This window comes from Roseburia sp. TF10-5, assembly GCF_003462365.1.
In the GTDB taxonomy this organism is placed as follows: domain Bacteria; phylum Bacillota; class Clostridia; order Lachnospirales; family Lachnospiraceae; genus Roseburia; species Roseburia faecis.
Genome location: NZ_QTYW01000009.1, coordinates 1 through 97,097, shown reverse-complemented (window position 1 = coordinate 97,097; position 97,097 = coordinate 1). Strand labels below are relative to the sequence as shown.

Here is a 97,097-nt window from a genome sequence, read left to right as displayed (position 1 = left end):
GGATTCTTACCGCATTTTTAATCAGGATTGCGAACTTGTTTCGCAATTACCTACATTAATATGACGTTATTAAAACACAACTTCATTCTCATGTAAAGTAAATTTTTATATTTTTTTAACAATGGGATATATCGGAAAAAAGTAAATTCATATATCCCGCACCTCCCTTCTGTTGGGACATATAAAATTTTTCTTTACATAGATATCCCGGCAATTTATCTCTTCAGGATATATAGCAACTTTCTTTGCAATTATGTCCCATTTAGAAATCACTACGGGACTTTTTGTCTTATTTTTGGTGTATACATCCCGTTTTCAGTCTCTCAAGGGACTTTTTCATCAAATTTTTTTACATATGTCCACTCCCCTGTTTCTCGCAGGATCTTTTCATAACTTTTTCCCACATATGTCCCATATTTTAATTTTTTCGTGCAGATTTATATATTCGCATGCCGTACTTCTCTGCCGGAATGCCGGATATAAAAATCCTGCTTCTGGCAGTCCCGGCTCATATTCTCCCTCAAGCGATCCCACGGCACACAGCAGATATTTGTATACTTCCTCGGAACCTTCCTGCCATTGCTTATCGGTTCCTTTCACTGGAACATCATATATTCCATGAAACAAAAAACAATAACTTTCTTTTCCCGGTGCAACACGTTCCCCGATCATTTCATAAAGCAGATCCAAAAACGCATCGTTCTGCAGCCCGGACTCTTTGATTCCATCCAGAAGCTGCCAGATACTTCCCGGCTTTCTTGCGGTTTCCGGAATCCGGTAATCCTTCAGCTGTTTGTTGGTCTCTGCCTGTAAAACTGCCTTCGCCAGTTCCAGATTTTTCGTTTTTTCTGCTGTGGAAAGTTTTAAAAAATGCGTGTTGAATGTGCCATCTATATATCCTTCTGCATCATAATATGCACCAGCGATCCGATCAATGTGTGACCGTGCCGGGATCATGCGCCGTGTCAGTTCCAGCATGTTTTCTCTTTGAATCATAATTGTTCCTCAAATCTTTTTTACTTATAACAACTCTACTCTTCCGCACATCGGTACTTCACAAATTCTGCGAATCGTGGCAAAATTTCATAGTAATGTGTCTGCACCGCTGTACCACTTAATGATACAATGTAAATGGATTGCTCATACAACTTCTTATGCCCTATATAAGTTTATATAACTTTTGTTTCATTATATAACTTTTTTACAACAAGGTAATAAACTTTCTCTCTGTCCTGTAAATAATCAACATGTATCCTTTTGAGTTTCTGATACCATTCTTTTTTCCCACCTTCCATACAAATTCTGATCCCCGTTATTATATATTTACAACTGCAATTCTTACAAATCCCACCATTGTTTTCGCATTTTGATACAAACGCATAATAGTTTACAAAAATTTTACTGTAAATTCGTATATCCTCACAAATGCGTTATTATGTAGATGATGTTATAATACGTAGAATAAATACAGGAGAAATTTAAACATATGTCAAAAGTGGTTCACAGGAAGAAAAGACTTTCCTCCTTTAAATTAATTGTACTGGGCTTTGCCGCTGTCATTTTTGTCGGCGCACTGCTGCTGATGCTTCCGGTCTCTTCGGTTTCCGGAACACAGACTCCTTTTCATGAGGCACTATTCACCTCTGTTTCAGCGGTATGTGTCACAGGGCTTGTTGTACAGGACACCGGCAGTTACTGGTCTTCTTTTGGACAGGCAGTTATTTTGCTGCTGATCCAGACCGGCGGGCTGGGTGTCATCACCGTTGCTGTTTCCTTTGCCATTTTATCCGGACGGAAAATTTCGCTCATGCAGCGAAGTACAATGCAGGATGCAATTTCTGCACCGAAAATCGGCGGTATTGTCCGCCTGACCAAATTCAGCGTACAGGGTACATTATTTATTGAATTGCTCGGCATGACTGCCATGCTTCCGGTTTTCTTCCGTGATTATGGCATCAAAGGCATCTGGATGGCAGCCTTTCACTCTGTATCTGCATTTTGCAATGCCGGTTTTGACCTTCTGGGAACTTCCAGCCAGCCGTTTGTATCTCTGGGCAGATACATCGCCAACCCACTGATCAACCTCGTAATTATGCTTTTGATCATAATTGGTGGCATCGGCTTTCTGACGTGGGACGATATCTGCACCCATAAATGGCATATCAGACGTTATCGCGTACAGAGCAAAGTCATTCTCTGGACATCGGCTTTACTTATTATAATTCCGGCCGTATTCTTTTTTGTTGTGGATTTTACGGGTTCATCAACCGGCACCAGACTGCTGGCCTCCACGTTTCAGTCTGTAACAACAAGAACTGCCGGTTTTAATACCGCAGATCTTACAGCAATGACACCGACATCAAAATCTGTTATGATTCTGCTGATGCTGATCGGAGGATCTCCCGGCTCTACTGCCGGCGGCATGAAAACAACAACTTTTGCAGTCCTTATTTTAAATATGGTTGCCACGTTCTGCCAGAAAGAGGACATTGAAATTTTCGGTCGGCGGCTTGACAGTCATGCCATTAAAAATGCGGCCACCATCGTCGCTTTATATATCATTTTTTTCTTTATTGGAGGGATTGCCATCAGTTCCATCGAACACCTTCCACTTCTGGACTGCCTGTTTGAAACGGCATCCGCTGTCGGAACCGTCGGACTTACACTTGGAATTACACCAACTCTCGGCATCCCGTCCCAGCTGATTCTGATCCTTCTGATGTTTTTCGGCAGAGTCGGTGGGCTTACCTTAATTTATGCGGCAATTTCCATAAAACAAAACGGAGTAAAACTGCCGCTCGAAAAGATAACAGTTGGTTAAAAAGGAGTTGAAAATACCATGAAAAATATATTATTAATTGGATTAGGAAGATTTGGAAGACATGTTGCCATACAGCTGAACAATCTTGGTCACGAAGTGATGGCAGTCGACAACAACGAAGAACGTGTCAATGAGGTTCTTCCGTTTGTCACCAATGCTCAGATCGGTGACAGTACCAATGCCGATTTCTTAAAATCCCTTGGCATTGGTAATTTTGATGTGTGTATGGTAACGATAGGTGGAAATTTCCAGAATTCCCTTGAAACTACTTCCCTGCTCAAGGAACTCGGTGCAAAAACGGTTGTATCGCGTGCAGAACGGGATGTACAGAAAAAATTTCTTCTGCGAAACGGTGCAGACGAAGTTGTTTATCCGGAAAAACAGATTGCAGAGTGGGCTGCTATCCGGTATACTGCCGATCACATACGCGATTATATTCAGGTGGATGAGGCACATGCAATTTTTGAAGTGGAAGTTCCGGAAAACTGGATTTCCAAAACAATCGGTCAACTGGATATCCGGAAAAAATTCGGAATCAATATTGTTGCCATCCGGGAAGACGACAAAATTAATATGGCAATTTCTCCAAATACCGTATTCCGGTCTGGTACCACATTGCTTGTTCTCGGTGAATATAAAGAGCTTCAAAAATGTTTCCGTATGTAGTTTCTATTTCCATAACAGATTCCACAGGTTCTGATAAGCAGCTGTTTCATACAGATTTATATAATTACATGCCGTACTTCTCTGCCGGAATGCCGGATATAAAAATCCTGCTTCCGGCAGCCCCGGCTCATATTCTCCCTCAAGCGGTCCCACGGCACACAGCAGATAATTATATACTTCCTCGGAACCTTCCTGCCATTCCTTATCGGTTCCTTTCACTGGAACATCATACATTCCATGAAACAAAAAACAATAACTTTCTTTTCCCGGTGCAACACGTTCCCCGATCATTTCATAAAGCAGATCCAAAAACGCATCGTTCTGCAGCCCGGACTCTTTGATTCCATCCAGAAGCTGCCAGATACTTCCCGGCTTTCTTGCGGTTTCCGGAATCCGGTAATCCTTCAGCTGTTTGTTGGTCTCTGCCTGTAAAACTGCCTTCGCCAGTTCCAGATTTTTCGTTTTTTCTGCTGTGGAAAGTTTTAAAAAATGCGTGTTGAATGTACCATCTATATATCCTTCTGCATCATAATATGCACCGGCGATCCGGTCAATGTGTGACCGCGCCGGAGTCATGCGCCGTGTCAGTTCGAGCATGTCTTCCCGATTAATCATGATTTCCTTCTCCGATCTTCATTTAAGAAAATTATACTGGTATTTTCCAGATTTTCCAAGAGAATATCAGATTATAATTTACATAATCCTGTTATTTTTGTATATTTAATCGCATAATAGTATGTAAGTGTGCTGTTTCTGCGGAAATAGTTGAGTCTGCAGGCATTCCTGTGATATGATACATTTACACGGGCAAACGTGTAATTAGAGGAGGGTACTGCATGGGAAATTATTTAAACCAGGATGGAAAAAAATTTTACGAAATTACACATTCTGATATCTACGTGGATAAGACAGAATTATTGACCTATACAAATTCTGTCTTACAGACTCTGCAGAAATATATATGTATCAGCCGTCCCCGCCGTTTTGGGAAATCAATAACCGCCAGCATGATTGCTTCCTACTACAGCCGTGGCTGTGATGCAAAAGAACTCTTTTCCCCATATAAAATTGCCCGGAATCTGGATTTTGACACCTATCGTAATAAATACAACACCCTGTTTTTAAATATGCAGGAATTTTTAAGCCGGACGAAAAACATCTATGAACTGCTTGATCGCATGAAACGGCTGGTACTGCGGGATTTAAAACGGGAATACCCGAATGTTGATTATTTTGATGATACAGATCTTATTGAATCCATGCAGGATGTATATCAGGAAACTAACTGTCCTTTTGTCGTAATCATTGATGAATGGGACTGTATTTTCCGGGAATACAAACAGGATAAAGAAGCCCAGGAAATCTATCTGGATTTTTTGAGGGATATGCTAAAAGATAAGTCCTGTATTGCACTCGCTTATATGACAGGAATTCTTCCGATCAAAAAATACGGAACCCATTCCGCTTTAAATATGTTTGATGAATTTTCCATGATAAATCCGGGACCTCTTGCATCCTATGTCGGCTTTACCGAACTGGAAGTCGCTGCCCTTTGTACAGATTATCATATGGATCTGGATGAAATAAAAGCATGGTATAATGGATACTCTTTTGAAAAAATACCATCCATCTATAATCCGAGGTCTGTTGTAAGCTGCATGCGTTTTGGGAAAATTGGAAATTACTGGAACCAAACAGAAACATTTGAAGCCCTGCAGATTTATATCGATATGAATTTTGAAGGATTAAAAGATGATGTTCTCAGTATGATAGCCGGGGAATCCGTTCCTGTCAATACCGGAAGTTTTACCAATGATATGACAACCTTCCGCACCGAAGATGATGTGTTGACTCTTTTAATCCATCTGGGCTATCTTAGCTATGACTACGAAAACAAAACCGTAAAAATACCAAACAATGAAGTGCGTGAAGAATACGTTAACAGTGTTTCCGTATCCGACTGGGGCGAAATCTCTAAAGCCCTGAAAAATTCAGCAGACACCCTGCAGGCAATCTGGCAGGGAAGACCAGAACAGGTAGCACTTGGGATTCAGCAGGCGCATTTTGAGACATCACATATCCAGTATAATGATGAAAATGCGTTAAGTTATACGGTTTCACTGGCACTCTATGCCGCACGCAATTTCTATACGATACACAGGGAATTTGCCGGCGGTAAGGGATTTGCGGATATGGTATTTCTTCCACGGAAGAAGTTTCCGGATAAACCAGCACTTGTTATCGAATTAAAATGGGATCATAGTGCACAGGGCGCAATCACGCAGATTAAACAAAAACAATATTGTGAAAGCCTGAAAGAGTATCATGGAAACCTTTTACTGGTCGGAATCAATTACGATACCAAAAGCAGGATTCATACATGTAAGATAGAACCATTTTCTTTGTAAGAAACGGGAGGGCACTGCCCTCCCATTTCTTATAGCATTTTTTCAATTTCTTCTTTCTCTGGCATCACGCGGAGCGCGCCTTTGCGCGTCGTGATCAGAGAAGCCGCCGCATTGGCAAAACGAAGCATCTCTTTCAAATCTTTCTCTTCAAGCCCCTCCAGTCCATGCTCCAGCACATAATGCAGGACACATGCGCAGAACGTATCTCCCGCGCCGGTCGTCTCAATCGTATTTGGCTGAAGAAACGGCTTTGCCTCCACAATTCTGTCTTTATAATACGCCCGGCTTCCCTCTTTTCCCATGGAAACCAGAATAAGCGGAACCGGATAGCGTTCCCGTATCCAGCAGACTCCATCCGTATAATCTTCTTTACCCGTCAGCCACTGGATTTCATTATCCGATATTTTTAAAATATCACACTGTCCCAGACCATATAACACCTGTTCCCTGGCATCTTCCATGGAGTCCCAGAGCGGTTTGCGGATATTCGGATCAAAGGAAATGAGCGCACCTGCTTCTTTTGCGACCGCGATCGCTTTTTTCGTTGCTGCGCGGACACCCGGATGCGTCATGGACAACGTTCCAAAATGAAAGATTTTTGCTCCGCGGATTATTCCCTCCGGCAGTTCTTCTTCCGTCAGCATCATGTCCGCGCCCGGATTGCGGTAAAAGGAAAAATCCCGGTCTCCATCCGGATACGTATGTACCAGTGCCAGCGTCGTATGCACCTTGTCATCCTTTAAAAGTCCGGCTGCATCAATCCCGACTTCCGTGATCGCATCTTCCAGCTGCTTTCCGAAAAAATCGTTTCCTACTTTTCCGATAAAAGCCGTCCTGTGTCCTAAGCGCGACAGCATTGCCAGCACATTGCACGGTGCGCCTCCCGGATTTGCCTCAAACAGCGGATTGCCCTGCCCGCTGACTCCGTTTTCGGTAAAATCAATGAGCAGTTCCCCCAAAGCCACTACGTCCATGTTCTCTTCCTCCTGTTACTTTTTATAATACAATATCATACTTTTCGACCGTAATATACATCTTTTTATCGCTGAAAAACCGGATTCCCTCTGCCTCCAAAGGGGTACAGACCGCCGTTGTTGCCACCTGCTGCCCGTCATTGATAAAAAGCTCAATGGACTGACGGTCCAGAATAAACCGCATTTTTTTAAGTCCTTTTGGATCTGCAATTTTAATTTTGCGCACGCAGACCACATCTTTTGTCACACCACAGTATGTGCGGTCAATCTCCAATATTCCTGTTCCCTTATGATAAGTAAAAGCGGTCTCGTATTCCTCATCTGCGGCAAGCTGTATGGAAAAAACGTTAAAATCCTGTTCATCCATTGTAACAGTCAGATCCATCGTCCGTCCACAAATGCCGGAAAGTGCTGTCTCACCATCAATCTCTGCATGTTCATAATGACACGGATTCTTATGATACTGCGCAAGCTCCCGTACCGGCTGCTGCCAGATCTGTCCGTCTTTTACTTCCAGTTCCCGCGGAAGAGTCATCATGCCCTGCCAGTCCTGCGTATCCGGCACCACACAGGCATCCCATGACTTCATCCATGCAATCATCACACGCCGCCCATCCGGGAGAAGTGTGGTCTGAGGTGCATAAAAGTCCAGTCCGTAGTCAATCGTATGCGGTTCTTCTTTTTCAAATATATGCGAATTTTTATCATAATTTCCAAGAAAATAAACAGAATTATTTCCATTGTGGAATTCATATTTTTCCGCTTTCATATTCTGTGGGGAACAGATCAGTACATGTTTATCTCCCAGTGGGAAAAAGTCCGGACATTCCCACATCGTTCCGACTTTTCCGGTACTGTTTGCCGCAAGAACGGTCTCAAATTTCCATTCTTTTAAATCTTTGCTGGAACAGAGCACGACCTGTCCGATCTGCCTGTTATCCTTGCTTCCGACAATCAGATAATAGGTGTCCTCTTCCTTCCAGATTTTCGGGTCACGGAAATCAATCCGGCTGCAGTTTTCCGGCAGCATCTCCCCGGTCACAACCGGGTTGTTTTCATACTTTACATAATCCCTGCCATCCCCGAATGCGATGCACTGGTTCTGTCGTTCCTCTTCCCTGCCGTCCGGCAGTGTAATCTTTGTGACACCAGTATAGACCAGCACATGTTTGTTATCCGCTTCAATAGCACTTCCGGAAAAACATCCGATCCGGTCATAGTCCTGATCCGGTGCAAGTGCTGCCGGAAGCTGTTCCCAGCTTATCATATCCGTTGTCACACTGTGCCCCCAGTGCATCGGTCCCCACTCCCTTGCATATGGGTAATACTGGTAAAACAGATGGATTTTTCCATCGTAAATGGAAAAACCGTTCGGATCATTGATCCATCCGGCAGGTGCCGAGATATGAAACAACGGTCTGGTATTTTTATCGGTCTGTGCTGCTTTTTCTGCCTCATATGCTCTTGCTTTTTTTAACATCTCACTCATGCAAATTCTCCTGTTTATTTATCGTTACTGTGAACAGTACCTATTTTTCTTCTTTCAATGACTCCTGATACTGATCAAAATATTTCTGTTTGATTGCCAGATAATCGGAAAGCCCGTATTTCTCCATTTTCTTTAAATAGGAATCCCACTCTTTGTCGATTCCGCCATTTAAAATCCAGTCTGCTTTTTTCTGCTCCGCATATTTTTTAATATCGGTATCATACTGGGATACTTTATTGGTATCGTCAATACTCATAAACACATTCGGATATACATACTTGCTTTTCATATCCTTCAGATATGTTTCATGCATATTGTCCAGACGCCATTTGGCATCCGCCGGCTGTGTGACATACATATCATAATACTCATTGAGAACTGCAAGCGGTCCGTTGACGGACTGCGCCTCACGTACCTCTACCGGTGACTGGTCACCCAGATCCAGATGCTTCAACATTTCACCGCCATCTTTATTTGTGGACAGTTCAAAAATATTAAACGAATCCTTTTCCCCATAACTTCCCCAGTTATTCTGCGGGGACTGAAGCGGCGCATACATCTGATCAATCCAGGCTGCCGCCAGTGCCGTGTTCCGGCAGCTGGATGTAAGCACGCAGCGGCCTCTGTCAAAACCACTTGTTTCACTGTTATTCTGTCTTGTGATATTTCTGGCTCCCTCCGGACCGGTCAGTGCCGGAAGCATCACATAATCGGTATTGTTGTCAATATTTGCAATATCCCAGGTAAAGCAGAGACCGTAACGGTGATTTTTACCTTTTGCCACATAGGTTGACCACTCCTGCGTAAATGCCTCCGGATCTACAAGATCCTCTGTTACCAGCTTATGCAGCCATTCGATGCCTTCTTTATAACCTTCCTGCACGGTCGTATAAATCACGGTTCCGTCATCTTTTACGGCAAAATGATCGCCCGTATCTCCATATCCTTCGCCAAATCCGTTGATGAGAATCGCCGGATCCTGATCGCCATTGTTGATGATAAATGACATCGGAATCACATCTCCCTCGATATCAAACTGTTTTTTCAGATCATCCGCATGATCCCGGAACGCAATCAGCACCTGTTCCAGTTCATCGGTTGTCGTTGGAATATCCAGTCCCAGATAATCCAGCCACTTTTTATTGATATAAGGAATATCCCCGATTGCCTGAATGGCTTCTTTCCCTGCGCCAAGCTGCTCAATCCACGGAAATGAATAAATATGTCCGTCCGGTGCGGTACACATCGTCCGGTATTCCGGATATTTCTCAAAGACCGCCTGAAGGTTTGGCATATATTTGTCAATCAGATTTTCCAGCGGAATAATAATTCCCTGCTTTGCATAACGAAGCAGATCATAATCGCTCATTCCTGCATTAAACAAACCATCCGGAAGGTTTCCAAACTGTGCCAGTGCCAGATTCTTTTTATCGGAAAACTGGTCTGCCACAAAACAGGTCCAGTCAATATGTACATTCGTCTGTTTTTCGAGTCTCTTAAAAATAATCCGCTCGTTCGGATTCTGCGTAGAGGTTGCCGGAGCACTTGTGATAAATGATAATTCTGCCTGTTCTTTCAGTGGAAACTGCACTTCGGAAACCGGTATATCCGGATTGATCTCTGCCTCCAGATGCTGCTCTTTTCCGCATCCTGCCACACCGGTCATCATAGCAAATGCCAGTCCGAGTGCCAGACATTTTTTAATTTTTCTCTTCCACATATCTGTACCTGTCCTTTCTGCTTAACCTTTTACCGATCCAACCATAACACCTTTGTCAAAGTATTTCTGGAAAAATGGATACATAATAAGCAATGGTAAACTTGATACTACAATTGTTGCGTATTTTAACTGTTCGGCAACTTTTGCCATCTCCGCGGTACTCTGAATATCCGCGATCATGCCCGGCTGCGGTGTATTCTGTACCAGAATGGAACGCAGAACCAGCTGCAGTGGCTGTAAGTTTGCATCATTTAAGTAAATCATCGCATCAAAATAACTGTTCCACATACCGACAAAAGACCACAGTGCCAGCACCGCGATAATCGGTTTGCACACCGGCATCATAATCTGGAAGAAATGCTGGATCTCATTTGCCCCGTCAATTGCGGATGCCTCCCGCAGTTCTTTTGGAATGGACTGATAGTACGTTCTTGCCAGAATCATATTCCAGACATTAAATGCTCCCGGAATGAGAATTGCCCACACGGTATTTACCATATGAAGCTGATTGATCAAAATAAACGTCGGAATCATTCCACCGCCGAAAAACATGGTGATCAGAAAAATCACGTTAAAAAATTTTCTTCCGACAAATTCTTTTTTCGACATCGGATACGCTGCTAACAATGTGACAAATACGGAAATTGCCGCAAATGCCAGTGAATACAAAAACGAATTTAAAAATCCGCGCCAGATCATTCCGTTTTCCAGCACACGCCGATATGCATCCAGTGTCCAGTCTTTGATGTGAAAACTCAGTCCCTGATTATTCAATACCGTCGGGTCCATAAAAGATGCTAAAACAACATAGACCAGCGGAACAACAATTGAAAGAACAAACAGTCCAAGAATGGCATAACCGATTCCAAGCACCAGCCGGTCTGTCCGTGAATATTTCATTTTACTAACTGTTTCCATTTCACGTTCCTCCTATAATCCTTCTCCATCGTTTAATTTCTTTACCACCCAGTTCACAAATATAAGCAGGATCACATTGATCACCGAATTAAACAGTCCCACTGCCGTAGAATAACCGTAATCGCCATTCAAAAGACCAATCCGGTATACATAGGTTGATAAAATTTCAGAAGCCGGTAAGTTCATATCTGTCTGTAATGCATATGCCTTTTCAAAGCCGATGCTCATAATGTTTCCGGCCTGTAAAATAAACTGGATCACGATAATATCCTTGATTGCCGGAAGTTCCACATACCAGATCTGCTGCAAAAGATTTGCACCGTCCACAATGGCTGCCTCTTCCAGTTCCTTGCTTGCATTGGATAATGCTGCAGTATACATGATGGATGCCCAGCCTGCTCCCTGCCAGATTCCGCTTGCAATATAAATGGTACGGAATGCGGACGGCATGGTCATCCAGTTTGTATTCATCCCCAGCAGACGGTTTAACGGTCCTACCGGAGATAAAAACATACGCACCATACCACAGAGCACGATGACGGAAATAAAATTCGGTGCATAGATCAGCAGCTGGATTTTTTTCTTAATCCCCGCCTTGCGGATACGGTTCAGTAAAAGTGCCAGAATAATTGGTATCGGAAAACTCCAGAGAAGTCCAAAGATACTCAGCTTTAATGTGTTCAGCAGGTAGTTCATAAAATCCGGTGATGATAAAAATCTCTGGAAATATTCCAGCCCCACCCACGGGCTTCCCAAAACTCCTTTAATGACATTGTAATCCTCAAATGCAATCAGAAGTCCTCCCATCGGAAGATACTTGAAAATGATTGTGAGTAACAGTGCCGGCATCAGAAAAAAAACATACAGCTGCCAGTTTTTCTTTATATAAGACAGCTTCCCCCCCATGGTTTGTTTTTTCGCAGAGCCGACTTGTTTTGCCAGTTTTTTCATGCAATTGCTCCTTCCTTTTCATCGTATTACTCGTTCTGCTTTGATGTAACCGGTAAAGTAACCGGTTACTTTATATTATGATAGTACAACAAAGTTTCCGATATGTCAACACTTTTATTTATTAAAGTAACCGATTACGTAACTAGTTATTTTTTCATTGCTATTTTTCTTTCCGGTTGTTATACTATGGATAAAACAGATAAAGGAGACAGCTTTCAGATGGGAAAGAAACAGGTAACATTTGCAGATATTGCAGCATATACGAATTTTTCAAAGACAACCATTTCCAGATATTTTAATCATCCGGACTCCCTGACGCTTGAAAATCAGGAGAAAATTTCACAGGCTCTTGATACTCTGGGTTACAAAAAGAATAAGCTTGCAAAGGTTCTTGCCAATGGAAAGAGTGAATTTATCGGAATCATTATTCCGAACCTTTATCTGCACTATTATTCGGAAATGCTTACACAGATTCTTTCCAGCTACCGCGATTTTCATTATAAATTTCTCGTATTCGTCAGCGACAACGGACCGTCCGAGGAGGAACAGTACATTGATGAACTGATGGCATACCAGATTGAGGGTCTGATCGTGTTAAGTCACACTCTTTCTTCCGAAAAACTGGCTTCTTATCAGATCCCTGTCATTGCCATTGAGCGCGAAGCCGAACATATCTGTGGCGTAACCAGCGACAATTATATGGGTGCGCTCCAGGCGGCAACGCTTCTGATCCGGGACAAATGCGATGTACTGATTCACGTTAATGCGGATGTTCCAAAGTCCATCCCTGCCTATGACCGTATCCGTGCCTTTGAAGATACCTGTCAGGAATATCACGTTCCTTATGAACTGAATTTAAATGTAATAGGGGATTCTTATCAGGACATTTTTGCACAAATGAAGCACATTTTCTCTGATATTGATGAGAAGTATCCATGCAAAAAAAAGGGGATTTTCCTCGCCAATGATACCTATGCAAATATGTTTTTAAACCTGATTTTCCAAAAATACGGATGCTTTCCTGACAGTTATGAACTGGTCGGATTTGACAATTCCCCGATTGCAAGCGAGGCAATTCTGCCTATCACAACGGTCGGACAGCAGATCGACCTGATCGCCAAAACCGCAATGGAACTTCTGGTGCAGCAGATGGAAGAACGAAAAAAAAGAAGACCGGTTTCTCTTTCGAAACCGATCCATAAACAGATTACACCGGTACTGATCCGCAGGGATACGACCAGCTGATTTTTTATAAATTTATGATTTTTCTTTCTGCTCCATCCCCGTATGCGTCAGATCCTTCACCCACTTATATTTCCGAAAATGATAGAGCGTCCACGGAATTTTTCCAACCTCATCAATACAGGTACACGCGTATACGACAATCACCGGCCAGTGGAACCGGTAAGTTCCAAGCGCAGCAAGTGGAATCGCGATTCCCCACATTGTTACGGCAAGGCTGTACACATCAAACATTGTATCACCGCCGGAACCAAACACGCCATTGATAGTAATTTCGTTGACGGAGCGGCCAATCATATAGACGCAGAGCACAACAAACATTCCCTTTAAATATACGGCTGCCTGCGGTGTCAGTTTGACAAAATGCAAAATAAACGGTGCCGAAATTCCCATGAGAACCATCATGGCAACTCCGCACACAAAGGAAATCTTCATCATCCGCGTACCATATAATTTCCCCCGTTTTAGGTTGCCGGCACCAAGCTCATTTCCGACCATAATCCCCGCCGCACCGGAAATTCCGGCACTCAGGCAGCAGATGATATCACGGACAACCGCCGCCACAGAATTGGCAGCGGCCGCGTCTACTCCCAGATGTCCCATAAAAGAAGAATACGAAGTAAATCCGACTCCCCAGAACAGGGACGCACCGAGAATCGGCATTGCGCATTTCCGGAAATCCCGTGCCAGTTCCCGGTTTCTTTGAAACAGACGGGTCAGATACGGACGGATGTAGCCCGGACGGCTGGAAATCAGGATACAACAGGCCAGTTCTATCATCCTTGCGCTTAATGTCGCTGTTGCTGCACCCCGGACACCCATCGGGGTAATGCCCAGTTTTCCGTAGATCAAAATGGCATTCAGTGCAATATTGATCCCTACCGTAGCAGAACTGATCAGTGCCGTTGTCAATGCGTGCTCGCTGATTTTCATAACCACCAGATAGCATTGGGAAATTCCTGTAAGCAGATAAGAAAATCCGGCAATCCGCAGATACTGCATGCCATAACCGATCAATACCGGTTCATCCGTAAAAAACAGCATCAGATACTGTGGGAAACAGATACAGGCAATGAAAAATGCAATCGACACCAGACCACAAAGCCGCAGTGCCATACAGAAAATATCATCCAGCGTTTTGATATTGCCCCTGCCCCAGTACTGTGCCCCGAGAATCGCCAGTCCTCCGGTTGCAGCAGAAAGAAGCATATTCTGAATAAACTGAATCTGCGTGGCAAGTGAAACTGCCGACATGTAATTCTGGTCCATCCCTCCGAGCATAAACGCATCTGCCACGGCAACCAGTGCCAGCATTAGGTTCTGCAGCATCATCGGAAGCATAAGACCCAGGAGTTTTTTATAAAAAATTGTATCGTTTGTAAACATAAAATTCTCTCTTTTTTCCTGTATCATTTCATCTCAATCCATTTATTATATTGCCTTTTTCATCATTAAGCAACATCAATCATTGCCACTTGCCTCTATACCTGTATATAAAGTTTTGTTTCTTCGGAAAAAAGAATTGTGACGCGAAAAAAGCCGCCGCAGGAAAAATACCTGCAACGGCTCAAAAATCAGGGGATATTTATAAAGGATTACGCAATGGTAATATATTTCTTTTCTTCTGTCTTTGTCTTATCTTCCTTTGGAACAAACAGGGTAAGAATACCGTTCTGGAAACTTGCCCGGATATCTTCCTGACGGAGATACTCGCCCACATAGAATGATCTCTGGCAGCTTCCGGTATAACGCTCGCGGCGCAGATACTTACCTTCCACGGTCTCTTCTGCACTCTTGGCTGCACTGATCGTCAGATAGCCTTTGTGCAATGCTGCCTGCACTTCTTCTTTCTTATAACCAGGCAGTTCCATCTGCAGCTCATATCCGTCTGCCAGTTCTCTGATATCTGTCTTCATCAGATTCTGTGTGTTTTGCGATGCCTGCTGCTTCGGGGCTTTCTTGTTATATTCACTATCGTCATACCATGGGTTAAAAAATGTATCAAATAAATCGTACATAAGTCATTTCCTCCTGTAAACGTTTTGTTCTTTGTTTATGCCCCTATTATAACACGTTATTAGCACTCGTCAAGTATGAGTGCTAATAAAATTTCTAAAAATTTTATTAAGTCCCGGTTTCAAAGGCTTTGTGGGTTTTTAAAATTTCTAAAATTGCCTGTTTTGTGATTACTGTACCCTTTTTAGAATTAGGTTTGACTGCGTAGACCGGGCGCCTTTTGCGGAAATCAAAGGTACGGATTTGCAAGAAACTGTTTTAAATACAAGTTTTTTCTATGCGACAAATATAAAGGCGCCAGAACTTGCAGTTAAAGGGACGCCTTAAAAGCAGTTACGAATCCCATGAACTAGAATAAACATAAAAATACCCTGTTAAATCACTTGATGATAAGGCCGGGTATCTATAGATGAAAAATTAAAGTTTTGGGTGACGGTTTTCTGGAATTTTAATGCTTGAAATCAGAAAATGTCACCTATATAGTAAAAATTGCTTCTCCAGATACCGCATTTTTCAATAAAGCGGTATCTGGAGAAGCAATTTTTGATCTATAGAGACTTTCCGGTATCTGCATGTTAAGTTTTCAATGTATAGGTACCGCAATGGTATCTTTTACATGAATTTTATTGGAATAGATACCACGATGGCATCTTTCCTATGAATTTTAATTATATAGAACCCATCCTTTATTTATAAGTTTATAATGCCCGATCATATAAAGGCTTCAATAGAACTATTGTTTCACAAAACACCGGCAATGAAATTTCCACCTATTAGCATGTCAGGATTCCAAAGTATTTATCACTTTACCGTAAACGCTCATTGCACGCATTTCCTTCCGGGAGCGCCTTTAACTGCAGGTTCTGGTGCCTTTATATTTGTCAAACTTACCTGAAATCAATATCGGCGTTAATTTGTAAATTTTTCTGGAGAAAGAGAATGTCCCCCTTCTTACGTCACATCGAAAAAACTTATATTTAGAACAATCTCCGCAAATCCGTCCCACTTGCCAAACCCCAAAGGCGCCAGACCCCGCAGTTAACCAGCAAATTAAATGACATTGCCATATACAAAAAAGATAAAAAGGTTATAAAATATCTACGTCTGCAGCCATTTCCGGATTTTTTCCACATCCGTTTTTCGCAGATCCCCATGAATATTGGATTCAAACGTTACATACTCATAATCTTTCTGATTTTTCTTTAACTGTTTTACCAGCTTATCCGCCTGTTTGATCGACACCTTATCATCTCCTGTCGTATGGAAAATCAAAAGCGGTGTATTAATCTCATCTGCCCATGCAACCGCGGAACGCCTGCTGTATTCCTCCGGCAATTGTTCCGGTGTCCCCCCGATCAGCTCCGTAAGCAGCGATCTCATATCTTCGCGTTCTTCGTAGTTCATGGTACAATCCGCAACTCCGGCAACAACAACCGCTTTGTGGATGCGCCGGTCTTCGCGCAATGTTTCATAGGTCATCATTCCCCCACGGGAAACTCCAAACATATTAATATTCTTTGTATCAACAGAATTCAGTTTTTCGCACAAATCCAGGAGATGGATCACATCGTGGACATCATCCCCGCCAAAAGCATCGGTTCCCTCACTTTTTCCACAGCCACGATAATTGGATGCCACACAGATCGTATGAAACTGATAGGCATAATATGTCGTTTCCACATTTTTTAATGCCCCGTATGACCGGTTGCCTCCGTGATTATAAATCAGACACGGTGACTTCTTTTTCCCAAGCAGATCTATCGGAGCGCTGAGAAACGCCTCAATCTTTAAATCATCGCTGGTATAAAAAAAGCGATAGGAAACATACTTCGAGAGATCCACTCCCGCCTGTTTTTCATATGCCTGCAGATCTATTTTTTCATATTCTGAAACTCCTGCCGCCCTCAGATTCTCTTCTATCTGTTTTTCTGCATCCTTCACAGAAATGTCCGAAGACGATTTTATCCAAAAATGAATTCCCAACAGAATCAGTATGACAGCGATTGCCAAAAGCAAAAAAATCTTCCGGGATACAAAATCTTTTGATATGTTTTTTCCTTCGATCATAACCTCTCCCACTCTTAATAAAGTTATTTTAACTCATAAACAACGACTGCTGCACATATTTTTCCGGATACTGATGCAGATATGAAAAACACTTTTCTGGCATACACATTATCCCGTGTTCCCGGCATGTATTCCATATCATCTGTGTCAATTCCTCTGTATGTGGACTTGGCAGTTCATATGCATTCCCATATGTGTGTATATATTTTTGTCTGAGTCCTGGAAACTTCTGATCCAATGCATGATAAAAATACTCCCGGTCTCCATCCCGCAGCGTCACTCCCATTCCCCAAAACATGATTCCCTTTACTTCTGCCTGCAGACAATATTCCAGTAACCCCCGGATATTTTCCGCAGTATCATTGATAAACGGTAAAATCGGTGTCATCCATACAAGCGTAGGAATTCCTCTTTTTTTACATTCCATCAACACTTCAAAGCGCTGTCTTGTTGTCGATACATTTGGCTCGATCTTTTTGCATAGCTCTTCATCATAAGTGGTCAGCGTCATCTGGACAACTGCCTTTGCTTTTTCATTGATCGACTGTAGTAAATCCAGGTCCCGCAGTATACGGTTGGATTTCGTCTGAATTGCAACACCATATTCATATCTGTCAATCAGTTCCAGACACTTTCGCGTCAGGCCAAGCGTTTCTTCGATATGAAGATAGGAATCACACATTGCACCTGTTCCAATCATGCATTTCTGCCGTTTGGAGCGAAGCGCTTTTTCCAGAAGTTCCGGTGCATTTTCCTTTACCTCGATATCCTCAAATGCGTGAGTAAATCCGTAACATTTGCTTCTGCTGTCACAGTAGATACAGCCGTGCGAACAACCACGGTAAATGTTCATACCGTTATTTTTCGATAAAATTCCTTTTGCCTGTACAAAATGCATAATTTTTTATTTCTCCATTACTTCCACGGCCGTTTATTGCCCGTCCAGCCCATCGCTTTCCAGTACTCGGCATCCGGCTTTGAAAGACCGCCTTTGCTCTGCAGCATGCGCATCACTGAAAAGAATCCTTTTGTTTTGATTCCCGGTTTCACTTTACCGTTGTTTTTTAAGATCTTTGCGGCAGTTTTGTCTACTGCCTGATCAATTTTCTGCCGGATCTTCGGGGAAACGGTATCCCAGTTTACGGAACGCACGGCAATTCCGATTTTATAAACTTTTGGCACGCCCCAGAAAAACAGACTGTCCTGCATATCTTTGTTGGTGCTTTTCATACCTGCTCCGGCGGCGGTGGAAATACACACCGCCTGCTTGTGGAACATCTCCGGTCTCGGGCGGTGTACCATCCAGCGGTGCCCCTGATGATCCAGGAAATTTTTCATCGGAGCGGTCACATGATACACATAGACCGGGCTGGTCAGGATGATCAGATCCGCCTCATCCATTGCCTTTAAAATGGGCTGTTGTTTTTCAAAATGCGGACACTTATCTGCTGCCACACTGAAACACTGCGCACAGCCGATACAGTAGTCGGAGAAATCCCGCGGAAGAAAAAATTCTGTCACTTCCCCACCGATTTTGTCTGCCAGCAGTTTTCCGATATGATAGGTGGAACCCTTGTGGTTCTGCCCATTAATGATTACGGTCTTCATTCGTTCTGTACACCTCTCTGATTTTTTCTTTCATGTCAAGAAACACCCTGCAATCACCGGATCAAAATCCTGTCCGCTTCCGTTTTCTATAATACGGAAACACTCTTCCAGCGGAAGCGCATCCCGGTAACACCTCTTTGCCGATACCGCATCAAACACATCCGCTACCGCCATAATTCTCGCGGATAATGGAATTTCCTTCTGCGAAAGTCCATCCGGATAGCCTCTTCCGTTCCACTTTTCATGATGATGTCTGGCCACTTCATACGCCATTTTTTCGTATTCATCATCCCCCAGATGTCCAAATGTTTCCCTGATGATTTTTCCGCCCCGCGCCGCATGGGTTTTCATAATATCAAATTCTTCACTGGTGAGTTTTCCCGGTTTCTGCAGGATAGCATCCGGTATGGCGATCTTCCCGACATCATGCATAGGTGCAGCCATGACAAGATTTTTAATATAATCCCCCGTAAGCTGCTTTTTGTACAATCCACGTGTGCGGAGCTCTTCTGCCAGCATACGCACATACGCGGTGGTCCGCTTGATATGACCGCCCGTATTGTCATCACGGTTTTCCACAAGCGTCGCAAATCCCATGACCATCTCATTACTGTAATCCTGCAGCTTTGTAAACACGGGATTTTCCATATTCAGATAAGTTCCCACAATTACCGGTGTCGGCACAATACATGAAATCAGTGCCTGTGGATGAAACATCTGATAACAGGTCACAACAATTGATGCAAATACATAGGTTGATACCGTAATCAGTTTATGATGTCCAAGCTGATGCCAGCTTGTAAATAAAATAACAATCGCAGCAAGAATATATACGGCCACCATGATAAAACAGGTATATGCAGAAATTCCCATGGAATAGTTCGTAATATTCCCGTGCAGATAGGAAAGCTGCGGCATAAAAATAATAACAATGGCAAGATTGATCACCAATGGAGCCATCAGCAATATCCTTTTTTTCCTATTTTTTGGAATTCCTCTTGTAATATCCAGAAGATACAAAAACATGAGAAACATCATAATATCCAGACTGCACAGGAAACACATATGTAACACCATATTCACCACAGCCGGCACACTGTCCAGATGGTTAACGGTGTATGCGGTAATACCATCCAAAGTGATTTCCAGTATTCCCATAACCAGAAGCCACGCAAACACCGGCTCTTTTTTCTTTATTTTATATGCATATCTTTCCCTTACATAAATAAAAGCCACATAAAGTACAATCAGCAGACATCCCAACTGCAGCTTATCGTATTGCATAATTTTCCCTCTTTCGTAAGAACCTCAATATTTTAATTTTACAGTATATGAACCCAAACGGTACGTCAAGTATTATCTTTAAATTGCGTTGACAATCTCCCCTGAAAATCTATAATAAAATTAGTACTATTGTATTACCTTACTTTCAGATAAAGGAGATCCCCATTATGATATTTGCGACAGGATGGCTTTCCCTGCACCTGTTTGGTGTTTTTATAACATTTGCCCTGCTGGTGATTGTTTCCCAGAAAGAGGATGCCACCTATAAAAGCGAACTTCTTCTGACAATCGCATGCTGCCTTGTCACACTGGTAGCAAAAAGCATTTATATTGTGGGTGGTTCCAGGCAAACACTTCTTACTATAGGGAAGATGGAATATCTCGGAAAATGTTTTGCCAATTACTGCGCACTGATGTTTATTCTCCGCTGGCAGAACATTAAAATTCCAAGATGGTTTATCAATGCCCTGTTGTTTATCAACTGTGCTTTCTATATCCTGATTGCAACCGTTGACCATCACCACTGGTATTATAAGGATTACTGGCTTAACCCGTCACAGTCGAATATACGTGGGTATACTCTCGAAATTGCCCCGGCTCCTATGTATTATATATTTATGGCTTTTCAGGTTATGGAAATTATAGGCAGTGTATGTGTGATTGTTTCCTCGTATCTTTCCAAAAAGGATATGCCAGATCGCCTGAATCTGCATATCATCCTGCTGTTTTCCATGCTTTCCCCTGCGATCCTTCTCTCCCTGCGCCTTCTTGGCATTTTAAAATGGGACGACCCGACACCGCTCGGAATGTTTTTCGCCTGCGTGTTTATGTGTATTGCCGTCGTCAAATACAAAATGATCGACCCGGTAAAAAGCGCAAAAAACCTGATCATCCAGAATTTAAATGAAGCTGTTGTCGTCACGGATCTGGAGGGAAGATTTCTCTTTTTGAACCCTATGGCAGAAACACTGGTTTCTTCTATGAAGAAAAAAGCCATCCACCGTCAGAAAGACAGCGAAATCTACGATATTCTCCGGGGTTCGGAGGGATATTTTGACTGGCTGGATCACCACTATCAGGTCGAGGAAACGGAATTGCAAAGCTGCAACACCCCACAGGGATATATGCTGACACTGGTAGATGTCACAAAAATTCTGGAACAGAACCACCGCATGAAAGAACTCGTTACACAGGCAGAAGCTGCCACACAGGCAAAATCCGCGTTTGTATCCAATATATCCCATGAGATCCGTACCCCTATGAATTCCATTGTCGGAATCACGGAAGTCATGCTGCGTTCCCGGCATTCCCCAAGAGAACAGGAATTCCTGCTAAACATCCAGAGTTCCGGACAGGCACTGCTTTCCATCATCAACGATGTACTGGACTTTTCCAAGATTGAATCTGGAAAAATGCAGCTGGTTTTCGAGCCTTATGATACGCTCTCCCTGTTCCATGACCTGAAGCTGACAATGGAAAACCAGATCAGCAAATGCCCTCTGGAGCTGATTTATGAAATTGACCAGACCATACCATGCCTTTTATATGGGGATGCCGGACGCATCCGGCAGGTAATTACAAATCTGGTCAGCAATGCCATCAAATATACCGAACATGGACATGTCCGTTTTTCCGTCCATGTCCATAAAAAAGATTATGATAAAGTTTCCCTTTATTATGAAGTGGAAGATACCGGTATCGGAATCCGCAAAGAAGATCAGGAAATATTATTCGATTCCTTCCAGCGTGTGGATTTAAAAAAGAACCGCCGTATTCAGGGAACCGGTTTGGGCTTGACAATTTCGAAAAATTTCGTCAATATGATGGGAGGGACTATTGGTGTAGAAAGTGAATACGGAAAGGGAAGTAAATTTTATTTCTGTATTGACCAGACGATTATGGACTCGACACCAATTTCAGAAATCAACTACGAGCAGCGGCACAACAGTGTTGTCAGCAAAGAAGCAGAAAGCCTGTTTACCGCAGAGGATGCCCACATTCTCCTGGTAGATGATAATTCCCTGAACCTGCTCGTTGCCCAGGAGCTTCTAAAACCTCTGCAACTTCAGATTGATACCGCAGAAAATGGAAAAGATGCTGTCGCTATGGTACAGGAACGGCATTATGATCTGGTACTGATGGATCACATGATGCCTGTGATGGACGGCATTGAAGCTACCAAAGCAATCCGGGCACTTCCGGAACCACAATACCAAAACCTGCCAGTCATTGCCCTGACTGCAAATGCTATGGTAAACGCACAAAAGGAGTTTGCAAATGCAGGCATGAACGGATTTGTTGCAAAACCGATTGATTTCCAGATGATCTGTAACCAGCTGCGCAAATGGCTTCCTAAAGATATGATCCATGAACTTACCCGGGAAGAAGCCGAAAAGATTCTGTCGGATGAAACGGACACTGCGGATTCCATAACGGATACTTCCACCGGCAGTTCCGCGGAAAATCCTGCGGGATTCCGCTTCGAAAACGGTCTGCCCTACTGCGGATCGGAGGAAGCATTAAAACAGATCATACAGATTTTTTACAACACCATCGACAGCAAATCCAAAAAGATTGAACAATGTCTAAAGGAACAATTAATAAAGGATTATACGATTGAAGTCCACGCATTAAAAAGTTCCGCATTGCTGATCGGTGCCCCCGGTCTGTCCGAAGCTGCAAAGGAACTGGAAATGTATGGAAATGCACAAAATCTTGCTGCACTTGAAGAAAAAACAGGACCGGTGCTTGCCATGTACCGAAGTCTTAAGTCCCTCCTGCGTCCTTATGTGGAGGATAACGAAAGCAGCAAAAAGGAAGTTTCTTCTGATGACTGGATTACCGTTCTTGAGCAGATGCATCAGTGTGTAGAACAGTTTGACATGGATGGCGTGGATCATGCCATGGAAACCATGGAGACGTTTCAGACACCGGATAAGCTCAAAGACCTGATGGAACAGCTGCGTGTCTGCGTTACAGATGTGGAAATGGAAGAAATTATGAAATTAACTGATACAATGGTCAATTTATTACAATAGAAGGAGAGACATCATGCACGAAATAAAAAGCCCATTTCTCATCCTGATGGAGGAACAAAGTTATCTCGCACAATCATTAGAAAGTGCTTTTGAAAAACAAAATGTCAAAGTAAAAATTGTAACGATAGCAGAAGCCAGCAGCATTGTCATCTCGGAAAAACCAAGTGGTTACCTGATCTGCACAAGCCCGGAGCTTTTAAAAAAAGCGGTCAGCGTAAAAGTAATGGTTGACCAGGCGATAAAAAACAAGACTCCGGTATTTATTATGGGAAACATAGATGAACTGGAACTGCTGTGGGAAACCCTCCCACAGCAGATGGTCATGGATGTGTTCACCCGCCCGATTACGGTGGGCGATATGGTCGATAATGTCTGCACACAGATGAACGATTTCTATCAGCTGAAAAAACACACGATTCTGGCTGTGGATGATTCTGGTATTATCCTGCGCAAAATCAAGGCTCTGCTCGAAGACACCTATCAGGTTGTACTGGCAAACTCCGGTGCAATGGCGATCAAATACCTGACCTTAAACACCCCTGATCTGATTCTGTTGGATTATGCCATGCCGATCGTTGACGGCAGCCAGATCATGCAGATGCTCCGGGAAGATCCGGAATTTCACCATATTCCGATCATATTTCTGACTGGAAAAAATGATGCAGAAACCGTAAAAAATGTTATGTCTTTAAAACCAGATGGTTATTTATTAAAGAGCATGGATCCTCAGAAACTGCACGCGGCAATTGATGACTTTTTTGCATCACGGGGCAAATAAACCGGTTACGATACCCATCACTTTTTGCGGTGGGTATATTGATATCCTGCAAAAATACTTCCCGCCAGACAGACAAATGTCCCACACCGGTCAGCTTTATATCTCCTGCACTGTGTCTCGTAATAATATTCAATTCCTGTTTTGCGCATTTTTGCAATCTGGCGCAACTGTTGTTTTCTCGTCTGAACATTTTCTTTCCACCCGGAAAAATCTGACCACCTGCCCGGAACCAGTTCTGACAGCGTCTGCCAGCTGCGTAAATAATCCATACGCAGCACATGTCCTATCAGACCATATTGCAACAGAAAATTTTGTGCTTCCTCCATTTTATCACTTGCCAGCGTCAGACGGCAAAACACTTTCTTTTTCTGATCTTTCCCCTGCAGATACACACCGTTTCCCGGCTGCTGCACAACACCGCGGATGGTACGCGTCTGATGATCCACACAGATCTGCAGTCCGGTTACACTGGTACTTCCAAACAATTTCCACGCTGTATTTTTTCCGATCAGACATCCTTTCCCGTCATCTGCCGGCAGCACCGCAGATGCCGGCAATATCCATTCGGAGGAACCATACAGCCACACCACGTTTGTCTGCACGCTTTTTCCGAGATCCGGATCCGTCACTGTCTGATCAGCAGTTTCCCCCCATGCCGTAAATACTGCGCTTTCTGCGATGTTCTGTGCGTCCTCCGCAGAAATCGGTTTCTCCAGATAAAGAACCGGATTCTGCCACACAGCATCTGCACACTTGTCTGCACGCGCCGCTCCCATGGCAAAAAGAACCGCTGCAAACAGGCATCCTCCCGACAGAAACAGCGCAAACAGGCGCCTCATGATTCCTGCAGGCGAACGTTTTCTCCTGCCGAAAGAACCGCATCGGAATCCACAATCACAGAGTCTCCCGATGACAGATCGCCATCTTTAATTGCCGCATATTCTCCATTTTTCTCAGCAATTGTCACATTTGTTTTCTTTGCCACATACGCTCCTCCAAGCACCGTATCTGCTTTTTCCATCGTGTATACAAAATATTTGTCTTTTTCGCTGTGTATGGCGGTGATTGGCAGCGTGACAGAATATTCTTCCGAAGTTTTACACAACTCCATACTTGCATTTGCCCCCAGGGAAATTGTTTTTTTCGGCACATACACCGTAACTTTTACAGTATGGTCTTCTTCCGTTTCCGTAGAAAGAACCGTCATGTCCTCCCATGTCCGATCCCCTGCTTTTAATGCAACCGTATCACCGGAGTCCACATATACGGCATCTTCCCTGCTGACCTGTGTGGTAAAACGCAGTCCACCGGAAGTATCTGCCAGCAGAAAGGCCGCCGTGTCCGTTGTTTTTTCTCCCACTGTAAGCTGTACACTGCTTACAACACCGCTCATCTGTGCCTTTACTTTTCCTCTGGACGCTTTCACTTTCTGCAATGTTGCAAGCTGCTGTTGTTTTTGCGTAATTGTGACCGCATTGATTTCTGCACTATTGTCTTTTGCTTCTATTTCCGCAGCATCCGCAAGTGCACGTTTTGCTTCCTTATTCTGCTGTTTCTGCTGTTTTTGTGCGGTTTTTACCGCTTTTTTCGCATTCTCTGCCGCAGAAGTGTCCTGTGGTTCTTCGTCTTCCCCCTGTACAAATGCCTGCAAGGTGCATTTGGATTCCTTCCATTTCTGTTCCGCCTCGCTGACAAGCCTTTCATTTTTGCCCACAACATTTTCATAGTCCTCCTGCGCACGGGCAAGTGTCTGTCTGCGGTCTGCTTCCTGACTGGATGCTTCGTTTTTCTTTGCCTGCTGCCGGAGTTTTTCGGTTGCCAGCTCATCTTTTAAATCCAGCACCGTATCACACTGATTTTCCCACTGATCAGTACAGGAATCCCTCTGTGCCGTCAGCGCAGAAATCTGGCTTTCCAGTGACGCGATCCCTGTTTTTAAATTCTGCTTCTGTGCTTCGTCTTTCTCCTGCGCAAATGCTTTTTCTAATTGTGCTTTCTGCGCATTCAGACGATCCATGGATTTTTGTATCCCGTCTTTTTGCTTTGTGAGAGCATCCAGCTTTTTTTGCGCAGCATCCAGTTTACGCTGTTTCTGGTTGATCTCTATCTGTGTGATGGTATCGGAATAATCGCTGACCGGAGTTTTGGCAGCATCCTCTACGGCACGTCTCGCCTGCTGCTCTTCGGTTTTCTGCTGTTCTATGGCATCATCATATGTCTTTTTTGCCTCTTTGACCGCTGTCTGTAATTCTTCCAGCTTTTTTTCATATGCCTGCGCCTGCTCCCTGCGCAATCTGGTTTTCGTATCTTTTACATCTTTCTTTGCGTCCCTGACGGCATCCGCATTGTTTCTGACCGTATCCCTGTAATCCTCTTTGGCACGGGCAACCGCCTGGTTCCGGTCACTGTTTTTCTTTGCCTCGGCAGAGAGCAGCGCGTCATTTTGCAGCTGCAGTATTTCAATGTCATCAGAAAACGTCCGGATTTTATCTTTCAGGCTGTCCATGTCAAGCACTGCAAGCGTCTGTCCCTTTTTTACGTTTTGTCCTTTACGTACATTCACTTTTGCCACCAGAATATCCGCCGGGGCATACACTGCCTGATCCAGCAGTTTTTCCACTGTACCGTCCCCGGTCACTTTATGCTCAATCTTACGCGCCTGTGGCTGCTCAATGCGCACCTGCGCAACGGTAAAAGATGCTGCCGAACGGGAAATCACTGTAAACAAAAGCATGATTCCCAGCAGCACGATAAATATTTTTGTGGGTTTTCCCATGTATTTCCTCCTTTGCATTTTCTATTTCGTAATCACCCATTCTATTCTTTTACTGCCGCTGCTGTAATGCCTAGTTCCAGGTACTGCTGCCCCATGCCAAATACGCAAAGTGCTGGAAGCAGTGCCACCAGGGAACAACACAGTGCAAACCCCATCTGTCCCTCTTTGATCTCCGGCAGATACAGCGAAAGCGGCCACAGTTTTTTAGTCTGCAGAAACACCAGCGGCTGCTCAATCATACTGAAACACTCCAGAAACTGCAGCACCAGTGCCGAGAAAATTCCGGAGGAACCAAGTGGCACCCCTATTGCCCAGAAAATCTTCCATTCCCCGGCACCGTCGATCCTTGCTGCTTCCAGCAGTTCTTCCGGTATTCCGCAGAAAAAGCGGTACATAAGAAATACCGAAAAGGTAGAAAACACCCCCGGCACAATGACTGCCCATGTCGTATCCATCAGATGCAACCGATTGAGCACCAGATATTGCGAGAGCATTGTCACCTGAAACGGTAACATCATAAGCAGAATATATAAGAAGTATAAAAAACGTTTCCCGGGAATCGGATAACGTGCCAGCCCCCATGCCGATGGCAGGCCAAATACCAGCTGTCCGGCAAGTATTCCTACCGTAATCTTCATCGTATTCCAAAACATCTGAAAAAATTCTGGAGAATCGAAACAAAGCTCCACCAGATTTCGCAGCGTCGGATACAATGGAAACAGTCTCCAGCGCGCATATCCCTTTGTACTCTCCAGAACCGGTGCAAGATATTCCGCCAGTTCCCCGCTTCCCATCAGACTTCCGCAAACAAGAAAGACAAGCGGTGCCGCGGTAAGGGCTCCAAATAAAACAAGAATCGTAATGGCTATCGCTTTTTTCATTCATTTGTCTCCCACAATTTCTGGAGCAGCAGGACAAATACTGTAATGACCAGTGCAAGAAGTACGCTTCCCGCCGCCATTTTATCCACAGACAGATCCGTAAACCAGTTATTGAACAGGTGCTGCAGGAGATACATATCTTCCTGCGGATAATTTCCTGCCACAAGATAGGCCTCCCGGAACACCTTAAAAGAGTTCAGAAACGAAAGAACCACAATGGTAAAAATCAGCGGTCGGATCAGGGGCAGCGTAATCTTAAAAAACTGCGTCATTCTTCCTGCACCATCCATCTCTGCCGCCTCATACAGATCCGGGGATATCGAGGAAAGTCCTGCAAGCCAGAGAACCATTGTATAACCCAGATTTTTCCAGATATAGCTGAACACCAGCACAAAAAACGCTGCACCAGTGTTCATCCAGTCAACCGCATGGATTCCGCACAAATGCAGGATACCGTTGACAAAACCATGTTTGTCAAACATCAGTTTCCAGAGCAGCACAAGCGATGCCGCCGGAATTGCCATAGGCACCAGATATGCAGCTTTGAGCAGACGCAGCTTTTGATGAAATACCATCTGCCATGCATGCAACAGAAAGGCAAGCACTAAGGAAATCCCCAGCAATAGTGGCAGACATACCAGAAGAAATCGCAGCGTATTTTTCACGGCAAGCAAAAATGCACGGTTATGTAACACAATGCGGTAGTTTTCGAGTCCGCAGAATCTGCCACTGACCACCTGCACAAAGGAGCTGCGGATCACATCCATAAACGGCAGGAGAGAAAAAACCGCCACTCCACAGAACCCGGGAAGTAAAAACGAAAGTCCCATCCACTTACTCCGCCTCATACAACTGCACTTTCTTCATAATGGCGGAAAGCGTATCTTCCAGTGACTGCTTCCCCTGCAGATACTTTTGTCCTTCACTCAGCACCAGATCCCGCACCACGCGGTCGTTCCACGTCGGTGTATCAAGGCTTTCCAACATTTTTGTCAGATCTTCCTGCTGTTTTCCAGATATTTTCTTTACTTCATAACTGATCTCATAACTACCGTCCGATGAACTGCTTCCCATCTGGCTTTCCCGACTGTTTTTGCACTCTGTATCCAGTGCCGTGCGGTTGATGGAAAAGCCTTCCGTCATCTGGTTTTGTCCTTTTGCCAAAAGGGCTGTCTCAATAAATGCCCGTGCATTTTTATTATCTGCACTTTTCTGTGCCAGCCCAAGGCTTAAAAACGGAACAAACGATTTATGCTCTCCGGCATCAAACAGGGTAAACGTGCCTTTGTAACTGCTTTCTATTCCATAAAGCTGCTGCACATCATTTACACTTGTCAGTGATCCGATCGCAATCTGTCCCCCTCCCATCAGTCGGGACATTGCTGCACCTGTGCCCATCCCCAGCAGACTACCCTCTGCGAAACCGTTTGCAATTTCATCGGTAATCCGGTCTTTTTCCGCATAACTATCGGCATCATACAACGCTTTTGCAGTTTTCAAAAACTGTCTGATCTTCTCCTGATCCACACTCGTTTTTGTTTTCCATGAGGCACTGTCTGCATCGTAAAGCATCCCAAGTGTGGTCTGTGGTCCCCAGTTTCCGAATACTTTTTCTTTTTCAGAATTCAAAGAACCGGCATAGTTCTCCAGCTGCTTTAAATTCACCCCGGCATCGGTCAGATCCTGCGCTCCCTCCACAACGGTACAGTAAAAACGCACCGGAACCTGATTGATTTTTCCTTTCTTTGTATAAGCATCTGTAATATTGGTAAAAAGCCCTTCTTTTTCATTTGCTGCTTTTACATAACTGCCAAGGTCGGCAAGTACCCCCTTTTGTACGTAACTGTCTGCCGGAAGCCCGTCAAGTACCAACACGTCCGGACCTTTCCCTGCAAGCACCTCCGTATTTAATGTCCGGATGGCATCCTCCGCAGTGACACCGTCCTCTCCCGACATACCGATGGTCTTTTTAACCATCACATCTGGATGGTCTTTCTGATATGCTGTGATCAGCTGCTGCAATGCATTGGAATCCTCCAGCGCATATACGGTAATCTGATTTTGAGGCACCGCAGAAACGTCCGCATCATATGTGTAACGATAACAATGCCGCGCGCCCTGTGCGTCATTGACAAAAACCATATAGTTTTTATCATCGAATTTATACAGTGCCTGAAATGTCACATTCCTGTCTCCTAAACTTGTAAGTTCTCCGTTCATCAGCTGTTCCGTGGTGCTTCCCCCAATTTTATGGTAAAAAAGTCCATCGTTGTTTATATAATACAGTTCATCTCCGGAATCCCCCATTGTCATGGCAATATTATTGCTGTCCGTGTTATGTGACTTGCTGATTTTACCCACTGCCTGCTGCAGCACGTCATCGTTTTGCATACGCTCCGCAAGTGCCCCACTCTTAGCATCCGCAAACTGGATGCCTTTGTCCGTCATAAGTGCAAACTCTGTTCCTGCTGCAATCAGACGGTTAACCTTTTCGGAACTATCGGAAAATGCTTTGCTCATCTCTCCGGTCTGTGGATTCACCTCATAGACCACCCAGTTTAAGTCAGTCACAAACAGTTTATTGTCGGCATACACTGCGGAAGTAACAAAATTCTCCATATCATCACTTTCTTTTCCAGTGGCCTGATATTCGGGAAGCTGCAAATTTACTTTTGTTACTTTTCCGTCTGCTGACACCCGTTTCATTCCGGATTTTTTATTATACCCAAACACTGCTGCCGATCCATCCTCTCCATTTACGGCAGCCACATAGCAATCTGTTTTTTCAAGTTCTTTCTGCGACCATGTCTTTCCCTGATCTTTCGAATGCGCAAGAAACAGTTTCCCGTTGTCGTTATCATAGCCAATCAGTGTAAGCTCCCCTTCTTTACTTTTTCCAACTGCGTTGATAACCTGCAGATTGTCCGGCAGCGTTACTTCGCTTTCCACAAACCGTCCTTTGCCGCCCTGTGTAGACGCGGCATCCTCTGTATTTTTCTGATTACCGGTGCCACGGGAACCGCAGCCAGCCAGCAGCCCTGCCACTATGACACATACCATCAGTAGCATGGAAATTTTCCTTTTCATCTTCATTTCTCTACAATCTCCTTTCTGCCTTTAAGTGTAGCAGAGCTTTCTTTAAATTTTCTTTAAGGGAATCTTTAATTTTCCGGTACATTTAAAGATTTCTTTAAGATAAATCTGCTATACTAAGGACAATTCAAGAATAACAACGAGGAAATCAAATGAAAATTCTGCTGATAGAAGATGATAAAAATTTATGTGAAATGCTGTGCTTTCAATTGGAAAAAGAACACCACACAGTAGAGGTCTGCATGGATGGACGCGACGGGCTGGATCTGGTTTTGCAGGATGCCTATGACCTGATTCTTCTGGATCGCATGCTGCCCACCATGAACGGACTTCTTGTTCTGCAAAAAGCCCGAAGCAAAGGCATTTCCACTCCTGTCATTATGATCACAGCCCTTGGAGAGCTGTATGACCGTGTGGAAGGACTTGACTGCGGAGCTGACGATTACCTTGTAAAACCGTTTGCGTATGAAGAACTTTCTGCGCGCATCCGCTCCATCGGCAGACGCAATCATGTATACGATGACAACAACCGGTTTTCTTATGCAGATATTACATACGACAGCCGGCTGCGGGAACTGACCGGGCCTAAAGGAGGGATACAGCTTTCCGGGCGGGAAGGACGTCTTCTGGAGATTTTTTTGCAGAACCCCTCGATGATCCTGCAACGCCTGGTGCTTCTTTCCCGCGTATGGGGTGCGGATGCCCCGGTAGAAGAAAGCAATCTCGATACCTACATCCATTTTGTGCGCAAACGCTTACAACAGGTGGGAAGCCACGCAACCATAGAGACGGTGCGGGGAATTGGTTACTGTATCAAATAACACATGGGAGGAAAAGATGTTTCAAAAATTACACCGGCAACTGACTTTTTTCTGCACGGTTATCACAGGGGCAATTCTTCTGGCACTCAGCGTGGTGTGTCTGCTTTTTGCGCGAAAGGCAATTGTTCAGACGGGATATACCGCCTTTCAGAAAGAACTGGTTTCTGTGATTGCCAGTCTGCAGAGCCAGGATTATATCTCCCATCAGTGGTTAAAGCAAATGCAGGAACAGCATCATTTCACCATTTACCTGTACGATAATCAGGAGTCGCTCTACTATGACCGTCTGCAGGACAGCCACTGGGAGGATCTGCGCAACGCTGTGCTGAAAAAATGCGGTACAGATATCTTTACCGGTAAAGACGGACAAACGATTGCGCATAAAGAACTGACCTATCGTTCTTCTGCAAGAGAAACTTACTATGCCTCTGTCGGATATTTGCTGCGCGGAAACGGACAGATCCGTTTTGTGATTCTCTACGACACTTCCCATCAGACAGGCCAGATTGCGCATATGACCATAGGAGTATTTGCAGCCGATCTGATAACCTTTCTTTTGCTGATTCTGTTCTCCTGGTTCTTTACCGGACGCATGGTACAGCCACTGGAAATTTCACAAAAAAAACAGCAGCAATTTGTTGCCGCTGCCTCTCATGAACTCCGTTCCCCCCTAACAGTAATGCTGTCCGGGCTGGAAACGGTAGAAAAATCGGAATCTTCCACGGAACGGCATCATTTTCTCTCTCTGATCCGGCAGGAAGGACTCCGCATGCAGCATCTGATTGCGGATATGCTGCTGCTTGCAAACGCTGATGCCCGCGGAATTTCCTTACAGATCAACGATGCCGCCCCTGATGATCTGCTGCTTTGTGTCTATGAAAAATATGAAAACCTGGCTGCTTCCAAGGGGATTTCCCTGCAGTTTTCCCTTGTGGATGCGGCTTACCGTGACTGCGCGCTGGATACGGAGCGCATCACACAGGTTCTGTCCATTCTTATGGACAATGCACTGTCTTATACCCCACAGGGGGGAAAAATCCTGCTGCTTTTGTCTCAGTCCGCACACCACACCATCTTTGCCGTGGCAGACGACGGGCCTTCCATTCCGGAGGAAGAAAAAGCGCATATTTTTGAACGCTTTTATCGCACGGACCATGCACATACTGACCACGATCACTTTGGTCTGGGCTTATGCACAGCACAGGAAATCGTTCGTGCACATCACGGAAAGATTCTGGTACACGATCCCCGTGACTGCTCTCCGCTGCCTGAAGGTTTTCCACGGGATCGGGGCGTTGTTTTTACTGTGGTACTGCACGGATAAATTTCTAAAATACTATTCTGCTTTGTTACAGCAGGCAATTCCCAGCCCGTCCGGTCCAATATGACAGGACAGCCCCAGCGACAGATTATCGCACATGACATCCATACTCGGAAAGCTTTCTTTGATCTGCCGTATCCACTCTTCCGTTACTTCTGCGGTAGAACTTGATGCAGCCATAAGATATAGTTTTCCTGCTTCATAAGCCTCCTTAAAATTCGTCTTAAATTCTTTTTTCATTGCGTCTATCATTGCTTTTCTCGCATTTTTCATTCCACGGCACTTCTGATAGACATCTAACTTTCCCACACCAAATTTCATAACCGGCTTAATCTTCAGCACATCTGCTGCCACCGCAGCAACTGAACTGATCCGTCCACCCTTTTTCAGATATGTCAGCGTGCTGAGTCCCACATAAATGACCATATGCTGTCTGTTTTTTTCGAGAATGTCTTTAATTTTCTGTGCACGGTATCCTTTCTCTGCAAGCTCCACGGCATCGAGAACCGAACGGTGCATCGGCGTAGACACGCGTCCATTATCTACAACAAATACTCTTCCGGCATACGGCTCCTCCTGTGCCATTGCCTGTGCCGTCATGCAGGAACCGCTCAGACCGCTGCTGATCGGAATATAGACAAGTTCTTCATATTCCTGCAGCATGGCTGACCACATATGCATCACACTCTCCGGTGACGGCTGGGATGTTGCCACATCCGCACCTTTACGAAGCATTTCATAAAATTCCTCTCTGGAAATATCCACTCCTTCACGATATAATTTTTCATCAATATAAAAAGGCATTGGCAGTACGGCAATCCCCAGCTTAGATGCTTCGTTTTCTAAGATGCCACTGTGGCTGTCTGTCATGATTCCTGTTTTTTTCATAGAATAATCCTGTCCTTTATCGTTTTGTTTTAGTATAACACAAAGCAGGGGACAATTATACTGCTGGCGTAAACTGTAACAAATATTTCCCCAGTTCCTCCAAAATCATCTGCTGGCTCTCCCGCGTGTGAACCAGCGCATAATAATTTCTTCCGTATTTTGCCTGTCTCTCCTCTTCCCGGATTCCTACGGCTCTTCCCTTTTCCGTCACACGCTTTATCTTTTCTTCTCCCTGCATGGTTTCCTCAAGATATCCTTTTTCCACAAGCAGCTGATTGATAAATGAAGCGGTCAGTTTCTTTCGATCCTTCTCTTCGCAGAGCGCATTGATCCGGTTTGTCAGTTCTGAAAGCATACAGGTGTCGGTCAGTTCCACCTCATCAAGTTTTTCCGGAGCGATATAAAACGGCAGCTTCTTTTTTCTTGCCGGAGCTGCTGTCGTGGTATCTACTGTCATGCCGGAAAATGCCTCCGCTGTAGCAGTTTCTCCACCATGCTCGTTCAGAAATGCTGTGATAACCTGTGTAAAACGCGCACCGTAACTTTCGATTTTCTGTGCACCCATTCCGTACACGGCTGCCATCGCGGTGGAATCCACAGGACATTTGGCACACATATCTTTTAATGTCTTATCGGAACAGATAATATACGGTGGCACACCTTTTTCCACGGCAAGTTCCGTCCGGCATTTGCGAAGCTGCTCAAACAGTTCCTGCCCTTCCGGTGTCAGATCAGCAAGCTGCAATGCCTTTTTCTTTTCTCTTCCGGTCGGAATATAAGTTTCCTCCGCCTCATCTTCCACGACCACACAGTTGCTGCATTTTTCACAGGTACACGGACTGTTGTCCCCGAAATAGGACAGAATAAACTGGCGCAGACACTCATCGGTCTCGCAGTAACGGATCATCTCATTGAGTTTCCTCTGCTCATTTGCCCGCACCACGGGATCATCGGATACCTGCCCGGATGTGGATTTGTACTGCAACAGGCGTTTGTTTATCATGATATCCTGTTTTGAGAAAAATAACACGCACTCCGCTTCTTCCCCGTCACGCCCGGCGCGTCCAGCTTCCTGATAATAATATTCCAGACTCTGCGGCATATTGTAATGAAGCACATAGCGCACATTGGATTTGTCGATTCCCATGCCAAATGCATTGGTTGCAACCATCACACGGATTCTGTCATAAGTAAAATCATCCTGATTCTTTTTCCGTTCCTCTAAAGACAGACCTGCATGATAGCGCCCAGCCGCAATGCCATATTGCAACAAAAGGGCATACACACTGTCCACATTTTTTTTCGTGGCACAATAGATGATTCCACTCTCATCCTCATGCCTTTTCACATAATTTAAGATACTGTTGTCCGTCTCTTTTCCGCCCTTGCGGTTGACCACACGGAAGAACAGATTCGGACGGTCAAATCCTGTCACGACGGTCACCGGATTCTGCAAATGCAAACTTGCGGTGATATCCTGCTTGACGCGCTCTGTGGCGGTCGCGGTAAATGCACTGACAATTGGACGGTCTGGCAGTTTTGCTAAAAAATCCGCAATTTCAAGATAGCTCGGCCGGAAATCCTGTCCCCACTGGGAAATACAGTGTGCCTCATCCACTGTCACCATGGAAATTTCGGCATAATATGCAAAGTCGAGAAAACGCGCGGTATTGAGCCGCTCCGGTGCCACATAGATAATTTTGTATTTTCCCTGCGCTGCATAGGCAAGTGCCACGCGTATCTGGTTTTCTGTCAGAGAACTGTTGATGTAGGCTGCATGCACACCTGCCTGATTCAATTCCTTGACCTGATCTGACATGAGCGAAATCAGTGGGGAAATCACAAGCGTAATTCCCTCAAGCATCAGCGCCGGAACCTGATAACACAGGGATTTCCCCGCGCCTGTCGGCATGATTCCAAGGACATCCTTTCCCTGCAGGATTCCGTCCATCAGTTCCTGCTGCCCCGGCCGCAGGCTGTCGTATCCAAAATAATGTTTTAGTGTTTCGAGTAAATTCAATTGGTTCTCCTTGTTGTGTTTTCTTTGCTGTTGTCCAGATGATCTATCCTGTTTAGGTGCTAAGTGAACAGAAACCATCTGTATACAGTAAATTTTAAAAATTACTTGACTGTAAAATAAAATGGGGTTATTCTTTTTATATTAAGAAATGGGTTTTCACCGGGTAGGGTTTATGCCTGACAGGACTTGCTCGTTTCTTTTTTTATTTCCAGAACATCATACAGGTACTTCTTTCCACTGGAAGCGTGCCGTATCAATAATCGACCTGTAAAGATATTATATCTGTCCACTTCCCCATGATCATTATATACTGGCAATGCAAATCTCGTATCATACCGATACCAGCCCATCTTCGCATCGCGCGCATGTTTTGCTTTGCGGTTATGTTCAAATACACCATTAGAAGCTATCTCTATCATTTCCGGTAAAATCTGTACTGCATTTGCTTTTGCCTTTGCATTCATCCCTCTTAATTTTTTCGTGTAAACAGATCCTGCATATTCCCCTGGCAATTCTGTTCCTATAAAAACAATTTCTTTATCTTCTGCAATACTATAAACCTCACCAACATATTTTCTGAGATATTTTTCGACATCATCCCAGGCTATTTTCTTTCCCTTAAATATAATATCATTTATCACGACAATTTTGTTTCCATCTGCATCTTTTACAACAGAAATATTGCGTTTTGTCCCCTCACTCATGCATGTTTTCTTTATTTTTCTGCAGCTCATCGTAATAAGCTTTATACCGGTACGCTGTCCTGCGGCTGATTTCCCCCTGTGCAACAATTTCCATAATTGTCATCCCGCCCTCGTATTTTACAGCAAAATCCCGGTAAGAAGTCATCCATGCTTCGTCATGCTTTTTCCTCCCGCCGGTATTACGATTTTTATATACTTCGAGTTCCGCCCGAAGCTGTTCGTTTTCCCGTTCCAGTTGCGCAATTCGCTGCAATGCACTTTTCAATGATGTAATTGTCATATGCCTCCCGTGCCACTTTTGTTTTTGACACAATTATAATCAATTTGCTTTCATGTGTCAATATCTGTTTCTGGCACATTTTCAAAAAATAATTTATAATGAAAGTGTAACAAAACAAACAAAAATTCTATTTATATATAGATTGCGCAATACGAGGAGGTGAAACAGGAAAATGCAAAAGAATACTCCACTTGAAACGATGTACATGGAGTATGCAAATACCGTAAAACATTTTTTAATTTCCTTATGCGGCAATTTTGATCTGGCAGAAGACCTGACACAGGAGACCTTTTATCAGGCATACAAATCAGCGCACCGTTATAACGGAAACTGTAAAATTTCGGTCTGGTTATGTCAGATTGCAAAACACTTATATTTTGATTATCTGAAAAAAGAGAAACATAAAACCACAGTCGGAATTGAACATTTAGAATCTTTTGAAGCAGTAAACAATCAGGGGAATCTTGAGGACACGTATCTCATAAAAGAAGAAACCAAAGAATTACTATCCGCTTTAAGACAGGTAAAGCACCCTTATGGACAAGTGTTCTGGCTGCGAGCATACGAGGAAATGAGTTTTAAAGAAATCGGAGAAATTTTTGACAAAAGTGAAAATTGGGCGCGCGTTAACTATTTCCGCGCAAAAACAAAGATCAGAAAGGTAATCGAAGATGAAAATAACATGTGATATCGTAAGAGATTTAATGCCATTATATGTTGATGACGTCTGTTCTGACGACAGCCGAAAACTTATTGAAGACCATATAAATCATTGCAGCAAATGTCAAAACGAACTGGCAGCCATGAAAGATCCGATCGAATGTCCCCCACTTAGTGAAGTCGGAGACAGTAAGACTCCATTTTCTAAAATCAGAAAAAAAGTCCGGATCAAAATGATTGCTGCAATTATTTCTACCGCGTTTCTTGTAATGACTGCTATGTTTGCCATTCAGGAAGTAGGAGTACTTCACGACTTTTTCTCCCCTATGGATATAGCATTCATAGATAACAACCATGGTTCGGATGAATGGTTTCAAGTACGCATAAATGACGGTGATTATTTGATTTTTTCATCTGTTTTTTATAAAAAAGAAGTAATAAATGACATAAACAATCCCTATGATATAACCATACGCATTCTAGATGAGAACCAAACAATTGTTTTAAAGGATACAACTATTAAACTTGGAGAATCCATAAATTTACATTGTTTGAAATACAATAAAAATTACATTGTGCAGGTAAAATGTAAACCCGGAAGATATAATTTAAATTTTACATAATCCATCACTTAATGATGATTTTAATGCTTTATGCTATTAAAATAAAAAATGGCATTGGTTAGGTCGATCTAACTAATGCCATTTTTGAATGGAATATCCCCGTTTTGAAATTTTCCTCACTTACTGCATAACCATTGTTGTTTCGATTTATTTCTTCTCCAATACTTCTTGTGCCGTTTTTGCATCGTAGCCCAATGCAGTGAGTTTTTCTACGGTATCATTTCCCCTGTTGATCGCATCCAGAATTTCCAGAATTGATTCGCGGCCTTCGGTATAACCTGATTCATGTCCCTCTTTCCATATGGACTTTGCAAATTTCTTTTCATCAAATTCTGTTAACAGCATATGACGCACCTCGCTTCGATTCTTGAGCAAAACATCCTTTAAAATGTCATGCCGGATACAATACGATATGGATTCATCAATTGCCTGCTCAATCGGCATTCCCCTGTCAATGTTCTGCCGTATCCTTGCAATAAACAAAGAATAATGCATCAGCCGTCTGCACTTATTCATCAGTTCGGCATTGTGTCCACTGTTTACATTAAGTATCCGAGCCTTGCATTCTAACGCCGGTTCCATATCTTTTGCAGACGGATCACTCTCAAAAGCATCCGACAACAGAAGCGTATAATCATCCGGAATTTTCTCTGTACCATTGTAAAATACAATATACTGCGGCATCGGCAGCTTTACCAGTTTATGACCATACATATTCAGATCATGCAGTTTGATGTATTCATCATACAACTGCGCAAAATAAAGCAGCCCACGGACCGGCATATTCGGGTTTACAGTTGACTGATGCTCGTACAAGTTCATGGTCGATGAAATCATAAACGATTTATCATTTTTCATGGACATAAATATCACATCTTCCAACGTCGTAATCTCAAGTTCCTCCGGATTCTGATGATCTGTTCCGTTGATCGCGTTATACAGTTCGAGCAGATCCTCCTTATCCTGAAACACTCTCTGAAATAAGCGGTCCTTATACTTCCTGTTGTGAAACCGGAACCTGCGTACAAACTTTAACCAGCTTTTTGTTCTTTTGTAATTCAATCACTGTCCTCCTTACATTATACGAAAAGAAAAGCGGTTATGCAATGTATTCAATTTGATTCGTTATGGAAAATTTTAGCGATATGCTATGGATTTGCCATTCAACATTTTTACTATACAATACCTATTGTATTTTCGCAACTGGAATTGTATTTCATACTTAGAATTGTTAATAAGGTTCTGCTTCGAACAAACATAAGGACATATAGGGGAAAAAGTCATTTGTCATGTCCCAGCTATATAAAAAAGAAGGACATAATCAGAAAATTTTTCTGTATATGTCCTTCAACTGCTGTGTCATAATGTCCGTTTAAAAAATGCAATGATCTGCTGCCATACTTCATCCTGGAAAAACATCAGGTCCGCATGCTCTGCACCATCAAGCGCAAGCAATGTCACATCACAGCCGGCTGCTTCTAACGCATCATACAATTCCTCACTCTGCGAAAAAGGCACGGTACTGTCTTTGGTTCCATGAATCAGCAGGAATGGCGGCGCATCCGGTGTCACTTTGGAAACCGGGGAATTCTCATAAGCTTCCTGCGGATGTGTCATAACATTAAATCCCATCAGCAACGACTCTGAAGACATGGCTGCCTTTTCCACATCATCATATGGAAAATGGGACGCATCTGTCGGCGGATACCACGGACAGGCCGCCTGTATCTGACTGGAATACTCCAGATACTCACCTGTATCCAGTTTTTTATCCCGATCCAGTGCTGCCATACATGTCAGATATCCTCCTGCAGATTCTCCCATCACACCAAATTTTTCACTGTTAATCCGATATCTTTTTGCATATGCACGAAGATATCGGATTGCTGCCTTGATATCACACAGCTGCATCGGATGCGTTCCCTCGTTGGATGTCCGGTACTCTACGCTGGCAACAACAAACCCTTCCTGCGCCAGTGTGCCCAGATATGCCAGATGCGCTGCTTTGTCCATGCGCTGCCATGCGCCACCGCAAATCCATACAATACATGGATATGTCTTTCCTTCCCCATCCTCCGGATAGATGAGATCCAATTTGAGATCTCTCCGGCAATGACCGAACCAGGAATCAACCTGCGCATAAGTAATGTCTGTTGTCACAACATATTGTGGTTTTGTGGTTTCCGGTTTTAATGTTTTCTTCATTATAATTTTCCTCGTTTCCGATGTAAAATTTCCTTTTTCAATCCAAATGAAACTGCGCGACAAAATCCCGGATCACATTGACGGACTGTGTGCACTCCTGCAGCTTGTCGTAACCCTCGGTTACAAGGTTCTGCGTACTGCCGGATTTCTCGGCAATACCGCTGATTCCATCTGTGGACTGTTCCACCATGGAGTTGATCTCTGATACGGTAGAAGAGATCTCTCCAATGTGCTGCTCTAATGCATCCACTGCTTCTTTTGTCTGCTGCATGATCTGCTGGAATGTGTCCGCATCGGCATGATACTGCTCCCCCACCTGTGCGAAATGCTCATAATCCCCAAGAACGGTCTGTTCCAGAAATTCCATAATCGTTGTGAGGCATTCGGTCATATTGGAAACCGAACTGTTGACCTCTCCTACAATCTCGTCAATTGTGGAAACGGTATCCAGTGTCTGCGTTGCCAGATCTCCGATTTCGGAAGCAACAACCGCAAATCCCCTGCCCGCTTCGCCAGCCCTGGCTGCCTCAATATTGGCATTTAATGCCAGAAGGTTTGTCTGGGAAGAAATCTGTTTGATGTTGTCTGTCAGCGCATTGATCTTCTGTACGGATTTCGCCTGCTCCACAGCGGCATCCGTCTTCTGTTTCATGACCGCATACATCTGGTCTGTCTTGTGGCGGGACTCCGTACTGATCCGCTCCATCTCTCCGGCACGCTCCTGGATCTGTCCGGAATTTTTCTCTCCATCCTCTGCAAGCCGCTGGATATTGTCGGAACTTTCTCTCATAATTCCAACGTTTTCCACAATGTGCGCCGCATTTGCACTGGTCTCTTCCATCCCTGCCGCCAGTTCCTGCGTAGCCGCCGAATTGTCCTCCGCATAAGCGCTGTTCTGTTTCATAAGCTGGTTTAAATTTCCGGTATTTGTTTCCAAAACCTGCTGCGTCTGCTGCAGGTTTTCCATCATCGCCCGGAGCTTCTTTCGCATATCGTGGATCTTTGTTGCCATATCCCCGATTTCATCCTTCTGCTTCCGCAGCTTTGCTCCAGCCTCTGTCGGGCGGAAATCCAATGCAGCGGTCTGCTCAATCACAGAAGTCAGCTGACGGATTGGCTTTGTTAAGCCGGTACCCATAACAATACCAATCACTGCCGAGAGAATAAATGCAACAATCATTGCAAGAATAATCATCTTTGCAAGTCCGTATGCCTCGGAATAAATCTCCGACACCGGTGCCGTAAGCACCAGCTTCATGCCATTGTCCAGATTATAAAAGGCCAGCTTCTTGTCTACATTTTTGTAAGTATACTCTAAGGTTTTCCCCTGATTGCCATCCTCTGCCAGAAAATCTGCACCCTTTTTCAAGGAGCTGTCCAGATCGGTAATGACTGTACCCTCATCCACATTTTTGTGATGCATGATGGAACCGGAAGCATCCGTCAGGAATGCATAGCCGGACTGATATACGGTTGTCTCATCCACCAGATCAGTAATCTGTGAAAAATCAATATCCATACCAACAATACCGATCGATGTTCCATCTTCTGCAAACAACGGCACAACGTATGAGATCATGTAAATATTGATATTTTCATTCATGTACGGTGACATCCAGATAGCTTCCTTTGCCTGTACCGGAAGGTAATACCAGCCGACATGCTCCACATCGCTTTCATCATACATGGAAAAATCCGTCGGTGTCAGGCACTGCAGTTCACTGTCAACTGACTGACGCTGTGCAAAAACACCGGATGTCGGATTGGAGTAATTCGGGTTATACCGCAGATATACCGTCACTGCCCCATTTGTATGGTTTGCAAAATCAAGCACCGCCTGCTGTACCGTCTCGGTGTATGTATCCGCATAATCCTTGCTCTGCCGGAACGAATCATAGTCAAAATTACTCATTGCAACTTCACTGAGCGTATCCACCGACTGCTCAATCTTCTGAATCGTGGAATTGATCTCTTCGGTCTTCTTCTGCCCTGTAAGCTGCATCATGGTCATTGCATCTTTTCCGGCTGTCCGCACAGAATTTGAAATTGCAATCACCCCGATCAGCACCGATGTAAAAAGAGAACAGATCAAAATAGATGCTATAAGCTTTGTCCGTACTGATTTCATAATCCTTTGCCTCCCAAACTCATTTTTTCTGTTGTTTTTATAAGTAGTCCCCTTATGTATTCCGAAAATCATCCAGTACCGGTATCTGCAGAACGGTATCCCGGTAATTTTCACTTTCCATTATAACATACCATGCTGAATTTTTTAGATGTAATCGGAAATATATGGAATTTTATGAAACAGTACATCATCCAGACGGTCTACCGCTTCCTGCTTTCCTTCAATGCGTTCAAGGGCATACAGACGCTCAGCCGTCTTGTATCCCAGTAAAAGGGTAGTCAGCGTACCTATCTCCATTTTTAACTTATACTCTGCCGGTTCATCGGTCAGCATACATGTTCCATCGGAAAAACAGAGCCGAAAACTGCGATTGTTCCACAAAAGCAGGTGATCCTCAATTTCAAGTTCGATATACAGTGTTCCGCCATCCGGATCACATGGATAATCCTGTAAAAAGCTCTCGATATCAATAATCCGTCCCATGGCATACGGCCGGATCGTTTCCTTGATATCCCCATCATCCATCTCAAACGCAATCGGTTCGCTGAAATAGGTATAGCCATGCACCGCATCGATCATGGAATCATGCGCGTGGATATACTCCCACAGCCCCTTTTTTGCCTCGCGGTTTAAGTAGATCATTTCCTTGATATGCATGATATCGTTTTTGATCAGATAGACCATAAATCCGCATGGCTTGTCCTTGGTGTTATAGTAAACTGCCACGTTCGTATCGTCCTCATCCCAGCGCCAGTATTCCTCCCACGCCAGTGCATTCCGGAACAGGCAGCCGTGTGTGATTGATGCAAAATGCGAATGCAGCTCATGAAAATCGGTATTGTCCCAGTCCACACGCCGTACATACCCGGGTGCTTTTACTTTCGTCGGAATCTGCCGATCCTTGATATTGAAAGAAATTTTATTGGATATGATCTCCCAGCCCAGATGATGATACAGCGGTATGGAATAAGGATACAGGAGGGCAAACGGTCTTCCCTGCTGTTTCATATGTTCCAGACTCTGATACATCAGTTTTTTCATAATGCCCTGCCCGGTATATTCCGGATATGTACAAACACTCGTAACAAATCCAACGGGAAATACCTCCCCGTATATATTCATTTTCAATGGATATACGGCAAACTGGGAAATCAGGGTATCCCCATCAAAACATCCCAGCACATCCGCACGCTCCAGTACCGGGAACTTCGACTGTTTGATCTCTTCATCTTTCCATCCGGTTGCCGTCAACTCATCCTCCGTTACCTGAAAGGTATAGCGCAACAGCGCGTTATACTGGTCCAGATCCTTCACATCCTTGGGTTCTAAGTAGCGTATGGCATAATTTTCCACCGAATTCATTTTTCCTCCTTCGGAATTTCTTCTTTAATAATGAGTATTTCTTCTTGATTTATAAATTCTCTTAAAATTCCCTTAACACTATACTGTTCCTCTATATCAGTGACATCAATTTCATTTATACAAAGATATAACCATGGCAGCTTTTGGGAAAGCTTTTCCATAAGATCTACAATACCATATGTTGTAAGGCTATTCTTCGAAGTATAGACAGAATATTGTCTATGTTCAAATCCATTCATTTTCATAAACTGGCTTATGTCCCGATATGCCTTTTTATAAAACTTGGGATTGATGGTTATTTTAGGTCTCGGATAATTTATTGCCAAGTCCTTCTGGCTCAAATCAAAAGTAATTTGTTTTCGGCTTGAACCGTTTTTTGTTTTATTTTCCATATTATGCACTTATCATCTGTTTTCTCTTTATTTGCGCTAAAACATCTTCACTTTTATTATTTTCGTTCCATGTGCAGGATGTTGCATAATTCAAAAACCACTTAGAACGTGTCAGGCGCATAATAATCGTCCACATATCAGAAAAATCGTTTTTCTTTTCTCCAGCACCGAAAGAAAGGACTTCTCCTTCTGCCACACATGAAATATTTTTTTTATCAAATTCCATTTTTATAGTTTCATAAATATTTGACATTGTATATCCATTTTTTTCTATTATTTTTTTGTCAAATGTAAAATCTACTCTCAGCATAATCATTCCTCCCCGTATAATATTATTCTCCGATTCTCCATCATTTCTTTCAATTATATCATTGTATATATGCATCATCAATATCTTTCGCTGATTGTCCCTTTGGTTATGATCCGCAGATTGTCTGTCATACAGACCATAATTTTGTTCTGCTTCCTGTAGTATTATTTTTCTTTGACAGTTACTGTCATGCGTACCTTCGTGCCATCTTCTTTCGCATAAATATATGCACGTCCCCTGCCGATGGCTGTGATCACACCGGTCTCATTTACCGTGGCAACATTTGTGTTTGAACTGTAGTACTCCGGTTTGTTGCCGGAGGATACCGTTACCTTCGGCTGACATGTTTCGCCGGCCGTTAACGAAATCTGTTCCTGTCCGACGGTAATCTTTGGCTTCTTTACCGTGACCTCACAGGTTTTGCTGACACCGTCGACTGTGACCGTGATGATGGCTGTTCCGTTTTTTACAGCGGTAACTCTGCCCTCATTGTCCACCGTGGCTACGCTTTTTTTATTTGTTTTCCACATGGGAATACTTTTGGATGTGGAAGAAACGGATAACCGGAGCGTCCCCTTCCGGTAAAGGGATGCGGATGTCCGGTCCAGCCGGACCGTTGGCTGCTTTACCGTCACTTTACAGGTCTGGGAGGTTTTATCTGCCGTGACCGTGATGGTAGTTTCACCCGGTTTTTTCGCTGTGATCACGCCGTTTTCATCCACCGAGGCGATGCTCGAGCGGGCGGATTTGTACGTGACCGGATGCCCGGTTGATGTCTCGGCTTTCAGCCGGGCCGTATATCCGTTCTCCAAGGATATGGATTTCTGACTTAATGTAATGACCGTTTTTTCAACTGTAACCCTGCAGCTTGCCTCCCCATTTGCAATTTTTGCAGTGATCGTAGCATTACCGGCCTTTTTCGCCGTGATCTTTCCATAAGTGTTCACGGACGCGACTGTGGAATCACTCGAAGAAAACTTTGGTTTCTTTCCGGTAGAAGTGATCGCAGTCAGATAATACTCGTCTCCAATTTTCATGGTCTTACTGTATTTTGTCAGCAGAACGTATTCGTATCCGCTGGCAGCATATACTGTTGTGATTCCGTTGTAACTGGAGAATAAAAGCATGGAAACCATGCAGAAGACAGCCAGTGCTGACTTTAAGAAGTTCTTTTTTGTGTGTAACATATGCCCCCATTTCCGGTTGCAGAAACAAACGGGACAATCAGCTTGTATAAAAATCTAGCATATCTTCTGCGGTTTGTAAAGAGATTTTTGTTATTCTCCAACCACAACCTTACAATCCTTCGTAAAACACGCAATTCCGTACTTGATAAAGTTTCTCATTCCATCCTGTCTCAGCCTATCCACATAGTCTTTTTCCTCTATCTGCTCCAGTGCTTTGGCACATGCAGCATCCACATCTCCATTTTCTGCATATTTGAGTTCGATTACAATTCCCTGATTTTCTTTATAAAAAGGTTTTTAATTTCCCTGTTTGGAATAGTCAGGCGGTATTTTCCGCTTTCTGTACGTCCCTGATGCGTCAGATATCCGGTAGTAAAAAGTACGCTCCACAGGTTTTCAATGCTTTTATCAAGCTCATCATATGTGAGTTCCAACGAGATTTCTTTTTCAATGCATTCTCCTGCAATCAGACGCTCGATTTCGTTTTTGGTCTGGACATCCGCTTTGTCTATAAATCTGCGCACAGGCTTTTACAATACCGGATAACATCCCACGGACAGTAAATATCGGTGTTTCGGAAATGATAACCATCGTACCACTCCTTAACTTCCGGATAGTGGTCTGAAAACGTATAATCATCCAGAAGTTTTTCAACCTCATTGTCCGTAAATCCAAAACTCTCATCATACGGAACATTTAAAACCGACAAAACCTCGAAATTGTTAAGTCCTGTAAAAATACTTTCTTTGGGAATACGCAGGCATCCTGTTAAAACGGCAAACTGCAGACTATCATTGGTCTTTAAAGCCATTCCGAAAAGTCCTCTGATGAGTGAAACCATCTCCCGATAATAGCCATTCTGAAACGCTTTATCCAGTGGAACATCATATTCATCTATAATGATTACGGTTTTTTGTCCATAATGCCTATGCAATAAATGTGACAGTATATATATGCTTGATGTCAGTATATTCTCATCCATAGAATATTTGCCATTATGCAATGCGACAATTGCCTGATACTGCTCCTTTTCATTATCAGATAGTTTGTCACTCTCTGACAAAAATGAAAAACGTTGTGCCTCTCTTCCTGCCAGCTCTGTGATACGATACCTTGCATCCTCATATTTAATGTCTTTCCAAAGCGGCGGGGACGGGTAAAAAGAGTCACTTTGCTCCAATCTTTTCATTGTAATTCTCGACTTACATTGATTTAAGAGGCTTGTTCGGACAGGGAAATTTTAATGTTCGGATATCTCCGGATTTGCACAGAAAAGTCTTTGTATAAGCAATCACACACTAGATGTCCATGAATCGACATATCTGGGGAACCCTTAAAAAATCGCCTGCTGCCCAGGAATCATGCTGAGAAATTTATACCTAAGTTTATAAGTTATTTCGAATTTTCATAAACTCTTTAGCATGTTGTCACAACCTGTTCATAATGCACTGGTAATATAAAACCATCAAAACAAAAGGGGCTGTTGTATTTTAACAAACGGTGTTGGGGTGCTGTCAGTTCCGACTAAAAACAATTCGCGAAAGCGATTTTTCTTATAGATCCGCCACAGAATATCTTTTCCTCCCTCTGTGGCGGGATTTTTTATGCACATTGCCTTCTGGATATTGGCATATGTGTGAAAATCTGCTGGCTGAATTTTTTTCTTCTCTCTTTCGGGACATATGTATAAAAACTTATTGGCTATGTCCCTCTTCTTTTGCTTGTGGGACATATGCACGGAAACTTATCGGCTATGTCCCTCTTCTTTTGCTCGCTGGGACATATACATGAAAACTTACTCACTATGTCCCTTTTCTTTTGTTTACCGGGACATATATGCCAGAAAAAACGCTATATGTCCCATTGCCGCAGACATAAGGGACATAATGCAAAGGAATGATTCTATATGTCCCACTGTGCCAAAAAAGTGGGACATAACAGAGCAAAAATTTTCTATATGTCCCCAGGATCGCCTTGCTTATTACCGTTTTTTGTATGTCACGGTCTCCTCCCCGCTGACATGCGACTGGTTGCGCTTTTCGCGCATGAGGATTTCTGCAATCTCACGCTGTGCTGTTTTTGAAATTCCTTTTTCTTTATAATAAGGCGATGGCTTTTTGTCTTTGCCCGCACTGTTTCTGGCAACATTTATTTCGCGCGGTGCATCCACCAGCAGATGTATGTTGTTGGCAGAGCCTCCAGAGAAAATAATTTTAATGTTATCTCCCAATGTAATGTATTCGCCCGGTTTCAAGCTCAGTTTCAGCATAAGAACCTCCATGTTTATTCCCCTTCATCCAGAGGATGCAACTCTCTTATAAGAATTGTTGCATTTTTACGCTGTAATTTTATTATGTTCATTATCTGTAAAACTATGTGTTCTTTTTTCTTTTCCAATCAGATCTTTGGACTCCATTTTTCTTAAAAGAACTGCTACCCGCGCCGTGTTGATTCCAATCGTATCGCTGATTTTTCCTGCTATAACCTGAATCTATGGAGAAATGCATCATTTATGTATTGTACAGTTTTATTTTTTCCTGCTATAATCAGGATAATTACAATAATTTTGAACGAAAGACGGTATTAAAATGAAAATTTCTGACGCATGTAATCATAAAAAAAGCTTATCTTTTGAGATATTTCCTCCGAAAAAGGACAGTGAACTGAAAAATATTGATGCGACACTTGATGTGCTGTGCGAACTGCAGCCGGATTTTATCAGCGTGACGTTTGGTGCGGGCGGCAGCTTAAACTGTAACCGCACGATTGAACTTGCCAAAAAGATTAAGCAGAACTACCATGTGGAGCCGGTTGTGCACCTGACCTGCCTGCATTACAACCGGGCAGAAATTGATGAATTTGCCAGAATCCTTACCGCAGAAGGCATCCAGAATGTGCTGGCACTGCGCGGAGACCGAAATCCGGATCTTACCGAAAAAGATGATTTTAAGCATGCATCCGACCTCATTTCCTATCTGAAACCGAAGGGGGATTTCTGCTTTTTAGGTGCCTGCTACCCGGAATGTCATCCGGAATCTGCCAATAAGATTGAAGAGATCCGACACCTGAAGGAAAAGGTAAATGCCGGAGCAGAAGTGCTGCTTTCCCAGTTGTTTTTTGACAACACACAGTTTTACCGTTTTGTGGAGGACTGCCGGATTGCGGATATCAATGTGCCAATTGTTCCTGGCATCATGCCGGTCATCAATGCCGCGCAGATCAAGCGAATGATTACGATGTGCGGAGCTTCTTTCCCGGAGCGTTTCCAGAAGATTATTCATAGATTTGAAGATAACAAGGCAGCTTTATTTGATGCGGGTATGTCGTATGCGTTAAGCCAGATCATTGATCTGCTGGCAAACGATACCGATGGAATTCACCTGTATACCATGAACAATCCGGTGGTTGCCCGCAAGATCTGTGAGGGAATTCAGCATATTATATGATGTTTATTGTGTCAGGCACTTTGTTCTTTTAGGCATTATCTGCAAAAAAGTGATTCCTTCAACTCAATATACCCAATGAGCATCGGTCCGGTCAAAAATAAAAGAACACCTTCCATCACCCTCACAAGAGAAATTTTTTGCGTAAAGCTCATGCTTCCGATCACGATCAGCATGGCAAATGCGCCAAATTTCCACACAAACTTCCAAAGATACTGCATCCTCACACGGATGTAGTTTTTTCCCGAAACCGGAACAAACCGAAGTATTTTTGAAACCGCATCCGATTTTTGCATCCTCCGGCTGAAGGCTTCATTGCTCCATTGATACGGTGCCAATACATAGTTATCCATAAAAACGACCATCCACACATAGCTCAGTATCAGCCACGCATCCCGATAAAAGATTCCATCAAAAATCAGCGTCATCCCTAACACTAGCACAACAGCTGCAAACATCCAGTATAAAAACCATGCCAGCTGGTCCGTGCTCTCCTTTAAATTCCGGTCAAAATTCTTCAAATTTTCCTGTTGCTTCTTATCCTCTATCGTCATCCTCGACACTCCTGTCTTTTACACATAATACCCATGTGTTTCGATTCAAGCACATTTTTCTGCACTTCACTCAACCATTGCCGTCTCACCGCATAACCTTCACTGCCACAACGCCTTATGCATTCTCATAAAACGAAGTAAATTCCCCATGCTCAAACTGTCCGATATAATCAAATTCTTTCCGGATGTCATCCTCTAAGTGCGACGACATGATCACGGAACAGTCCAGCACTTCCAACTGCTGCCGGAGCAACCTGTAAAATTCCTTGCGGAAGATCGGATCCATCCCCGCAGTCGGCTCATCTAAAAGAAGAAGCCTCGGTTTGTGTGCGAGTGCAAATGCAAGCTGAAACTTCATATTCTCACCGCGCGACATCTTCTCCACGGTCCGTGCCGTGGTAAGATCCATCTGTTCCATCAGCGCAGCAAACTGATCCATATCAAAGGTATCATAGAAGCTGCCCAGCATCCTTGCATTCTCTCTTGCACTCTTCTGCCGCAAAAACAACCGCTCCTCAGAGACAAATCCGATCCGGTTCATCGACCACGCATGATCTTCCGCGATGTCGGTTCCGTCCAGATAAAAGCTGCCGCGATAATGCTTCTTTTCCTCCATAATATAGCGGAAGAATGTCGTCTTTCCGGCACCGTTTTCCCCGATGATTCCCATAATATATCCACTTGGAAGTTCAAAATCCACATTTTGCAAAGCGAACCTGCCTTTGCCGAATAACGCTTTCTTCCCCTGTACCTGCTTCGCAGAAAAAATAATATCTTCCATCTTACAACAATCCCTCCAGCATCTCACGAATATCCTCAGTTCCAAGTCCCGCCTGTTTTGCAAGCGTAATCCACTCCTGCAGGCGTTTTTCCAATTCCATCAGCTGCTTTTCGTGCAGATAATCCGTGTTGTATTTGCACACATAAAATCCTTTATTGGAAACGGAACGGATCAGTCCCTCCCGCTCCAGTTCCTCATACGCGTGCTTCGTCGTGATCACGCTGACGCCGATATCCGCTGCCAGTCCCCGAATGGACGGCAGCGCCTCGTCCGGCTGCAGTTCACCGGATATGATCTGATTCTTGATCTGATTGACGATCTGCTCGTAGATGGCATACGTTCCATGCGGTTCAATGACGATTACCAGTCCCATGTCTCCTCCTTCGTTGCAAGTTCATAGACGGCGAGTTTCTCTCTGATTCCACCCCAACGCTTGTGAAGCGCATAAGAAAGAGGTGCGTAAATGATGAGATAAATAACAAGCGCAACCCAAAATTCCACATTCGTAATCTCCGAAGAACAGATGCCAATCATCACGCAGCTTGCGATCACACTGAATACCGTGATCGGTCCGTTAAAATAACTTACCTGCCCATAAGCTGCCCGCGACGCATTATTCCGCCAGACCAGTCCGTCGTTTGTAATTCCCACACAATAGGACATAAAGAACACCGTTACCAGCTGCAGGATCACGCCTTTTATCATCATCGGCTGCACGATCAGCAGGATGATATCGATTACCGCACACAACGCAAGCGGCAGGCCAATCTTAACCTTTAACATTCTCCGGATATATTCCTCGCGCAGCTTTTTCGATCCGGGAACCAGATACAGCATCGTCGGCAGGGCACTCGTATGTGTGATTGCTGCAAACAGCGCAAGAGCCATCGGAAATATGAGCCATATATACCCAAGCCCTTCCTTTGCACTGCCAAATACAAAAGGCAAAAACGATGCGCCAAACAGGATCACATAAAAGATACTTTTCAATACCTGATCACGGTTCTTATATTCCAGAAAATATTCTCTGATCACATTCTTATATTTGATTGCCTCTTCCATGCTCCGCTCCTTTCGCCAGATAATACATCAGTTCCTCCGTGTCCGGCTCCCACACCTTAAGTGCCCGGTCATACTCCGCGTGATCATGTTTGACCAGAGCACTGCAGCCCACCGGTGTCTCCTCCATATAGACCAGCCGCCCGCCAAAAGCCCTCAACGCATGACGCTCGCCTGCCACCATCCGGTATGCATCACGAACCGACTCGATATCTCCATACAACAGTTGTCTGCCTTTCTTAAGCAACAGCAGATAGTCCGCAAACCGGTCCACATCCGAAGTAATATGTGTCGAGAGGATCACACTCTTCGTTCCGTCCGCGGTAAATTCTCTTAAAATATGATGGAATTCTTCACGGAAGGTCTGATCAAAATTCGCCCCCGGCTCATCGAGCAGCAACAGTTTCGGATGATGCGCCAGCGCAAAAGCAAATGCAAACTTCAGCTTTTCTCCCTTGGACAGTTTCTTATATTTTTTCTTTCCATCCAACCGGAATCTCTTAAGATATTCCTTTAACAGTGTCTCATCATAATTTTTGTAATATTTTCCATAATGCCTGCTGTTTGCGATCAGAGAATCCCAGTTATCGAACCATTCCTCATGAAACACAAATCCAATATCCTGCTGTAATTCCATCTGATTTGTACGGTACTCCTTCTCCTGTATAGAAATCGTTCCATCGTACTCATAAAGTCCCGCCAGAATGTTTAACAGTGTGGTTTTCCCCACACCATTCTCCCCGATCAGTCCGCAGATATAACCTGCCGGAAGTTCAAAATGGATGTCCTGTAATGCAAATGAACCGAATCTCTTGGATACGTTCTCGGTTTTGATCATTGTCTGTTCCATGCCTTTACCTCGTATTTTCATTCGTGCAAAGTTTTGTTCCGTCTGTGTATGTGTATATATACATATATACACCATGTTGTTTTAGTTGTCAACGTAAACTTACACCCATTCGACTTTTTTCTATCTCTCCATCCGGTTTCAGGCGATTGTACGCCTAAACACGCTGGTAACCATTTTAATTTTTTCCGGATCCGCTCCAACAAAATTTGTTTTTAAAAATAAAGGCTTTGGGACATTCTTTCAATGCTTACCTGATCTTCCATTATGTCTAGTTGCTTTCATTCATATCTTTCCTTTCTTTTCTACAAAAAAAGACCAAGTAAATTTCTCTACTCAGTCTGTTAATAACAACAATATTTAATTATTTTCCCGAAGGGAACAGCAACGAAGTTGCCAAAACTTGTGAAGCTCTGCTGCAAGTAATACCCAGTACTTAGTGGCGAAACGCCACTAACTGGGCAATGGTTGCACCCTTGACCTGCTAAGGCGCTTCGCCCTTAACCCGAGCGGAGTCTTTCTCCTGCACCTTGCGTAAGGCTCTGCCTTTACAATCCGACAACCTGGAATTTCACCTTGTTATCAGTTCTTCCTATCAACAAATACCTCTAGTTCCATATGTATCTGTCCATAATGGCATATAACCGCTACGAATTGCAACTGCCTGTGATGCTATATTTGTTACAGAAGCACTATAAAAGGGGATTTTATCCTGTTCCATTATTGCAACAGTCAAATTATGTACTAATAATGAAGCCAAGTTTTTTCTACGATACTCCTTTTTTACATCAATCCCAATCTCACGTAAGTCATCATCTACAATTGAGGCTCCTGCTAATGCAACAATTTCGTCATTTCTCTTTGCATATAGAACAATACATGTCGTAGTATTACCATCTTCGTCAAATGATAATGAATTATCGAAACCATGTATTCCTCGCAATTTTTGAATTTCATCACTAACCAGTAATTCAAATGTAAAATCATTAGTATAAGGTAATATGGACATTTGACTTAAATCCGGAACATAATGCAATGTTTGACCAAATACAAAATCGCTCTCATACAACTCATCTCTGTTTTTTCCACGAAGGCATCTCATAGCCTCCGAATAAATATTTTTAGATACTGTTACAACATTTGTATCACCTACACTAAGAATTTTTACATAGCGTTTTGAAACAGTTTCGTCCATGATAAAATTAGTTTCACCAGAATGTAATTCATCTACACTACATTTCATTTGTTCTGCTATATGTTTAAAAATAGCGTCCTGTATATCCTGTTGCCAAATCATATTTAATCTCCTATAACTTCAAAGTTTCTGTTCCTTACAAACTTGAATTTGTCGGGTTCTTTACATAGATAAAATATTAATTTTTCTTTCCACACCTAAAAAAAATAAAGTCTGGCTGATGAATAACTCCTCCAAACATATCTGCTCGCTTTTCTCTAATTGATTCTGGTACTTTTGATTCCTGACATTCCTCAATAATAAATCCAGCAGAAACAATATCATTTATTAATGTTGAAATCGTTCTATGATAAAGTTCATATTCATCTACTACCCAATGAATAACACGCTTACCCTCTATTCCGTAATTTCGTAGATTAGCATATAATCTTTCTCCAGTTTCTGTTCTGGTATATCTGTCAAAAGTCCCATCATATGCTGTACTTATTGGGTGTGACATCGAAAAAACACATTTGCCATTTTCATTCAAGTGACTATAAATCTGTTTCATAAGCCTTTCAAAATTTTCTACATAATCAAAAGCCAATGAACTTGTAATAACATCAAACTTTTCCTCTAAATCATCCAATTCTTCAAAAGCCAGTCTTCTGTATTCAATATTAGAGGCAGCATTATTTTTTCTTGCATATGCTAACATTTTTTCCGATATATCAATTCCAAGAACGGATAACGCCCCTTTCTTTGAATATTGAAGTGCATGTTGCCCCATACCACATCCAATATCTAATACTTTCTTTTTATATAGTTCAGGTATCATCCCTAATATTATTGGTGTTTCAATAATATCATTAAAATTGATTTCTTTGCTACGTATTTTCTCGAAGTTTTCGTAAAATAAATCATTATCATAAATATTTTGTTTTGACATTCTGCAACCAGCCTTTCATATAAAAAATTATTTTTTGTTTTCTTCTACTTCCATCTTCTTGTCTTTCGGGCAACAAGCATCCTTCTCTTTCAGCTCGGTCAATTCCGATTCTAATGTCTCTATTATAAAGAGGAAAAAGAGCTCCTTCGAGCTCTTTTGAGTCAGTTCTGCAAACTGGAATTGAGATTTCATGTATTCCAAGGGATTTAATAATTGTTATATTTTATTATCAAATATCTCTGAATCCCTTGAAAACACTAAGTTTGTCGCAGGTGATCTTTCCCTTAGACTTTCCCTTATGTTATATCTTCCCATATGGATTTATGAACCCTGATAAGGGAAAATACAAGGAAAAGAAAATCCTCTAAAACAGTATAACACAAAATAAAAACGACATGGTGAACTGATTGAAATGCTTCTGATTTTTGTAACAAATGATTGATTGAATGATAAGGAGATTTGATACGATGAGAACAATATTTGCAGAATACAATCCACAACGCAACAGCATTGATGTTTATACTTCTGCTGGCTATATGCTCCGCATTGACTGCTGGGAAGCAGAAAAGAATTTAAAAACAACACCCAGATTAGATTGTGCATTAAATGCACTTGCTATTGATGAACCACTTGAATATGCAAGACTATACCTTGATGGAACTATGCAGATGTGGGTTGATGCCGAAGATTCATTTTATTTATGATGATTATACTGTCACTCCTAGTGTCTCCAGAGAGTGACAGTTTCATTGTCATTTTGAGCTCGTCTTTTTTAAGACAAGCCTCGTATATTTATTTGTAAGCTGCGTTCGCTTCTTCTTGAGTGATTTTCCCAGTTTTAACAGCATCAGAAATTGCTTCGTCTAATTTAGTATAAACAGTAGTTGTCACAACTCCGAAGCCGCTGACGAACAGCAGAGCGATCCACAGCCACTCATACTGTTGTCGCCGGTCTGCGGATTCTGAACATCATCCGAAGGCTTGGTGGTATCGTCAGACTTGGTAGGAGCGGCAGGTTTGGTTGCCTTCTGACCTTCTTCGATAGTCTGAGTCGTTACTGCAGAGCCACCGGCAGAATCAAAGGTTACGGTATAGTTTTTATTTCTTTGTTGTAACAGTCTTAGCTTTTGACCAGCCTGAATAAATCCTTATGGATTTGCCGTTAATCTTAACTGTCTTATAGGTGCGAACTCTTACATAATACTTTTTCTTGCCCGAAAGCTTTGAAATTTTCTTTGATACTGTTGTATTCTTGCCTACTGTTACGGTCTTAGCCTTGCTGAATTTACTTGAGGCACTGTACTGTACCTGATAGCCTGTTGTCTGTGTAGCCTGCTTCTTCCACTTTACTGTAAACTTCTTTGAACCTGCTTTAAGTGAGGAAATACTTGTTGCCTTTGGCTTGATTGTGAAATAAAGCGTCTTTGTTCCGCTGTATTTACCCTTAAAGGTAATCTTTACTGCGTACTTGCCAACATACTTTCTGCCTTTTGCATAAGACACAGTATAGTCAGTATTCTTAACAAGTGTCTTTCCTGTTCTGTCCTTAACAATAACCTTAGGTGTTCTAACCTTTCCGTTATATGTTAATGATGTTGCTTTAAGCTTTATGCTTGATGCCTTTGGAATTACTGTCGTTGAAAGAGTTTTCTTACATACCGAACAGTAATTTACTATCTTGCCGTTTGCTGTTGGGGTTGCCTTTGTTACGGTTTGCTTTGTGGTGTGGGCAATCTTAGCAATATTGCCCCAAGATGCAAGGTCGGTTATTTCCTTTGTACCGAGTACATCTTCATAGAACTTGCCACAACCTTCGCACTTGTAGTATGCTTCCTTACCGCCCTCTGTGCAGGTGGCAGCTTTCGCAGCAACCAAAGTCAGATTGTGAGTGTGCGGTACAGTTTTGTAATATCCGCAGGTGTCGCAAACATTGTCAGAACCGTAATCGTGAGCCGCTTCGTCCTTTTTGTCGTGGCAACGAGAACATTCATGCCAGTGGTTAGTATCATCAGACTTCCATTCTGTGCCTGCGGTATGTCCGGGAGCCGGAATCTTCACACTGGTTTTATCGGTAATTTCTACCGATCCTGTTGCATCTGCGAACCACTTGTCACAGCCATCGCAGGTGTAGTATGCGGAATTGCCCGCAGTAGTGCAGGTGGCAGCTTTCGCAGCAACCAAAGTCAGATTGTGAGTGTGTTCTTCGTTTTTATTTTTGTAATAATATGTAACAACCGTTCCGTCCGAAACAATAGGCTTATTCAAGCCGTCAACCTTTATAAATTCATAATCATAAAGTGTTTTTGCCGGTGTTAAATCAAGCTTTGTGCCGTATGGCACGGTAAATGTTCCGCCGGCAGTGTTTGGAATTTCAGAGCCGTCCTCAAATTTATACTGAATTGAAACGGTTGTGTAGCGCTGTGTTTCCGTATTGTCGTCTGCAAGCACATTTCCGTTTTCATCGAGCACCTGAAATGCCACGGTATCGCCGCTCTTAAGCTGTGCATCAGACGGAATTTGATAAATAAGCGAGCAACTCTTTAAGCCTGAATTAAAGTCGCTTTTGATGTGATCCAAAGCACCGAGCGGCCAGAAATTTGCCTTATCATTCCAAACAGGAATGTCAAAGGTTTGTACTGTTTGAAGCGGATTCCCCGATGAATCGGTCGCAACGCTTCCGTCGGAGTGCTTAATCCACATTTTGAATTTTAATTGTCGTGCATTTTTATCTGAAATGTTTTGAATAACAGTTCTAAGCTCGATTTTTTTACCGTTCATATTAGTATTAAATCTGCTTTTGCTGTTGCCGCTCAAAAGTCGGTCATTGCGATTATATGTGTAATTATAATATGAACTTGTTTCAAGGTCGGTAAAATCAGACGGCTTTGAATAAGCGCCCGTATATTCCTTAACCTCGGGAGTTGCAACATAAAGGTCTACATCCTTAACAAGCTGAGACATTCGCTTGAAGCCCTGCAAACGGCAAACCTCACAGAATTGATAGTTTGTGTCTCTCATTATGCACTCATAACTTGAAACAAGCATTTTTGAGCCGTAAGCATTGCGGCAGGTATATGTGTTTCTAAAACCTAAAAGCTGTCGCCATTTTATCTTTTCCGGGTCTTCAACCGAGGAAAGATTGAGTGATTTAAGTTCCTTATCGTCAAGCAAATATCCGTTACTGTATTCATCACCGAGACCGAGCAAACCGTGTCCAAACTCGTGTGCAAAAGTTTTTGACGCACGATAACTGTCTGATGGCGAAATGAAATAATGGAAGCCGTATTCACGGTTATTATAAGCACCGCCGAAATCTGATTTTGTGTTTACAACCATAGCGAACTGAGCAATATAATCGTGAACATAATAATAAGGCTCATATTCCGAACCGGACGGAATTGTGTTTGGATCACACTTTTTTTTGATATGAGCATCGTGAATTTTCTCGATAAATTCAGGACCGATACATCTCTCAAAAATATGATTTTTCCACTGACTTCCGTGGAGATTATTAGAAATAACAGGCGAATTATATTTGTCGACTATAACATCAAAGAAGGTGCTTCCACCATTGTCAAAAGTCGATTCGGAAGCTGTGCAAAGAGCGTAAACATTGAATCTGTCGGCATAACTGCGATACGGTTCATATTTCATAGCGTCCTGCCAAAGTCGTTTGACATCATTGATGAATTTGCCCTGCTGACTTTTTGTGTATCCCTCGCCGCAAACGACAACAACCATATTTTCCGTGTCGCTGCGTGTTTTTTGGATGGTATAAACAGGGATGGTAGGATTAGAATATTTTCCGTCATTTGAATACCACGGGCCGAGGGTGAGCTGAATGCTTTGCTCGGTGCTGACATTCCAATCGGGATTTGCGTCCTCGGCAGGTTCCGAAATTGTATAATCATCCTCTTGCTTATTTGGAGCAGAGCCGATATAAGGACTGCTTTGTGAGCCGCTGCCGGAAGTTGTAACAAAATATTCGGAATCGAGATAAAATGCAGGTCTTACGCCCAAATCGGAATACCACGGAGCATAACGACCGACCTGACCCGATGAACTGATATAACGCATATCGTGATTGCAATCGGTAACAGGAGTGCGAAGCCAATAAGGCCAAGCCATACCGTCATTATTATACGCAACATAATAACCTTTGAGATTTTTCCACACGGCATTAGCCTGCTTTACATCAAGAAGAAAAACCTTTTCGGTTGTAGTTTCAAAATATGAACTGTCGTAGTTTGCCACCGCTTCCGAAATATCGGTGTAGTATAACAAATCCGAATTTGCGTCTCCATCAACTATGCCCTTGTTGTATTCGGGATGAGAAACGAGAGAACGCTGGGTAACGGTTTTCATTGCCGCAATTTCAGATTTTGAAAAAGCGTTGAGAAAACCCGCTTTTTCGTTGTACGCTCCCACACCGCTTACATATCCGTCTTTCGGAGGGTTGCCGCAAAGCCAATCGACTTTGCCTTCAGCTGCGGTCGAATTTAACCAAGAACGCATATTGCTGTCTTTCCAATAGTTAGAACCGTAATCATCACGCTTATAGCTTCTGCTGTGTGATTTTGAATTGCTGTTGTCATTTGTTTTGGCATCATATGCAAGGGTGTCAACAATTTTGTCTGCAAGCATAAGCGGTCCGTTATTGTCAATGCTTACACATCGCCAAAGAATTGAGGCATTGTTATACGCGCCCATTTTAACATAGTCGCCAACTTTAATATCGGGCTTTGATGCCGCCTGAATGGTCATCGGCAAAACGGAGATTGCCATGCACAATGCCAAGAATATTGCGGTTATTTTTTTCGTCATTAAGAAACCTCCTTTATAAGCTATATATTTGCTTTTATTATATTGTAAGGTGTTATATGCGTCAATGAAAATCCACCTTATTCCGTGAAACTTACCATAGTGTTACATCCCTTTTTTTCAGCAATAATACCTGCTGGAAACTGATTTTCGCAATACATTTTATTTCACCCACTAGGTTAAACAAAATTTTGTTTTTTTACTGTATCATCATGCATTATCCTGTATAATGAAAGTATCAAAAGATAGGCGGAGGCAGTGCAATGAAGAAAATACACATTGAATTCAGCGATGAGCGGCTCATTACTCCCAGTGGTCTGGTATTCGTAGGGCAAATACTTGGAAAAAGCAGTTTTGTCAAAAAAATCAACCCTGCACAAAGACATCCAGCAGGCAAATGTCGACATGCTGCGTGAAATGCACATAGAGCCGACAGCCCTGGATAACGGCTTTGTTCCTGTCGATATTGATGTAACCCCCTTTGACAATTCGAAATCCAATAAGGAAGGTGTATCCCGTACCTACAAGGGTTTTGACGGCTGACGGAAAAACCGCTGCTCATCCGGCTGGATTCCGGCAACGATGCATCTGAAAACATAGGCATCTTTATGGAAGAAAGCTATAAATACAACAATGTGTCTTTCATCATAAAACGGAATCCCAGACAGGAAAGTAAAGAAGAATGGCTGGGATCCGTCAGGAAATGCTGCCAGAATATCCAGCATCCACGTGATGGGAAAACTGTTTATATCGGACAGACCTTCCAGGATGTGACATATTCCCTTTCTGATAACGAAGAGAAAACTGTCGGAATACGCACAATTTATGAGATCACGGAAAGAACCATTGACCGATATGGGCAGTATTTTATCGTACCCGATATAGAACTGGGCACATACTGGACAAACACTTCCCTGCCAGACGAAACAGTCATTGATCTTTACCATGCCCACGGAGAAAGTGAGCAGTATCACAGTGAAATCAAGACGGGCATGGATGTTGGAAGACTCCCGTCGGGAAAGTTTGAGAGCAACAAACTGGTGCTGGAGCTGACAATGATCGCATATAATATCCTTCGAATCATAGGGCAGGAATCGCTGAAAAAGAAGGATGCTCCCGGCCGGAAGAAAATACATCGCCGAAGAATACGTACGGTGATCAGTAATCTTATGCAGTTTGCGGGACATCTGACAGAACATGCCGGCCGTCTGGTGCTGTCCATTGGAAGGAGTAATCGCTGGAGATTTACTTTCAAGCGTCTTTATGACAGCTTTGCATTCATCACCTGACAACAGGTAGCTGAATATGGCAATGGCAGCTGCACACAAATGGTGCAGTCTTTTTTTGAACGCAAAATTATGCAGCATTTTCAAAATTTAGTATACAATAACAAATATGGCAAACATTTCCTGTGTGCCTTTTCATTTTGAAACAAGGTTCACGGATTCAGGTTTAATATAAATTTGTCTTTATACTCTGACAAAGAAATTCGTTCCAAAAAACGTTCCATCATATAATTCCGCATCAAAATTTGTGCATCAGCAGATTTTTTCTTTGATAGATTCCGAATCAGATCTTTTAATTGCCTTGCTGTGGTTATCATCTAAAGTAACATCTCCAAATATGGTCTTAATATTTTTTCAACATGAAACATAGATGCATATTTCATAAGCGTCCGTAAATTTTTATCTTTGCGTCTGGCATATTGCTTTAATGCATCCTGAAAGACCTGCATTTCTATATTTTTCCTGCTGCGTAGCAGATCACAAATCGTTCTCTCCATATCATAAACAGGAACAGAATGTCCAAATGGTGTCTGCATAGTCGTAATCCCTTTTTCATGTAAATCCTTTTTAACTGTATATACTTGAAAACCGTCGTCATGCAAGCGACTTGGATTATACCCAGTCCTTACTGTTATGGTGTATTTCAATGGTTCTCTGCCCGTCAAATCATGGAAAAACAATGCAGTTTCATGAGAAAACACAGCCTGACTACAACGTATATGCAAAATATACATCGCATCTGTCCATGTATCCGGCGATACATACACACCATGAGCTGCTTGCTCTAATCCTCTTTCTTTTACATAAGAATAAAATATCGGCTTACTAATTCCATTATCTATAACTTGAAAGGTTTGAATTGTTCCTCCATATTCATTCAGCAACAAATCTAATTGTTCAAATTGGGTCATATTTTGTTCTCCTTTCACACTAATATAATAATTCATATTAGTGTGAAAGTAAATAAAATTTAAAATCATGATAACAATTTGTTTAAGAAGTGGTGCATACATAGCATTATTATCTCAATTTATTGCTCATTCTTCTATTATATTGCCTATAACTATCTGCCTCTTTCTGCAATCTGGCAAGCTTCTCTGACATCGTTTCTGCCTTATCCATTGAATTATCTGTATTGCCAAATGATTTCTTCCAATCCTCAGTTTTCTGCTGATACTCTGCATAAGCACTCTTTGATTCCTTGTAGCTTAGATAAAACTCATTCATATTCTCAAATCCGTAGTTACGAACCATATTTGAAAGTCCCATCTTCAATCGATTGATATAGTAGGTCTTTTCATCAATCTTTCTCTGTAATTCAGCTTTTCTTGTAATCTTCGCCAAACCTTTTAAATCTGACAATTCGATTTCAAGATTGCCTCGTTGCTGTTCTGCCTGAAAGATGAGATTATTCTGATTATCAAGCTCTACTTTTATCTTCTTAAGCTTTGGATATGCGGCTGTCTCTGGTGTCATTACAGGCTTGTCTGGTTCTGTAACATTAACTTCCTTGATTGATTCTTCTTGCGTTGTTATTTTATTCTCAACTTTTATAGATTCTTCAATAGCAGAAGTATTATCTGTGTTATCTACCACTATATTGCTTGCAAAATCTGTTTTATCAGTTTTTGGAACATCTGTATGCAGTATCTTATTCCGAATGGCTCTGGCTGTCTCAAGTACCCTCGATATCAGCAGTACCAGCTCCGTAATCGCCATATTCAATATCAATGCTAATCGTTGTGGTTTGTTTCCACACAGTTCAATCGACCGCTTTATAGGCTCTGTGATATGTTCCTTCTTTATCTGTAGAATATCATCCATAGAAACCTCGCTTATGATAGCCCTGTCAACTTCACGATTCCAGTCCATCCGCAGTTTATTATCCTTCTCAATCTGTTCAGCTTTGGGATTATTCTTACCAATCTTCTTGGTAGCAAGATATGGACCATTGCGGTCAAATACTGTAAGTCTGTCTTTTTCATCCGTTACCCAGCGATTTATCATTCTGGTATAGAATAACTTTACCTCATCCAGAAAATCTTCCTGCTTGAACCTCGTATTCTTTGAGGTAAACAGCTTCTTCTCATAAATCTCGCCTTTTTTAATAACCTTACATCTTTTGCGGATATTGCCAGCTTCATCAAGGATTTCTTTCTTAGTTCTTACATGATTACCACGCTCATCATAGAACATATTCCTTGTGGCAGTCTTTATAATGGGTTCCGCTAACAACTGCCTTTCTGAAAAGATAAGATGTATGTGGAAATTTGTCATACGCTTATTATGGTGAAGTGCTGCAACACATTCTACGCCATACGTTTCCTTAAACTTATCTGTAAATGATCTAAGCAAAATATTAGGCATTCCCTGTTCAAAAAGTGATTTGGGCAGAGCTATGATAAGCTCCCTTGCCTCGATATACTTTCCACCAACACCACTTTTCTTAAATTCCTGTTGGCTGCATCGTGCAAGTTCTGTCCAGTAACTTCTTTCAGTAGTTTCATAAACCACATACAAATGTTCCTGCTTTGCATGGCTTGATATATATGTTATTCTTCCTCGGACATTCGACAGCTTGGTCATCTGAATAAATGAATGTCTTGTTGTCAATGTGCTTTCTTCTCCTTCCTATGATAGTTGGAATGGAGTATGAACAGATAATATAAGCAATATTGTTGTAAACTCATTGCCGTATCCGGCATAACCAAATGCGACAGCATTTGTATAAGTCACGCCTGCGTGGCTTTGCTCCCTGCAAGGGCGAAATACGCTGAGCATAAACCGTAGGTTTGTGCGAGGGGTGTATTTCGCTCTCAAACGCCGAGGGCTTTGATATCTTGTAATATTTCCTTTGAATATGATGGTCTAACTCTTTTTATCCTCATCTATAAAACCACCAGATTGTACTATGACTTTCTTAAAAAGCCACCGCTTTTTGCCACCACTTTTCATTGCCTGTCCTTCCATCCCAATAATTGGTTGTTGCATATCAGAAGAAGCACATGTTATAATCCTCTTGCGTGTAGGTATATCATGGCTTCGGTCTGATATATCAGGGGCGGTTTCATTAGAAGCCGCCTCTTTTAGGTTATTACTTTTCTTGTGACTGCTTTTACGCTGCTCTTATCTCTCAAGTCTCTGCCTTCGTTGACTTCCATAAACTTTTCAAGCATATCTGTCTTTATGAGAACTTTTCTTCCGACCTTTAGAACAGGAAGTTTTTCCCACTCAACAAGTTTTCTCAGAGTGTTTCTTCCAATTCCTGTATAGTCAGCAGCATCTTCTATAGATAAAGCTATCTTTCTTTCCGTCATTTAATCCTCTCCTTTCAAATTGCATTATGCAATTCATTTTTCTGTCAGTATATCGCTTTTATATTTTATTGTCAAGCATTACGAAATTATAAAGATAATTATAGAATTGCACATTGCAATTTTGGTTTTTATATGATATAGTATGAACATACCGAAAGGAATAACCGAAAAGGAGGCAGACAACATGAAGGATAAGGAACTTCGCCGGATTATCGGTGAGAGGGCTAAAAGCCGCAGAACAGAATTAAACCTTACACAACCTTATGTTGCAGACAAGATGGGAGTCACCGCTTCCACCATACAGCGTTATGAAGCTGGAACAATCGACAATACCAAGAAGATGGTACTTGAAGGACTTTCCGAGGCACTTCATGTATCTGTGAAATGGCTCAAAGGTGAGACTGACAGCTACGAAACAGATATAACAGATAAGAAAGAACTTCTTATAAGAGACGCTATGACAGGTATTATCGAAAATCTACCAACTAACCTTGATAATGCAGATGGAGATTTCGCCAAGAACCTGTTGCTGGCAATATTAAACGAATACAAGCTCTTTGCTGATTCATTTACCAATGCCTGCAATAACTTCAAGGGAAATACAGAATATGCAGATGTAGCAGCCAAGATGGGGTTTGAATCCAATCAGGAATATAACGAAATTATGTTTCTGAGAGAGATTACTCACTCAGTAAACGCATTCAATGATATAGCTGACATCATAAGGATATATTCCAAGAATCCGGGTGTGGCGGTACAGAGACTATCCAATCTCTTAGAAGATAATTCCGACTCGGTATAGAACGACAACCGGAGTTATGATATAACTTACACGCAAGAAGCATTTCATCAGTTCCGATTGTCGAATGTCGAAAGGAGAAACACGATTATGGCAAAAGGATCTGTAAGAAAAAAAGGTAAGAAATGGTACTACCGCTTCTATGTAGAAGATCAAAGCGGCAATCTGGTTCAAAAAGAATATGCTGGAACAGAAAGCAAGAGTGAAACGGAAAAGATGTTACGCAAAGCAATGGAGGATTACGAAAGTAAGAAATTCATTGCAAAGGTTGACAATATAACAGTTGCCGAACTTCTTGACATCTGGGCTGAGGAAGAACTAAAGACAGGGACATTAAGCAATGGAACTGTTGAAAATTATCTTGGCACAATCAGGGTTATCAAGAAACATCCAATAGCTGACAGGAAGCTAAAGAATGTAACATCTGAGCATTTACAACAGTTTCTCGACCTCTTATCATTTGGTGGAATATTCCCCGATGGAAAAGAAAGAAAAGGCTACAGTAAAGATTATATCCGTTCATTTTCGGCAGTACTGCAACAGTCATTCCGATTTGCAGTATTTCCAAAGCAATATATAACTTTCAATCCGATGCAGTATATTAAGCTGCATTACAAAACAGAGGATGTGGATTTATTTTCAGATGACGAAACAGAGGAAGGTATACAGCCAATCTCACATAAAGATTATGAAAAACTGATTGCTTATCTTGAAAAAGAAAATCCACAGGCAATCCTGCCGATACAGATTTCCTATTATGCAGGACTTCGTATCGGAGAAGTTTGCGGACTGACATGGCAGGACATTAATCTTGATGAACAGTGCCTGACTATCAAGCGCAGCATCCGCTACGATGGTTCAAAGCACAAATATATCATTGGACCGACTAAGCGAAAGAAAGTAAGGATTGTTGATTTTGGAGATACGCTGACAGAAATATTGAAAAAAGCAAGGAAGGAACAGCTTAAAAATCGGATGCAGTATGGTGAGCTTTACCATCACAACTACTACAAAGAAGTCACTGATAAAAACCGAGTGTACTATGAATACTACAATCTGGATGGAACGCAGGAAGTTCCAAATGACTACAACGAATTATCTTTTGTATGCTTAAGACCAGATGGATGTCTTGAACTTCCAAGCACTCTCGGCACTGTATGCCGAACAGTAGCAAAAAGGCTTGATGAGTTTGAAGGATTTCACTTTCACCAGTTGCGCCACACCTACACAAGTAACCTTTTGGCAAACGGAGCAGCACCAAAGGATGTGCAGGAACTGTTAGGGCACTCAGATGTCAGTACCACAATGAATGTCTATGCTCACTCCACAAGAAAAGCCAAGCGGGAATCCGCAAGGTTACTTGATAAAGTGGCAGGAAACGACTAAATAAAATTTTCCCTTATTTCCCTTGTGATTATCTCATAAGGGCAAAAATAAGGGAAAATACATATCATTTCACTAATGAATAGGCTAGAAAACCTGTAAAATGGGGAAAGTTAGAAAGATATTTCGGCAAACTTGAATTTCTAATTGTGTTGCCATGTCATTACATAATCTTTTTCTCCAGTAGCCTCATCTAAGCCACTATGCTGAATCTCAAATCCTTCTCTCTTATAAAAAGATATTGCCCGTGCGTTCTTTTGGTATACGTTCAAGTGCAACTTATTTCTTTTATCCTTTGCATAATTCAGCAGAATTTTACCTATACCCTGCGATTGCATTTCACCAGAAACAAAAATGCCCTCAACATATTCATCATTTAACCCTATAAAACCCTGTATTTCTGTATCATACTCATACACATAAACCTCTGCTAGTAACAACGCTTCTTTTACTGATTTGAAATTGCTTTTCCAGTATTCGGCGGGGATAAAATTATGTGCCTTTATATTTGTATCCAACCATATATCTGCAACTTTATTTATATCATCCCTTTGAAATTCTCTAATCATAACGGTGACTCTCCATAAACTTGAATTTATTACTCCAAAATAACCGGAAGCATAATCATAATAATTCCAAATAGGGCAAATAGAATACCACCTATTTTTGTTGTTTTCAAGTAAAACTCAGATGGTTCATCTGCACGATAAGATTTCCATTCTTCTGTTAATTTCCATATTAAGCCCGGCTTTAAGAAGATAAACATACCTAACGTAAAGATTATGATTCCACAACCAATAGACCACCACATAGTTACCACCTCCTTTAGCAAATTCCGATTTGGTAAACCATCTATACAATACTTATTTGTCTTAAATGTCGCATGAAACAGATTACGCAAAAAGGAAGTCATTTCTTCCCAATAACCGTAAACATTCGCTTCTTGCATCGGCGTATCGTATTCATCCAGTAAGATAATTACTTTTTTCCATATGCATGCTCCAAATATCTGCACAAATAATTAAGACTGTCACACGCGGTAACATCATCCATTTCCGCCATCTCTGTCAGAATGTGCCGGTATGCCATTTTTTCGGATTCCATAAGTTTTTCATTTTCGAGCAGATATTCAAAATCCTGATACAGACTTACAATCCGGGATTTGACCTGTTTTTTTGCATCAGATACATTATCCGCTTTTACCGATGCAAAACTGAGATATAAAACAGGATATGTGCCCTGAATCTGCCGGTACCCGGAATCTTTCCAGATATCAAGTCCTTCAAACAAATCTCCCCTGTCTGCATATTTATTGGAAAAAAAGCAGTTGAGCATACTCATATTAAGGGTTTTGCCAAAACGTCTTGGACGTGTGATCAGCGTAACATCATCCCTGTAGTTCCACCACTGCCGTATGAAATCTGTCTTATCAATGTAAAAGCACTGACTTTCTCTTAATGCTGCAAAATCCTGTTTGCCAATTCCAACCTGTTTTTGCATAGTTCTACCCACTTTCCACGGTTTTGTGCTTTTCATTATTTTTATTTATCATAGCAGATAACGTTTTAAAATGCCACCTTCTCCAGATGTTTTCATTTCTAAATGCGTCTGTAAGTATGGAGGACAAAACTTAACAGATCCCAAAGCAATTCTAAAAAAATATAAAAAATTTTCCTTTACAGTTATTCAATTTTAATACTATAATACAAGGGATTATAAAATAGTAAAGAGGCCTGCCATCATGCAGAACATAAAAACGATTGCCGGAACTTTCACGATAGGCACTTATGAAATTCCAAAACAATATGTATGTGCAAAAACACCCACAATTACACAAAAAAATGATATCTGTGAGATCGTAACCTACGATCAGCAGATTACCGTAAATGGACATAACTATGCTCCGGTACTGCATCAAAACTGTATGCAGCCGGAGCAGATTACATTATATCCACTTGTAATCCGGCAGGAACACGCGACACTGACCGTGTCCGACCGTTATCATACCGGACATTGGAAATCCGGGGATGACACACAGATTTCCGACTGGCGTCCAAAGCTTATGCACCGGGGATGTGTGCCATGTACCAATTGCGGAAGGTGTTAGCACTTTTTATATTTTATTCCAGCCAAAGTGTAACCGCAGATTTATTTTCACTTGGTCTGTAATATATTTTACGGTCTTTTATGCTAACTCTATGACATATTATTTAAAAAACCTTGGAAGTGCCAGCTCCCAAGGTTCTAAAGTTCATTACGGAGAACTACCCCGTCAGGCTAGTGCTGTCATTTATCTCTGTCTAACCGTTTGCAAATGTAGTAGCCAGCTACAGATGCCAATACAGAAATAAGAAAAGTGATTATGATTCCAAATGGGTCAATAAAAACCTGAAGTGCCAGCTTCAGGTTTTTATTTTACAACAATTTCTTATTTTTTTGCCTTCTTTGATTTTGTTTCCTGTCATTAACAGAAAACCGGTTACCATCCACAGGTTTCCCTGTAAACAGTAACCGGTAAAAAAATTTCTCACCTATTTTTTTCGGTTTTATTTCCACACTTCTTCCGCGATTTCCTTCACAAGTGCAAGTTTTGCCCACTGCTGCTCTTCGGTCAGCTTGTTTCCGATCTCACAGGATGCAAATCCACACTGCGGACTCAGGCACAGACGATCCAGCGGAATATACTTTGCTGCTTCACGAATTCTTGCGATCACCTTATCCTTATCTTCCAGTTCCGGCTTTTTGGTTGTGATCAGACCAAGTACAACTTTCTTGTCCGGAGACACCTTTGCAAGCGGTGCAAAACCACCGGATCTTTCATCGTCATACTCCAAAAGCAGTGCATCCACATGCTCCTGCGCAAACACGTAATCTGCCACGGAGTCGTATGGGCCGCTGGTAAAGAATGTAGAGTGATAATTCCCACGGCAGATGTGGGAAGTGATCACCATATCCTCCGGTCTGTTTTCGAGTGCAAGGTTATTCACCTTTAAGAGCCGAGCCTTTACCTCTTCAATATCAACACCAAGTGACTGGTATCTCTGCTTTGCGGCATCTCCGACAATTGCGCCCCAGGTGCAGTCATCCAGCTGCAGATTGCGACATCCGGCTGCATAAAACTGCTTGATTACATCCTGATATGCCTTTCCGATATCCTCGATCAGTTCGTCATCGGTTGCATAAAATTTTTTCGTCTGCCCGATGTTCTGCGGAACGATCATCTGCTGATACATCTGTGCCGGTGCCGGGATCGTATATTTTGCAACGGTCTGCCCATCTTCAAACTGTTTTAAAAACTTAAAGTATTCCACAAACGGATGTGCTTTTGCTTTTACCTTTCCTACGAGATAAGTTGCTTCAAGATCTGCCATCTCTCCGTTAAACTGTACACCGCCGCCATCTTTCTCGTGGGCAACGCCTTCAAATCCCCACATAAAATCCAGGTGCCAGAATTTTCTGCGGAATTCTCCGTCCGTAATTGCGTGGTATCCTGCTGCCTTCTGCTTTGTAACGATCTCTGTCACACACTCATCGGTGATGCGGTCGAGTTCTTCCTGTGTGATCGTTCCTTCTTCAAAGGCTTTTTTTGCAGCTTTTAATTTTTCCGGTCTTAAAAAACTTCCTACAAAATCATAACGAAATGGTGTCTTTAATGTATTCATTTATCCGATAACCTCCTGTTTCTTTTCTGGTTTTTGTCTGTTTGTTTTGCTGAGGTTATCCTACCATCTCAGAGTTTATTTGTATAATACCTTTCTTTGGCGGTTTGTCATAGTTTAAAGCTATACCTGTGTTTATTGTGTCAGGCACCAATTATCCGTCCATTTTCGCACAAGAGCGGATATATCCGGCATAATGGGATAGAACGGCGGCAACAGCTTCCGGGTCGCCCTCGCTTGCCTTAACGATTGTTTCATAGGGAAGTAGCTGACTCATAGGACAAGCCCTCCAACTTTGCCCGTAGCTGCCGCAAAATCATCTGAATCCGCCGCCCGGTTGTGTTGCCTGCCCGTCCATATCTCTGCCCAATCTCTCTATGCGTCCATCGTTGGAAGTAGTATAGGAAAATGATTTCCTGTTCCATCTGTGATAGTGCGGACAGAGCTGTGGCAAGCTCTGGACTTTCCAAAAGCACCATCTGACCGCAGACGAAAAAAGGATAGCTGTTCATGGCAGCTTGCTCCGCAAAATACTTATCTATGGTACTGAATGGATAGTGCTTTTCTTCTATCAGATATTCAAGTGAGATTTCCCGCTTGCGGCGGCTGCGTATGCTTCGGGCTGCGTCTATGGCAGCATGCCGAATGACGGTCTTGCAAAAAACATCGTGTGTATGCCGGATATGCTCTTGATACTTTTCGTGTTCGGTCATGGAAAATCCCCCTTCTAAATAATGGCAGAGAGCGTCAGCATTTTGTGCTGTCGCCCTCTTGATTACCGAACAGCAAAGACGGGCGGGGCTGTCAACGGCGGCGCTTTTGCGCCGTTCATCTTGACCGTTGACAGGCTCGGCTGGGTTTGCTACAAATTCTATCTCTTTATGATTTGTCGGAAAAACTCCTTACCCAAACAAAAACTACAATCGCGGTTGCAATGAGTAATTCCGCAAGAATTACAGAAGCATTCCATATTTCAAAATAGAAATGCCCAATGAAATAGACCGCAAAAAAAATCAAATAAATTCCAATCGAATACATAATATTTTTGGAAATTTGAGTGCGTTTCTGTTCCCTAACTAACATCTGTTTCTGTTGTTGTTCCAGAATTTCTGTTTTAACCGATAATTCATCTATCTCTGATGGTTTTAACAGATAATCCACGGTAACATCGAATACTTTGCTTAGTTCAACAATCTTTTCTACTTCGGGTATGACCTGCCCACTTTCCCATTTTGAAATAGATTGTCTTGAAACATTAAGCTGCTCAGCCAGTTGTTCCTGTGTTAATTCTCTACTTTTGCGTAGTGTTATAAGTTTTTCTGCGAACTCCATATGTGTTCCTCCTTTTGATTTTGTGTATAAATCTTATCAAAATACTCATTTGCACTCTAGCAAGTAAGCTATACAATTACATGACAAACGGTAGAGTTTAAGTGCTTTCTTGTATATCTTGATTGTCATTCTACTTTATATGCCTATTTTAGCATAGAAAAAACGTTTTCTCTATTACTCCATTATTTTACGGAATAGTGGGCTGTCTTTCTTTATTTTAGTTGTGTTACTTTATCACACATGAGCATTATTTTAAGAGATTATACAGAGAAGGATTTTGAGGCATACAGCAGATTGAAAATGGATGCCGAGACCATGTACTATCTGCAGGACATACAGTTGCATTCCGTTGAGGAAGCCAGACGGGATTTCGCGGAAGTCCTGTCTGACATGAAATCCCCGGAGCGGAAATTCTATTTCTGTCACATGGAGCTGAAAGACACGCACGAACAGGTTGGCAGCATCGGGTATACGGTTGAAGCCGACACTCCGGTAGGAAAGCTTGTCCATCTGGGCTATTTTACATATCCGAGGCATTGGGGGAATGGCTACACCTCGGAGGCATTGAAGAAGGTTCTGGAATATGCCTTCACACAAGACAATGTGTACAGAGTTACAACCGGGTGTCTGGCAGAGAATAAGGGCTCCGAGAGGGTTATGCAGAAAAACGGGTTAATAAAAGAAGCCGAGCATATTGATTATGAATGGCACGATGGTAAAATGAAAACCCGCTTAGAATATCGATTATTAAAACATGAATGGGAGCAATTACAAAAAACACTTTAATTTCCCCTTGCAAACCACACGTATTATGTTATAATACATTTAACAATTAAGTTAAATGTTAAGCGTAGGAGGGATAAGTTTGGGAATGCAGGATACGCTTCGCGCGCTTGCCGATCCAACAAGACGCGAAATCCTTAATCTGCTCAAGAAATCACGGCTGTCTGCGGGCGAGATCGGCGACCATTTTTCGATTTCCGGTGCGGCGGTTTCCCGGCACCTGTCCGTTTTGAAGGAGGCAGATCTGATCCGCGACGAGCGGGAAGGAAAATTCATCTATTATGAGCTCAACACCACCGTGCTTGAGGAGATCATGCTATGGATCACTGAATTAAAAGGAGGAAATGGCCATGATCAGACAACATAAAAAAATGATATTACTCACATCGATTGCGACGCTGCTCCCGATCCTTATCGGATTGCTCTTGTGGAAGCAGCTTCCGGATTCCGTTGCAACCCATTGGAGCACAGGCAACGAACCGGACGGCTACTCATCCAAGGCTTTTGCAGTGTTCGGGCTTCCGGTGATCATGCTGATCCTGCATCTGGTATGCGTGATCGCAACGAACATTGATCCCAAGGCAAATAGCATCAACAAAAAAATATTCTTTATTGTCCTGTGGATCTGCCCGGTATTTTCCATCATTGTATGCAGCACGGTTTATGGGTATAATTTAGGGTATCAGTTTGATATTGGTTTTCTTTGTGGGCTGCTCATCGGAGTTTTATACTTGATATTAGGAAACTTCCTGCCGACGGTAAAGCCGAATTACACCATTGGCTTCCGCATTTCGTGGGCGCTGAATGATGCCGATAACTGGTATCACACGCACCGGTTCGGTGGAAAATGCATGGTGATCGGAGGGCTCCTTCTGATCGTCACCACGCCGTTCCAGAATATCTGGGTGCTTATGGCGCTCGCCATCCTCCCGTGCATTTTGCCGGTGATCTACTCCTACATGTACTACCGCAAGGGGCAGTCACGGTAATACTTTTTATTGTGTCAGACACCAATGGTTCAAATACATTTTAGGAGAATTGCTCGTTTATCACAAGATATTAGTAAATTTATAAGTTGCTATTAAATTTCATAGTATGAAAAGCCACGACCTGTACTCTGATTTGAGTACAAGCCGTGGCTCCTGTTCTTGCTGTCTTTTTTCATAACCAGCCGATTTTCCCTCAGACATCTTTGCCTGAATATCAATGAGAAGGTGAAAGTCTCTTTATGAATTTTCTGATTTTTCTAATGGAAAATACAGGCAGATCTGATAAGACTCCTCCCCACATTCTTCTTCGCATCTGCCCTGCATTTGCTCCATCATGATTTCAATATTATGAACCCCAATTCCCGTTCCTCTATGATCCTGTTCTTTATTTGCCGCTGCATTCATAATGGAAAAGAAAAACTCGTCCTGACAAATTCCCATATCCAACAGGATTTCTTTTGTCTTGTCTGCATACTTCAAAAGATTGGATAACAAATTATTCATAATGCGTCCGATATAATCATAACAAACACTTATCTTTACTTCCTCCCACTGTTTCCATCCCAGTGTAACCGTATAGCCATTTGTCTGCAATACATTGCACAATTCCGAACAGTAATCCTCCATTACAAAAGCTATGGATTCCGACTTTTCCATCTGTGGCTGCTGCCCTGAATTGATAAGAAAAAACTCAAATAGCTGATCTGAAAGATTTTTAATCTGAATCGCTTTTCCCACTGTTTTCTTTACATAAAGTTTCACCTTATCGTGTTCGGGTTCTCTTTTTATAATTTCAAGATATGCCATTAATGCAGTCAATGGCGTCCGCAAATCATGTGCCATCCCCAGAACCAGTTTATTCTGTGCCTTTTTCATATTTCGTTCTTTTTCTTCCTTCTCCAAAAGAACTGTTTTCATATGCTCCAGACCGCGTGCCAGATCTGTCAGCTCATCCTCTCCTTTTATAGTAAAATCCACCGACCATAATCCATCTTCCAGTTTCGCTACTTCCCCACTCAATTGCCTGATGTACCGTACATATCCGCTTACACCAAACGCAAACACTCCAATCCAGACCAGCACACCACAAAGTGCCGCAGCCACATCTACCAGGATATAATACTTTCGCTCACGATTCACATATATAAATACATCTGCATTCCCATCTGTAAACGATACTTCTTGAAAATATTGCCATGTATAGTGTAATTGCTCTGATTTTGTACGATCCAAGGCAACCGGAAGTGCGTAATAATTATCGTAAAGCAGCATGCGCTTTCTTGAAATCGTAAAATACCCAATATGGTTTTCTTTTGCCCACTCCCGGATACGCTCCGTGTCGGAAGCCGCCAGATGATGTCTGGATACATATTCCTGAAACATTGCTATGGTTTCCTTAGAAACATTTCTTCGATACATAGAACTTTCAAAATACCGGTTTAATGCTCCATTTCCCATAAAAAATATAAGCAAAAACAACAGCAGTGCAAGAAAAAATCCCAACAGCAGAATTCCGATCATTTTTTCCATCAGATGTTTTCTTTTTCGTTTATTCAATGCGGTATCCTTTCCCCCACACCGTTTGTATAATTTGCGGTTTCTGCGGATTCTTTTCAATTTTCAGTCTCAATTTCCGAATATGAACCATAACGGTATTTGCAGAATTATTGAAAAACGGCTCCTGCCAGACGCTCTCATATATGTTTTGTACGGAAAAAATTTTTCCCCTGTATTTCAGCATTAATGACAAAATTTCATATTCTGTTTCCGTCAGGTAAATCTCCTCATCCCCTGAAAATACTTTATTTCCTGTAGTATTGATCTTCAGATCTCCTTTTTTTATCCACACATTTTGTCCATTTTCTTTCATGTTTCCACAAGTATAAACCTGTTTTCGACGCAACAATGCCTTTATCCTTGCCAGCAATTCTGCATAAGAAAATGGTTTCACCAGATAATCATCTGCCCCGGCTGTAAATCCGATAATTTTATCATTCTCACTGCTTTTTGCGGTCAAAAATAAAATCGGCACATAGGAAACCTTGCGTATTTGTTCACAGGTTTTGATGCCAGAAATCCCAGGCATCATAATGTCCAAAATAACAAGATCCGTATCCTCTGAAATCTGGTGCAGCCCATCCATTCCATTATCCGCTTCAATTACATGAAAACCCTCGTTTTCCAGCAATATTTTTACGCTTTCCCGGATATCTTCATCATCTTCAATAATCAAAATTGTTATTTCATCCATATTTTCTCCCATTTATCAAGCATTATTTAATTTATATAGTATTGTACCATATTTTTATAACATAATATCACTCTGTAAAAATGTTAAGATTTGTTAAGAAATATTAAGACTTATTTTAAAACATATATGCTATGATTAAGCTATCCGTTTAGGAAAACAAAAGAAAAGAGACCGTATAATGAAACAGAAAAAAAAGAAACGCAAAAGAAAAATTTTTCTACCATTATTTTTAATATTTTTCATCATCATCGGATTTTATTCCCATCAATCCTACGAAACAGCCATGCACGAACAACTCCCGGATTCTCTTATCGAGTTTGAGCAAAAATATCCGGAAGCAACCGATTTTGTAGAAAATTATCACAAATACAAAAACAAATCCTTTGACCTTGATGTGTCACACGAAGTAAGAAAAGACAACATTCCTCTATTCATCCAGTGGGATAAGCGATGGGGATACAAAACATATGGCAGCAATTTCCTTGGTGTCAATGGTTGTGGTCCAACTTCACTTTCTATGGTTATCTGCGGATTAACTGGAAAAGCAACGTGGAATCCTTATAAAGTGGCACAATTTTCGCAAAAACAGGGTTATTATATCAGTGGACAGGGCACTTCGTGGGATCTGATGACTGCAGGTGCAAAAAAGCTGGGCCTTACATCCACAGAGGGAACCATAAATAACGATTATATCCGGCAAAATCTTACCTCATCCACCCCGATGATCTGCTCCATGCTGCCCGGAGATTTTACTTATAGTGGACATTTCATTGTTCTCACCGGCATCGATTCCGAAGGACGCGTTGTCGTCAATGATCCCAACAGCCCCAAAAACAGCGAAAAACACTGGGATATGGATCGACTTTTGCCACAAATCCGGCATATCTGGAAATTTGAGGTGGAAAAAGCTGCATAATTCTTTGTTCTATGCCTGTCTCGCCCGTTGTTTATTGTGTCAGGCACCAATTGTTTTCTGATTTTTGCTTCATAGAAAATATTTCCGAATTCAGGTACATCACTACCTCATTTTCCAGGCGTGCCCCGGAAGAGGCAATCAAGCAACTTCAAAATGCTCTGTGCCCGTTTCTTAAATACTTCGTTTTCCGATCCCTGGGCTATACCCGCAATGCGCACCATCTCATCCTCATACGGCATACAAAATTTAACCGCATCTGTTAAAAGCCGGTCAGACTCTAATGTGCTGTCTAATGCATGATCAAAGTCATACAACGGTGCCATGCCCACATACTCTCCGGTATCCGTATTTCTAATCCAGCCAAAATTACCTGCATGCCGGTCTCCATTTCCGATTATCGCATCTATAATAAGCATTTGCGCTCCGGCTTTTCCAAACAGATCTATAATTGTCTGCTCATCAAAATCATCCGGATCAATTCTTCCCGACTGATCTGCCTGCTCAAGCATCACCTTTGGGGAAGTTATATTAGAAATTGCGATTCCTCCGTCTGTCTCATCTGCTCTTTCTACAGAAATTCCGCATTCCCTGCAAAGCTTCATACATTGCAGTTCCACGGAAATATCGCCATATTTGTAGAGCTTTCCGTCCTGTTTCCATTCCTTTGACAGTGCACCACCCACGTAGAGTGTCGGTGCCGCCTGTCCTGTAAATTCTTCGTTTCCGTCCCAGAATGGTTTGTAATACGGACTGATCTCCTCAAAACATATCGAATCATCCTCAGCTTTTGTCCAGTAACAGTCGATGAAACTCAACGCTCTGGTCTCACGGTTAATGCGCGTACGCGCTCCCTGTCCGAATGTGATGCCCTTTAATTTCCGTGCTATCGTGTTGGTACCTGAGGAATAGCGGTATTTCATCCATTTTGTGAAGGTGTGATTGTCTGCACCTTTTTGCTGCATCAGCCCCGGAAGAAGATTATAATTTAATGTTTTTTCTTTCTCTATGTCGTAAACAGATGTGTTTTTACACATTAGCATCATGGGATCACCCCTTTTATATAAATTCGATCGGTAATGCAACAAGATTTTCTCTTAAATATGTCTTTTTATCAATCAGACATAAAATAACTCCGAGACCTCTTTTTTTATCACTTACCTTATCCAGTACCTGATTCATTGCTCCCATACTTGCCTTGGGATTGCCGGACATTTTAATCTCGACCGGATATAAGACTCCATCCTCCTCTATCACAAGATCAATTTCGTTTTCACCGGAAGCATTTCTGTCTTTCCCTCTGTAATAAAAAATGTTAAATCTGTAATCTTTGCCCTCGTTGGAATAGGATTTTAAAATTTCAGACACTACAAATGTCTCAAACATATTCCCTGCAACCGCTGAACATTTCAATGTTTCGGCAGTAAGCCATCTGGTAAGATAACATGCCAGTCCGGTATCCCGGAAATAAAGTTTTGGTGTCTTTATTGCCCTTTTAAGTGCGCTCGCACTATACGGCTGGAGCAGATATACAATTCCGGTTCTTTCCAAAATAGATATCCAGTTCTTAATTGTCGGCTCACTTACCCCGACGTCTCCTGCTATGTTGGAATAATTGAGAAGTTCACCTGTTCTTGCAGCAACTGCCGTCAGAAATTTGGTAAATGTAATACCATCTGCCGCCACCAGTTCATTGATATCCCTCTCCAGATAAGTTGCAACGTAAGAAGAATAATATTCTTGCCAGTCCCTGTCTATATCATAAAGCTCGGGATAAGATCCTTTGTGGATAATTTCCCATATATTGTCATATTTTACAATCTCTTTTTCACGTTCTTTGATATATGCATCGGTTGGGATAAAATGCCGGTTAAATTTTACACCATAAATCTCCCGCATGGATAATCCGGTAAGCTCTGAGATTGACACTCTTCCTGCCAACGATTCACTCATGCCTTTGATAAGTTCAAGTTTCTGAGAACCGGAAAGAAGAAACATCCCTCGCTCATCCGATTCATCGACAATCTGCTTGATATCTTCCAGAATACTGCTTTCTTTTTGAACCTCATCTATAAAAAGCGGCTGTGGATTGTTTAAAAAAAACAATTTAGGTTCTTCCTTCGCCTGCATTCTTGTCAGTCTGTCATCAAAATTTGCCCGGTTAAAATCCTTGAATTCATGCTTTATAAGTGTTGATTTCCCGACCTGTCTGGCTCCTACCAGTAACATGCACTTGCTGGTAGACACTCTTTGTTTCAATATTGGCGTTATCGCTCTTTGTATATATGGCATAACAAACCTCCGGCTAATCTAAACTCTGATTTTATTATAGTCGTTAATATATACAAAATAAATAAAAATATACCGGCTAATCTAAAGTTATATTTTAGATTAGCCGGTATTTTTCAAGACACACAAGCTGTACATCCGGAATCCCGTTAAACACGCTCGGTACAATGCCAACTTCCTCATCATGAATGTGGTTGTATATCGTTTCAATCCGGGCAAGATCCATTTGTTTTGCACTTCGGATATTTATCATAAAATATACTCCATCTGCCGCTCCTTGGTTTTCAGCCCCATCTTTGCATAAAATTTCTCCGCCGAGGTATTTCCCGCCCAGACATTAAGCGTCACTTCGTAGCAGCCTAAACGCTTTGCCTCCTCTTTTACATGCACAAACAACTTCTCTCCGATGTGCTGTCCTCTGGTACTTGCATCGACACACAGATCATCGATAAAAAGCGAGGTAAACGGCACCATATTGTTGGAAAATGGCTGCTCCCGCAACTGACAGAATGCATAGCCGAGACAGTTGTCATTCTCATCTGCTGCAACATAAATCGGTTTGGTATCATCCTTTATCATCTGTGTAAGTTCTTCGTTTGTGTATTTTGTGGTTCCCGGGATAAAAATATCCGGCCGGATATCTGCATGGATCTGAAGCACCTGCTCTAACAGTTCGATCAGTCTTGGGATGTCGTTTTCGCTTGCTCTTCGAATGTTCATCTGCTTCTTCTCCTTCTGCCTGCGTTTTAAACTTTTTGCTCTTGTATAATTATAACTCACTTTTGCCATGCGAAAAAGGAGAAATCTCTTTATGTGTCTTTTCCTCGAAAATTAAAATAAAAATTAACACAAAAACAGCGGTACCATAAAGATTTTTCACCTTTCCTGATACCGCTGTTTCGAAGTTTCTTATCCGAAAACAAATATTTTTAATAATCCAGCAATCACGATAACAATTCCCACCACAACAACAATGGAATAAATTTTCTTTGATTCCGGATCGTTTTTCATCCAAAAAAAAACTTGGTTCTGCTATGCTTTTTGATGATTTTATTGTCCTGTTAAGTGATATAATAATATGGTAAATTATTACAATGCAGTTATAAAAAGGACGATAAAAATGTTTTTTGCATACGGAGAAAAAGAGATTACATACCTCAAACGGAAAGATAAACGCCTCGCAGAAATTATCGATAAAATTGGAATGATTGAACGGGAAGTTGACACCGATTTATTTTCAGCCGTAATTCATCATATCATCGGTCAGCAGATTTCAACAAAAGCACAGGCAACCATCTGGAAAAGAATGAATGATCAGTATGGTATCATTAACGCAGATACCATACTGAGTGCCGGAGTTTCCAATTTACAGTCACTGGGAATTTCCTTCAGAAAGGCAGGGTATATTACCGATTTTGCCCGAAAAGTAAAGGACGGAACTTTTGATATTGACGGAATCTGGAAAAAATCGGACGAAGAAGCCATAAAAGAATTATCTTCTTTACAGGGAATTGGTGTCTGGACCGCGGAAATGATTCTGTTGTTTTGTATGCAGCGTCCAAATGTATTGAGTTTTGGTGATCTGGCAATCCAGCGCGGCATGCGGATGGTTTATCACCATAGAAAAATTGACCGCAAACTGTTCGAAAAATACCGGCGGAGATTAAGTCCGTATTGCAGTGTGGCAAGCCTGTATTTCTGGGCTGTAGCCGGAGGTGCTATTCCTGGCATGAAGGATTTTGCACCTCAAAAATAAAACTCCTGACTTTATCAAAAATATTCTAATGTAAAAGTACAACTGCTTCCGGCAGCATCGGACGAATCTGTACCGCTCCATTTTCCAGTGGCTCGATACCAAAGATTTTGTATATGACAATATCCGCATAAGCGGAATGATTATAATCTTTTCCCCACTCATAACCGCCTTTATTCTGCCGTTGTCGGGTCATAAGGAGCAGCAAAACCCTTCTGGCTGTACCAGCTGTTTCCATGCAGCCTCATATCCGGCAGATTAAAATACCATGCATCGCATCCGCAATCCATGTACTGTAGGATTGCACATCGCCGCTGCCTTTCAGCCAGTCGTATGCATCCTGATTTCCGATGCTCTGTCTGATAATTTCTTCATCGTTCTGGTTGAATTTATCAACATACTGTTTCAGTTTATCCATGAATGTCATCCTTTCACAGCACCGGCAACAATACCATTAATCAGATATTTCTGCATAAACAGGAAGAATATAATCATTGGTATTGCAGATAACGTTAAAAAGGTCAATGCGTAATCCCATCTCATGGAGTATGCGCTGAAGAAGGAATATACGGTTGTAGTAATTGTTTTCTTTTCCGCGCTCTGCAGCATTGAGATCGTTTACAGATAGCGGTGTATATTTCATATGTTCTTGGTAGGATTATATGGATTTGTGTAAAAATGGAAGTGAGATGGAAGTTTTACGAAAACGTGTTCAATGCTGATTTTATCATAAAAAAAAGACCTCATAGAACGATTTTCACTCTACAAATCTTGGATCAAGGATGGACAACACTTTAAAATTATTAAGCCCCGTGAAAATACTCTCTTTTGTAGTGCGCAGGCAGCCGGTCAGAACAGCAAATGCCAGACTGTCATTGGTCTTTAACGCCATTCCAAAAATATGACAATATCTGGATACTTGAACCCAAAATATCCTCATCCATAGAAAACTTTCCATTTTGCATCCCGGTAATTGCTTTATATTGCAGCTTTTCATCGTCAGAAAGGTTGTCACTTTCCAAAAGGAAATCAAAACGCTGTGCTTCCCTTCCTATCAATTCCGTAATACGGTACTTTGCTGCTTCAAAATTCAATCCCTCCACGCTCTTGAGGGATAGAAAAATAACCGGGTATTTTCCCATATATTCGTCACAAAGTGCTTTGTTTTCTATAATGTTTGATGTTTCCATTTCCACACCTCCCTGTGTTGTTGTTGCCTGCATTATATACGCGGCAGTATGGAAATGACAAAGGCAAAATATGAAATCGTTTTCACCCTTTGCGGTTTATTCCCCTATATTCATACATGATTGATATGAATATAATTTTTCCAAAAATGCTTTGTTTTACAGGATTTAAGGACAAATAAATCCGGGGATTTTATTCTGAATTGTCGTTATGCTTTCATGAAATGTACAGATAGATATGCCTAATATATGAAAACGTTTACAGTTGTTTTTTATTGCCAAATAATCCCTTTTTTCCTATAATTAAGGATGCAAAGACCATATTCCTTTCCATGGTCTGACCGCATAAGAGACGGCAGTACCGGGAAAGTGTTCAAAACCGCTTCCTGATATGAAGCAAAAAAGGGGGAAATCATGGAATTTAAAGAAATCATCAACGCCATCCGCCAGTATCCATGGCAGGTAACTGTAGCCGTTATATCGCTGATACCACTGTACATCATTGATCTGAAGTTTTTAGCCAAAAGAAAAGTTGGGCTGAGCAGAAAAATTGAAATTGCAAAAGAACGCGGACATGTCACAAAGGGAATGATTATAAAAAAAGATGCAAAAAGAATCACGGTCAACCGGTCAAATTCCGACCACAATTACTGGGCGGCAAGGTATACTTACACGGTAGCCGGAAAGGAGTACTGCAGAAAATTCTCCTGTTCTCCGCTAAGCAGTACCAGATCCCATCTGCGGACAATCATAAATGTCTACTGGATCAATGATCCTGCCAGACCTTTCTGGGATTACAGCGAGGATCCACTGGGAGACCTGTATAACATTTTTACCACACTGTTCCCATGGATCGTCGCTATTCTCCTTATTCTCTTCCTGCCTGGTGGTGCTGATGCGGTCAGACAGTATCAAATACCAACTATTTCCGGATAGTATCTATGAGTTTTCTGGCCTCTGCGGACAGTTCCCTGATTTTGCCGAAATCTCCGGCTTTTACAAGATCCCCTTTCACCATCCAGCTTCCACCGCAGCAGAGGATCTTGTCACAGGAAAGATACTCCGTTAAATTTCCTGCGTTAATTCCGCCGGTCGGCATAAACTTAAGCCCCACATACGGTGCTGCCATCGCTTTGATCATGGCAATTCCGCCAGCCTGCTCTGCCGGGAAGAATTTCACAATGGTAAGACCTCTTTTGACCGCCTGTGCGACTTCTGAAGGAGAAATGCAGCCCGGCAGAACCGGAATCTTCTTTTTCAGACAGTAATCTACGATCTCCAGATCAAATCCCGGACTTACGATAAACTTTGCACCGGCTGCTGCAGCCGCATCGACCTGCTCCTTCGTAAGCACCGTGCCGGCTCCCACCAGCATCTGTGGAAAAGCCTCCGTCATCCGGCGGATGGACTCCTCTGCTGCTGCGGTGCGGAAGGTCACTTCCGCACTCAAAAGTCCTCCTTCGACCAGTGCCTGTGCAAGCGGCACTGCATCCTCTGCATCTTCCAATACAACGACCGGAACCACTCCGGTTTCATAAAATTTTTCTTCTAATTCATTCATGTTATTACCTCACCGTTTTATCGTTTGATATCAAAATTCATTTCCATCACATGCCGGATCAAAGAAACATCATCCGTAATATTTCCGTCCCCATGAATCGTATGCTTTACAGCACTTGCTGCAACACCGAAATTCACCGTATCCTCCGGTGTATAATCATTCATCAGGCCATAAATAATGCCGCTTACAAATGCATCTCCGCCTCCGACCCGGTCGAGGATATGAAAGGTCAGACGTCTGCTTTCATAAATCTGTCCATCTTTCCACAGATATGCCAGAAGGCTGTTTTCGCTGCAGCTGTGTGCAAAACGGACATGTCTGGCAATACATTTCAGATTCGGATACTCTTTGACAAATGCGCAAAATACCTGTTCCTGCTGGTCACGATCCGGCTGAAACGGAATATCATCCTTTACATCGCCTGCGGCATGATCCTCATCCTTTTTCCAGATATGGTAAGGCTCGATGCCAAAGAGGACATCCACATACAGAACCGGTGATGATATGGATTTTGTTGCTGTATCGTTACGGGGACACCATCAAGGTATCTGTAACAGAGGCAAAGAAAGATTACTCTCTCCGGAAGTCCGGTGCTTCTGTCAAGTATGAGAAGGTCTGGGACGATTTTGACTTAGAGGAACAACAAAGATCACCTGCAGATATACTAATTCCAAGGATGAAAAAAAATCGGTTGTGTATACGGTAAAAGTAGTTGCTGATGATGATTGATTCCATCGAAGCACTATGAATCCATGTTTATATTAAATAATATGTAAAGCCACGCAGTCAAAATATTTTACTGCGTGGCTTTTTGCGTGGAGTTCTTATATAAAGAATCTTGATTTCTTAGGAAATGCATTTGATGGTGTTCTGTTCAATTTTCTGAAATTATTTGTGTGAATCACCCATGAATCATTACCTATTTCACTTTTATTTTCGTAACGTTTGAACAGGTACCCACATACGTTTTCCCATTATAAGATTTATATGCACGGACTTTATACTGACTGACAGTCCCCTTTTTCAATTTGGAATCCTTATAGGAAAATGTTTTGTTATTGTTAATAGTGGCAATTTTATCATACTTTTTCGTTTTACTGTTATAACGGTAAATCTGGTATCCGGTTACATTGCTGGTTTTATCCCATTTTAATGTGACTGCACAAGATTTTGTCTGCAGCCGGAGATTTTTTACCTTCAGCGGATTTGTGCACTCTTCATGTGCGTCAGAAGCTTCTCCCCAGACGGTTTCCCCTTCTGCTTTTTTATAGGATTTCACTTTAAATTTGTACGTTGTAGCTCCGCTCAATCCTGTAACTTTATAAGAAACTTCTGCTCCGCCTGCAATCGTTGCCACACTTTCATATTTCTTTTCTGCTGTGTTATATTTATAAACCCGGTATCCGCTGGAACCTGATATTTTGCTCCATCCAAGTGTCACATATGTACTGCTGCGCTTTTGTGTTTTTACATCGGACACTTTTGCCGGCGGAACGGTGGCCGATACCACCGAAGAATAATTTCCATAATAATTTGTCCCACCGATGGTCCAAAAGCAGCGCACCCTGTACTGATAAGTCTTTCCGCTTGTCACATCGGTATCCGTAAAGCTTTTTCCACTCGTCTGCTTCATATAAACATATTTTTTCTGTTTTTCGTCATACCGGTACACGCGGTATCCGGTTACATCATCGGCAGCTTTGCCCCAGCTTAGTTTCACAGGGTCAAATGCATTCCCCACAGTTGCTTTCAATCCTCCGGTTTTTGCACTGGTGTCCTTGTACCAGAAATTTACGTCCAGATTTCCCGTATATCCACTCACTTTTGCAACGGATGAATACTGCCAGAATTCATAGTCATATGCTGTGTCTGCATAAGGTTCCCCGCTTTTTGCATTGCTCGTTGTCGTATTATTGTACCGCGCAATCCAGATGCCGCAATCCTCCAGGGAATCTGTATCAATATAGGATTTGATCCATGCATATGAAGCATAAACAACCGGCTGATATCCCGCATCGGAAATCGTATCTGCAAATGACTGGCAGACCGCTGTCTCTTTTGCTTTGGAGAGTTTTCCCCCTGTCAGGCGGTTGTGACTTCCTTTTTCCCTGTCTATAACAATCGGAAGGGTCACATCCCAGCCGTATTTATCTGCCAGATCCAGCACATATTCTGCTTCCTGTTTTGCCTCTTTTTCTGTCAGTGCCTGTGAAAATATGTACAGACCGACATTGATGTTGTTCTCAAGTGCCGCCTGAATATGGGAATCTGCCGCCGTATCTTCATAAATACTTCCATCAGAAGTGTCTCGCGATGCTACACGGACAAATGCAAAATCTATCCCTGCATCATGTATTTTTTCCCAGTTAAGTGCTGTTGTTTTTTTATTTTTTGCCTGCCACCAGGAGACATCTATTCCGTTCAAAAGCTGCGCATCTTCATAGTCTGATTTATGATAATACGTCACACTTGTATAATCTACCTTTGATGTAAAGGAACTATCCAGAAAATCCTGCGTATAACCGGAAGATGCCTTAGATGCCCCCAACAGCCGTGGCATGGCATATGTGGACAACCATCCGTCCCTCTGCGTATCCACGTCTGAAATCTGTGTATCATCCATCTCTTCTTTGATGCTTTGCCCCATTACACCATCCATCTGTGCTTCCGGTACCTCTGCTCTCAGCTGCTGAGGTGTAATCATACAGATTCCTGCCAATATCACTCCTGCTGCTATGATTTTTGCTTTCGTAAATTTCAATTTTTGTATCTCCTGTTTTACCGTTATATCTATCATTTACACAACTGTCTTATAGTAACCATTTTCCCCTTTATTTGTCAATGTTATATTTTTCCTGTAACTGCAAATATCATATCATTGCTATCACAATCTGTATGCTCTGCCAGCACAGCAATACCATAATCTTCATCAGCAATCCACCAATAATTGGTCGAATCCACTTACGAATAATGCGGAATACCTGCAATGTGGTCAGATAGTCATACAAATGATATGCCAGCATAAAAAAGCTGCAGGACGCTGCAACACTGCATGCAAAGCCTGCAATCGAAAATAAAATTCCGACCATAAAATTTCCGGTCAGATTCCATCCCATATAATATCCAACTGCTGCCAGGGTCTTACACAGAATTGATCCGGGAAGCACATTTACTGCCGGTACAATATGATTATAATACTGCTGGGAAGTAACCATATTTCCTTCTACAAAAATTCCGTCTGCAATGGTAAGGTAGGCATCTCCACCGCCAAACGATATCCAGGAAGATAACAGCCCATTTCCGGAAAAAACAAGTGCATGACGATTCACCAGAAGTGCTGGAATGATACACACCAATGCAAACACTGCCCAGATCCCAACATCTTTTCCAATCACTTTCCAGTCTTTTTTTCCATGAAATCCTGTATCAGCTACATTCCGGATCATACCATAACTGCCAAGCAGTAACATTCCGGTATCTATCAGAATATGCCATTTGGAACCAGCCAGAAGCATGCCTTTTCCATGACACATGATATAGGCAGCCGTAATTCCCATCAAAAACAGCAGATTCGTTTTTTGATAATTTCCTCTTGTAAAAAATATGGCAAAAAAGAATAATGCCAGTATTTCCACGGATGAAATGACAAAAGACATTGCAAAAACCAGAAACATCAGAAAAACTGCCCGGCAAATTCTTCCCCTTCCGGCTTCTTTGCATTCTTTTAACATATTTCGAATATAGCACAACAGTAAATACACTATAAAAACAGATACACCAACCGAAATAAGATTCACAATCGATAAAATTTTTTCCTGAAACATGGAAAGAACCGCAACCAGCAACACCGTCATAACAGTTCCCGGAAGGGCAAACATGACAGCTCCGGCAATCATTCCTTTGGAGCCAAATGCCCGCCGCCCGATAGATGCTGCAATCTCCACTGGAAGTGCTCCTGGTGTAATACTTGCAACAATAACATCTTTATCGATATTCTGTTTTGTGTCAATCCCCTGCCGTTCCACAATTTCTTTTTCGATTACTGGAATGAGGGCACTTCCGCCCCCAAATCCGATACATCCAATCCGAAACATGGACCGGATAAACTGGCCCGACCGACTCACTTCGATTCCTGCAACAGTTCTTTTAATTGCTCCAAAATATGATTCACACATGTTTCTACATCCATCTCCGCGGTATCTATCACGACATCTGCATGCTCCGGAACTTCATAGGGGCTTGTAATTCCTGTAAACTGTGCTATTTTTCCTTCCCGCGCAGCTTTATACAAACCTTTTACATCACGTTTTTCACATTCTTCAATCGACGTGCTCACATATACTTCACGAAATTCATCTCCGATAATCTGCTTCGCATTCTCCCGATCGTGCCGATATGGAGAAATAAATGCGGTAATCACGATCAGGCCTGCATCATTCATCAGCTTTGCAACCTCTGCTATCCGCCGGATATTTTCTACCCGGTCCTCATCGGAAAAACCAAGATTGCTGTTTAAGCCCATCCGCACATTATCTCCATCCAAAAGCATGGTTTTCTTTCCCATTGCATACAATCGTTTTTCCAGCGCATTTGCTATGGTAGATTTTCCTGCACCGGATAATCCACTCATCCAGATCGTAAAAGCTTTCTGCTTCATATGGTCTTCGCGCATTTTTCTACTGATTTCCATCGTATGCCACACGAGATTGTGTGTTACATCTTTTTTTACATTTCTTTCTGTTTCTTCCATCTTCTGTCAGCCACCCATTTCTTTTATCGAAATATTCTTTTTAAGATCGTTCGGAACGGATGTCTTACTTTGTTCTGGAACATCTTAAATTCTGTTTCAGTCTTTCGAAGCTCTGTCTGTAAATCTTTAATCTGATTTTTCTGTAAATCATTGGTTCTTTTCAAATCAATCATAAACTTTGAAAAAAACAAAATTACTTCTTCCAACATTCCTTCATTCTGTGGGGACCATTTTGGCAAATCTTTTATTTTATCGGAAAATAACGGACCTTCTTCCTTCATATATTTTTCTGCTACTCTATAATTTCCTTCTTCGTACTTTTTCAAAAATTGCTGCAATTCCTCTTTTGACAGCATTTCTGTCGTATCTTTTTCTATATAGGTCTTTGAGATTTCTTTCAGATATTTTCCCATATACGAAATTTCTTTTACAGAGAATTCTGATTCCTGATTCAGAATTCTTTTAATTTCCGTTGTATTTTTATCCAGACGAAGATTCACATTTTCTTCCAGTTCCTGAAATTCTGATGTTACATCCATTCCGATTTCATGCATAAAATCATGAATAATAGAACCATCACGCCAGCTCTCCGGTACAAATCTCCGCACAATCAGATTTTCTTTTCCGATCACTTCCGCAATTTCATCCAGTTTTTTATCATACTGATATATCTTTTCGTTCTTTTCCTGTGTCATTTTAAAATACTGGTCACATGGCATTTCCGACACATGCGAAGTTCTCTGCTTCACACTCTGATTCCAACGGGATAATAAAAATTTATCCTGTCTGCGAAGATAAACGATCACTTTAATTTGATAATTTTGTTCATCTGCCTCCTTTTTCAAATCATAAAGCAAAGAGTTTTTTCCATAACTAAGACAATACCAAATAGATTCATCTGTCAGAATTACATGATCATAGTTTTCAAAAGCATCCCGAATCTGTTGTAATCCCTCTTTTAAATAAATGGTTTCTTTCTTTTTATCCCTCTCTCCCTTCTCATTTTGAACTTTCCCAACTAAAAAATGTGCATTTCTCCTTGCATTTACGCCAGGATACATATGTAAGGATTCAGGCAAAAAATATCCATGCTTTTGCAGAACATCCCAGTTTTCTTTCAGAAATTTCTGAATCGACGATGTTGCTGTTTTTGGTGTTCCTATATGTAAATACAGTGTTTTCATGTTTAAATCCTTTCCTGTTATAATCCTTTTTACACATTTATCATATATTTTCTTCCTTGAATGAACCTTGAAAATATCATTTTTTCTTTCAATAACAGGAATTTTTTGGAAAATTAAATTTCTGATTGCAAGATTTTCCAGATTCGTTATAATAAATTTCAAATACAACAGATATGATTTACAAAATAAAGGGGATTCCAATTGAAAATTTTAGTAATTGAAGATTCTATCCGACTTGCGGATACCATTGCAGAAGCTTTACAAAATGAAAACTACCAGGTGGATACTGCTCATGATGGATTGACAGGCTATGAGCATGCCTCCACCGGCATCTACGATATGATTATTTTAGATCTGATGCTTCCTAAAATGAATGGATATGAAGTTCTTTCTTCTTTGCGCAAAGATGGACAAAATGTACCGGTACTGATTCTCTCTGCGAAAACAGAATTGGATGATAAGATTCAGGGATTTACAACCGGTGCGGATGATTATATGACCAAACCTTTTGAAATTCGTGAACTTTTTATGCGTATTCAGGCAATCAGCAGACGAAGCACCCATCAGGATACTTCACATCCTGTAGTAGGAAACCTCTCTTACAATCCTGCTACCTGTGAAATCTGCAATACCCAGACTGGAAAATCCGTTCAGATTTCCGGAAAAGAAATGCAGCTATTGGAATTTTTTATGAACAATTGTAATCAGGTTCTCGAAAAAAATCAGATTACTACCAAAATATGGGGATTTGATTCTAACGCCGAATACAACAATGTAGAAGTATATGTTTCCTTCCTGCGCCGCAAATTTCACCACTTACAAGTGAATGTAACAATTCGTGCGATCCGCGGTGTCGGTTATATTATGGAGGTTTCCGAATGATTAAATCTTTGCAAAAAAGAATTAGTACACTTTTTATTTTTCTGCTTACCATCATCTGGCTTGTTATTTTATTTCTTTTTATTAATAACTCATACCGGAATAACTTAAGTGATCTGCAGCAAACCGTTCGTGCAGCTCTCCACTATACGACATGGGATGCCTTCGTTATTTCCAATGGACAGACCTCGCCATCCGAACTTGATCATATTCCCTATTGCCTTTTTTCCATTGACGAATCTAATGAAATGGAAATCATGTTTGACACTTTTTCCGATGTATCTGATAAATTCCTTTTAAAACAGGGAAAAGCCCTTATTTCCAACAACAAAAAATATATCTTTTTCAAACGCTATGTTTCCGTAAATCATCTCCGCGCCAAAAAAGGACAATATTATGTTTTAATGCTCAGTGGAACACCGGCTCTAAAATCAACACTGCCAACCGTCTTTCTCTGTTTCATCCTCGCATTGCTTGGAATTATCGTATTTACCATTTCCTCCAAAGCACTCTCGCGATGGATGGTAAAACCCATTGAAAATACAATTCTTTCCGAGAAAAAATTTATTTCCAATGCCAGTCATGAGCTGAAAACTCCACTCTCCGTCATCAGCGCCAATGCGGAACTTCTCTCTTCTGAAGTGGGCAGGGACAATAAACATCTGCTGTATATTCAGCAGGAAACTTCCCGGATGATCTCTCTTGTCCAGAAAATGCTTACGCTCACGCGGCTGGATGCCCCACAGATCCAGAATACCCATGCGGTTTTCCCTGTAGATGACGCACTGCTCGACATTATCTATCCGATGGAAAGTGTTGCTTTTGAAAAACACATTGCATTTTCCGTTGATATTCAGGAACAAATGAAAATGGATGGAAACGAGCATCAGATTCAAAATCTCGCTTCCATCCTGTTAAATAATGCGTTAAGCTATACCCCGGAAAATGGAAGTATAGAAATTCATGCCCATATCCATAACCGTAAATTTTATTTATCCGTGGAAAATACCGGCAATCCGATTCCTGAAGAAATCCACGACCGCCTGTTTGAACGTTTTTTCCGCGCAGACGAAGCACGCGCGGATAACGGTCACTTTGGGCTCGGTCTGTCCATTGCGCACTCTATTGTCACGAACCATTCCGGCAAAATTACCGTAGAACGGCAGGGGGACAAAAATGTATTTTCCGTTGTGCTGCCTGTGACTTTCCACAAATAATTCAGCGCACCTGATTGCCCACAATGCGGTAATAAATTTTTGAAGTGATCCGAAATACCACATAATAGATAACCGCAAATGCAAGTACCGTTGTAACGAGACACCAGACAAACAACTGCCCGCTGTCCATAATCAACAGGGAAAGCACTCTGCGGATCAGTGGAAATGCCGCCACGACATGCAGTGCTGCCACCACGATCGGCAGAAAGAACACCATGCGGATCTGCGTCTCGATCGCTGACTTCACCTCGACATTGCTCATGCCCACCTGTTCCATGATCCGGTATCGCTCCTTGTCCTCGTACCCCTCCGATACCTGTTTGTAGAAAATAATCATCACTGTCACTGCCAGAAAGACGATGCCAAGGAAAATCCCAAGGAAGAAAAACCCTCCGTACAGTGCCAGCAGCTCCTTCCGGTTTACTGCCCTGCCGCGCACGCGCCGCCAGACAACGCCATATTTTTCCCCAGAGGAATAATTCTCCACGTTTCCGCTGCACGCGATCTTTTCTGTCTCCGTTCCGGTAATATTGATTCCAAGTACATTTTCATAGGCATACGCACTGACATTCTCTGTATTTGCCTCAGCGATCGCCAGTTTCTGCAACTTCTGCAGCGTCTGCATATGATCCACAACAATATAATAAACCCCGTCCATGAACGAAATAGCCCCTCCATTGCAGCGATTCTTACAGTATCCATTTTGCTGTACGGTAAACGTTTCTCCAAGAATCTGTATCTGATCTCCACGCAATGTTTTCGTAGACTGGAACCGTTTTTCCCGGTAGATAAGAATTTTTCCGGCTTCTACCTTTGGCACATCCGCCTCTGTCAGCGTGTGATCCATCCGAAGGAAATTATCTCGCGTCAGAAAATACAGGCTCGCATTTGTCGGTTTCTGCCCAATCGTAAGAGAATCTTTCTCCAACGTCATCGCAAAATTCAGATACGAATAACTCTCACTGTCCGTCACGTTTGTTCCCGTATCCTCTATAAACTGTATAATATCCGAACTCTGCTCCGATACATTTTCCTTCACCTCAGAATAGCCGGTCTGCACGTTGATCTCATACGGATAGAGCATGTTAATCTCATCATCAAGACCCGCAAACATACAGACCGTGGTAGACACCATGACCATCACCATCGTCGATAAAATACAGATGCTTGCCAGCCCCGCCGCATTCTGCTTCATCCGGTACATCATCGTCGATACCGCGATAAAATGCTTTTTTTGGTAATAAAATCCATGGGTTTTCCGCAGCAGCTTTAACACCGCAATACTGCCCGCCGTAAACAGCAGATATGTTCCAGCGATCACCAGAAGCACTGCCACAAAAAACAGGCTGATCACTTTCATTGGCTGCTCTGTCGTAATGGCAATTGCATATCCCGCACCGAGACATACTACTCCTAAAATTGCCATAAGCCACTTCGTTTTCGGCTCCTTTTCTCCCACACTGCTGCCCCGCAAAAGTTCCACCGGATTTGCCAGTTTCATCTGCATCAGATTGTAAAAAAGCGTCATCATATACAAAATACCAAACACCAGCACGGTATTTTTCACGGCAGACGGCGGAACGGAAAATTCGATCGTCACCGGAATCCCCAGAATCCGGTAAATCAGCATAAGTGCCAGTTTGGAAAACAAAATTCCAGCAACAATGCCTCCGACGATCGAGACAAACGCGGTAAACACCGTCTCAATGGCAAGCACTTTTGCAATATGCCGCTTTTCCATCCCGAGAATATTGTAAATTCCCATCTCTTTTTTACGCCTTTTACTGATAAAGCTGTTTGTATAAAAAATATAGATATACGAGAAAACGCCTACCACAATCACACCAAACGACATGATTGTTGTAATATAATAGGCTCCGCGCATTTTTTCAAGCCCGGCACTGTTGTTGATAAACATCATAATGTAAAACATAAGCACCGTGATCATTCCCGCAACCATATAAGGAACATACAGTGATTTGTTATTTTTCAGGTTGTTTTTTGCCAGCCGTACATACAGATTATTCATAGTTCTCACCACCTGTCGTCAGAACGGTCAATGTTTCCGAAATCTTTGCATACAATTGTTCATTACTCATGCTTCCGCGGTACAATTGGTGGAAAACTTCCCCGTCCTTGATAAAAAGCACCCGGTTTGCATGGCTCGCCGCCTTGGTACTGTGCGTTACCATAAGAACCGTCTGCCCCTCCTTATTGATCTGCGAAAACAGCGTCAACAGGCTGTCGGTTGCCTTGGAGTCCAAAGCTCCTGTCGGTTCATCCGCAAGGATCAGCTCCGGCTTTGTGATGATTGCCCGCGCCACCGCCGCACGCTGTTTTTGTCCACCGGACACCTCATACGGATACTTCTCCAGAATATCCACAATGCCAAGTTTCTGCGCAATTGGATAAAGCCACTCATTCATCTGCTTATAAGGCACATTTGAGAGCACCAGCGGCAGGAAAATATTGTCCTTCAGCGAAAAATTGTCAAGCAGATGAAAATCCTGAAACACAAAGCCAAGATGCTCCCGCCGAAATGCTGCAATTTCTTTTTCCCGCACCGTCACAAGGTTTTTCCCGTTCAGCAGTACTTCTCCCTCCGTCGGACGGTCAAGCGCCGCCAGAATATTCAAAAGTGTTGTCTTGCCCGATCCGGACTCGCCCATGATCGCGACATACTCGCCTTCCTCTACCGAGAACTGGATGTTTCGCAGTGCCTGCACCTGATTGCCACCAAATCTCGTCGTATAAACTTTTTTCAGATTATGCACTTCTAAAATTGTCATGATTTTTACTCCTTATAAATCTGTCCTTTTTTCTACTGTTTTTCATAAAATAACTCTGTCCCTTTTTTACAATTTCAGAATAGCAAAAAACCGAAATGCAAGCCATTGATTTGTCTTACATTTCGGCTTTGTATCTTACATTTGTGTAAGATACCTGTTTTTACGTCCCGAGTATCCATGTTATTTGTCTCCCACGTCAAAACACTTAATCCCGGACATCCAAATTATTTCTTTCAAATACAATTGTCACATCCGTACCTTTTCCAATTTCGGATGTGATCATAATCCCATGCCCAAGCTTTTTGGTAATCTCCCGGCACAGATAAAGTCCGATTCCCGTCGAAGTTTTATCTGCCCGTCCGTTATACCCAGTATAACCTTTTTCAAAAATCCTTGGCAGATCCTCCTTCCGGATGCCGATTCCCTGATCAGAGATCACAAACTCACAGGTATTGTCGGCTTCATTCCGGTTTATATGTATTGTAACCGCGTGATTTTCGCCGCTGTACTTAATCGCATTGGACAAAATCTGCTCCACAACAAATTCCAGCCACTTTTCATCCGAAAGCACCATCTCCCGGCATTCCTCATAGTGAATGGCAATCTTTTTACGAATCATAATCGGCGCAAACCTCCGGATCGCAGTGCGCACCACCTGATCCGCTGAAACCATCTCAAGCACCAGATCATTCATACCGGAATTCATCCGCTGGTATTGAAGTGCCATATTGACATACTGGTTAATCCAGAATAATTCCTGCTGCATGTCATACAACACACTTTTTTCCATTCCCACTGTTTCATCCTCTGTCTGTTTTTGTTCTTCCCTCTGCAAAAGCAGACGCATCGCGGAGATCGGCGTTTTGATCTGATGCACCCACAGAGCATAATATTCTTCCATTTCCCGCTGCTGGTTCCTGTATGCTCCCTTTTCCTCCTGCCGCTTATTCTGCAGTTGTTCAAGCGCATCCATATACACTTCCTCCAGCGCATCCTCCGTATCTGAAAGTGCCTGCATGCCCTGCATATAATCCCGGATCTGCCTTTTTACTGTCCGCAGGCGATACCAGTACCGTATCCCGCAAAATACAGCGGACACCACAAGAAAAACAATTTCCAATCCCGCAAAATACCGGATATCTGCTGCGGATACGCCACAGAGGTAAAGCGTGAAAATATAGAAAATCATAATTCCTGCCACAAGTGCATAACAGCCTTTGTATCTGTTTAAATACTGTTTGATGTATACCTTCAAGGTGTTCCCCTTTTCATGATCCATTTTTAATCTGATAACCGATCCCTTTTCGTGTTAAGATAAAATCCGTCAGCCCTATTGTTTCCAGTTTTCTTCGCAGCCGGTTCACATTGACCGACAATGTGTTTTCATCCACATACACATCACTTTCCCACAATGCCATCATCAGATTCTCCCTCGTTACAATTGCCCCCGGATTTTCAAGTAGCGTCTGCAAAATCTTCCGCTCATTTTTGCTTAACTCCAGTATCTGCTCTTCGTAGGTCAGTGTCCCATCCGACAGATTCAGCCACACCCCCTGATGCTCAAGCATATGGCTTTCCCCTGCAAATTCATAAGTCCGGCGCAGCATCGCCTGAATTTTCACCGTCAACACATTCAGATCAAAAGGTTTTGTGATGAAATCATCCCCTCCCATATTGATCGCCATCACCAGATTCATATTGTCATTCATCGAAGAGACAAATATCATCGGCAGCTTTGATACTTTCCGGATCTCCGTGCACCAGTAAAATCCATTGTGAAACGGAAGCCTTATATCCATCAGTACCAGATGCGGTTTCACCCGGGCAAATTCTTCCAGCACACTATTAAAATCCGCTACTGCAAAGACTTCATAATTCCAGCTCTGTAAATGCTGCCGGATTGTTTTTGCAATCACTTCATCATCTTCCACAACTAATATCCGATACATATTTTTCCTTTCCTGTAAAATATTCGTTACTGCTCACACCCACATCACAATCATACTCCCCCGGACAGGATGATATTCAGATGCTGAGTGAACAGTAACAAAATTCCACTATGTCCTCATATACTTGCACCGTCTGCCCTTTCATGCTAAAATGAGCGCGTAAAAAGGAGTATAAACACAAATAAGGAGAAATTTATCTATGAAACCATTGAACTGGGCAACCCTTGGCTGTGGTGTCATTGCAAACGAACTTGCCACTGCACTTGCCAGGCAAAACCGTCATCTGTATTCCGTTGCCAACCGCACACATGAAAAAGCAGTAGCATTTGCGGAAAAATACCAGATTTCCAAGGTATATGATCACCTTGAAGATGTCTTTACCGATCCGGATGTGGACATTATCTACATCTCTACCCCACATAATACGCATATTCAGTATCTGCGTCAAGCACTGGCAAACGGAAAGCATGTCCTTTGCGAAAAATCCATCACCTTAAATGCAAGCGAACTGGATGAGGCAATTTCCCTTGCGGAAAAAAATCATGTCATTCTGGCAGAAGCCATGACCATTTTCCATATGCCGATCTACCGCAAACTTGCAGAGATCATAAGCTCCGGCACTCTTGGACCACTTCGTCTGGTCCAGGTAAACTTCGGCAGCTATAAAGAATATGATATGAATAATCGCTTTTTTAACCGCAATCTGGCCGGAGGCGCTATGTTAGATATCGGTGTTTATGCTTTATCCCTGATCCGCTGGTTTTTTGCCGAAACTGCCGATCAGGTGCTTTCCCAGGTAAAATACGCACCAACCGGTGTGGATGAACAGGCTGGCATTCTTCTTATGAATCCAGCCGGCGAAATGGCAACGGTCACCTTATCTCTTCACGCAAAGCAGCCAAAACGCGCAACCATAGCTTTTGACAAAGGCTATATTGAAATTTTTGAATACCCACGTGCCATGGAAGCAATCATCACTTACACAGATGATGGACACAAAGAAACGATTTCATCCGGCGCTACTTCCGATGCATTAAGCTATGAAGTAGCTGACATGGAAGCTGCCGTACAATCCAATGATTTATCCACTATCGAGTCCCTCATGCATCTTACTTATACACAGGATGTCATGCATATCATGACCGATATCCGGAATAACTGGGGAATGAAATATCCAGAAGAAGCGTAATCTTACTCTTTAAAATGAGAAAAGCCGACTATCCATAATATCTGGTAGTCGGCTTTTTAATAATAAAATATTTTCCTAAACAAAAAACAGATGAGAAATGTCTCATCTGTTTTTAAGGTGACTGACGGATTTGAACCGACGATCAGGGAGTTGCAGTCCCACGCCTTACCACTTGGCTAAGTCACCAAAACTCCCCGAGTAGGGCTCGAACCTACAACAACTCGGTTAACAGCCGAGTGCTCTACCATTGAGCTATCGAGGATTATTTATAAGAAAACAACGTAGACAAGTACGTTGTTCACTAACTATGTTATTGAAAAAGTTTGTACTTTCAAAACTTCATACAGATTTAACCGCTTTTTAATCAAGCCCTCGACCT

General features: G+C 42.3%; 95 protein-coding genes, 2 tRNA genes and 3 pseudogenes. 26 read left to right on the top strand and 74 right to left on the bottom strand.

Going from position 1 to position 97,097, the window contains the following annotated elements; genetic code table 11:
* Nucleotides 1–387 precede the first annotated feature (387 nt).
* Entirely contained in the window at nucleotides 388–996 is a 609-nt protein-coding gene (locus DXD06_RS10345; RefSeq protein WP_243001011.1) for a DUF4317 family protein, read from the bottom strand.
* A 490-nt stretch (nucleotides 997–1,486) separates the two neighbouring features.
* On the opposite strand from DXD06_RS10345, the gene DXD06_RS10340 reads away from it, so the two are divergent.
* Together DXD06_RS10340 and DXD06_RS10335 are read left to right on the top strand one after the other, a co-directional pair.
* Nucleotides 1,487–2,821: a TrkH family potassium uptake protein gene (locus DXD06_RS10340; RefSeq protein WP_117831575.1), complete on the top strand. Its 1,335-nt coding sequence runs from the start codon at nucleotides 1,487–1,489 to the stop codon at nucleotides 2,819–2,821.
* An 18-nt stretch (nucleotides 2,822–2,839) separates the two neighbouring features.
* Nucleotides 2,840–3,487, top strand: a complete 648-nt coding sequence (locus tag DXD06_RS10335; protein ID WP_117831574.1) for a potassium channel family protein — start codon at nucleotides 2,840–2,842, stop codon at nucleotides 3,485–3,487.
* 3 nt (nucleotides 3,488–3,490) lie between these two features.
* Here the strand turns inward: DXD06_RS10335 and DXD06_RS10330 are convergent, their stop codons facing one another.
* Nucleotides 3,491–4,102, bottom strand: a complete 612-nt coding sequence (locus DXD06_RS10330) for a DUF4317 family protein (protein WP_055067376.1) — start codon at nucleotides 4,100–4,102, stop codon at nucleotides 3,491–3,493.
* A gap of 221 nt (nucleotides 4,103–4,323) precedes the next feature.
* Between DXD06_RS10330 and DXD06_RS10325 the strand changes: the two genes are divergently transcribed.
* Nucleotides 4,324–5,895, top strand: a complete 1,572-nt coding sequence (locus DXD06_RS10325; protein ID WP_117831573.1) for an AAA family ATPase — start codon at nucleotides 4,324–4,326, stop codon at nucleotides 5,893–5,895.
* A 29-nt stretch (nucleotides 5,896–5,924) separates the two neighbouring features.
* On the opposite strand, the gene DXD06_RS10320 is transcribed toward DXD06_RS10325, so the two are convergent.
* From DXD06_RS10320 to DXD06_RS10300, 5 genes are read right to left on the bottom strand one after another with little or no spacing between them, the layout of a single operon-like run.
* Entirely contained in the window at nucleotides 5,925–6,869 is a 945-nt protein-coding gene (locus DXD06_RS10320) for a carbohydrate kinase family protein (protein WP_117831572.1), read from the bottom strand.
* 22 nt (nucleotides 6,870–6,891) lie between these two features.
* Nucleotides 6,892–8,358 carry a glycoside hydrolase family 32 protein gene (locus tag DXD06_RS10315; protein WP_117831571.1) on the bottom strand — a complete coding sequence of 489 codons (1,467 nt, stop codon included), beginning with the start codon at nucleotides 8,356–8,358 and terminating at the stop codon, nucleotides 6,892–6,894.
* 40 nt (nucleotides 8,359–8,398) lie between these two features.
* Nucleotides 8,399–10,078: an ABC transporter substrate-binding protein gene (locus tag DXD06_RS10310; protein ID WP_117831570.1), complete on the bottom strand. Its 1,680-nt coding sequence runs from the start codon at nucleotides 10,076–10,078 to the stop codon at nucleotides 8,399–8,401.
* Between the two features lie 21 nt (nucleotides 10,079–10,099).
* On the bottom strand, nucleotides 10,100–10,996 hold the full coding sequence (locus DXD06_RS10305; RefSeq protein ID WP_022045551.1) for a carbohydrate ABC transporter permease: 897 nt from the start codon (nucleotides 10,994–10,996) through the stop codon (nucleotides 10,100–10,102).
* Nucleotides 10,997–11,008: 12 nt separating this feature from the next.
* On the bottom strand, nucleotides 11,009–11,947 hold the full coding sequence (locus tag DXD06_RS10300; RefSeq protein WP_117831569.1) for an ABC transporter permease: 939 nt from the start codon (nucleotides 11,945–11,947) through the stop codon (nucleotides 11,009–11,011).
* Nucleotides 11,948–12,166: 219 nt separating this feature from the next.
* On the opposite strand from DXD06_RS10300, the gene DXD06_RS10295 reads away from it, so the two are divergent.
* Entirely contained in the window at nucleotides 12,167–13,192 is a 1,026-nt protein-coding gene (locus DXD06_RS10295; protein WP_117831568.1) for a LacI family DNA-binding transcriptional regulator, read from the top strand.
* A 12-nt stretch (nucleotides 13,193–13,204) separates the two neighbouring features.
* Here DXD06_RS10295 and DXD06_RS10290 read toward each other — a convergent pair whose 3' ends face one another.
* From DXD06_RS10290 to DXD06_RS10265, 6 genes are all read right to left on the bottom strand, one after another.
* Complete coding sequence (locus tag DXD06_RS10290) at nucleotides 13,205–14,575, bottom strand: MATE family efflux transporter (protein WP_117831567.1); 1,371 nt, start codon at nucleotides 14,573–14,575, stop codon at nucleotides 13,205–13,207.
* A gap of 209 nt (nucleotides 14,576–14,784) precedes the next feature.
* On the bottom strand, nucleotides 14,785–15,207 hold the full coding sequence (locus DXD06_RS10285; RefSeq protein ID WP_022045555.1) for an Hsp20/alpha crystallin family protein: 423 nt from the start codon (nucleotides 15,205–15,207) through the stop codon (nucleotides 14,785–14,787).
* Between the two features lie 1,096 nt (nucleotides 15,208–16,303).
* Nucleotides 16,304–17,272, bottom strand: coding sequence for a prolyl oligopeptidase family serine peptidase (locus DXD06_RS10280; protein ID WP_117831566.1), 969 nt, complete (start codon nucleotides 17,270–17,272; stop codon nucleotides 16,304–16,306).
* A 28-nt stretch (nucleotides 17,273–17,300) separates the two neighbouring features.
* A complete protein-coding gene (locus tag DXD06_RS10275; protein WP_117831565.1) occupies nucleotides 17,301–18,170 on the bottom strand; it encodes an SPL family radical SAM protein in 870 nt (289 codons plus the stop codon).
* Between the two features lie 17 nt (nucleotides 18,171–18,187).
* On the bottom strand, nucleotides 18,188–18,880 hold the full coding sequence (locus DXD06_RS10270) for a flavodoxin family protein (RefSeq protein ID WP_117831564.1): 693 nt from the start codon (nucleotides 18,878–18,880) through the stop codon (nucleotides 18,188–18,190).
* Between the two features lie 30 nt (nucleotides 18,881–18,910).
* The gene (locus DXD06_RS10265; RefSeq protein ID WP_243001009.1) at nucleotides 18,911–20,164 is read right to left on the bottom strand and encodes an HD-GYP domain-containing protein; all 1,254 of its coding nucleotides are present in this window, start codon (nucleotides 20,162–20,164) and stop codon (nucleotides 18,911–18,913) included.
* A 167-nt stretch (nucleotides 20,165–20,331) separates the two neighbouring features.
* Between DXD06_RS10265 and DXD06_RS10260 the strand changes: the two genes are divergently transcribed.
* Nucleotides 20,332–23,202 (top strand): ATP-binding protein, encoded by a 2,871-nt coding sequence (locus DXD06_RS10260; RefSeq protein ID WP_117831563.1) that lies wholly within the window; start codon nucleotides 20,332–20,334, stop codon nucleotides 23,200–23,202.
* Nucleotides 23,203–23,215: 13 nt separating this feature from the next.
* Nucleotides 23,216–23,980 (top strand): response regulator, encoded by a 765-nt coding sequence (locus DXD06_RS10255; RefSeq protein ID WP_243001007.1) that lies wholly within the window; start codon nucleotides 23,216–23,218, stop codon nucleotides 23,978–23,980.
* A 17-nt stretch (nucleotides 23,981–23,997) separates the two neighbouring features.
* Here DXD06_RS10255 and DXD06_RS10250 read toward each other — a convergent pair whose 3' ends face one another.
* The 5 genes from DXD06_RS10250 to DXD06_RS10230 are packed head-to-tail and all read right to left on the bottom strand — an operon-like array spanning nucleotide 23,998 to nucleotide 30,730.
* Nucleotides 23,998–24,819 carry a hypothetical protein gene (locus tag DXD06_RS10250; RefSeq protein WP_117831562.1) on the bottom strand — a complete coding sequence of 274 codons (822 nt, stop codon included), beginning with the start codon at nucleotides 24,817–24,819 and terminating at the stop codon, nucleotides 23,998–24,000.
* On the bottom strand, nucleotides 24,816–26,756 hold the full coding sequence (locus tag DXD06_RS10245; protein ID WP_158569518.1) for a biotin/lipoyl-binding protein: 1,941 nt from the start codon (nucleotides 26,754–26,756) through the stop codon (nucleotides 24,816–24,818). The genes DXD06_RS10250 and DXD06_RS10245 overlap by 4 nt, the downstream gene beginning before the upstream one ends.
* Before the next feature lie 41 nt (nucleotides 26,757–26,797).
* On the bottom strand, nucleotides 26,798–27,637 hold the full coding sequence (locus DXD06_RS10240; protein WP_117831560.1) for a carbohydrate ABC transporter permease: 840 nt from the start codon (nucleotides 27,635–27,637) through the stop codon (nucleotides 26,798–26,800).
* Nucleotides 27,634–28,485: a carbohydrate ABC transporter permease gene (locus DXD06_RS10235; RefSeq protein ID WP_117831559.1), complete on the bottom strand. Its 852-nt coding sequence runs from the start codon at nucleotides 28,483–28,485 to the stop codon at nucleotides 27,634–27,636. The genes DXD06_RS10240 and DXD06_RS10235 overlap by 4 nt, the downstream gene beginning before the upstream one ends.
* Nucleotides 28,472–30,730 (bottom strand): hypothetical protein, encoded by a 2,259-nt coding sequence (locus tag DXD06_RS10230; RefSeq protein ID WP_117831558.1) that lies wholly within the window; start codon nucleotides 30,728–30,730, stop codon nucleotides 28,472–28,474. Before DXD06_RS10230 ends, DXD06_RS10235 begins: the two co-directional genes overlap by 14 nt.
* A gap of 152 nt (nucleotides 30,731–30,882) precedes the next feature.
* Here DXD06_RS10230 and DXD06_RS10225 point away from each other — a divergent pair, with 152 nt between their 5' ends.
* Nucleotides 30,883–31,551: a response regulator transcription factor gene (locus tag DXD06_RS10225; protein ID WP_117831557.1), complete on the top strand. Its 669-nt coding sequence runs from the start codon at nucleotides 30,883–30,885 to the stop codon at nucleotides 31,549–31,551.
* 16 nt (nucleotides 31,552–31,567) lie between these two features.
* On the top strand, nucleotides 31,568–32,875 hold the full coding sequence (locus tag DXD06_RS10220) for a sensor histidine kinase (protein WP_117831556.1): 1,308 nt from the start codon (nucleotides 31,568–31,570) through the stop codon (nucleotides 32,873–32,875).
* Nucleotides 32,876–32,887: 12 nt separating this feature from the next.
* Here the strand turns inward: DXD06_RS10220 and DXD06_RS10215 are convergent, their stop codons facing one another.
* The 4 genes from DXD06_RS10215 to DXD06_RS10200 all read right to left on the bottom strand — a co-directional run bounded on the left by DXD06_RS10215 (nucleotide 32,888) and on the right by DXD06_RS10200 (nucleotide 36,764).
* Entirely contained in the window at nucleotides 32,888–33,760 is an 873-nt protein-coding gene (locus DXD06_RS10215) for a DegV family protein (RefSeq protein ID WP_117831555.1), read from the bottom strand.
* Between the two features lie 55 nt (nucleotides 33,761–33,815).
* Nucleotides 33,816–35,780: a RecQ family ATP-dependent DNA helicase gene (locus DXD06_RS10210; RefSeq protein ID WP_199535210.1), complete on the bottom strand. Its 1,965-nt coding sequence runs from the start codon at nucleotides 35,778–35,780 to the stop codon at nucleotides 33,816–33,818.
* Nucleotides 35,781–35,950: 170 nt separating this feature from the next.
* The gene (locus DXD06_RS10205; protein WP_022045560.1) at nucleotides 35,951–36,484 is read right to left on the bottom strand and encodes a hypothetical protein; all 534 of its coding nucleotides are present in this window, start codon (nucleotides 36,482–36,484) and stop codon (nucleotides 35,951–35,953) included.
* Entirely contained in the window at nucleotides 36,477–36,764 is a 288-nt protein-coding gene (locus DXD06_RS10200; protein ID WP_117831553.1) for a resolvase, read from the bottom strand. Before DXD06_RS10200 ends, DXD06_RS10205 begins: the two co-directional genes overlap by 8 nt.
* A 172-nt stretch (nucleotides 36,765–36,936) precedes the next feature.
* Here DXD06_RS10200 and DXD06_RS10195 point away from each other — a divergent pair, with 172 nt between their 5' ends.
* Both DXD06_RS10195 and DXD06_RS10190 read left to right on the top strand, forming a co-directional pair.
* A complete protein-coding gene (locus DXD06_RS10195; protein ID WP_117831552.1) occupies nucleotides 36,937–37,452 on the top strand; it encodes an RNA polymerase sigma factor in 516 nt (171 codons plus the stop codon).
* 16 nt (nucleotides 37,453–37,468) lie between these two features.
* Nucleotides 37,469–38,047 (top strand): zf-HC2 domain-containing protein, encoded by a 579-nt coding sequence (locus DXD06_RS10190; protein WP_158569517.1) that lies wholly within the window; start codon nucleotides 37,469–37,471, stop codon nucleotides 38,045–38,047.
* 147 nt (nucleotides 38,048–38,194) lie between these two features.
* Here the strand turns inward: DXD06_RS10190 and DXD06_RS10185 are convergent, their stop codons facing one another.
* The 10 genes from DXD06_RS10185 to DXD06_RS18150 form a co-directional block, all read right to left on the bottom strand.
* Nucleotides 38,195–39,109 carry a hypothetical protein gene (locus DXD06_RS10185; protein WP_117831550.1) on the bottom strand — a complete coding sequence of 305 codons (915 nt, stop codon included), beginning with the start codon at nucleotides 39,107–39,109 and terminating at the stop codon, nucleotides 38,195–38,197.
* A 297-nt stretch (nucleotides 39,110–39,406) separates the two neighbouring features.
* Nucleotides 39,407–40,252 carry an alpha/beta hydrolase gene (locus DXD06_RS10180; protein WP_117831549.1) on the bottom strand — a complete coding sequence of 282 codons (846 nt, stop codon included), beginning with the start codon at nucleotides 40,250–40,252 and terminating at the stop codon, nucleotides 39,407–39,409.
* Nucleotides 40,253–40,289: 37 nt separating this feature from the next.
* Nucleotides 40,290–42,380 carry a methyl-accepting chemotaxis protein gene (locus DXD06_RS10175; protein WP_158569516.1) on the bottom strand — a complete coding sequence of 697 codons (2,091 nt, stop codon included), beginning with the start codon at nucleotides 42,378–42,380 and terminating at the stop codon, nucleotides 40,290–40,292.
* Nucleotides 42,381–42,524: 144 nt separating this feature from the next.
* Entirely contained in the window at nucleotides 42,525–43,742 is a 1,218-nt protein-coding gene (locus DXD06_RS10170) for a GNAT family N-acetyltransferase (protein ID WP_055067398.1), read from the bottom strand.
* A complete protein-coding gene (gene vapD, locus DXD06_RS10165) occupies nucleotides 43,739–44,134 on the bottom strand; it encodes a VapD family protein (RefSeq protein ID WP_117831547.1) in 396 nt (131 codons plus the stop codon). Before vapD ends, DXD06_RS10170 begins: the two co-directional genes overlap by 4 nt.
* Nucleotide 44,135: 1 nt before the next feature.
* Complete coding sequence (locus DXD06_RS10160; protein WP_147343623.1) at nucleotides 44,136–44,444, bottom strand: hypothetical protein; 309 nt, start codon at nucleotides 44,442–44,444, stop codon at nucleotides 44,136–44,138.
* A 164-nt stretch (nucleotides 44,445–44,608) separates the two neighbouring features.
* Nucleotides 44,609–45,631 (bottom strand): Ig-like domain-containing protein, encoded by a 1,023-nt coding sequence (locus DXD06_RS10155; RefSeq protein ID WP_117831545.1) that lies wholly within the window; start codon nucleotides 45,629–45,631, stop codon nucleotides 44,609–44,611.
* A gap of 90 nt (nucleotides 45,632–45,721) precedes the next feature.
* Entirely contained in the window at nucleotides 45,722–45,865 is a 144-nt protein-coding gene (locus tag DXD06_RS18160; RefSeq protein WP_330418193.1) for a hypothetical protein, read from the bottom strand.
* 29 nt (nucleotides 45,866–45,894) lie between these two features.
* A complete protein-coding gene (locus DXD06_RS18155; protein ID WP_330418192.1) occupies nucleotides 45,895–46,155 on the bottom strand; it encodes a hypothetical protein in 261 nt (86 codons plus the stop codon).
* Nucleotides 46,140–46,820 (bottom strand): AAA family ATPase, encoded by a 681-nt coding sequence (locus DXD06_RS18150; protein WP_330418191.1) that lies wholly within the window; start codon nucleotides 46,818–46,820, stop codon nucleotides 46,140–46,142. Before DXD06_RS18150 ends, DXD06_RS18155 begins: the two co-directional genes overlap by 16 nt.
* A 32-nt stretch (nucleotides 46,821–46,852) precedes the next feature.
* On the opposite strand from DXD06_RS18150, the gene DXD06_RS18145 reads away from it, so the two are divergent.
* Entirely contained in the window at nucleotides 46,853–46,918 is a 66-nt protein-coding gene (locus DXD06_RS18145) for a toxin-antitoxin system HicB family antitoxin (RefSeq protein WP_155175954.1), read from the top strand.
* A gap of 694 nt (nucleotides 46,919–47,612) precedes the next feature.
* Here the strand turns inward: DXD06_RS18145 and DXD06_RS10135 are convergent.
* On the bottom strand, nucleotides 47,613–47,900 hold the full coding sequence (locus tag DXD06_RS10135; protein ID WP_055264196.1) for a carbon storage regulator: 288 nt from the start codon (nucleotides 47,898–47,900) through the stop codon (nucleotides 47,613–47,615).
* Between the two features lie 319 nt (nucleotides 47,901–48,219).
* On the opposite strand from DXD06_RS10135, the gene metF reads away from it, so the two are divergent.
* Nucleotides 48,220–49,077 carry a methylenetetrahydrofolate reductase [NAD(P)H] gene (gene metF, locus DXD06_RS10130; RefSeq protein ID WP_117831543.1) on the top strand — a complete coding sequence of 286 codons (858 nt, stop codon included), beginning with the start codon at nucleotides 48,220–48,222 and terminating at the stop codon, nucleotides 49,075–49,077.
* A 35-nt stretch (nucleotides 49,078–49,112) separates the two neighbouring features.
* Here metF and DXD06_RS10125 read toward each other — a convergent pair whose 3' ends face one another.
* From DXD06_RS10125 to DXD06_RS10095, 7 genes are all read right to left on the bottom strand, one after another.
* Nucleotides 49,113–49,628, bottom strand: coding sequence for a hypothetical protein (locus tag DXD06_RS10125; protein ID WP_117831542.1), 516 nt, complete (start codon nucleotides 49,626–49,628; stop codon nucleotides 49,113–49,115).
* A 115-nt stretch (nucleotides 49,629–49,743) separates the two neighbouring features.
* Complete coding sequence (locus DXD06_RS10120; protein ID WP_022045206.1) at nucleotides 49,744–50,409, bottom strand: ATP-binding cassette domain-containing protein; 666 nt, start codon at nucleotides 50,407–50,409, stop codon at nucleotides 49,744–49,746.
* A 1-nt stretch (nucleotide 50,410) separates the two neighbouring features.
* Nucleotides 50,411–50,782 (bottom strand): GntR family transcriptional regulator, encoded by a 372-nt coding sequence (locus DXD06_RS10115; protein WP_022045205.1) that lies wholly within the window; start codon nucleotides 50,780–50,782, stop codon nucleotides 50,411–50,413.
* Entirely contained in the window at nucleotides 50,770–51,471 is a 702-nt protein-coding gene (locus DXD06_RS10110; RefSeq protein WP_117831541.1) for a hypothetical protein, read from the bottom strand. Before DXD06_RS10110 ends, DXD06_RS10115 begins: the two co-directional genes overlap by 13 nt.
* The gene (locus tag DXD06_RS10105; RefSeq protein WP_442969667.1) at nucleotides 51,449–52,306 is read right to left on the bottom strand and encodes an ATP-binding cassette domain-containing protein; all 858 of its coding nucleotides are present in this window, start codon (nucleotides 52,304–52,306) and stop codon (nucleotides 51,449–51,451) included. Before DXD06_RS10105 ends, DXD06_RS10110 begins: the two co-directional genes overlap by 23 nt.
* Nucleotides 52,307–52,910: 604 nt before the next feature.
* A complete protein-coding gene (locus DXD06_RS10100) occupies nucleotides 52,911–53,612 on the bottom strand; it encodes a GNAT family N-acetyltransferase (RefSeq protein WP_117831539.1) in 702 nt (233 codons plus the stop codon).
* 76 nt (nucleotides 53,613–53,688) lie between these two features.
* Nucleotides 53,689–54,438 (bottom strand): class I SAM-dependent methyltransferase, encoded by a 750-nt coding sequence (locus DXD06_RS10095; protein WP_015554079.1) that lies wholly within the window; start codon nucleotides 54,436–54,438, stop codon nucleotides 53,689–53,691.
* A 467-nt stretch (nucleotides 54,439–54,905) separates the two neighbouring features.
* Here DXD06_RS10095 and DXD06_RS10090 point away from each other — a divergent pair, with 467 nt between their 5' ends.
* The gene (locus DXD06_RS10090; protein ID WP_044945660.1) at nucleotides 54,906–55,142 is read left to right on the top strand and encodes a DUF6061 family protein; all 237 of its coding nucleotides are present in this window, start codon (nucleotides 54,906–54,908) and stop codon (nucleotides 55,140–55,142) included.
* Nucleotides 55,143–55,325: 183 nt separating this feature from the next.
* Here the strand turns inward: DXD06_RS10090 and DXD06_RS18140 are convergent, their stop codons facing one another.
* Together DXD06_RS18140 and DXD06_RS10080 are read right to left on the bottom strand one after the other, a co-directional pair.
* Nucleotides 55,326–55,556: an InlB B-repeat-containing protein gene (locus DXD06_RS18140; protein WP_155219561.1), complete on the bottom strand. Its 231-nt coding sequence runs from the start codon at nucleotides 55,554–55,556 to the stop codon at nucleotides 55,326–55,328.
* A complete protein-coding gene (locus tag DXD06_RS10080; RefSeq protein WP_117831538.1) occupies nucleotides 55,537–59,262 on the bottom strand; it encodes a M64 family metallopeptidase in 3,726 nt (1,241 codons plus the stop codon). Before DXD06_RS10080 ends, DXD06_RS18140 begins: the two co-directional genes overlap by 20 nt.
* 260 nt (nucleotides 59,263–59,522) lie before the next feature.
* Here DXD06_RS10080 and DXD06_RS10075 point away from each other — a divergent pair.
* A pseudogene (locus DXD06_RS10075) lies at nucleotides 59,523–60,548 on the top strand (transposase).
* A 164-nt stretch (nucleotides 60,549–60,712) separates the two neighbouring features.
* Here DXD06_RS10075 and DXD06_RS18135 read toward each other — a convergent pair.
* The 4 genes and pseudogenes from DXD06_RS18135 to DXD06_RS10060 all read right to left on the bottom strand — a co-directional run.
* Nucleotides 60,713–60,862 (bottom strand): annotated as a pseudogene (locus tag DXD06_RS18135) (nucleotidyl transferase AbiEii/AbiGii toxin family protein); the annotation flags it as partial.
* Nucleotides 60,863–61,456 carry a type IV toxin-antitoxin system AbiEi family antitoxin domain-containing protein gene (locus DXD06_RS10070; protein ID WP_117831537.1) on the bottom strand — a complete coding sequence of 198 codons (594 nt, stop codon included), beginning with the start codon at nucleotides 61,454–61,456 and terminating at the stop codon, nucleotides 60,863–60,865.
* Nucleotides 61,457–61,565: 109 nt separating this feature from the next.
* Complete coding sequence (locus tag DXD06_RS10065; protein WP_243001005.1) at nucleotides 61,566–63,158, bottom strand: MobA/MobL family protein; 1,593 nt, start codon at nucleotides 63,156–63,158, stop codon at nucleotides 61,566–61,568.
* A 473-nt stretch (nucleotides 63,159–63,631) separates the two neighbouring features.
* A complete protein-coding gene (locus DXD06_RS10060) occupies nucleotides 63,632–63,862 on the bottom strand; it encodes a helix-turn-helix domain-containing protein (RefSeq protein ID WP_117831536.1) in 231 nt (76 codons plus the stop codon).
* Between the two features lie 184 nt (nucleotides 63,863–64,046).
* Between DXD06_RS10060 and DXD06_RS10055 the strand changes: the two genes are divergently transcribed.
* Both DXD06_RS10055 and DXD06_RS10050 read left to right on the top strand, forming a co-directional pair.
* A complete protein-coding gene (locus tag DXD06_RS10055) occupies nucleotides 64,047–64,664 on the top strand; it encodes a helix-turn-helix domain-containing protein (RefSeq protein WP_117831535.1) in 618 nt (205 codons plus the stop codon).
* Nucleotides 64,665–64,751: 87 nt separating this feature from the next.
* A complete protein-coding gene (locus DXD06_RS10050) occupies nucleotides 64,752–66,047 on the top strand; it encodes a tyrosine-type recombinase/integrase (protein WP_117831534.1) in 1,296 nt (431 codons plus the stop codon).
* Nucleotides 66,048–66,187: 140 nt separating this feature from the next.
* On the opposite strand, the gene DXD06_RS10045 is transcribed toward DXD06_RS10050, so the two are convergent.
* The 3 genes from DXD06_RS10045 to DXD06_RS10035 form a co-directional block, all read right to left on the bottom strand.
* Nucleotides 66,188–66,613, bottom strand: coding sequence for an N-acetyltransferase (locus DXD06_RS10045; protein WP_117831533.1), 426 nt, complete (start codon nucleotides 66,611–66,613; stop codon nucleotides 66,188–66,190).
* Nucleotides 66,614–66,642: 29 nt separating this feature from the next.
* The gene (locus DXD06_RS10040) at nucleotides 66,643–66,855 is read right to left on the bottom strand and encodes a DUF6199 family natural product biosynthesis protein (RefSeq protein WP_117831532.1); all 213 of its coding nucleotides are present in this window, start codon (nucleotides 66,853–66,855) and stop codon (nucleotides 66,643–66,645) included.
* Nucleotides 66,856–67,022: 167 nt separating this feature from the next.
* On the bottom strand, nucleotides 67,023–67,544 hold the full coding sequence (locus tag DXD06_RS10035; RefSeq protein WP_158569513.1) for an AAA family ATPase: 522 nt from the start codon (nucleotides 67,542–67,544) through the stop codon (nucleotides 67,023–67,025).
* A gap of 241 nt (nucleotides 67,545–67,785) precedes the next feature.
* Here DXD06_RS10035 and DXD06_RS10030 point away from each other — a divergent pair, with 241 nt between their 5' ends.
* Complete coding sequence (locus DXD06_RS10030; protein WP_055067654.1) at nucleotides 67,786–68,151, top strand: hypothetical protein; 366 nt, start codon at nucleotides 67,786–67,788, stop codon at nucleotides 68,149–68,151.
* Nucleotides 68,152–68,590: 439 nt separating this feature from the next.
* Here DXD06_RS10030 and DXD06_RS10025 read toward each other — a convergent pair whose 3' ends face one another.
* From DXD06_RS10025 to DXD06_RS10005, 4 genes are all read right to left on the bottom strand, one after another.
* On the bottom strand, nucleotides 68,591–69,706 hold the full coding sequence (locus tag DXD06_RS10025; protein WP_117831530.1) for a 5-methyltetrahydropteroyltriglutamate--homocysteine S-methyltransferase: 1,116 nt from the start codon (nucleotides 69,704–69,706) through the stop codon (nucleotides 68,591–68,593).
* A gap of 151 nt (nucleotides 69,707–69,857) precedes the next feature.
* On the bottom strand, nucleotides 69,858–69,980 hold the full coding sequence (locus DXD06_RS10020; RefSeq protein WP_022044784.1) for a helix-turn-helix domain-containing protein: 123 nt from the start codon (nucleotides 69,978–69,980) through the stop codon (nucleotides 69,858–69,860).
* On the bottom strand, nucleotides 69,958–70,416 hold the full coding sequence (locus tag DXD06_RS10015; protein ID WP_117831529.1) for an RNA polymerase sigma factor: 459 nt from the start codon (nucleotides 70,414–70,416) through the stop codon (nucleotides 69,958–69,960). The genes DXD06_RS10020 and DXD06_RS10015 overlap by 23 nt, the downstream gene beginning before the upstream one ends.
* A gap of 166 nt (nucleotides 70,417–70,582) precedes the next feature.
* On the bottom strand, nucleotides 70,583–71,035 hold the full coding sequence (locus DXD06_RS10005) for a helix-turn-helix domain-containing protein (RefSeq protein WP_007890413.1): 453 nt from the start codon (nucleotides 71,033–71,035) through the stop codon (nucleotides 70,583–70,585).
* A gap of 240 nt (nucleotides 71,036–71,275) precedes the next feature.
* Between DXD06_RS10005 and DXD06_RS10000 the strand changes: the two genes are divergently transcribed.
* The 3 genes from DXD06_RS10000 to DXD06_RS09990 all read left to right on the top strand — a co-directional run bounded on the left by DXD06_RS10000 (nucleotide 71,276) and on the right by DXD06_RS09990 (nucleotide 72,807).
* On the top strand, nucleotides 71,276–71,821 hold the full coding sequence (locus DXD06_RS10000; protein ID WP_117831528.1) for a GNAT family N-acetyltransferase: 546 nt from the start codon (nucleotides 71,276–71,278) through the stop codon (nucleotides 71,819–71,821).
* A gap of 85 nt (nucleotides 71,822–71,906) precedes the next feature.
* Nucleotides 71,907–72,185: an autorepressor SdpR family transcription factor gene (locus tag DXD06_RS09995; RefSeq protein WP_199535211.1), complete on the top strand. Its 279-nt coding sequence runs from the start codon at nucleotides 71,907–71,909 to the stop codon at nucleotides 72,183–72,185.
* Nucleotides 72,169–72,807 carry an SdpI family protein gene (locus DXD06_RS09990; RefSeq protein ID WP_022045016.1) on the top strand — a complete coding sequence of 213 codons (639 nt, stop codon included), beginning with the start codon at nucleotides 72,169–72,171 and terminating at the stop codon, nucleotides 72,805–72,807. The genes DXD06_RS09995 and DXD06_RS09990 overlap by 17 nt, the downstream gene beginning before the upstream one ends.
* Nucleotides 72,808–73,044: 237 nt before the next feature.
* On the opposite strand, the gene DXD06_RS09985 is transcribed toward DXD06_RS09990, so the two are convergent.
* Nucleotides 73,045–74,364, bottom strand: coding sequence for a HAMP domain-containing sensor histidine kinase (locus DXD06_RS09985; RefSeq protein WP_117831526.1), 1,320 nt, complete (start codon nucleotides 74,362–74,364; stop codon nucleotides 73,045–73,047).
* Nucleotides 74,357–75,058 (bottom strand): response regulator transcription factor, encoded by a 702-nt coding sequence (locus tag DXD06_RS09980; protein ID WP_117831525.1) that lies wholly within the window; start codon nucleotides 75,056–75,058, stop codon nucleotides 74,357–74,359. Before DXD06_RS09980 ends, DXD06_RS09985 begins: the two co-directional genes overlap by 8 nt.
* Nucleotides 75,059–75,236: 178 nt before the next feature.
* On the opposite strand from DXD06_RS09980, the gene DXD06_RS09975 reads away from it, so the two are divergent.
* Nucleotides 75,237–75,974: a C39 family peptidase gene (locus tag DXD06_RS09975; RefSeq protein ID WP_022045013.1), complete on the top strand. Its 738-nt coding sequence runs from the start codon at nucleotides 75,237–75,239 to the stop codon at nucleotides 75,972–75,974.
* Nucleotides 75,975–76,081: 107 nt separating this feature from the next.
* Here the strand turns inward: DXD06_RS09975 and DXD06_RS09970 are convergent, their stop codons facing one another.
* The 4 genes from DXD06_RS09970 to DXD06_RS09960 form a co-directional block, all read right to left on the bottom strand.
* Nucleotides 76,082–77,017 (bottom strand): hypothetical protein, encoded by a 936-nt coding sequence (locus tag DXD06_RS09970; RefSeq protein ID WP_117831524.1) that lies wholly within the window; start codon nucleotides 77,015–77,017, stop codon nucleotides 76,082–76,084.
* A 13-nt stretch (nucleotides 77,018–77,030) separates the two neighbouring features.
* On the bottom strand, nucleotides 77,031–78,263 hold the full coding sequence (locus DXD06_RS09965; protein WP_117831523.1) for an ATP-binding protein: 1,233 nt from the start codon (nucleotides 78,261–78,263) through the stop codon (nucleotides 77,031–77,033).
* A gap of 94 nt (nucleotides 78,264–78,357) precedes the next feature.
* Entirely contained in the window at nucleotides 78,358–78,513 is a 156-nt protein-coding gene (locus tag DXD06_RS17095; protein ID WP_158569512.1) for a hypothetical protein, read from the bottom strand.
* Nucleotides 78,510–78,980 (bottom strand): GNAT family N-acetyltransferase, encoded by a 471-nt coding sequence (locus tag DXD06_RS09960; RefSeq protein WP_117831577.1) that lies wholly within the window; start codon nucleotides 78,978–78,980, stop codon nucleotides 78,510–78,512. The genes DXD06_RS17095 and DXD06_RS09960 overlap by 4 nt, the downstream gene beginning before the upstream one ends.
* A 400-nt stretch (nucleotides 78,981–79,380) precedes the next feature.
* Between DXD06_RS09960 and DXD06_RS09955 the strand changes: the two genes are divergently transcribed.
* Nucleotides 79,381–80,016 carry a DNA-3-methyladenine glycosylase family protein gene (locus tag DXD06_RS09955; protein WP_117831576.1) on the top strand — a complete coding sequence of 212 codons (636 nt, stop codon included), beginning with the start codon at nucleotides 79,381–79,383 and terminating at the stop codon, nucleotides 80,014–80,016.
* A gap of 25 nt (nucleotides 80,017–80,041) precedes the next feature.
* Here the strand turns inward: DXD06_RS09955 and DXD06_RS09950 are convergent, their stop codons facing one another.
* The 3 genes and pseudogenes from DXD06_RS09950 to DXD06_RS09940 form a co-directional block, all read right to left on the bottom strand.
* Complete coding sequence (locus DXD06_RS09950) at nucleotides 80,042–80,251, bottom strand: hypothetical protein (RefSeq protein WP_117831522.1); 210 nt, start codon at nucleotides 80,249–80,251, stop codon at nucleotides 80,042–80,044.
* A 6-nt stretch (nucleotides 80,252–80,257) separates the two neighbouring features.
* Nucleotides 80,258–80,431, bottom strand: coding sequence for a hypothetical protein (locus DXD06_RS17090; protein ID WP_158569511.1), 174 nt, complete (start codon nucleotides 80,429–80,431; stop codon nucleotides 80,258–80,260).
* A 342-nt stretch (nucleotides 80,432–80,773) separates the two neighbouring features.
* Nucleotides 80,774–81,188, bottom strand: a pseudogene (locus DXD06_RS09940) (AAA family ATPase); the annotation flags it as partial.
* Between the two features lie 426 nt (nucleotides 81,189–81,614).
* Between DXD06_RS09940 and DXD06_RS09935 the strand changes: the two are divergent.
* Nucleotides 81,615–82,136 carry a hypothetical protein gene (locus DXD06_RS09935; protein ID WP_022045870.1) on the top strand — a complete coding sequence of 174 codons (522 nt, stop codon included), beginning with the start codon at nucleotides 81,615–81,617 and terminating at the stop codon, nucleotides 82,134–82,136.
* Here the strand turns inward: DXD06_RS09935 and eda are convergent.
* From eda to DXD06_RS09900, 6 genes are all read right to left on the bottom strand, one after another.
* A complete protein-coding gene (gene eda / locus DXD06_RS09930) occupies nucleotides 82,123–82,761 on the bottom strand; it encodes a bifunctional 4-hydroxy-2-oxoglutarate aldolase/2-dehydro-3-deoxy-phosphogluconate aldolase (protein ID WP_117831520.1) in 639 nt (212 codons plus the stop codon). The genes DXD06_RS09935 and eda overlap by 14 nt on opposite strands.
* Nucleotides 82,762–82,778: 17 nt before the next feature.
* Nucleotides 82,779–83,246, bottom strand: a complete 468-nt coding sequence (locus DXD06_RS09925; protein WP_330418190.1) for a PfkB family carbohydrate kinase — start codon at nucleotides 83,244–83,246, stop codon at nucleotides 82,779–82,781.
* Between the two features lie 434 nt (nucleotides 83,247–83,680).
* Nucleotides 83,681–85,522, bottom strand: a complete 1,842-nt coding sequence (locus DXD06_RS09915) for a GH25 family lysozyme (protein ID WP_158569510.1) — start codon at nucleotides 85,520–85,522, stop codon at nucleotides 83,681–83,683.
* 109 nt (nucleotides 85,523–85,631) lie between these two features.
* Nucleotides 85,632–86,936 (bottom strand): chromate transporter, encoded by a 1,305-nt coding sequence (locus tag DXD06_RS09910; protein WP_117831517.1) that lies wholly within the window; start codon nucleotides 86,934–86,936, stop codon nucleotides 85,632–85,634.
* Nucleotides 86,882–87,511, bottom strand: coding sequence for an adenylyl-sulfate kinase (cysC, locus tag DXD06_RS09905; RefSeq protein WP_117831516.1), 630 nt, complete (start codon nucleotides 87,509–87,511; stop codon nucleotides 86,882–86,884). Before cysC ends, DXD06_RS09910 begins: the two co-directional genes overlap by 55 nt.
* 23 nt (nucleotides 87,512–87,534) lie before the next feature.
* Nucleotides 87,535–88,695 (bottom strand): hypothetical protein, encoded by a 1,161-nt coding sequence (locus DXD06_RS09900; protein WP_147343622.1) that lies wholly within the window; start codon nucleotides 88,693–88,695, stop codon nucleotides 87,535–87,537.
* Between the two features lie 201 nt (nucleotides 88,696–88,896).
* Here DXD06_RS09900 and DXD06_RS09895 point away from each other — a divergent pair, with 201 nt between their 5' ends.
* Both DXD06_RS09895 and DXD06_RS09890 read left to right on the top strand, forming a co-directional pair.
* Entirely contained in the window at nucleotides 88,897–89,577 is a 681-nt protein-coding gene (locus tag DXD06_RS09895) for a response regulator transcription factor (protein WP_117831514.1), read from the top strand.
* The gene (locus DXD06_RS09890) at nucleotides 89,574–90,791 is read left to right on the top strand and encodes a sensor histidine kinase (RefSeq protein WP_117831513.1); all 1,218 of its coding nucleotides are present in this window, start codon (nucleotides 89,574–89,576) and stop codon (nucleotides 90,789–90,791) included. Before DXD06_RS09895 ends, DXD06_RS09890 begins: the two co-directional genes overlap by 4 nt.
* A gap of 1 nt (nucleotide 90,792) precedes the next feature.
* Here DXD06_RS09890 and DXD06_RS09885 read toward each other — a convergent pair whose 3' ends face one another.
* The 4 genes from DXD06_RS09885 to DXD06_RS09870 all read right to left on the bottom strand — a co-directional run bounded on the left by DXD06_RS09885 (nucleotide 90,793) and on the right by DXD06_RS09870 (nucleotide 95,529).
* Nucleotides 90,793–92,820, bottom strand: a complete 2,028-nt coding sequence (locus DXD06_RS09885; RefSeq protein ID WP_117831512.1) for an FtsX-like permease family protein — start codon at nucleotides 92,818–92,820, stop codon at nucleotides 90,793–90,795.
* Nucleotides 92,813–93,580 (bottom strand): ABC transporter ATP-binding protein, encoded by a 768-nt coding sequence (locus tag DXD06_RS09880; RefSeq protein ID WP_022046521.1) that lies wholly within the window; start codon nucleotides 93,578–93,580, stop codon nucleotides 92,813–92,815. Before DXD06_RS09880 ends, DXD06_RS09885 begins: the two co-directional genes overlap by 8 nt.
* Before the next feature lie 205 nt (nucleotides 93,581–93,785).
* Nucleotides 93,786–94,835: a sensor histidine kinase gene (locus DXD06_RS09875; protein WP_158569509.1), complete on the bottom strand. Its 1,050-nt coding sequence runs from the start codon at nucleotides 94,833–94,835 to the stop codon at nucleotides 93,786–93,788.
* A 13-nt stretch (nucleotides 94,836–94,848) separates the two neighbouring features.
* Nucleotides 94,849–95,529 carry a response regulator transcription factor gene (locus DXD06_RS09870; protein WP_117831510.1) on the bottom strand — a complete coding sequence of 227 codons (681 nt, stop codon included), beginning with the start codon at nucleotides 95,527–95,529 and terminating at the stop codon, nucleotides 94,849–94,851.
* A gap of 199 nt (nucleotides 95,530–95,728) precedes the next feature.
* Here DXD06_RS09870 and DXD06_RS09865 point away from each other — a divergent pair, with 199 nt between their 5' ends.
* Nucleotides 95,729–96,718, top strand: coding sequence for a Gfo/Idh/MocA family protein (locus tag DXD06_RS09865; protein ID WP_117831509.1), 990 nt, complete (start codon nucleotides 95,729–95,731; stop codon nucleotides 96,716–96,718).
* Between the two features lie 115 nt (nucleotides 96,719–96,833).
* Here DXD06_RS09865 and DXD06_RS09860 read toward each other — a convergent pair.
* Nucleotides 96,834–96,904, bottom strand: a tRNA-Cys gene (locus DXD06_RS09860).
* A 4-nt stretch (nucleotides 96,905–96,908) separates the two neighbouring features.
* Nucleotides 96,909–96,980 (bottom strand) — tRNA-Asn (locus DXD06_RS09855).
* Nucleotides 96,981–97,097: the final 117 nt, after the last annotated feature.

Coding starts and splice junctions, on each gene's coding strand:
- DXD06_RS10345 (WP_243001011.1), bottom strand. CDS start 996: ATGATTCAAAGAGAAAACATGCTGGAACTGACACGGCGCATGATCCCG.
- DXD06_RS10340 (WP_117831575.1), top strand. CDS start 1,487: ATGTCAAAAGTGGTTCACAGGAAGAAAAGACTTTCCTCCTTTAAATTA.
- DXD06_RS10335 (WP_117831574.1), top strand. CDS start 2,840: ATGAAAAATATATTATTAATTGGATTAGGAAGATTTGGAAGACATGTT.
- DXD06_RS10330 (WP_055067376.1), bottom strand. CDS start 4,102: ATGATTAATCGGGAAGACATGCTCGAACTGACACGGCGCATGACTCCG.
- DXD06_RS10325 (WP_117831573.1), top strand. CDS start 4,324: ATGGGAAATTATTTAAACCAGGATGGAAAAAAATTTTACGAAATTACA.
- DXD06_RS10320 (WP_117831572.1), bottom strand. CDS start 6,869: ATGGACGTAGTGGCTTTGGGGGAACTGCTCATTGATTTTACCGAAAAC.
- DXD06_RS10315 (WP_117831571.1), bottom strand. CDS start 8,358: ATGAGTGAGATGTTAAAAAAAGCAAGAGCATATGAGGCAGAAAAAGCA.
- DXD06_RS10310 (WP_117831570.1), bottom strand. CDS start 10,078: ATGTGGAAGAGAAAAATTAAAAAATGTCTGGCACTCGGACTGGCATTT.
- DXD06_RS10305 (WP_022045551.1), bottom strand. CDS start 10,996: ATGGAAACAGTTAGTAAAATGAAATATTCACGGACAGACCGGCTGGTG.
- DXD06_RS10300 (WP_117831569.1), bottom strand. CDS start 11,947: ATGAAAAAACTGGCAAAACAAGTCGGCTCTGCGAAAAAACAAACCATG.
- DXD06_RS10295 (WP_117831568.1), top strand. CDS start 12,167: ATGGGAAAGAAACAGGTAACATTTGCAGATATTGCAGCATATACGAAT.
- DXD06_RS10290 (WP_117831567.1), bottom strand. CDS start 14,575: ATGTTTACAAACGATACAATTTTTTATAAAAAACTCCTGGGTCTTATG.
- DXD06_RS10285 (WP_022045555.1), bottom strand. CDS start 15,207: ATGTACGATTTATTTGATACATTTTTTAACCCATGGTATGACGATAGT.
- DXD06_RS10280 (WP_117831566.1), bottom strand. CDS start 17,272: ATGATCGAAGGAAAAAACATATCAAAAGATTTTGTATCCCGGAAGATT.
- DXD06_RS10275 (WP_117831565.1), bottom strand. CDS start 18,170: ATGCATTTTGTACAGGCAAAAGGAATTTTATCGAAAAATAACGGTATG.
- DXD06_RS10270 (WP_117831564.1), bottom strand. CDS start 18,880: ATGAAGACCGTAATCATTAATGGGCAGAACCACAAGGGTTCCACCTAT.
- DXD06_RS10265 (WP_243001009.1), bottom strand. CDS start 20,164: ATGCAATACGATAAGCTGCAGTTGGGATGTCTGCTGATTGTACTTTAT.
- DXD06_RS10260 (WP_117831563.1), top strand. CDS start 20,332: ATGATATTTGCGACAGGATGGCTTTCCCTGCACCTGTTTGGTGTTTTT.
- DXD06_RS10255 (WP_243001007.1), top strand. CDS start 23,216: ATGCACGAAATAAAAAGCCCATTTCTCATCCTGATGGAGGAACAAAGT.
- DXD06_RS10250 (WP_117831562.1), bottom strand. CDS start 24,819: ATGAGGCGCCTGTTTGCGCTGTTTCTGTCGGGAGGATGCCTGTTTGCA.
- DXD06_RS10245 (WP_158569518.1), bottom strand. CDS start 26,756: ATGGGAAAACCCACAAAAATATTTATCGTGCTGCTGGGAATCATGCTT.
- DXD06_RS10240 (WP_117831560.1), bottom strand. CDS start 27,637: ATGAAAAAAGCGATAGCCATTACGATTCTTGTTTTATTTGGAGCCCTT.
- DXD06_RS10235 (WP_117831559.1), bottom strand. CDS start 28,485: ATGAGGCGGAGTAAGTGGATGGGACTTTCGTTTTTACTTCCCGGGTTC.
- DXD06_RS10230 (WP_117831558.1), bottom strand. CDS start 30,730: ATGAAGATGAAAAGGAAAATTTCCATGCTACTGATGGTATGTGTCATA.
- DXD06_RS10225 (WP_117831557.1), top strand. CDS start 30,883: ATGAAAATTCTGCTGATAGAAGATGATAAAAATTTATGTGAAATGCTG.
- DXD06_RS10220 (WP_117831556.1), top strand. CDS start 31,568: ATGTTTCAAAAATTACACCGGCAACTGACTTTTTTCTGCACGGTTATC.
- DXD06_RS10215 (WP_117831555.1), bottom strand. CDS start 33,760: ATGAAAAAAACAGGAATCATGACAGACAGCCACAGTGGCATCTTAGAA.
- DXD06_RS10205 (WP_022045560.1), bottom strand. CDS start 36,484: ATGAGTGAGGGGACAAAACGCAATATTTCTGTTGTAAAAGATGCAGAT.
- DXD06_RS10200 (WP_117831553.1), bottom strand. CDS start 36,764: ATGACAATTACATCATTGAAAAGTGCATTGCAGCGAATTGCGCAACTG.
- DXD06_RS10195 (WP_117831552.1), top strand. CDS start 36,937: ATGCAAAAGAATACTCCACTTGAAACGATGTACATGGAGTATGCAAAT.
- DXD06_RS10190 (WP_158569517.1), top strand. CDS start 37,469: ATGCCATTATATGTTGATGACGTCTGTTCTGACGACAGCCGAAAACTT.
- DXD06_RS10180 (WP_117831549.1), bottom strand. CDS start 40,252: ATGAAGAAAACATTAAAACCGGAAACCACAAAACCACAATATGTTGTG.
- DXD06_RS10175 (WP_158569516.1), bottom strand. CDS start 42,380: ATGAAATCAGTACGGACAAAGCTTATAGCATCTATTTTGATCTGTTCT.
- DXD06_RS10170 (WP_055067398.1), bottom strand. CDS start 43,742: ATGAATTCGGTGGAAAATTATGCCATACGCTACTTAGAACCCAAGGAT.
- vapD (WP_117831547.1), bottom strand. CDS start 44,134: ATGGAAAATAAAACAAAAAACGGTTCAAGCCGAAAACAAATTACTTTT.
- DXD06_RS10160 (WP_147343623.1), bottom strand. CDS start 44,444: ATGCTGAGAGTAGATTTTACATTTGACAAAAAAATAATAGAAAAAAAT.
- DXD06_RS10155 (WP_117831545.1), bottom strand. CDS start 45,631: ATGTTACACACAAAAAAGAACTTCTTAAAGTCAGCACTGGCTGTCTTC.
- DXD06_RS18150 (WP_330418191.1), bottom strand. CDS start 46,820: ATGAAAAGATTGGAGCAAAGTGACTCTTTTTACCCGTCCCCGCCGCTT.
- DXD06_RS10135 (WP_055264196.1), bottom strand. CDS start 47,900: ATGCTGAAACTGAGCTTGAAACCGGGCGAATACATTACATTGGGAGAT.
- metF (WP_117831543.1), top strand. CDS start 48,220: ATGAAAATTTCTGACGCATGTAATCATAAAAAAAGCTTATCTTTTGAG.
- DXD06_RS10125 (WP_117831542.1), bottom strand. CDS start 49,628: ATGACGATAGAGGATAAGAAGCAACAGGAAAATTTGAAGAATTTTGAC.
- DXD06_RS10120 (WP_022045206.1), bottom strand. CDS start 50,409: ATGGAAGATATTATTTTTTCTGCGAAGCAGGTACAGGGGAAGAAAGCG.
- DXD06_RS10115 (WP_022045205.1), bottom strand. CDS start 50,782: ATGGGACTGGTAATCGTCATTGAACCGCATGGAACGTATGCCATCTAC.
- DXD06_RS10110 (WP_117831541.1), bottom strand. CDS start 51,471: ATGGAAGAGGCAATCAAATATAAGAATGTGATCAGAGAATATTTTCTG.
- DXD06_RS10105 (WP_442969667.1), bottom strand. CDS start 52,306: ATGATCAAAACCGAGAACGTATCCAAGAGATTCGGTTCATTTGCATTA.
- DXD06_RS10100 (WP_117831539.1), bottom strand. CDS start 53,612: ATGATTTGGCAACAGGATATACAGGACGCTATTTTTAAACATATAGCA.
- DXD06_RS10095 (WP_015554079.1), bottom strand. CDS start 54,438: ATGTCAAAACAAAATATTTATGATAATGATTTATTTTACGAAAACTTC.
- DXD06_RS10090 (WP_044945660.1), top strand. CDS start 54,906: ATGAGAACAATATTTGCAGAATACAATCCACAACGCAACAGCATTGAT.
- DXD06_RS10080 (WP_117831538.1), bottom strand. CDS start 59,262: ATGACGAAAAAAATAACCGCAATATTCTTGGCATTGTGCATGGCAATC.
- DXD06_RS10070 (WP_117831537.1), bottom strand. CDS start 61,456: ATGACCCAATTTGAACAATTAGATTTGTTGCTGAATGAATATGGAGGA.
- DXD06_RS10060 (WP_117831536.1), bottom strand. CDS start 63,862: ATGACGGAAAGAAAGATAGCTTTATCTATAGAAGATGCTGCTGACTAT.
- DXD06_RS10055 (WP_117831535.1), top strand. CDS start 64,047: ATGAAGGATAAGGAACTTCGCCGGATTATCGGTGAGAGGGCTAAAAGC.
- DXD06_RS10050 (WP_117831534.1), top strand. CDS start 64,752: ATGGCAAAAGGATCTGTAAGAAAAAAAGGTAAGAAATGGTACTACCGC.
- DXD06_RS10045 (WP_117831533.1), bottom strand. CDS start 66,613: ATGATTAGAGAATTTCAAAGGGATGATATAAATAAAGTTGCAGATATA.
- DXD06_RS10040 (WP_117831532.1), bottom strand. CDS start 66,855: ATGTGGTGGTCTATTGGTTGTGGAATCATAATCTTTACGTTAGGTATG.
- DXD06_RS10035 (WP_158569513.1), bottom strand. CDS start 67,544: ATGCAAAAACAGGTTGGAATTGGCAAACAGGATTTTGCAGCATTAAGA.
- DXD06_RS10030 (WP_055067654.1), top strand. CDS start 67,786: ATGCAGAACATAAAAACGATTGCCGGAACTTTCACGATAGGCACTTAT.
- DXD06_RS10025 (WP_117831530.1), bottom strand. CDS start 69,706: ATGAATACATTAAAGACACCATTTCGTTATGATTTTGTAGGAAGTTTT.
- DXD06_RS10020 (WP_022044784.1), bottom strand. CDS start 69,980: ATGAGTCAGCTACTTCCCTATGAAACAATCGTTAAGGCAAGCGAGGGC.
- DXD06_RS10015 (WP_117831529.1), bottom strand. CDS start 70,416: ATGACCGAACACGAAAAGTATCAAGAGCATATCCGGCATACACACGAT.
- DXD06_RS10005 (WP_007890413.1), bottom strand. CDS start 71,035: ATGGAGTTCGCAGAAAAACTTATAACACTACGCAAAAGTAGAGAATTA.
- DXD06_RS10000 (WP_117831528.1), top strand. CDS start 71,276: ATGAGCATTATTTTAAGAGATTATACAGAGAAGGATTTTGAGGCATAC.
- DXD06_RS09995 (WP_199535211.1), top strand. CDS start 71,907: ATGCAGGATACGCTTCGCGCGCTTGCCGATCCAACAAGACGCGAAATC.
- DXD06_RS09990 (WP_022045016.1), top strand. CDS start 72,169: ATGATCAGACAACATAAAAAAATGATATTACTCACATCGATTGCGACG.
- DXD06_RS09980 (WP_117831525.1), bottom strand. CDS start 75,058: ATGGATGAAATAACAATTTTGATTATTGAAGATGATGAAGATATCCGG.
- DXD06_RS09975 (WP_022045013.1), top strand. CDS start 75,237: ATGAAACAGAAAAAAAAGAAACGCAAAAGAAAAATTTTTCTACCATTA.
- DXD06_RS09970 (WP_117831524.1), bottom strand. CDS start 77,017: ATGATGCTAATGTGTAAAAACACATCTGTTTACGACATAGAGAAAGAA.
- DXD06_RS09965 (WP_117831523.1), bottom strand. CDS start 78,263: ATGCCATATATACAAAGAGCGATAACGCCAATATTGAAACAAAGAGTG.
- DXD06_RS17095 (WP_158569512.1), bottom strand. CDS start 78,513: ATGATAAATATCCGAAGTGCAAAACAAATGGATCTTGCCCGGATTGAA.
- DXD06_RS09960 (WP_117831577.1), bottom strand. CDS start 78,980: ATGAACATTCGAAGAGCAAGCGAAAACGACATCCCAAGACTGATCGAA.
- DXD06_RS09955 (WP_117831576.1), top strand. CDS start 79,381: ATGTTTTTTGCATACGGAGAAAAAGAGATTACATACCTCAAACGGAAA.
- DXD06_RS09950 (WP_117831522.1), bottom strand. CDS start 80,251: ATGGAAACAGCTGGTACAGCCAGAAGGGTTTTGCTGCTCCTTATGACC.
- DXD06_RS17090 (WP_158569511.1), bottom strand. CDS start 80,431: ATGGATAAACTGAAACAGTATGTTGATAAATTCAACCAGAACGATGAA.
- DXD06_RS09935 (WP_022045870.1), top strand. CDS start 81,615: ATGGAATTTAAAGAAATCATCAACGCCATCCGCCAGTATCCATGGCAG.
- eda (WP_117831520.1), bottom strand. CDS start 82,761: ATGAATGAATTAGAAGAAAAATTTTATGAAACCGGAGTGGTTCCGGTC.
- DXD06_RS09910 (WP_117831517.1), bottom strand. CDS start 86,936: ATGTGTGAATCATATTTTGGAGCAATTAAAAGAACTGTTGCAGGAATC.
- cysC (WP_117831516.1), bottom strand. CDS start 87,511: ATGGAAGAAACAGAAAGAAATGTAAAAAAAGATGTAACACACAATCTC.
- DXD06_RS09900 (WP_147343622.1), bottom strand. CDS start 88,695: ATGAAAACACTGTATTTACATATAGGAACACCAAAAACAGCAACATCG.
- DXD06_RS09890 (WP_117831513.1), top strand. CDS start 89,574: ATGATTAAATCTTTGCAAAAAAGAATTAGTACACTTTTTATTTTTCTG.
- DXD06_RS09885 (WP_117831512.1), bottom strand. CDS start 92,820: ATGAATAATCTGTATGTACGGCTGGCAAAAAACAACCTGAAAAATAAC.
- DXD06_RS09880 (WP_022046521.1), bottom strand. CDS start 93,580: ATGACAATTTTAGAAGTGCATAATCTGAAAAAAGTTTATACGACGAGA.
- DXD06_RS09870 (WP_117831510.1), bottom strand. CDS start 95,529: ATGTATCGGATATTAGTTGTGGAAGATGATGAAGTGATTGCAAAAACA.
- DXD06_RS09865 (WP_117831509.1), top strand. CDS start 95,729: ATGAAACCATTGAACTGGGCAACCCTTGGCTGTGGTGTCATTGCAAAC.